The sequence below is a fragment of the Rhizobium sp. NZLR11 genome (genome assembly GCF_019685115.1).
Lineage (GTDB): Bacteria > Pseudomonadota > Alphaproteobacteria > Rhizobiales > Rhizobiaceae > Rhizobium.
The window spans coordinates 280902-393533 of the sequence record NZ_JABDWD010000003.1 but is presented as its reverse complement, the minus strand read 5'-3'; the positions used below and the strand labels follow the sequence as shown (position 1 = coordinate 393533).

At 60.4% G+C, this 112632-nt stretch carries 107 protein-coding genes, 4 tRNA genes, 5 pseudogenes and 1 riboswitch (2 of these 117 running past the window's edge); of the genes and pseudogenes, 45 read left to right on the top strand and 71 right to left on the bottom strand.

The features are described from left to right. Nucleotides 1-55 carry the 5' end (the start) of a hypothetical protein gene (locus HJB83_RS08200; protein WP_207583816.1) on the bottom strand. Its footprint begins 209 nt before the window's first position, so 55 of the gene's 264 nt are visible here — the first part of the coding sequence; it begins with the start codon at nt 53-55; its stop codon lies off the left edge, out of view. Nucleotides 56-396: 341 nt separating this feature from the next. Between HJB83_RS08200 and HJB83_RS08195 the strand changes: the two are divergent. Next, nucleotides 397-1192: pseudogene (locus HJB83_RS08195) on the top strand (IS481 family transposase); the annotation flags it as partial. On the opposite strand, the gene HJB83_RS08190 reads toward HJB83_RS08195, so the two are convergent. Beyond that, nucleotides 1189-2082, bottom strand: coding sequence for a LysR family transcriptional regulator (locus HJB83_RS08190; protein ID WP_221131552.1), 894 nt, complete (start codon nt 2080-2082; stop codon nt 1189-1191). The pseudogene HJB83_RS08195 and the gene HJB83_RS08190 sit on opposite strands and share 4 nt — an antisense overlap. A gap of 105 nt (nt 2083-2187) precedes the next feature. Here HJB83_RS08190 and HJB83_RS08185 point away from each other — a divergent pair, with 105 nt between their 5' ends. Continuing rightward, the gene (locus tag HJB83_RS08185) at nt 2188-3063 is read left to right on the top strand and encodes an NmrA family NAD(P)-binding protein (protein ID WP_221131551.1); all 876 of its coding nucleotides are present in this window, start codon (nt 2188-2190) and stop codon (nt 3061-3063) included. Between the two features lie 31 nt (nt 3064-3094). Next, nucleotides 3095-3355 carry a DUF2798 domain-containing protein gene (locus HJB83_RS08180; RefSeq protein WP_221115358.1) on the top strand — a complete coding sequence of 87 codons (261 nt, stop codon included), beginning with the start codon at nt 3095-3097 and terminating at the stop codon, nt 3353-3355. A 318-nt stretch (nt 3356-3673) separates the two neighbouring features. On the opposite strand, the gene HJB83_RS08175 is transcribed toward HJB83_RS08180, so the two are convergent. Together HJB83_RS08175 and HJB83_RS08170 are read right to left on the bottom strand one after the other, a co-directional pair. Then, nucleotides 3674-4309 carry an NAD(P)-dependent oxidoreductase gene (locus tag HJB83_RS08175; RefSeq protein WP_259671300.1) on the bottom strand — a complete coding sequence of 212 codons (636 nt, stop codon included), beginning with the start codon at nt 4307-4309 and terminating at the stop codon, nt 3674-3676. Continuing rightward, on the bottom strand, nt 4306-5247 hold the full coding sequence (locus HJB83_RS08170; RefSeq protein WP_221131549.1) for an alpha/beta fold hydrolase: 942 nt from the start codon (nt 5245-5247) through the stop codon (nt 4306-4308). Before HJB83_RS08170 ends, HJB83_RS08175 begins: the two co-directional genes overlap by 4 nt. Between HJB83_RS08170 and HJB83_RS08165 the strand changes: the two genes are divergently transcribed. The 4 genes from HJB83_RS08165 to rpmG all read left to right on the top strand — a co-directional run bounded on the left by HJB83_RS08165 (nt 5247) and on the right by rpmG (nt 8083). Continuing rightward, nucleotides 5247-5684, top strand: a complete 438-nt coding sequence (locus HJB83_RS08165) for a helix-turn-helix domain-containing protein (protein WP_207583811.1) — start codon at nt 5247-5249, stop codon at nt 5682-5684. The two genes, HJB83_RS08170 and HJB83_RS08165, sit on opposite strands and share 1 nt — an antisense overlap. Before the next feature lie 245 nt (nt 5685-5929). After that, a complete protein-coding gene (locus tag HJB83_RS08160; RefSeq protein ID WP_207584291.1) occupies nt 5930-6382 on the top strand; it encodes a DUF983 domain-containing protein in 453 nt (150 codons plus the stop codon). A 255-nt stretch (nt 6383-6637) separates the two neighbouring features. Continuing rightward, nucleotides 6638-7822, top strand: a complete 1185-nt coding sequence (locus HJB83_RS08155) for an MFS transporter (protein WP_207583810.1) — start codon at nt 6638-6640, stop codon at nt 7820-7822. Nucleotides 7823-7915: 93 nt separating this feature from the next. After that, entirely contained in the window at nt 7916-8083 is a 168-nt protein-coding gene (gene rpmG, locus HJB83_RS08150; RefSeq protein ID WP_007626161.1) for a 50S ribosomal protein L33, read from the top strand. A 745-nt stretch (nt 8084-8828) separates the two neighbouring features. Here the strand turns inward: rpmG and HJB83_RS08145 are convergent. Then, a complete protein-coding gene (locus HJB83_RS08145) occupies nt 8829-10202 on the bottom strand; it encodes a PleD family two-component system response regulator (protein ID WP_221115178.1) in 1374 nt (457 codons plus the stop codon). 18 nt (nt 10203-10220) lie between these two features. Next, complete coding sequence (locus HJB83_RS08140; protein ID WP_003547430.1) at nt 10221-10592, bottom strand: response regulator; 372 nt, start codon at nt 10590-10592, stop codon at nt 10221-10223. A 132-nt stretch (nt 10593-10724) separates the two neighbouring features. On the opposite strand from HJB83_RS08140, the gene HJB83_RS08135 reads away from it, so the two are divergent. After that, nucleotides 10725-11033, top strand: a complete 309-nt coding sequence (locus tag HJB83_RS08135; protein ID WP_221131548.1) for a DUF3572 domain-containing protein — start codon at nt 10725-10727, stop codon at nt 11031-11033. Between the two features lie 2 nt (nt 11034-11035). Beyond that, nucleotides 11036-11713, top strand: a complete 678-nt coding sequence (locus HJB83_RS08130; protein WP_221131547.1) for a hypothetical protein — start codon at nt 11036-11038, stop codon at nt 11711-11713. Here HJB83_RS08130 and HJB83_RS08125 read toward each other — a convergent pair. Further along, the gene (locus HJB83_RS08125) at nt 11688-12275 is read right to left on the bottom strand and encodes a GNAT family N-acetyltransferase (protein WP_207583806.1); all 588 of its coding nucleotides are present in this window, start codon (nt 12273-12275) and stop codon (nt 11688-11690) included. The genes HJB83_RS08130 and HJB83_RS08125 overlap by 26 nt on opposite strands. 75 nt (nt 12276-12350) lie before the next feature. Here HJB83_RS08125 and HJB83_RS08120 point away from each other — a divergent pair, with 75 nt between their 5' ends. Both HJB83_RS08120 and HJB83_RS08115 read left to right on the top strand, forming a co-directional pair. Next, a complete protein-coding gene (locus HJB83_RS08120) occupies nt 12351-13643 on the top strand; it encodes a DNA polymerase IV (RefSeq protein WP_207584290.1) in 1293 nt (430 codons plus the stop codon). A gap of 92 nt (nt 13644-13735) precedes the next feature. Next, nucleotides 13736-14992 (top strand): L,D-transpeptidase family protein, encoded by a 1257-nt coding sequence (locus HJB83_RS08115; protein WP_221115181.1) that lies wholly within the window; start codon nt 13736-13738, stop codon nt 14990-14992. A gap of 39 nt (nt 14993-15031) precedes the next feature. On the opposite strand, the gene dnaE is transcribed toward HJB83_RS08115, so the two are convergent. Beyond that, nucleotides 15032-18529: a DNA polymerase III subunit alpha gene (gene dnaE / locus HJB83_RS08110; RefSeq protein WP_221131546.1), complete on the bottom strand. Its 3498-nt coding sequence runs from the start codon at nt 18527-18529 to the stop codon at nt 15032-15034. Between the two features lie 501 nt (nt 18530-19030). Here dnaE and HJB83_RS08105 point away from each other — a divergent pair. Further along, a complete protein-coding gene (locus tag HJB83_RS08105; protein WP_207583803.1) occupies nt 19031-19495 on the top strand; it encodes a DUF5680 domain-containing protein in 465 nt (154 codons plus the stop codon). 68 nt (nt 19496-19563) lie between these two features. On the opposite strand, the gene HJB83_RS08100 is transcribed toward HJB83_RS08105, so the two are convergent. The 27 genes and pseudogenes from HJB83_RS08100 to HJB83_RS07970 form a co-directional block, all read right to left on the bottom strand. After that, nucleotides 19564-20247, bottom strand: a complete 684-nt coding sequence (locus tag HJB83_RS08100; protein WP_221131545.1) for an ABC transporter ATP-binding protein — start codon at nt 20245-20247, stop codon at nt 19564-19566. Nucleotides 20248-20261: 14 nt separating this feature from the next. Further along, entirely contained in the window at nt 20262-21566 is a 1305-nt protein-coding gene (locus HJB83_RS08095) for a lipoprotein-releasing ABC transporter permease subunit (RefSeq protein ID WP_207583801.1), read from the bottom strand. Nucleotides 21567-21581: 15 nt separating this feature from the next. After that, nucleotides 21582-22904, bottom strand: coding sequence for a proline--tRNA ligase (proS, locus tag HJB83_RS08090; protein ID WP_207583800.1), 1323 nt, complete (start codon nt 22902-22904; stop codon nt 21582-21584). 592 nt (nt 22905-23496) lie between these two features. After that, a complete protein-coding gene (locus tag HJB83_RS08085; RefSeq protein ID WP_207583799.1) occupies nt 23497-23772 on the bottom strand; it encodes a DUF1467 family protein in 276 nt (91 codons plus the stop codon). Between the two features lie 244 nt (nt 23773-24016). Then, nucleotides 24017-24421, bottom strand: a complete 405-nt coding sequence (gene mce / locus HJB83_RS08080) for a methylmalonyl-CoA epimerase (protein ID WP_207583798.1) — start codon at nt 24419-24421, stop codon at nt 24017-24019. A 2-nt stretch (nt 24422-24423) separates the two neighbouring features. Next, a complete protein-coding gene (locus tag HJB83_RS08075) occupies nt 24424-26094 on the bottom strand; it encodes a ribonuclease J (RefSeq protein ID WP_221131544.1) in 1671 nt (556 codons plus the stop codon). Nucleotides 26095-26111: 17 nt separating this feature from the next. Further along, nucleotides 26112-26876, bottom strand: a complete 765-nt coding sequence (locus tag HJB83_RS08070) for a biotin--[acetyl-CoA-carboxylase] ligase (RefSeq protein WP_221131543.1) — start codon at nt 26874-26876, stop codon at nt 26112-26114. Next, nucleotides 26876-28321 carry an NADH-quinone oxidoreductase subunit NuoN gene (gene nuoN, locus HJB83_RS08065; RefSeq protein WP_221115186.1) on the bottom strand — a complete coding sequence of 482 codons (1446 nt, stop codon included), beginning with the start codon at nt 28319-28321 and terminating at the stop codon, nt 26876-26878. The genes HJB83_RS08070 and nuoN overlap by 1 nt, the downstream gene beginning before the upstream one ends. 18 nt (nt 28322-28339) lie before the next feature. Then, entirely contained in the window at nt 28340-29851 is a 1512-nt protein-coding gene (locus HJB83_RS08060; RefSeq protein WP_221131542.1) for an NADH-quinone oxidoreductase subunit M, read from the bottom strand. Beyond that, a complete protein-coding gene (gene nuoL, locus HJB83_RS08055) occupies nt 29851-31851 on the bottom strand; it encodes an NADH-quinone oxidoreductase subunit L (protein ID WP_221131541.1) in 2001 nt (666 codons plus the stop codon). The genes HJB83_RS08060 and nuoL overlap by 1 nt, the downstream gene beginning before the upstream one ends. Nucleotides 31852-31858: 7 nt before the next feature. Next, complete coding sequence (gene nuoK / locus HJB83_RS08050) at nt 31859-32167, bottom strand: NADH-quinone oxidoreductase subunit NuoK (protein WP_003547388.1); 309 nt, start codon at nt 32165-32167, stop codon at nt 31859-31861. Between the two features lie 22 nt (nt 32168-32189). After that, the gene (locus HJB83_RS08045; RefSeq protein ID WP_207583792.1) at nt 32190-32804 is read right to left on the bottom strand and encodes an NADH-quinone oxidoreductase subunit J; all 615 of its coding nucleotides are present in this window, start codon (nt 32802-32804) and stop codon (nt 32190-32192) included. 143 nt (nt 32805-32947) lie between these two features. Beyond that, on the bottom strand, nt 32948-33439 hold the full coding sequence (gene nuoI, locus HJB83_RS08040; protein WP_164008961.1) for an NADH-quinone oxidoreductase subunit NuoI: 492 nt from the start codon (nt 33437-33439) through the stop codon (nt 32948-32950). A gap of 40 nt (nt 33440-33479) precedes the next feature. Continuing rightward, nucleotides 33480-34523 carry an NADH-quinone oxidoreductase subunit NuoH gene (gene nuoH, locus HJB83_RS08035; RefSeq protein ID WP_207583791.1) on the bottom strand — a complete coding sequence of 348 codons (1044 nt, stop codon included), beginning with the start codon at nt 34521-34523 and terminating at the stop codon, nt 33480-33482. Between the two features lie 12 nt (nt 34524-34535). Then, on the bottom strand, nt 34536-36617 hold the full coding sequence (nuoG, locus tag HJB83_RS08030; RefSeq protein WP_207583790.1) for an NADH-quinone oxidoreductase subunit NuoG: 2082 nt from the start codon (nt 36615-36617) through the stop codon (nt 34536-34538). Between the two features lie 223 nt (nt 36618-36840). Continuing rightward, nucleotides 36841-37539, bottom strand: coding sequence for a 5' DNA nuclease (locus HJB83_RS08025; protein WP_221131540.1), 699 nt, complete (start codon nt 37537-37539; stop codon nt 36841-36843). Nucleotides 37540-37541: 2 nt separating this feature from the next. Further along, nucleotides 37542-38846 carry an NADH-quinone oxidoreductase subunit NuoF gene (nuoF, locus tag HJB83_RS08020; protein ID WP_003573907.1) on the bottom strand — a complete coding sequence of 435 codons (1305 nt, stop codon included), beginning with the start codon at nt 38844-38846 and terminating at the stop codon, nt 37542-37544. A gap of 11 nt (nt 38847-38857) precedes the next feature. Continuing rightward, a complete protein-coding gene (locus HJB83_RS08015) occupies nt 38858-40027 on the bottom strand; it encodes an NADH-quinone oxidoreductase subunit E (protein WP_221131539.1) in 1170 nt (389 codons plus the stop codon). Between the two features lie 16 nt (nt 40028-40043). After that, nucleotides 40044-40316, bottom strand: coding sequence for a hypothetical protein (locus HJB83_RS08010; protein ID WP_221131538.1), 273 nt, complete (start codon nt 40314-40316; stop codon nt 40044-40046). After that, a complete protein-coding gene (locus HJB83_RS08005; protein WP_207583787.1) occupies nt 40316-41506 on the bottom strand; it encodes an NADH-quinone oxidoreductase subunit D in 1191 nt (396 codons plus the stop codon). The genes HJB83_RS08010 and HJB83_RS08005 overlap by 1 nt, the downstream gene beginning before the upstream one ends. Nucleotides 41507-41654: 148 nt before the next feature. After that, nucleotides 41655-41774, bottom strand: a pseudogene (locus HJB83_RS34045) (four helix bundle protein); the annotation flags it as partial. A 55-nt stretch (nt 41775-41829) separates the two neighbouring features. Further along, nucleotides 41830-42432, bottom strand: coding sequence for an NADH-quinone oxidoreductase subunit C (locus HJB83_RS07995; RefSeq protein ID WP_207583786.1), 603 nt, complete (start codon nt 42430-42432; stop codon nt 41830-41832). A gap of 18 nt (nt 42433-42450) precedes the next feature. Then, nucleotides 42451-43035, bottom strand: coding sequence for an NADH-quinone oxidoreductase subunit B family protein (locus HJB83_RS07990; protein ID WP_003578567.1), 585 nt, complete (start codon nt 43033-43035; stop codon nt 42451-42453). Then, nucleotides 43026-43391, bottom strand: coding sequence for an NADH-quinone oxidoreductase subunit A (locus HJB83_RS07985; RefSeq protein WP_007626195.1), 366 nt, complete (start codon nt 43389-43391; stop codon nt 43026-43028). The genes HJB83_RS07990 and HJB83_RS07985 overlap by 10 nt, the downstream gene beginning before the upstream one ends. A 247-nt stretch (nt 43392-43638) precedes the next feature. Further along, nucleotides 43639-43715: transfer RNA gene (locus HJB83_RS07980), tRNA-Asp, on the bottom strand. Between the two features lie 83 nt (nt 43716-43798). Further along, a tRNA-Asp gene (locus tag HJB83_RS07975) sits at nt 43799-43875 on the bottom strand. 93 nt (nt 43876-43968) lie between these two features. Beyond that, nucleotides 43969-44187, bottom strand: coding sequence for a hypothetical protein (locus HJB83_RS07970; RefSeq protein WP_221115192.1), 219 nt, complete (start codon nt 44185-44187; stop codon nt 43969-43971). A gap of 90 nt (nt 44188-44277) precedes the next feature. Between HJB83_RS07970 and HJB83_RS07965 the strand changes: the two genes are divergently transcribed. Then, nucleotides 44278-44353: transfer RNA gene (locus HJB83_RS07965), tRNA-Val, on the top strand. Nucleotides 44354-44647: 294 nt separating this feature from the next. Then, a complete protein-coding gene (locus tag HJB83_RS34580; RefSeq protein WP_311043797.1) occupies nt 44648-44860 on the top strand; it encodes a hypothetical protein in 213 nt (70 codons plus the stop codon). A 305-nt stretch (nt 44861-45165) separates the two neighbouring features. On the opposite strand, the gene HJB83_RS07960 is transcribed toward HJB83_RS34580, so the two are convergent. Both HJB83_RS07960 and HJB83_RS07955 read right to left on the bottom strand, forming a co-directional pair. Beyond that, a complete protein-coding gene (locus tag HJB83_RS07960) occupies nt 45166-45714 on the bottom strand; it encodes a glutathione peroxidase (RefSeq protein ID WP_209885433.1) in 549 nt (182 codons plus the stop codon). Between the two features lie 192 nt (nt 45715-45906). Beyond that, a complete protein-coding gene (locus HJB83_RS07955; RefSeq protein ID WP_221115193.1) occupies nt 45907-46266 on the bottom strand; it encodes a hypothetical protein in 360 nt (119 codons plus the stop codon). A 162-nt stretch (nt 46267-46428) separates the two neighbouring features. Here HJB83_RS07955 and HJB83_RS07950 point away from each other — a divergent pair, with 162 nt between their 5' ends. Further along, entirely contained in the window at nt 46429-47034 is a 606-nt protein-coding gene (locus HJB83_RS07950) for a class I SAM-dependent methyltransferase (protein ID WP_221131537.1), read from the top strand. Between the two features lies 1 nt (nt 47035). Here HJB83_RS07950 and HJB83_RS07945 read toward each other — a convergent pair whose 3' ends face one another. Continuing rightward, entirely contained in the window at nt 47036-47458 is a 423-nt protein-coding gene (locus HJB83_RS07945; RefSeq protein ID WP_221131536.1) for a cupin domain-containing protein, read from the bottom strand. A 228-nt stretch (nt 47459-47686) separates the two neighbouring features. On the opposite strand from HJB83_RS07945, the gene HJB83_RS07940 reads away from it, so the two are divergent. Beyond that, nucleotides 47687-48673: an aldo/keto reductase gene (locus HJB83_RS07940; protein ID WP_221131535.1), complete on the top strand. Its 987-nt coding sequence runs from the start codon at nt 47687-47689 to the stop codon at nt 48671-48673. 210 nt (nt 48674-48883) lie between these two features. Here HJB83_RS07940 and HJB83_RS07935 read toward each other — a convergent pair whose 3' ends face one another. The 5 genes from HJB83_RS07935 to clpP form a co-directional block, all read right to left on the bottom strand. Then, nucleotides 48884-49783 carry a DMT family transporter gene (locus HJB83_RS07935; protein WP_221131534.1) on the bottom strand — a complete coding sequence of 300 codons (900 nt, stop codon included), beginning with the start codon at nt 49781-49783 and terminating at the stop codon, nt 48884-48886. A gap of 91 nt (nt 49784-49874) precedes the next feature. After that, a riboswitch (FMN riboswitch) is annotated at nt 49875-50029 on the bottom strand. A 137-nt stretch (nt 50030-50166) separates the two neighbouring features. Next, nucleotides 50167-50442, bottom strand: a complete 276-nt coding sequence (gene hupB / locus HJB83_RS07930) for a DNA-binding protein HupB (RefSeq protein ID WP_003573937.1) — start codon at nt 50440-50442, stop codon at nt 50167-50169. Between the two features lie 205 nt (nt 50443-50647). Then, a complete protein-coding gene (lon, locus tag HJB83_RS07925) occupies nt 50648-53065 on the bottom strand; it encodes an endopeptidase La (RefSeq protein WP_221115196.1) in 2418 nt (805 codons plus the stop codon). Between the two features lie 404 nt (nt 53066-53469). Then, the gene (gene clpX / locus HJB83_RS07920) at nt 53470-54747 is read right to left on the bottom strand and encodes an ATP-dependent Clp protease ATP-binding subunit ClpX (RefSeq protein WP_007626206.1); all 1278 of its coding nucleotides are present in this window, start codon (nt 54745-54747) and stop codon (nt 53470-53472) included. Nucleotides 54748-55049: 302 nt separating this feature from the next. Continuing rightward, nucleotides 55050-55679, bottom strand: coding sequence for an ATP-dependent Clp endopeptidase proteolytic subunit ClpP (gene clpP, locus HJB83_RS07915; protein ID WP_007626207.1), 630 nt, complete (start codon nt 55677-55679; stop codon nt 55050-55052). Between the two features lie 223 nt (nt 55680-55902). On the opposite strand from clpP, the gene HJB83_RS07910 reads away from it, so the two are divergent. From HJB83_RS07910 to HJB83_RS07900, 3 genes are all read left to right on the top strand, one after another. Then, entirely contained in the window at nt 55903-56058 is a 156-nt protein-coding gene (locus HJB83_RS07910) for a hypothetical protein (protein ID WP_207583778.1), read from the top strand. 25 nt (nt 56059-56083) lie between these two features. Next, nucleotides 56084-57337, top strand: coding sequence for a GGDEF domain-containing protein (locus tag HJB83_RS07905; protein WP_207583777.1), 1254 nt, complete (start codon nt 56084-56086; stop codon nt 57335-57337). Between the two features lie 149 nt (nt 57338-57486). Then, nucleotides 57487-58731: a cytochrome P450 gene (locus HJB83_RS07900; RefSeq protein WP_221131533.1), complete on the top strand. Its 1245-nt coding sequence runs from the start codon at nt 57487-57489 to the stop codon at nt 58729-58731. Between the two features lie 16 nt (nt 58732-58747). On the opposite strand, the pseudogene HJB83_RS07895 reads toward HJB83_RS07900, so the two are convergent. The 3 genes and pseudogenes from HJB83_RS07895 to HJB83_RS07885 form a co-directional block, all read right to left on the bottom strand. After that, nucleotides 58748-58924 (bottom strand): annotated as a pseudogene (locus HJB83_RS07895) (phosphate ABC transporter ATP-binding protein); the annotation flags it as partial. Nucleotides 58925-58949: 25 nt separating this feature from the next. After that, nucleotides 58950-61079, bottom strand: coding sequence for a bifunctional diguanylate cyclase/phosphodiesterase (locus HJB83_RS07890; protein ID WP_221115199.1), 2130 nt, complete (start codon nt 61077-61079; stop codon nt 58950-58952). Nucleotides 61080-61313: 234 nt separating this feature from the next. Then, on the bottom strand, nt 61314-61658 hold the full coding sequence (locus HJB83_RS07885; RefSeq protein ID WP_207584288.1) for a cupin domain-containing protein: 345 nt from the start codon (nt 61656-61658) through the stop codon (nt 61314-61316). Between the two features lie 289 nt (nt 61659-61947). On the opposite strand from HJB83_RS07885, the gene HJB83_RS34040 reads away from it, so the two are divergent. Next, nucleotides 61948-62616, top strand: coding sequence for an RDD family protein (locus tag HJB83_RS34040; RefSeq protein ID WP_311044277.1), 669 nt, complete (start codon nt 61948-61950; stop codon nt 62614-62616). 25 nt (nt 62617-62641) lie between these two features. Continuing rightward, complete coding sequence (locus HJB83_RS34035) at nt 62642-63208, top strand: hypothetical protein (RefSeq protein ID WP_259669569.1); 567 nt, start codon at nt 62642-62644, stop codon at nt 63206-63208. Nucleotides 63209-63418: 210 nt separating this feature from the next. Here the strand turns inward: HJB83_RS34035 and HJB83_RS07875 are convergent, their stop codons facing one another. The 5 genes from HJB83_RS07875 to HJB83_RS07855 all read right to left on the bottom strand — a co-directional run bounded on the left by HJB83_RS07875 (nt 63419) and on the right by HJB83_RS07855 (nt 69552). Continuing rightward, nucleotides 63419-64891 (bottom strand): DUF1254 domain-containing protein, encoded by a 1473-nt coding sequence (locus HJB83_RS07875; RefSeq protein ID WP_221131532.1) that lies wholly within the window; start codon nt 64889-64891, stop codon nt 63419-63421. A gap of 19 nt (nt 64892-64910) precedes the next feature. Beyond that, on the bottom strand, nt 64911-66251 hold the full coding sequence (locus HJB83_RS07870) for a DUF1214 domain-containing protein (RefSeq protein WP_221131531.1): 1341 nt from the start codon (nt 66249-66251) through the stop codon (nt 64911-64913). A 96-nt stretch (nt 66252-66347) separates the two neighbouring features. Continuing rightward, nucleotides 66348-67352, bottom strand: coding sequence for a transporter (locus tag HJB83_RS07865; protein ID WP_221131530.1), 1005 nt, complete (start codon nt 67350-67352; stop codon nt 66348-66350). Nucleotides 67353-67460: 108 nt separating this feature from the next. Further along, nucleotides 67461-69164 carry a hypothetical protein gene (locus tag HJB83_RS07860; RefSeq protein WP_221131529.1) on the bottom strand — a complete coding sequence of 568 codons (1704 nt, stop codon included), beginning with the start codon at nt 69162-69164 and terminating at the stop codon, nt 67461-67463. Between the two features lie 115 nt (nt 69165-69279). Beyond that, a complete protein-coding gene (locus HJB83_RS07855; protein WP_221131528.1) occupies nt 69280-69552 on the bottom strand; it encodes a hypothetical protein in 273 nt (90 codons plus the stop codon). Between the two features lie 110 nt (nt 69553-69662). Between HJB83_RS07855 and HJB83_RS07850 the strand changes: the two genes are divergently transcribed. Beyond that, entirely contained in the window at nt 69663-69836 is a 174-nt protein-coding gene (locus HJB83_RS07850) for a transposase (protein ID WP_259669572.1), read from the top strand. 21 nt (nt 69837-69857) lie between these two features. Next, nucleotides 69858-70022: pseudogene (locus HJB83_RS34030) on the top strand (haloacid dehalogenase-like hydrolase); the annotation flags it as partial. A gap of 361 nt (nt 70023-70383) precedes the next feature. On the opposite strand, the gene HJB83_RS07845 reads toward HJB83_RS34030, so the two are convergent. Together HJB83_RS07845 and HJB83_RS07840 are read right to left on the bottom strand one after the other, a co-directional pair. Then, nucleotides 70384-71667: an O-acetylhomoserine aminocarboxypropyltransferase gene (locus HJB83_RS07845; protein WP_221115227.1), complete on the bottom strand. Its 1284-nt coding sequence runs from the start codon at nt 71665-71667 to the stop codon at nt 70384-70386. Between the two features lie 142 nt (nt 71668-71809). Beyond that, on the bottom strand, nt 71810-72238 hold the full coding sequence (locus HJB83_RS07840) for a CoA-binding protein (protein WP_221115228.1): 429 nt from the start codon (nt 72236-72238) through the stop codon (nt 71810-71812). A gap of 177 nt (nt 72239-72415) precedes the next feature. On the opposite strand from HJB83_RS07840, the gene HJB83_RS07835 reads away from it, so the two are divergent. Both HJB83_RS07835 and HJB83_RS07830 read left to right on the top strand, forming a co-directional pair. After that, nucleotides 72416-72739: a hypothetical protein gene (locus HJB83_RS07835; RefSeq protein ID WP_221115229.1), complete on the top strand. Its 324-nt coding sequence runs from the start codon at nt 72416-72418 to the stop codon at nt 72737-72739. Nucleotides 72740-73214: 475 nt separating this feature from the next. After that, nucleotides 73215-74051 (top strand): EamA family transporter, encoded by an 837-nt coding sequence (locus HJB83_RS07830; protein ID WP_221115230.1) that lies wholly within the window; start codon nt 73215-73217, stop codon nt 74049-74051. Here HJB83_RS07830 and HJB83_RS07825 read toward each other — a convergent pair whose 3' ends face one another. Further along, nucleotides 74052-74876, bottom strand: a complete 825-nt coding sequence (locus HJB83_RS07825) for an enoyl-CoA hydratase (RefSeq protein WP_221131527.1) — start codon at nt 74874-74876, stop codon at nt 74052-74054. A 97-nt stretch (nt 74877-74973) separates the two neighbouring features. Beyond that, complete coding sequence (locus tag HJB83_RS07820) at nt 74974-75204, bottom strand: DUF1127 domain-containing protein (RefSeq protein ID WP_221115232.1); 231 nt, start codon at nt 75202-75204, stop codon at nt 74974-74976. A gap of 74 nt (nt 75205-75278) precedes the next feature. Here HJB83_RS07820 and HJB83_RS07815 point away from each other — a divergent pair, with 74 nt between their 5' ends. The 7 genes and pseudogenes from HJB83_RS07815 (at nt 75279) to HJB83_RS07790 (ending at nt 80725) form a co-directional block, all read left to right on the top strand. Then, entirely contained in the window at nt 75279-76178 is a 900-nt protein-coding gene (locus HJB83_RS07815) for a LysR family transcriptional regulator (RefSeq protein WP_221131526.1), read from the top strand. Between the two features lie 291 nt (nt 76179-76469). After that, nucleotides 76470-76934 carry a 50S ribosomal protein L13 gene (rplM, locus tag HJB83_RS07810; RefSeq protein ID WP_221115234.1) on the top strand — a complete coding sequence of 155 codons (465 nt, stop codon included), beginning with the start codon at nt 76470-76472 and terminating at the stop codon, nt 76932-76934. 2 nt (nt 76935-76936) lie between these two features. Further along, nucleotides 76937-77404 (top strand): 30S ribosomal protein S9, encoded by a 468-nt coding sequence (rpsI, locus tag HJB83_RS07805; RefSeq protein WP_221115235.1) that lies wholly within the window; start codon nt 76937-76939, stop codon nt 77402-77404. Between the two features lie 216 nt (nt 77405-77620). Then, nucleotides 77621-77779 (top strand): annotated as a pseudogene (locus HJB83_RS34025) (CmlA/FloR family chloramphenicol efflux MFS transporter); the annotation flags it as partial. Nucleotides 77780-77974: 195 nt separating this feature from the next. Beyond that, nucleotides 77975-78937, top strand: coding sequence for an agmatinase (speB, locus tag HJB83_RS07800; RefSeq protein WP_207583766.1), 963 nt, complete (start codon nt 77975-77977; stop codon nt 78935-78937). 59 nt (nt 78938-78996) lie between these two features. Next, on the top strand, nt 78997-79929 hold the full coding sequence (gene argC, locus HJB83_RS07795; protein ID WP_207583765.1) for an N-acetyl-gamma-glutamyl-phosphate reductase: 933 nt from the start codon (nt 78997-78999) through the stop codon (nt 79927-79929). Nucleotides 79930-79933: 4 nt separating this feature from the next. Then, nucleotides 79934-80725, top strand: coding sequence for a sulfite exporter TauE/SafE family protein (locus HJB83_RS07790; protein ID WP_221131525.1), 792 nt, complete (start codon nt 79934-79936; stop codon nt 80723-80725). An 11-nt stretch (nt 80726-80736) separates the two neighbouring features. On the opposite strand, the gene HJB83_RS07785 is transcribed toward HJB83_RS07790, so the two are convergent. Further along, nucleotides 80737-81840: a COX15/CtaA family protein gene (locus HJB83_RS07785; RefSeq protein ID WP_207583763.1), complete on the bottom strand. Its 1104-nt coding sequence runs from the start codon at nt 81838-81840 to the stop codon at nt 80737-80739. A 115-nt stretch (nt 81841-81955) separates the two neighbouring features. On the opposite strand from HJB83_RS07785, the gene HJB83_RS07780 reads away from it, so the two are divergent. Both HJB83_RS07780 and HJB83_RS07775 read left to right on the top strand, forming a co-directional pair. After that, nucleotides 81956-82165 carry a DUF2842 domain-containing protein gene (locus HJB83_RS07780; RefSeq protein ID WP_207583762.1) on the top strand — a complete coding sequence of 70 codons (210 nt, stop codon included), beginning with the start codon at nt 81956-81958 and terminating at the stop codon, nt 82163-82165. Nucleotides 82166-82287: 122 nt separating this feature from the next. Further along, nucleotides 82288-83529 (top strand): GNAT family N-acetyltransferase, encoded by a 1242-nt coding sequence (locus tag HJB83_RS07775; protein ID WP_207583761.1) that lies wholly within the window; start codon nt 82288-82290, stop codon nt 83527-83529. A 62-nt stretch (nt 83530-83591) separates the two neighbouring features. On the opposite strand, the gene HJB83_RS07770 is transcribed toward HJB83_RS07775, so the two are convergent. After that, the gene (locus tag HJB83_RS07770) at nt 83592-85757 is read right to left on the bottom strand and encodes a GumC family protein (protein WP_207583760.1); all 2166 of its coding nucleotides are present in this window, start codon (nt 85755-85757) and stop codon (nt 83592-83594) included. A 302-nt stretch (nt 85758-86059) separates the two neighbouring features. Between HJB83_RS07770 and HJB83_RS07765 the strand changes: the two genes are divergently transcribed. The 4 genes from HJB83_RS07765 to HJB83_RS07750 are packed head-to-tail and all read left to right on the top strand — an operon-like array spanning nt 86060 to nt 90659. After that, nucleotides 86060-86635, top strand: a complete 576-nt coding sequence (locus tag HJB83_RS07765) for a polysaccharide biosynthesis/export family protein (RefSeq protein WP_207583759.1) — start codon at nt 86060-86062, stop codon at nt 86633-86635. Between the two features lie 3 nt (nt 86636-86638). Beyond that, complete coding sequence (locus tag HJB83_RS07760) at nt 86639-87808, top strand: glycosyltransferase family 4 protein (protein ID WP_207584286.1); 1170 nt, start codon at nt 86639-86641, stop codon at nt 87806-87808. A 56-nt stretch (nt 87809-87864) separates the two neighbouring features. After that, nucleotides 87865-89430 (top strand): undecaprenyl-phosphate glucose phosphotransferase, encoded by a 1566-nt coding sequence (locus HJB83_RS07755; protein ID WP_207583758.1) that lies wholly within the window; start codon nt 87865-87867, stop codon nt 89428-89430. Next, nucleotides 89427-90659 carry an O-antigen ligase gene (locus HJB83_RS07750; protein WP_221115237.1) on the top strand — a complete coding sequence of 411 codons (1233 nt, stop codon included), beginning with the start codon at nt 89427-89429 and terminating at the stop codon, nt 90657-90659. The genes HJB83_RS07755 and HJB83_RS07750 overlap by 4 nt, the downstream gene beginning before the upstream one ends. A gap of 18 nt (nt 90660-90677) precedes the next feature. Here HJB83_RS07750 and HJB83_RS07745 read toward each other — a convergent pair whose 3' ends face one another. The 3 genes from HJB83_RS07745 to HJB83_RS07735 all read right to left on the bottom strand — a co-directional run bounded on the left by HJB83_RS07745 (nt 90678) and on the right by HJB83_RS07735 (nt 93888). Beyond that, nucleotides 90678-91508 carry a carbohydrate ABC transporter permease gene (locus HJB83_RS07745; RefSeq protein WP_207583756.1) on the bottom strand — a complete coding sequence of 277 codons (831 nt, stop codon included), beginning with the start codon at nt 91506-91508 and terminating at the stop codon, nt 90678-90680. Further along, on the bottom strand, nt 91508-92401 hold the full coding sequence (locus HJB83_RS07740) for a carbohydrate ABC transporter permease (protein ID WP_164008873.1): 894 nt from the start codon (nt 92399-92401) through the stop codon (nt 91508-91510). Before HJB83_RS07740 ends, HJB83_RS07745 begins: the two co-directional genes overlap by 1 nt. Before the next feature lie 152 nt (nt 92402-92553). Continuing rightward, nucleotides 92554-93888 (bottom strand): extracellular solute-binding protein, encoded by a 1335-nt coding sequence (locus HJB83_RS07735; RefSeq protein ID WP_221131524.1) that lies wholly within the window; start codon nt 93886-93888, stop codon nt 92554-92556. Nucleotides 93889-94062: 174 nt separating this feature from the next. Here HJB83_RS07735 and HJB83_RS07730 point away from each other — a divergent pair, with 174 nt between their 5' ends. Continuing rightward, on the top strand, nt 94063-94677 hold the full coding sequence (locus tag HJB83_RS07730; RefSeq protein WP_207583754.1) for a GNAT family N-acetyltransferase: 615 nt from the start codon (nt 94063-94065) through the stop codon (nt 94675-94677). 146 nt (nt 94678-94823) lie between these two features. Here HJB83_RS07730 and HJB83_RS07725 read toward each other — a convergent pair whose 3' ends face one another. Beyond that, nucleotides 94824-96581 (bottom strand): glycogen debranching protein, encoded by a 1758-nt coding sequence (locus HJB83_RS07725; protein ID WP_221131523.1) that lies wholly within the window; start codon nt 96579-96581, stop codon nt 94824-94826. 198 nt (nt 96582-96779) lie between these two features. Between HJB83_RS07725 and HJB83_RS07720 the strand changes: the two genes are divergently transcribed. The 3 genes from HJB83_RS07720 to HJB83_RS07710 all read left to right on the top strand — a co-directional run bounded on the left by HJB83_RS07720 (nt 96780) and on the right by HJB83_RS07710 (nt 98727). Next, on the top strand, nt 96780-97961 hold the full coding sequence (locus HJB83_RS07720) for an ROK family transcriptional regulator (RefSeq protein ID WP_207584285.1): 1182 nt from the start codon (nt 96780-96782) through the stop codon (nt 97959-97961). 49 nt (nt 97962-98010) lie between these two features. Continuing rightward, entirely contained in the window at nt 98011-98304 is a 294-nt protein-coding gene (locus HJB83_RS07715; RefSeq protein ID WP_207583752.1) for a RodZ family helix-turn-helix domain-containing protein, read from the top strand. A 273-nt stretch (nt 98305-98577) separates the two neighbouring features. Continuing rightward, nucleotides 98578-98727 carry a hypothetical protein gene (locus tag HJB83_RS07710; protein WP_207583751.1) on the top strand — a complete coding sequence of 50 codons (150 nt, stop codon included), beginning with the start codon at nt 98578-98580 and terminating at the stop codon, nt 98725-98727. A 3-nt stretch (nt 98728-98730) separates the two neighbouring features. Here the strand turns inward: HJB83_RS07710 and HJB83_RS07705 are convergent, their stop codons facing one another. Then, a complete protein-coding gene (locus HJB83_RS07705) occupies nt 98731-98943 on the bottom strand; it encodes a hypothetical protein (protein ID WP_007626252.1) in 213 nt (70 codons plus the stop codon). A gap of 188 nt (nt 98944-99131) precedes the next feature. Between HJB83_RS07705 and HJB83_RS07700 the strand changes: the two genes are divergently transcribed. After that, nucleotides 99132-99365, top strand: coding sequence for a DUF982 domain-containing protein (locus HJB83_RS07700; RefSeq protein WP_221131567.1), 234 nt, complete (start codon nt 99132-99134; stop codon nt 99363-99365). A 2-nt stretch (nt 99366-99367) separates the two neighbouring features. On the opposite strand, the gene HJB83_RS07695 is transcribed toward HJB83_RS07700, so the two are convergent. Continuing rightward, nucleotides 99368-99586, bottom strand: a complete 219-nt coding sequence (locus tag HJB83_RS07695) for a hypothetical protein (protein WP_207583749.1) — start codon at nt 99584-99586, stop codon at nt 99368-99370. 560 nt (nt 99587-100146) lie between these two features. Here HJB83_RS07695 and HJB83_RS07690 point away from each other — a divergent pair. Then, nucleotides 100147-100779, top strand: a complete 633-nt coding sequence (locus HJB83_RS07690; protein ID WP_221131566.1) for a bifunctional 2-polyprenyl-6-hydroxyphenol methylase/3-demethylubiquinol 3-O-methyltransferase UbiG — start codon at nt 100147-100149, stop codon at nt 100777-100779. A 196-nt stretch (nt 100780-100975) separates the two neighbouring features. Here HJB83_RS07690 and HJB83_RS07685 read toward each other — a convergent pair. The 7 genes from HJB83_RS07685 to bcsN form a co-directional block, all read right to left on the bottom strand. Then, nucleotides 100976-101052, bottom strand: a tRNA-Pro gene (locus tag HJB83_RS07685). Nucleotides 101053-101150: 98 nt separating this feature from the next. Next, nucleotides 101151-101819 carry an HAD family hydrolase gene (locus HJB83_RS07680; RefSeq protein ID WP_207583748.1) on the bottom strand — a complete coding sequence of 223 codons (669 nt, stop codon included), beginning with the start codon at nt 101817-101819 and terminating at the stop codon, nt 101151-101153. A 77-nt stretch (nt 101820-101896) separates the two neighbouring features. Further along, complete coding sequence (locus tag HJB83_RS07675) at nt 101897-104281, bottom strand: cellulose synthase (protein WP_221131522.1); 2385 nt, start codon at nt 104279-104281, stop codon at nt 101897-101899. Next, on the bottom strand, nt 104278-105321 hold the full coding sequence (locus HJB83_RS07670; RefSeq protein WP_207583746.1) for a glycosyl hydrolase family 8: 1044 nt from the start codon (nt 105319-105321) through the stop codon (nt 104278-104280). Before HJB83_RS07670 ends, HJB83_RS07675 begins: the two co-directional genes overlap by 4 nt. Next, entirely contained in the window at nt 105318-107813 is a 2496-nt protein-coding gene (locus tag HJB83_RS07665; protein ID WP_207583745.1) for a cellulose biosynthesis cyclic di-GMP-binding regulatory protein BcsB, read from the bottom strand. The genes HJB83_RS07670 and HJB83_RS07665 overlap by 4 nt, the downstream gene beginning before the upstream one ends. After that, a complete protein-coding gene (gene bcsA / locus HJB83_RS07660) occupies nt 107810-110002 on the bottom strand; it encodes a UDP-forming cellulose synthase catalytic subunit (protein WP_207583744.1) in 2193 nt (730 codons plus the stop codon). The genes HJB83_RS07665 and bcsA overlap by 4 nt, the downstream gene beginning before the upstream one ends. A 57-nt stretch (nt 110003-110059) precedes the next feature. Next, on the bottom strand, nt 110060-111043 hold the full coding sequence (gene bcsN / locus HJB83_RS07655) for a cellulose biosynthesis protein BcsN (protein WP_221131521.1): 984 nt from the start codon (nt 111041-111043) through the stop codon (nt 110060-110062). Between the two features lie 325 nt (nt 111044-111368). Here bcsN and HJB83_RS07650 point away from each other — a divergent pair, with 325 nt between their 5' ends. Next, nucleotides 111369-111683 carry a DUF1236 domain-containing protein gene (locus HJB83_RS07650; protein WP_207583742.1) on the top strand — a complete coding sequence of 105 codons (315 nt, stop codon included), beginning with the start codon at nt 111369-111371 and terminating at the stop codon, nt 111681-111683. Nucleotides 111684-111770: 87 nt separating this feature from the next. Here the strand turns inward: HJB83_RS07650 and HJB83_RS07645 are convergent, their stop codons facing one another. Then, nucleotides 111771-112632, bottom strand: the 3' portion of a protein-coding gene (locus HJB83_RS07645) for an ATP-binding protein (RefSeq protein ID WP_221131520.1). The gene runs 785 nt beyond the window's last position; 862 of the gene's 1647 nt are visible here — the last part of the coding sequence; the start codon falls outside the window, past its right edge; it ends in the stop codon at nt 111771-111773.

Genomic DNA, 112632 nt, shown 5'->3' with positions numbered 1-112632 from the left:
ACGAGCGCCGGCGGCAAACCATCGAAGTGCTGGTTGGGCGAATAACAAAGGGCAAGGCGTTTTCAATCAGCCAACGCGATGCTGTCGCATCTAATCTTTGCTTTTACGAGCTTCGCAATAGTTCGAATGCTGGGGGTGGGACGATCCCAAGAGGCGGTTGTCCTCCTGATCAAGGCTGCATGCAAGGATGCGATCGACCGAATCACATCGGAGGATTGAAATCCGCCAAACCTGTTGCAGTTGGGGGATGATCGATTGGCCCGTGCTGCTAGGGTGCGAATATTCCGCGACCGCGATCGCGCTACCGGCCGCGTCAGCTCTCAGTACCCACGACCACTAGGTGTTTAGTCCCGGCATTTGATGGTGCATTATTTTCCTTGGCATGGAGGGAAGCACGAAGAAGAGGCCGTCATCGTCGCCTTCCGCCGGCATACGTTGCTGCCGCTCGATGATTGCCTCTACGCTCTTCAGCCGACCATCTCACATCTGACGCGTTCGTCGTTGCACAGGTGTTTGCAGCGCCACGGCATTTCACGTCTGCCGGAGGTTGGAGGCGACAAGGAGCCGAAGAAGAAGTTCAAAAGTTATCCGATCGGCTATTTCCACATCGATATTGCCGAGGTGCAGACGGCCGAGGGCAAGCTCTATCTCTTTGTAGCAATTGACCGAACATCCAAGTTCGCGTTCGCAGAACTCTATACCAAAGCCGGCAAGATGAATGCTGCCCAGTTCTTGCGCAATCTGATCGCGGCAGTGCCTTACACCATTCACATCGTTTTGACCGACAATGGCATTCAGTTCACCAACCGAGCTTGTGATCGAAATGCCTTAGAGCACATCTTCGACTGGGTCTGCGACGATCACAGCATCGAGCATCGCCTGACCAAGGTGAAACACCCCTGGACCAACGGACAGGTCGAGCGGATGAACCGAACGATCAAGGAAGGTGAAGCGGAACAGGAATCGATCCAAGTGGATCGATTTCCCGCTGAACGTCAAGCGCTTCCACTACGACGATCATGCGCAATTGAAAAATCATCTGGCCGATTTTATCGACGCCTACAATTTCGGGCGCAGACTCAAGACGCTTAACGGCCTCACGCCTTACGAGTTCATCTGCAAACAATGGACTTTGGAGCCGGATCGATTCATCATCGATCCGATCCATCAAATGCCGGGACTAAACACCTAGAGACTATCAAGCTGTAGATTCTGGCTCAGTACGTCCAAAAAGCTCCGGATCTTGGCCGGAGGCAATCTGTTCTCCTGCCAAAGAGCATGAATCGGGACCGGTGCAGGCTCGTATTCCTTCAGAAGGACCTCGAGTTTGCCCTCATCAACAAGATGTTTGACCTGCCATAAGGGCGAGTAACCCACACCGAGACCCGCGACTGCGGCTGCATAAAGCGCGGTCATGGAGTTTGATTTGAATGATCCGCCTACCTTTATCGTCCTTCGCTTGCCGTCATCCTGAAAGACCCATTCACCGGGACTCCGATCAACAGTACGCACAAGGCAATCGTGGGCCGCGAGATCTTTCGGCGAAGCTGGCCGGCCCCGTGCCAAGAGATAGCCAGGTGATGCGAATACGACACGTCGCAAAGCACCCAGTCGTTTGGCCTGAAGACTTGAATCTGGCAGATCGCCAATTCGGACAGCGAGATCGAGGCGTTCATCACTAAGATCGACGAAACGGTCGGAGAGCTGAAGATCTACATCCACATCCCGAAACCGCCGCATATAGTCCGCAATCATTGGAACAATAAAGTCCGGCCCGAACAGGACGGGCGCACCTATCCGCAACAGTCCCTTCGGCTCAAGCCGGCGGTCGGTTGCTTCGAGCACGCCCTCCCTTATTGCCTCAACGGCTGGCTTGATCCTGCGATAGAACGCATCGCCCGCTTCGCTCGGTACCAAACGCCTCGTGGACCGATGAATTAGCACCACCCCCACCTCCTGCTCCAATGCAGCCAATGAACGGCTGATAGATTGAAGAGGTTTTCCAAGCTCGCGGGCTGCTGCAGTCAGGCTATGGTATTCGACGATCGCGACGTACGCCTCGAGATCATGGAGTTGTTTCATTTATTATCTCATTTATTATGATAGTCTATCTCTGATTCAGACTATTATCACAGTTTTGGTAATTCGCTACCTTCGCACAAACGCAAAAACCGGAGGAGTAGTCGAATGCCCGAAAGCAATCCCAAAGTGCTGGTGATAGGAGCCACCGGAAAATTCGCACGGCTGGTAATGCCCGCTCTAGCACGCCGAAACGTCACGGTTCGGGCGCTAGTACGATATCTCGCAAAAGATGTGCAGACCCAGGTGGGCGCCACGGTTGATGTTATTGAGGGTGACTTGCGCAATGCAGAAAGTCTTGACCGGGCATGTGATGGCGTCGATGGCGTTTTTTATATCGGACCAGCATTTGCGCCGGACGAAGCCGCGATGGGTGTCTCAATGATCGAGGCCGCTGAGCGCAGCGGAGTGCGCAAATTTGTTTTCTCATCGGTTATTCAGCCAACAAATACGCGGCTCAAGAACCACGCGAGCAAAATACCTGTGGAAGAAGCGCTCTATTCATCGCGTCTACAGTACACGATCCTTCACCCCGCGAACTTCATGCAGAACATCGCCCTCGCGTGGCCGAACGTGCTGGAGACGAGTACATTTTCCGAGCCATTCCCCAAGACCGCGCGCATTGCGCGTGTTGATTATCGAGACGTTGCCGACGTCGCTGCCGAGGCTCTGACTAGCGATCGACTGGCTTTCGCCACTCTCGAGCTTTGCTCTGAAGGACTTTACCACAGAGGCGATATTGCCGAAATGATGTCGGAAGCGCTTGGACGTCACGTCGAGGCTCTGGAACCTTCCTTTGCCGAGTGGGCATCGAGCGGGAATTTGCCGTACAACGACCATCAGCTGCATCTCCTTTCAAAGGTTCACGAGCATTATGCAAGGTTTGGGCTCGGCGGTAACAGTCTTACGCTAAGGGCGGCTTTGGGCCGCGAGCCGCGTTCCTTGCACCAGTTCATTGGCGACCTCAAGGCGGGACAATATTGATATGGCCAATTGGAACAAACGTGGTATCGCGATGACCGATCGGCGCAATAAAAATCCCAGATGGAAGAAGCTGCCAGCAGGCTACTCCAAACTTCTAATCCCGTTCGTTCTATCCCTAATGATGTCTGCAATAGTCTCGGCTGTGGCAACTGGCATGAGTGCTGGAAGTGCTTTTTTCGCGCACTGGCCCGGCGCATGGGCGGTGTCGTGGCTCGTAGCCTTCCCGAGCCTCCTCATGCTGATGCCGCTTGCACGTTGGATCGTTGGTGTCTTAGTCGAGCCCTTGCGCTGAATCGTCCTCTTTAATAGGTCAAGAGCGGCAGCGCGCTTCTGAGGATCTTCGCTCTTCCGGATACCGCGCCTGGAGCATTGTGGACCCCGCAACGATGGCCAAGGCCCAGTCCTCGAACGTGGCTACTGCCAACTTCTTCTCGAGTAGGGGATCACGAGCGGCTGGTGTCATGCCGAAAGATTGCACCGCCGGTCGCCGAAGGGTTAACTTTACGGTGCCCATTGCTGTCGCCCCGGCGAAGCTTGCGTGTCAGCAGCGAGCACGGCATAGCGAAGCGCTGTGACAAGCCGTTAAGCTTCTGCCGTTAAGCTTCTGTCGTTAAGCTTCTGAAGCGAACAGAGCTTTTCGAACCCACCTGGCATAAATGAGCTCTTCAACAATCGCCTCGGCACCGGCCTCGTAGCTGATCGTCTCGGCCGGCACCGGCGGATCGACCCGAAGAGTGGCTGGCCGGACGGGATCGGATGTCATCCGAGGTAATCGTATGACCGTCCAATTGAGGGTAGATTGCCGCAGCAGCCGCAGATGCCCCTCGCCGTCAAGAACCAGTCCGGGTATGTGCTGCATAAGAGCGGCACGCCGTTCAGCCATGTGGGGATGCTCCCTGCCAACCTCAATGTCGTCGCGCACAGCCGATCCCGTGACGGAAACGATGCGCGTGATCTCGAGCGAATTCATCTCCGGGATCAGGTTCCTGACGGCGGCAGAGGTGACGTCCGCGATCTGTGCACCGGCACTTCCGAGCGTGGAAATCACCGCGTCGGCACCTGTGAGTAAGGCTCGAATCGCAGAAGGGTCATGGGCATCGCCGTATACCGCCGTATAGTCGCTTTCAGCCGCGGCGAGTCCGTGGCTATGGACGAGGGCCCGAACCTGCATCTTCTGCCGGATAAGGTTTGCGACGATGCGGCTGCCCAAGCGGCCGCTGCCACCTAGTATCGCTACACAGGTCATGACGGTGATCGATCCGAAAGAAAGCTCGCAATCGGGCCGATAAGGTGCCGCCCAGCTTCCTCAGCAACGTTGTGACCGACATCGTCGAGCGTAATGAGACGGTGGTCCGTGAACACCTCCGTCCAGCGTGGAAGCAGCGGCGTGCAACCAGGGTCCTTCATTCCCCAGATCAGGAGTGTTGGCCGGTCCTTTAGGGTGTGACGCCGCGCCCAGATCTCAGCCAGCCAAGAGCTTTCCCCGACGATGGCGCGCGGGAAAACCCATGTGCCCTTGCGCTCGGCCGCCGTTGGAAACGGCGCCAGATATTGCGCGTGGACCTCTGGACCCAGCCTCGAGGAATCTCCGAACGAGGCTTTAAGAAGCACGCGAGGAAACAAATTGAGGTGCTTGCACAGCATCCGTCCGAACGCACTTCCGATAATATGGCTGAAGCGTCGAACGGCCGGATACTCCCGCACATCGAAGAACCAGCTATTCGATGCGATGATCCGACTCACTCTCGATGGATTGGCGACCGCGTAGCTGAGCGCGATCGGACCGCCCCAATCCTGAAAGACGAGGGTAATGTTCTTGAGATCGAGCCCTTCGATGAATCGACCAAGATTGGCCGAGTGGAATTGAGGGAGATAGGACAGGTGAGGCGGCTTGTCGGAAAGGCCGAACCCGAGATAATCGAGCGCAATGCAGCGATGAGTCGAAGAAAAATGACGGATGAGGTGGCGGTATTCAAACGACCAGCTGGGATTGCCGTGCGCGAATAGGAGAATATCACCCTCGCCCTCATCAATATAGTGCATCCTTCCATCGGGAAGATCGAACCACTTTGAGGTGAATGGATAGGCTTCACGGTCAACCCATGCCGGCATCGAAAGTGCTGGCATCGAAAGGGCGGGACCGCTAAACTCGGCGGGTACTGTTGGTTCTTCGGAGATCATCATTGGAGGATATTAGCGAGCTGCACCCAGGTGCCTCAACGCACCGCGAGGTTCCCTTATTGGTCTCAGAGCCAGAGTCCTCCGAGCACGACCCCGCATCCTGCCCGCTTGATGTCGCGATCAACACCATCGGCGGACGGTGGAAGCTCCATATTTTGCGCGTACTAGTGCTTTCCGGACCGCGTCGATACAATGCGCTGCTCGTGGCGATCGAAGGCATCAGTGCCAAGGAGTTGACCCGGAATCTGAGAGAGCTCGAAACGGCAGCACTCGTGGCGCAAATCGATGTTGAAAGCCGGAAGGCATATACCTTGACGCCGTTAGGCATTGAGATCGAAGCGCCGTTTCGGGCCCTTGGGATATTCGGAGCAGCACTGGCGAAACAGCGGGATAGCCGCCGTCGCAACAAGTTGAATGAGACCGGCTTTTTCCAGCGTTAGCACCATCTGGTGGACAGACGGTGCGGTCACCTCAAAGTGGCCATGCATATCGGCTTCTGCGAGAGGGCGTTTGAAGATCCTGGTGTAGGCATAAATGGAGGCCAGATATTGGCCCTGCAGCTGCGTGAACTGTGGCACGCTGGGGCGAGGCTCGTTGCAAACGTTTGATTCATTTGCGTTTAACCTGTATTTCATCGCATCAGAAGGCTCAAATGACATTCTTTAGCTCCGAAGAGGAACATGCGATGCGCACACCGACCGATCCGGCTGTCCGCTACGGGGATATGCCTGAGGTCGAGCGTCCGGTTGGGCGCTCCATCATGCGGGGGCTGATGAACCGCTGCCCGGCTTGCGGCAGCGGCAAGCTCTTTCGCGCCTTTCTGAAGCCGGTCGATCATTGCGCAGCCTGCGGCGAGGCGATGTATCACCAACGCGCGGACGACCTGCCGCCCTATATCGTCATCCTCGTTCTCGGCCACGTCGTGGTCGGTGGCTATATGCTGACCGACATGACCTTCGTGCTGCCGGTATGGGCGCATCTTGCCATCTGGGCGCCGATCACCGTCATCACCGCGCTTGCCTCGATCCAGCCGATCAAGGGCGGCGTCATCGGCCTGCAATGGGCGTTGCGCATGCACGGTTTCGGTGGAGAGAGTGACGGTTCCGACGATTATGACATCCCCGGCCGGCCGGATTAGCGCCTTCACCTTCCAGACATATTTGACGTGTAGTGCCAGCGCTCCACCGATCACCACCCGAACGCGGCGGCCGACGATCCTCAACGATTTGACATGGTAAGCTTTTCTTGTCTGAACAGGCTTTACATTCCGCAGGTGGTCACTCACATCGGACATATTGCGAAACGCTGCCCGTCACCCGGATTTGGCACGTCTGTGTCTATCTGTGTGAGGTGACCGGCCGATTCGCGCGCGTAGCTTTCTAAGGATGGATAAATGTCTCAGCCGAGAAACGGCACACCGGGCGATGTCGAAGAAATCCATTGGCCTTCTCTGGTGGCAGCCATCTCGTCCATTTCTGCCGTTGGCATAGCAATCGGCCTCGGACTTCCGCTTCTCAGCATCATCCTCGAAAAACGCGGCATCTCGTCCACCCTGATCGGGCTCAACACGGCAATGGCCGGGGTCGCGGCGATGGCCGCCGCGCCGATCACCACTAGGCTCGCCCATAAATACGGCGTTGCGCCGACAATGCTCTGGGCCGTGCTGATTTCGGCGCTGAGCGCGCTCGGTTTTTATTATGCCCAGGATTTCTGGATGTGGTTTCCACTGCGTTTCGCTTTCCATGGCGCGACGACGACGCTGTTCATCCTCTCCGAATTCTGGATCAATGCCGCTTCGCCGCCTTCCAAACGCGGCTTCGTGCTCGGCATCTACGCGACCGTGCTTTCCCTCGGCTTCGCGGCCGGGCCGCTGCTGTTCTCGATTCTCGGCAGCGACGGCATCTTCCCCTTCCTGATCGGCGCCTGCGCCATCCTGCTGGCCGCCATTCCGATCTTCATAGCCCGCGACGAAAGCCCGGTGCTCGAGGAAAAACCGGAGTTGCATTTCATGCGCTACGTTTTCCTGGTGCCGACGGCGACGGCGGCGGTCTTCATCTTCGGCGCGGTCGAAGCGGGCGGCCTGTCGCTTTTCCCGATCTTTGCTGTGCGGGCCCATTTTACCGAATCGCAGGCAGCACTTCTGCTCACCATGATGGGCGTCGGCAACGTCATCTTTCAGATCCCGCTCGGCCTGCTCTCCGACCGCATCGCCGATAAGCGGCCGCTTCTGGCCGGCATGGCGCTGATGGGGTTCATCGGCGCGATGGTGTTGCCGGTGCTGCTCGACAACTGGCTGCTGATGGCCGGGCTGCTGCTTTTCTGGGGCGGCTGCGTCTCCGGTCTCTATACCGTCGGGCTTAGCCACCTCGGCTCGCGGCTGACGGGCTCCGACCTTGCGGCGGCCAATGCCGCCTTCATCTTCTGTTACGCTATGGGAACCGTCGCCGGGCCGCAGGCGATCGGCGCAGCGATCGATGTCGCCGGAAATAACGGTTTTGCCTGGGCGATTGCCGCGTTCTTCGGTCTCTACGCCCTACTTTCCGGCATCAGACTGATGTTCATTCGAAAACGGACTTGACTTTTCGGGCGAGATTCGTAGTTTCGCGCCAGAATTTGCCGTGGAGCCCATCCGGTTTCCACGGCTTTCATTTTCCTTAAAGGCAGGACGACCATGGCCAAGGCTACAACAATCAAGATCAAGCTGCTGTCGACAGCCGACACCGGTTTCTTCTATGTCACGACGAAGAACAGCCGTACGATGACGGACAAGATGACGAAGACGAAGTACGACCCGGTTGCACGGAAGCACGTCGAGTTCAAGGAAACCAAGATCAAGTAGTCACTTGATCTCAGGATTTCAAAAAAGCGCGCGCCCTCGGGTTGCGCGTTTTTTGTTGTCCAGGTGATCGCCTTTAAAGATGATAGCGCAAACAGAAAAACGCCGCCCTTCCATCTTCGGGAAGTGGCGGCGTTTTCTTGAAAGGGGGTCGGCCAGCATGCAAAACGGCACGAGGAACCGCTATAACTTGCCTACTAGCCGACCGACCCCACGACCCAGGAGATGCGGCGGACCTGAGCATCATGGGGTATCGACAACTCCTCAACGGGAGCGCTTCTCTTATGAGCCGATAATTTGCGCAAAAATGAAAGAAAATCAACAAATTCTTAATGATGATTTTTGCGGACTTGATTCCATGGTTAAAAGTCCAGTTTTGGTGCATACAAAGATTGGTCGGCTCTGCTTGGGCTCGAAGCGTAGGCATCCACGCTTCGAAGAAATTCTACACTATAACGTAATAACTTACCCATCCCCTCCCCTTAGGTGAGGTGGCTCCATCGCACTGTATTTCGCCCTATCGGCATGGGGAATTTTTTATAGTCGCTATTTCATTTTTAGCTATGGCCGCACACTTTCAAGACTATCGGGCAGCGGCGCATCGGCAGCAAAGCCGGAAATCCATTTTTGGGCTATTTGGCGGCAAAATTTTCACCCCGCGCCATGCGGGCGGGCATTAAAAATCGGCAATAATTCGCTTACCACTGTGGAAAACCCGTAGACGGCACAGAAGGCGACAGATGATTCGTCAGGCGGCTGCGGCGACAACGCGGTTGCGGCCGGTATTCTTGGCCTCGTAAAGAGCCAGATCGGCCTGCTTCATCAGCTGGTCCGGAGTCAGCACCGCTGCAATACGCGAGGCGATGCCGAAGGACGCGGTGACGTTCAGCGCCTCACCGGCGTGTTTCAGCATGAAGGGAGCGCTTTCGATCGCCGTGCGCAGGCGCTCGGCGACAGCGGCGGCTATCTCAGGCGAGGTGTCGGGCATTACAACGACGAATTCCTCCCCGCCGTAGCGGCAGGCAAGGTCGGCACCGCGAATGGTCGAACGGACGCGATTTGCAAATTCCCGCAGCACTTCGTCGCCGCCGTCATGGCCATAGGTATCGTTGACCTGCTTGAAGCGGTCGATATCGGTGATCAGCACCGAAAGCGGCCGGCCGCGCGCCATTGAACGGTTGAAGAGCACGTTCAGATGATTGTCGAGATAGCGCCGGTTATAGAGGCCGGTCAGCGGATCGGTTACCGCAAGCTCGATCGTCTGCTTGACGCTGGCGCGCAGACGGTCGTTGTAGCGCTTGCGGCGGATCTGCGTCAGGCTGCGGGCAACCAGCTCGTTGGGATCGACCGGGCGGATGATGTAGTCGTTGACGCCGAGATCGAGCGCGCGCACGACCATCTCGTCAGCGCCCTGCTCGGTGATGATCAGGATCGGCAGGAAGCGCGTGCGCTCCAGCGAGCGCAGCTGCGAGCAGAGGCGAAGCGGATCGTAATCGTCGAAATTGGCGTTGACGATGACGAGATCGAACGCGCTTTCGGCCGCCTCGAAGAGGGCGGCCTGCGGATCGGAGAGGGCAAGCACGTCGGCAACGGGCTTCAGCGCTCTGATAAGGCGCTCCTGCGAATTGGCGCGGCCGTCGACGAGCAGGACCTGAGCGGTCTCGTCGGCGCGGCCCTCGACTGCCCGCGTGAGGTCGTCGATGCCCATCGTATGGGCGGTGTCGGCGCGAATGCGCAGCTCGTCGCTCAACGTCTTCAACCGCAGCAGGCTCTTCACCCGTGAGATCAGCTGCAGATCGTTGACCGGCTTGGTGAGGAAATCGTCGGCGCCAGCCTTCAGACCGCGGACGCGATCGGCCGGCTGGTCGAGCGCGGTGACCATGACGACGGGAATATGCGCGGTCTTCTGGCTGGCTTTCAGCCGCTCGCAGACCTCGAAACCATCTATGCCGGGCATCATGATATCGAGCAGGATGAGATCGACCTGGTTGCGCTCGCAGATCGCCAACGCCGTGTAGCCGTCGGCCGCGGTCATGACGTCGAAATACTCCGCGAGCAGCCGCGCTTCGAGCAGCTTCACATTGGCCGGAATATCGTCCACCACCAGTATTCGCGCAGTCATAGGTGTCTTTCCGATGCGTCAGGCATCGCCCAGATAGGTCTTGATCGTCTCGATGAATTTCGGAACCGAGATCGGCTTGGAAACATAGGCCTCACAGCCGCCCTGGCGGATCCGCTCCTCGTCGCCCTTCATCGCGAAAGCCGTGACGGCAATGACGGGAATGACGTGCAGCTCGTCGTCTTCCTTCAGCCATTTCGTGACTTCGAGGCCGGAAACCTCGGGAAGCTGAATATCCATCAGGATGAGGTCGGGGCGATGCTTGCGCGCCAGATCGAGCGCCTCCATGCCATTTCTCGTCTGGATCGTGGTGTACCCGGACGCCTCGATGAGGTCGCGAAAGAGCTTCATGTTGAGCTCGTTATCTTCTACAATCATCACCTGTTTGGGCATGACAAGCTGTCCCTACGTCCGTTCAAGCAGCCGTTGGTCCCATGAGATAAGCACATGCGGACAATAGCTCCGTGAAACCGATAGCGCACGCTAGCGGTATTTGGTTGAAGAAAAGGTAACTTACCCCTCGAAATGCAAAGCAACTTCAAGACTTCGAAACAACAGGCCGCCGACCCGCACGCAACCGCGATCGCCGTGCTCGGTTGGCTCGCCGGCGATTCCGACATGTTCGGCCGATTCCTCGCCCTGACGGGTGTCGCGCCCGGCCAGGTGCGCAACGCCGTCGACGACCCGGGATTCCTTGCCGGCATGATGGATTTCCTGATGAACCACGAACCGACGGCGATGGCTTTCTGCGCTGCGAGCGGCATCAGCCCGGAGACGGTGACCGCCGCCTGGCGGCATTTCTCTTCGCCGGGTCTCGATTCCGGAGAATACTGACCGTGGCCCGCACTCCGGACCTCGATGTCTCGCATATCCGCCTCGGCGAACGCCCGTTGATCGTCTGCGACGTCGACGACGTCGTGCTGCAGTTCATCGGTCCTTTCCAGCTTTTCCTTCAAAGCCAGGGACACGCGTTTCTGCCGCGATCGTTTAAGCTTCACGGCAACATCGTCTCGCAGGCGGATGGCGCGGAGATCGAGGATCCGCAGGTCAGCCGGCTGATCGAGGAATTCTTCGAGGCGCAGGAGCTGTGGCAGACGCCGCTCGACCGCGTCGTCGAAACGCTCGACCGGCTTTCGCAGGAGGCCGACGTGCTGTTCCTGACGGCGATGCAGCCGCGGTTCCAGGACCAGCGCCGCCGCCTGCTCGACAGGCTGGGCCTGCTTTTTCCGCTGCTTGCCACCGAGCAGCCGAAGGGGCCGATCGTTCACGCCTTGCATGCCAGCCGCTCCCTTCCCGTCGTCTTCATCGATGATATGGCGCGCAATCTGCATTCCGTCAGGGATCACGTCGCCGATTGCCTGCTGATTCATCTGATGCCGAACTCGCCCGTCCATCGTTTCGCACCGGCTGCCGCTGACGACATCAGCCGCGCCAGCGACTGGACGCATGCGGCCGAATTGATCGAGGCGCATTTTCTTTCCGGCGCTCTCATGCGCGCAGTTCCAGCCGCATGAGCGGACGGCCATCCTTGCGCCGTGCCACCATCTCGAAACCGGCCGCATCGAAGATCGCCGTCGAGCCGACGCAGAGGGTCACGGATTTCGACTGCTTCACATGATCGATCGGACAGGCTTCGAGCAGCCGCGCTCCCTGGCGCCGCGCATGGTCGATCGCAAGGGAAAGCAGGCGATGGCTCATTCCCTTGCCACGCAGTCCGGGCAGCAGGAAGAAGCAGCTGACGGCCCAGATGGATGGATCATGCGCATCACCCTCCTCCAGCGGCCGCGAGACGGTGCGCGGCGAATTGAACTGCGGCACGTCATGGCGCGGCCCGACCTGCACCCAGGCAACCGGTGCGCCATCCGCATAACAGAGAATGCCCGGCGGCGGCCCCGCCTTGATCCGGTCCTGCATATGCGCCTTGCGCTCCTCGGTCGCCATCTTCGTTCTTATCGCATGCGGCAGGCGCAGCGCGACGCACCAGCAATTATAGAAGGCACCTTGCGGCCCGAACAGGATTTCGAAGTCGCCCCAGCGTTCTGGCGTTACCGGCTCGAAACGAAGATCGTTATCCAAAGGCAAAGCTCCCGCCTCTCTTGAGACTCGGAAGCTTAGGGCGTAATGTTGCGGCGTTCAATCTTTGTTCTCATGATGACGCCCACGCCCGACAAGACACCCGGCTTCTGTCGCGACTGCCTTGCCGAGCAGAAGGGCGAGGCGCGCCGTTGTGTGTCCTGCGGCAGCCCCCGCCTGGTGCGCCATCGCGAGCTCTACGCATTGACGCTTGCGCATATTGATTGCGACGCCTTTTACGCGGCCGTCGAGAAACGCGACAATCCGGAACTTGCCGACAAGCCGGTGATCATCGGCGGCGGCAAACGCGGCGTCGTCTCCACCGCCTGTTATATCGCCCGCATCCACGGCGTGCGTTCGGCGATGCCGATGTTCAAAGCGCTGGAAGCATGCCCCGAGGCGATCGTCATCAGGCCCGACATGGAGAAATATGTCCGGGTCGGGCGCCAGGTGCGCGCCATGATGCAGGATCTGACGCCGCTGGTGCAACCGCTGTCGATCGACGAAGCCTTCCTCGAGCTTGGTGGCACCGAGAGGCTGCATCACGATCCGCCGGCGCGCACCCTCGCCAAATTCGCCCGCCGGGTCGAAAAGGAAATCGGCATCAGCGTTTCGGTCGGGCTTTCCTATTGCAAATTCCTCGCCAAGGTTGCCTCCGACCTGCACAAGCCGCGCGGCTTTTCCGTCATCGGCCGTGAAGAAGCGGTCGAGTTCCTGGCGCCGCGCCCCGTCACCACCATCTGGGGCGTCGGCAAGGCCTTTGCGGCGACGCTGGAGGCAGATGGCATCCGTACCATCGGCCAGTTGCAGCAGATGGAGGAAAACGACCTGATGCGCCGCTACGGCAGCATCGGCCAGCGGCTCGCCCGGCTGTCGCGTGGCATCGACGACCGTGAAGTGCATCTCAACGATGCGGCCAAGAGCGTTTCGTCCGAGACGACCTTCTTCGACGACATCTGGCGTTATGACGATCTGGTGCCGATCCTGCGCAACCTCTCCGAAAAGGTCTCCTGGCGGCTGAAGAAAAGCGGCATTGCCGGCCAGACCGTCGTCCTGAAGATGAAGAGCGCCGATTTCAAATCGCGCACCCGCAACCGCAAGCTCGAAGACCCGACCCAGCTTGCCGACAGGATCTTCCGCACCGGGCTCGAGCTTCTCGAAAAAGAAACTGATGGCACGAAGTTCCGACTGATCGGCATCGGCGTCAGCGATCTCGGCGATGCCGCGCGCGCCGATCCGCCCGATCTCATCGACCGGCACTCCGGCCGGCGAGCGGCCGCCGAAGCGGCGATGGACAAGCTGCGCGACAAGTTCGGCAAGAACACGGTCGAGACCGGCTACACCTTCGGCAGCGGCAAGCGCGATCACTAAGGCGTGAGCCCGGGCTGCCGCGCAGCCTATAAAATCTTCCTTAAACTTCGTCCCATAGTGTGCCCTGCAAGTATTGCGTATGGTTGGGTATCATGTTCTCGCGTCTCGTCTTCGGCCTCGGCTTGCTGTCGGCCACCGCACTCGTGCACCCTGCCCTTGCCGCAGATGCGCGCACGCTGCAGATCATCGTCTCGAAGGACAGGCAGTCGCTTGCGGTCTATGACGGTACCGAGGTCGTCGCGACCTCGAAGGTCTCGACCGGCAAGGACGGGCACACGACGCCGAGCGGCATCTTCTCGGTGCTCGAAAAGCAGAAATACCATGAATCCAATCTCTATTCGGCGGCGCCGATGCCGTTCATGCAAAGGCTGACCTGGTCCGGCATTGCGCTGCACGAATCGAATTCCGTGCCGCGTTATCCGGCCTCACATGGCTGCGTGCGCATGCCGGGCGCCTTTGCAAAGATGCTCTACGGGATGACCGAGCCCGGCATTCCCGTCATCATCAGCGACGGCCAAGTGGCGCCGCAGCCGATCGACCATCCGACCCTTTTCCATCGGCAAGCGCCGGCGCCGATGCTGCTGCTTTCAGATGTCGAACTGCGGCCCTCGATGCCCGACAGTCCGGGCACACCGGTGCAGGTGGCGATGAACGATACGGCGGCCATGCCGATGCCGGCAGCTTCGCCGATCACCGCGCACGAACCCGAGCCGCCGTCCGAGCCGATCAGCATGCTGATCACCCGCCGCACGCTGCGCGAGACGATCATCGACATCCAGGCCTTGCTCAACCAGCTCGGCTTTTCCGCCGGCGATCCGGACGGCTTGCTCGGGCCGTCGACCGTGCAGGCGATCAAGACTTTCAAGACGCTGCGGCCGGCCGAATTTGTCGGTGACAGAAGTCTGGTCTCCGACGCGCTCCTGAGGGAAGTCTATGCCGCGGCGGGCAAGGGTGAACCGCCGAACGGCGTCATCATGGTGCGCCGGGCGTTCAAGCCGATCTTCGAAGCGCCGGTGACCATCGCCGATCCGGGCTTGGCGCTTGGCACACATTTCTTCACGCTGCATGCGGTCGATGAAACGGCCGGCACGGCGGACTGGCTCGGCATCACGCTGGAAAACAATCTCTCCCGCGAGACGATGAAGCGGCTCGGCATCACCAACCAGGAAAGCTCGATCATCACCGGCAGGCCGATTGTCCGGTCGCTCAGCCGCATCACGATCCCGGAGGAGACCCGCCGCAGGATCGACGCGCTGATCGCGCCCGGCTCGACGCTGACGATCTCCGATACCGGCCTTGGCCGTGACACCGGCGACGGCACGGATTTCATCACCATTACGCGTGGCTGATCACGATCACCCAGATTTGATCACCATCAGCCGGGGTGATCAGACAAGCTCGACATCGACGACACCGGGGGCGGCGCGAAGAGCGGCGGCGATCTCCGGGGTGATGCGGTATTTCTCCGCCAGCGCCACTTCCACCTCGCGTTTGCCCTCCTCCTTGATGACGATGAAGGACACGAGGCCGTCGCCCTTGGCGTTGAGATGACCGGCGACCATCTTCAGCGGTCCGGAATCGCGGACATAGACGCGCAGCGCCTTCTGCATCTGCAGCGACTTTTCCTCCAGCGACTGGATCGTCTGGATGCGCAAGCCGATGCCTTCCGGCCGCTCCTCGCCGGTTGCGGTCAGCACGAAGGATTTTCCCGACTCCAGCACGTCGCGATACTGGTTGAGCATTTCCGAAAACAGCACCGCCTCGAACTGGCCGGAGGAGTCGGAAAAGACGATGATGCCCATCTTGTTGCCGGTGCGGGTCTTGCGCTCCTGCTTCGAAATGACGGTGCCGGCGAGGCGCGCATTGAAGGCGCCCTGTTTGATTGCTTGGGAAAATTCGGCAAAGGTCTGCACCCGCATCTTCTGCAGGAGGTTGCTGTAGGAATCGAGCGGGTGGGCTGTGAGATAGAAGCCCAGCACCTGGAATTCCTTGAGCAGCCGCTCGGAGGCAAGCCAGGGCGAGAACGGCGGCAGGGAGATTTTTTCCGGCCCCGAGGTCAGGGTGCTGCCGAAAATGTCCGACTGGCCGCTCAGCTTGTTCTCTTGGGCGCGCTGGGCATAACCGAGGATGCGGTCGAGGCCGGCCGAAAGCTGGGCGCGGTCGGTGCCGAAACAATCGAAGGCGCCGGCAAAAATCAGGCTTTCAAGCACGCGGCGATTGACCTGGCGCGGATCGATGCGCAGGCAGAAATCCTCGATGCCGGCAAAAGGCTTGTCGCCACGCACCTCGACGATATGGTCGACGGCGGATTCGCCGACGCCCTTGAGGGCGGCGAGCGCATAATAGATGCGGTTGGCGCCGGTCTGGAAATGGCGGAAGGAGGTCTGCACCGAGGGTGCGATCACTTCGATACCGAGGCGCTTGGCATCCTGGCGGAAATCGTTGACCTTTTCGGTGTTGGACATGTCGAGCGTCATCGAGGCGGCGAGGAATTCGACCGGATAATGCGCCTTCATATAGGCCGTCTGGTAGGAGACGATGGCGTAGGCAGCGGCATGCGACTTGTTGAAGCCGTAATTGGCGAACTTCGCCAGCAGTTCGAAGATATTGTCGGCCTGCGGCTTCGATACGCCGTTCTTGACGGCGCCGACGACGAAGCGTTCGCGCTGCTGGTCCATCTCGGCCTTGATCTTCTTGCCCATGGCGCGGCGCAGAAGATCGGCTTCTCCGAGCGAGTAACCGGACAGGACCTGGGCGATCTGCATCACCTGTTCCTGGTAGACGATGACGCCTTGGGTTTCCTTGAGCAGGTGGTCGATCATCGGATGGATCGATTCCAGCTCTTCTTCACCGTGCTTGCGGGCATTGTAGGTCGGGATGTTCTCCATCGGACCCGGACGGTAGAGCGCCACCAGGGCGATGATGTCCTCGATGCAGTCCGGCTTCATGCCGATCAGCGCCTTGCGCATGCCGGCACTTTCCACCTGGAACACGCCGACCGTCTCGCCGCGCGACAGCATCTCGTAGGTCTTCTTGTCGTCGAGAGGGATCGCCGCGAGATCGACCTTGACGCCGAGCTTGGCGACAAAATCGACCGCGACCTTCAGCACCGTCAGCGTCTTCAGGCCAAGAAAGTCGAATTTGACCAGGCCGGCCTGCTCTACCCATTTCATGTTGAACTGGGTGACCGGCATGTCGGAGCGCGGATCGCGATACATCGGCACCAGCTTGGAAAGCGGGCGGTCGCCGATGACGATGCCGGCGGCATGCGTCGAGGCATGGCGGTAAAGCCCCTCGATCTTCTGGGCAATGTCGAGCAGGCGCGCGACGACCGGCTCCTTCGCCGCCTCCTCCTGCAGCTTCGGCTCCTCCTCGATCGCTTTGGACAGCGGCGTCGGATTGGCCGGATTGTTCGGCACGAGTTTGCAGATCTTGTCTACCTGGCCGTAAGGCATTTCCAGCACGCGGCCGACATCGCGAAGGGCGGCGCGCGCCTGCAGCGAACCGAAGGTGATGATCTGCGCCACCTGCTCGCGGCCATACTTGGCCTGGACGTAGCGGATCACCTCTTCGCGGCGGTCCTGGCAGAAGTCGATGTCGAAGTCCGGCATCGAGACGCGTTCCGGATTGAGGAAGCGCTCGAAGAGCAGCGAAAACCGCAGCGGATCGACGTCGGTGATCGTCAACGCGTAGGCGACCAGGGAACCTGCGCCCGAACCGCGGCCCGGGCCGACCGGTATATCCTGCTGCTTGGCCCATTTGATGAAGTCGGCAACGATCAGGAAGTACCCGGGAAAACGCATGCGCTCGATGACGCTGAGTTCAAAATCCAGTCGCTCGCGATATTCCTTTTCCTCGTAACCCGGCGACATGCCGAGCGTCGAAAGCCGCATGTCCAGCCCTTCGACTGCCTGGCGGCGCAGTTCGCTCGCCTCGGCGCGTTCGGCCTCCTCGGGATCGTCGGTCGCACCGGTGAAGCGCGGCAGGATCGGCTTTCGCGTCTTCAGCACGAAGGAGCAACGCTTGGCGATCTCGATGGTGTTTTCCAGCGCTTCCGGCAGATCGGCGAAGAGCTTGGCCATCTCGGCCCGGCTCTTCAGATAATGGTCCGGGGTCAGGCGAAAGCGGCTATCGTCGGAGACGATGGCATTGTGGGCGACCGCCATCAGCGCATCATGGGCGTCGTAATCGTCGCGTGTCGGAAAGAAGGCCTCGTTGGTCGCAACCAGCGGCAGGTCGTTGAGATAGGCAAGCCCGACGATCCTCTGCTCATGGCGCTTGTCGTAGGTACCGTGCCGCTGCAGCTCGACATAGAGCCGGTCGCCAAAGAGACGCTTCAGCGCAAGCAGCCGGACTTCCGCCTGGGCTGCATGGCCCTCCTTGATCGCCACGTCGACAGGCCCGGTCAGGGCGCCGGTCAGGGCGATCAACCCTTCTGTGCCGGCCTCTTCCAGCCAGGAGGCCTTGATATGAATGGCCTGGTTGCTTTCGCCGCCGAGATAGGCGCGGCTGACGAGGTCGACGAGCCGTTCGTAACCGGCATCGGTGGCAGCGAGAAGAACGATCGACGGCAGCTTGATCAGGGCCTGCTGGCCGCCGCGCTTTTCCGTTTCCAGCCCGTCTTCCATGTCGATCGAGACCTGGCAGCCGATGATCGGCTGCAGGCCCTCCTCCATCGCTTTCTGGGAGAATTCCAGCGCGACGAACAGATTGTTGGTGTCGGTAATGGCGATCGCCGGCTGGCTGTCGCCGGTCGCCTTGTAAAGGATCTTCTTCAGCGGCAAGGCGCCTTCGAGAAGCGAATAGGCGGAGTGGACCCTCAGGTGGATGAAGCCCGGCGTGCCGCCGGTCACCTCAGCCGTTGAACCCTTTGCCGTATCCGCCATGCCATGCCTTCCCAATCACCCGAATGAATCGGACGCATTGTCGGCATAGAGGGCGAAGATGTCCAGAAGAAGTCCCGCGTCCGGACCGCATGACTGCCATGCGGTCCCCTGAAAACTTTAGATTGCCATGACGATGAGCGAGAAGCTGGCAACGAACATTGCGATGGAGGTGAATGCTGCGATATCACGGATCATGTCAGTCATTTGGCTCTCCCTTACTTGTTATGTTTTTAATTTGTTCGATGTTTGTTCCGTTGTCAACAGGAATCTTTTCCTTCTTTCTTGCGTTAGAAAATCCCGGGATGCGCATTGCGATTCGGTAAGGTCCGGGACGCGATCTGATGAGGAGCGATGTTGTTTCGCGATCTGCCGTAGATCGTGACATGGTCGCCAGACGGCCGACCTCCTCTCAAGACGACCCGCTTGTCTCGGCTGATGTTCTTTTTTTGTTCTTTACAGATCACTGCATATTTGCCAGCATCCGGCCGAGAGGAGAACGACGTGCTCGACATTGCGATGCTGAACGAATTCGTCGTAGAGGCCAAGGCTGCGACCTATGTCGGCGGCGGCGTGCCGCGCGCGCCCTGCCGGCCGGGTGCCCACGATATGGGCTATGAGCGCGGCGACTGGCGCTATCTCGACAGCTATTTCGGCGGCACCGATTTCGCTGGACAGGAGGTGGTGTGGTTTGCCGGCGAGCCCGTGTGGGTGATGAACTATTTCGGTTGGATCGTCGCACCAGATCTCATCGACGGCGCTGCCGCCGGGGCAGTGATCAAAGCGGCACTTTCAGCCATGTATCGGCAGGAGCGCTTTCTCGGCGGGATGGAATTCGATCATCCAACCGGCCGCTATCTCGACCGCAGCGAAGGCGGTTGCGAGCGGTTCAGCGGCCACGAATGCATCATGGTAAACGGCCAGAAGGCCTATATGCTCGATTATCGCGGCGGGCTGGTCATCCCGTAATCGCTGCCTTAGATTTTTGTTTCTGCAGCGTTATCCCGGAACCGCTGCACACGTCCGGGCGACATGCTCTAGAAATCGACGACCTTGCCATCCGCGATCGTCACGCGCCGATCCATGCGACGGGCGAGTTCATGATTGTGGGTGGCGATGAGGGCCGCGAGGCCGGACTGGCGCACCAGCGCCTCCAGCGCATCGAAGACGTAGCTTGCCGTTTCCGGGTCGAGGTTGCCGGTCGGCTCGTCGGCAAGAAGCAAGCTCGGCGCATTGGCGACGGCGCGGGCGATCGCGACGCGCTGTTGCTCGCCGCCGGAAAGCTCGCCAGGGCGATGGGCGCCACGATGGCCGATGCGCATATAATCGAGAAGCTGGCCCGCCCGCTCACCGGCCTCCTTCCAGGACAGCCCGGCGATCAGCTGCGGCATCATGATGTTCTCGAGTGCGGAAAATTCCGGCAACAGGTGGTGGAATTGATAGACGAAGCCGATCTCGCTGCGGCGGATCGCGGTACGTTTCTCATCGCTCAGGCCGTCGCAGGCATGGCCGTTGATGCTGACTTCACCGCCATCGGGATGTTCCAAGAGGCCGGCGACATGCAGCAGGGTCGACTTGCCCGTGCCGGAGGGGGCAACGAGAGCGACGATCTCGCCTTTCGACAGCGAGAAATCCGCGCTCTTCAGGATCGGGAGCAGCATATCGCCCTGCCCGTAATGGCGCTCGACGCCGGTAAGCTTGAGAACGACGTTGCGTTTCATGAAGGCGGCATTCCTTATTCGTAGCGTAGGGCCTGCACCGGATCGAGCCTGGAGGCGCGCCAGGCCGGGAAGATGGTCGCGATGAAGGAGAGCGTCAGCGCCATGACGACGATCGAGATGGTTTCGCTGAGATCCATCTCGGCCGGCAGCTGACTGAGGAAATAGACCTGCGGATTGAAGATCACCGTGCCTGAAATCCAGGAGAAGAACTGGCGGATGGATTCGATGTTGACGCAGACGAGGACGCCGAGCAGCACGCCGGCAACGGTGCCGACGATACCGATCGCCGCCCCGGTCATGAAGAAGATGCGCATGATCGCGCCGGCGCTGGCGCCCATGGTGCGCAGAATGGCGATATCGCTGCCCTTGTCCTTCACCAGCATGATGAGACCGGAGATGATGTTCAACGCCGCGACAAGCACGATCAGCGTCAGGATCATGAACATGACGTTGCGCTCGACCTGCAGCGCCGAAAAGAAGGTCTGATTGCGCTGGCGCCAGTCGGTGAGGTTGATCTGGCGGCCTGCCGCTTCCTCCACCTTGGGCTTCAGAGCGTCGATGTCGTCGGGGTGATCGACGAAAAGCTCGATCGACTGCACCAGTCCCTCGGCATTGAAATACAGCTGCGCTTCCTCGAGCGGCATGAAGATGATCGAGGAATCATATTCCGACATGCCGATCTCGAAGAGGCCGGAGATCTTGTAGGACTTGACGCGCGGGCTGACGCCCATCGGCGTAATGTCACCATCCGGCGAGGTCAGGGTGATGAGGTCGCCGACGCTCAGGCCGAGTTGGTTGGCCATGCCGGTGCCGATCAGCACGCCTTGGCCGGAGGCATAACCCACCATGTCGCCTGATTTGATGTTGTCGGAGATGGTCTTCAGCTTGGTCAAGTCCTCGGCGCGGGCGCCGCGCACCAAAGCACCGGTGCTGCCGCCAGCTTGGGCGGAGGCAAGCACCTGGCCTTCTACCAAGGGCAGCGCCATTTTGACGCCGGGCACGGCGGCCAGCCTGCTGGAGAGGTCGGGATAATCGGTGAAGGGACCATCGGACGGCTGGACAATCATGTGGCCGTTAATGCCGAGGATGCGCGAGACGAGCTCGGTGCGGAAGCCGTTCATCACCGCCATGACGATGATCAGCGTCGCAACGCCGAGCGTGATGCCGACGAAGGAAAAGCCGGCGATGACCGAGATGAAGGCTTCCTTGCGGCGGGCGCGCAGATAGCGCCACGCCACGAGGCGTTCGAAGGTGGAAAATGGCTTGCCAGCCGGACCCAAGCCGGATTTTGAACTCCGGTCCACTGCTGCCTCTGCCATTTCGCCTCCGTTTCCTTAAGCCACGAACCTGTTGATCGCCGCTTCGATGGTCATCGTTTCGCGGGCGCCGGTCTTGCGGTCCTTCACCTCGACTTCGCCGTTTGCGACCGCGCGCGGGCCGGCGATGATCTGGACGGGCACACCGATCAGGTCGGCGGTCGCGAATTTCGTGCCGGCCCGGTCGTCGGTATCGTCGTAGAGCACATCCTTGCCGGCCTTGGTCAGCGCGGCATAGATCAGCTCGCAGGTATCGTCGCAGGCCTGATCGCCTGCCTTCATGTTGATCACCACGACATCGAAGGGCGCCACCGATGCCGGCCAGATGATTCCATTGTCGTCATGCGAGGCTTCGATGATGGCGGGAACAAGGCGTGTCGGGCCGATACCGTAGGAACCCATGTGAACGAAATGTTCCTTGCCGTCGGGTCCCTGCACTTTCGCGCCCATCGGCTCCGAATATTTCGTGCCGAAATAGAAGATGTGGCCGACCTCGATGCCGCGTGCCGATAGGCGGTCGCCTTCGGGAACGGCGTTGAAGGCCGCCTCGTCATGCATTTCCGAGGTCGCCGCATAGAGCGAGGTCCACTTGTCGAAGATCGCCTGCAGGCCTTCGACACTGTCGAAATCAGTGCGTTCGTCGGGTATATTGAAGTCGACGAAATCCTTGTGGCAGAAAACCTCGGATTCGCCGGTGTCGGCGAGAATGATGAATTCATGGCTGAGCTTGCCGCCGATCGGGCCGGTATCGGCGCGCATCGGAATGGCGCGCAGGCCGAGCCGGTCGAAGGTTCTGAGGTAGGCGGCGAACATCTTGTTGTAGGAATGCTCCGCCGCTTCACGCGTCAGATCGAAGGAATAGGCATCCTTCATCATGAATTCGCGCGAGCGCATGGTGCCGAAGCGCGGGCGAATCTCGTCGCGGAACTTCAGCTGGATGTGATAGAGATTGAGCGGCAGGTCCTTGTACGACTTGACGGAGGAGCGGAAAATATCCGTCACCATCTCCTCGTTGGTGGGGCCATAGAGCATCGGCCGATCCTGGCGGTCCTTGATGCGCAGCATCTCCTTGCCGTAGGCGTCGTAGCGGCCGCTCTCCTGCCAGAGTTCGGCCGACTGCAGGGTCGGCATCGAAAGCTCGATGGCGCCGGCGCGGTTCTGCTCGTCGCGGATAATGGCGTTGACCTTGTCGAGCACGCGTTTGCCGAGCGGCAGCCAGGAATAGATGCCCTGCGACTGCTGGCGGATCATGCCGGCGCGCAACATCAGCCGGTGGGAGACGATTTCCGCCTCCTTGGGGTTTTCCTTGAGGATGGGCATGAAATAGCGGGACAGACGCATGGCGGATTCCGAAGCAGTTGAGATCCCGCCGTAAGCGGAATCGAAAGACAGTGGTGGATGTCGGGAGCGTTCATAGCCGCTTCGCGGCAGGAAGGAAACCCGCAACGAACGTTGGCAACCTCCCCGGAGCGCATGTTCGCAGCCCCAAAATGGAAGGGCGTCGAAAAGCGCGTGTTTATAAGGACTTGAACGAAAATCTTGTCAACAGAAAAATTTTACTAGAGTGTAGCAAAAATGCAAAAAAAGCTAATGACAAAGCCCAATGTTTGAGCTAGCTTTAGCTCACAAAACAGGCAAGAGAGATAAATTCTTGCCAAATTCGCGGTCAAGTCTTGGGAGGATCAGATCTTAGGCGCGCTCGTCGCTGCCCCGGCAACGGTTACAGATCACGCGATACTTAAAACAAGGCTTTTAGCCTTGTTTTTTTTTGGCTTTTCGACTTCACCCTACCCTAAAAATCCAAACAACTTCCGTAAGGGAATGATCCTCATTCCCTTACGCCAGCTCTTTGCCGCAATCGCATGACGCTGGTGTGACGAAGTTCGCTTTTTAGTGATATACATCTGCCCAAAGTTTGGGCAAAAGCTAGCTCTTAATAGAAGCTCGGCCCGAGTTGTGGAAGAGCATCGAAGCCCCAGCCGAAATAGGTGTCGCAGACATACCAGAGGCCGTAGATCAGAGCGGAAATCACCGTCGTCAGTGAAAAGACGAAGGCGGCACGAAACCGGCTGGGCGCGCTCGGAACGGTGCCGAAAACGACGTCATTGTCCTCAGCCTGGGTGCGCAGGCCGATCGGCAGGACGGCAAACAGCGTCATCCACCAGACGATGAAGTAGACGGCAAATCCCTGAAGAAATGTCTGGAGCATTGTGGTTCCCGGTGGTGTCGCGCTAAAGCGCGTCGCGATCTTTCAGATTCGCTCCTTGCGCTTTAGCTCTTTGTTTTACGCATGTCGTTGCCGCAAAACCGCTGCACACTTTTGCGCGACATGCTTTAGAGGACGGCAACAGACGTTCTGTCACTTTGAGTTAGGCGCCCTTATACGGCGGAATGGCAGCCAACTCAAAGCGGATGACGCGCATAGCCGCCTCGGAGGCATTCTGCCGCAGGGGTCACGCCTGTTCAAGTTCGATCAGCGTGCCGAAGAAATCCTTGGGATGCAGAAACAGCACCGGTTTGCCATGCGCGCCGGTTTTCGGCTGGCCGTCGCCGAGTACCCTTGCCCCGGCCTCGACCAACCGGTCACGGGCGAGAATGATATCATCCACCTCGTAGCAGATATGGTGCATCCCGCCAGACGGGTTCTTTTCGAGGAAGGCTCCGATCGGCGAGGTATCGCCGAGCGGTTGCAGCAATTCGACCTTGGTGTTCGGCAATTCGACGAAGACGACGGTGACGCCGTGTTCCGGCAGAGCCTGCGGCTGCGATACGGCAGCGCCTAGCGTGTCACGATAGGCGGCCGTTGCCGCGGCCAGATCGGCGACGGCAATGGCGACATGGTTCACGCGGCCAAGCATGGTCAGACCTTGGTGACGAAGGCGGTGACGACCGGCTTCTTGCCCCAGACCTGGTTCGCGGCCGAGCGGATGGCCCGGCGCACGGCCTCCTGCAGCATGTCGATATCCTTGCGACGGGCGCGCGGAATGCTTTCGATGGCGCTGATCGCCGCTTCGAAGAGCGTATCTTCCATCTCCTCGCCCTCGACGTCGTAGACCGGCAGGCCGATCGAAACGAGATCGGGATCACCGACGATGTCATAGCGGGCGTCGAGCACGACGCTGACCGCGACATGACCGACATAGGAAAGCTTCTTGCGCTCGCCGATCCCCATCTCGTCGAAATCGCCGATCAGCGTACCGTCCTTGTAGATGCGGCCATGTGGCGCCTGGCCGATCACCTCGGCGGGACCGGGCGCCAGCCGCAGAATATCGCCGTTGCGCACGCGCGGCACCAGGGCGATGCCGGATTGCTCGGCAAGCTCCTTGTGCGCCGTCAGATGCGTCGCCTCGCCATGCACCGGCACGACGATCTTCGGCCGCGTCCACTCGTACATCCGTTGCAACTCGTTGCGGCGGGGATGGCCGGAGACGTGAACCAGCGCCTCGGTATCGGTGATGATGTGCACACCCTGCTCGACGAGGCCGTTCTTGATGTCCTGGATCGCCTTCTCGTTGCCGGGAATGGAGCGCGAGGAAAACACGACGATATCGCCGGCCGCAAATGCCACATTGCGCATCTCGTCGCGGGAAAGCTTGGCAAGCGCTGCCCGCGCCTCGCCCTGGCTGCCGGTCAGAATGACGACGACCTTGTCGCGCGGGATGTAGCCGTATTCGTCCTCGGAGATGAAAGGCTTCACGCCCTCCATCAGGCCGATATCCTGGGCAACGTCGACGACCCGCTTCAGCGAGCTGCCGAGCAGCAGCACTTCGCGACCTGCCGCCTCGGCAGCCTCGGCAACAGTGCGGATGCGCCCGACATTCGACGAGAAGGTGGTGATCGCCACCCGCCCTTCGGCATTCTCGATGATCTTGCGCAGGCTTTCCGACACATCCTTTTCGGAGGGCGAAACGCCGTCGCGTAGCGCGTTGGTGGAATCGCACATCAGCGCCAGAACGCCCTCGTCGCCGAGCTGACGGAACCGCGTCTCATCGGTCAGAGGGCCGAGCGAAGGCTCGTGGTCGATCTTCCAGTCGCCGGTATGGATGACATTGCCGACTGGCGTGCGGATCATCAGCGACATCGGCTCGGGGATCGAATGGTTGACGGCCACACCTTCGATGCTGAAGGGGCCGACATTGATGGTGTCGCCTGCCTTGAACGGCGTCACCGGCACTTCGCCGATCCTGACCTTTTCGAAATTGCGCTTGGCTTCGAGCAGACCAGCGGTAAAGCCCGAGGCATAGACAGGCACGTTGAGCCCGGGCCAGAGATCGGCGAGCGCGCCATAATGATCTTCATGGGCATGGGTGATGATGATCGCCTTGAGGTTTTTGCGTTCACTGGCGAGGAAACGGATATCGGGCAGGACGAGGTCGACGCCCGGCAGGTCGGGGCCGGGAAAGGTAACGCCGCAATCGACCATGATCCATTGGCGATGCTCGGGCGGGCCGTAGCCATAAAGAGCGAGATTCATGCCGATCTCGCCAACGCCGCCCAGAGGCAGGAATACCAACTCGTCCTGTTTCGCCATAATTTTCGTTTTTTCCGCTATCTAAAAAACACATCACCGGCAGCAATGGGCATCATCCTGCCAGTGCCGGTATCGAGCATCAACAAGCCATTATCATCAATTCCGGCGAATTGTCCGGAAATCGATCGGTCCGGCAAATTCACCGTGATCTTTTCGCCGATGCCGCAGGCGATGGTGCGCCAACGCGCCGTGATCTCGCCGACGCCGCGGCCCTGGTCCCATTGATCAAGCACCTCCGCCATCGCCGCGAAGAGATGGGCGAAAAGCTCCTCCGGCGAGGCCGCACTTGCGTGCTGACGCAGGCAGGTGACGGGGTAGAGCGGATTGTCCGGCATTACCGAGACGTTGACGCCGATGCCGACGATCAGCGCGTAGCGACCATCCGGGAGCCCCTCGCCTTCGACGAGAATGCCGCAAGTCTTCTTTCGGCCGATGAGGATGTCGTTCGGCCATTTGATCTCGAGCGGCTCGGCGCCCGGCGGCAGCACCTGACGGATCGCCTGGTGCACGGCAACGGCAACGGCAAGCGGCAAAGAGCTCAGGCGCTCCATTGGCGCCGGGTCGATCAGCAGAAGAGAGGCGTAGAGATTGCCGCTTTCGGAAACCCAAAGCCTGCCGCGGCGGCCGCGGCCGCCGGTCTGCCGTTCGGCCGTCACCCAGAGATTGCCGCCATCACCCGCCCGAGCCCGGGCGAGGCATTCGCTGTTGGTGGACGATGTTTCCGACAGAGCCTCGTGCCTGAAATCGCCGAGCGATATCCGGCGCCGTCCGTCGGAAGTCATCAAAAGAGCGTCGCGGCGGCAAGCTCGGCCGCACCGCCGATCGGGCCGCCGATCAAGACATAGGCGGTGACGAATAGACCGGAGAGACCGAAGACCAGACGCAACGAACCGGAGACACGGGCGAATTCGCCGGTCGCCTCATCGAACCACATCAGCTTGATGACGCGCAGATAATAATAGGCGCCGACCACCGAGGCGAGAACGCCGATGATCGCGAGCGCATAAAGTTTGGCTTCGATGGCGGCGACGAAGACGAAGTACTTGGCGAAGAAGCCGGCGAGCGGCGGGATGCCGGCGAGCGAGAACATCAGCGCCGTCAGCACCACGGCCATAAACGGGTTGGTGGTGGAAAGGCCGGCGAGATCGTCGACGTTTTCGACGACGGTGCCATCCTTGCGGCGCATCGACATGATGATCGCAAAGGTGCCGAGCGTCATCACCATATAGATGACCATATACAGCATGACGCCGGTCACGCCGGTCTGGTTTCCGGCGGCAAGACCGACCAGCGCATAGCCCATGTGGCCGATCGACGAATAGGCCATCAGCCGCTTGATGTTCTTTTGGCCGATCGCGGCAAACGCGCCTAGCACCATCGAGGCGATCGAGATGAAGACGACGACCTGCTGCCAGTCTGCCAGAACCGGCTGGAAGGCCGTGATCACGATACGGGTCATCATCGCCATGGCGGCAACCTTGGGGGCTGCTGCGAGGAAGGCGGTGACCGGCGTCGGCGCGCCTTCATAAACATCGGGCGTCCACATATGGAAGGGAACGGCGGAGATCTTGAAGGCGATGCCGGCAAGGATGAAGACCAGGCCGAAGATCAGACCGAGCGAACGCGCACCCTCGACGGAAAGCGCTTGGGCGATCTCGGAGAAGTGGGTGTGGCCGGTGAAGCCGTAGACCAGCGACATGCCGTAGAGCAGCATGCCGGAGGAAAGCGCGCCGAGAACGAAATATTTCAGGCCGGCTTCGGTCGACTTCAGGCTGTCACGGTTGATCGCGGCGACGACATAGAGCGCCAGCGACTGCAGTTCCAGCGCGAGATAGAGCGAGATCAGGTCGTTGGCCGAGATCATCAGCAGGATGCCAAGGGTCGCAAGCACCAGCAGAACCGGGAACTCGAACTTGTCGAGCTGGTTTTCGCGTGCGTGGCCGATCGACATGAACATCGCGACCAGCGAACCGATGAGCGCCACCAGCTTCATGAAGCGGGAGAAGCCGTCGGCCATGTAGACGCCGCCATAGGCGAGGCCTTCAGCGGGCACGAAGAGCAGCCACAGGCCGGCGGCCAGCAACAGCACGATGGCGAGGCCGGTGACGACGAGGCCCGACCGCTCGCCTGAAAAGACGCCGACCATCAACAGGACAAGGGCGCCGACCGCGAGGATGAGCTCCGGCGCGGAAAGATGCAGACTGAGGAGAATTGTTTCAGCGGTCATGTCCGATAAGTCCCGTCATCAATTCATAGACAGCGCAATATTCTGCGCTGCGTGCACGGCGGCCGTGTAGTTGTTGACCAGCAGGTCCACCGAGGCGGCGGTCGCATCGAAGACCGGGGCCGGGTAAATGCCGAAGAAGATGGTCAGCGCGACCAGCGGGTAGAGGATCAGCTGCTCGCGTCTGGAAAGATCGAGCAGCGCCTTCAGCTTTTCCTTCTCCAGCGCGCCGAAGATCACCCGGCGATAAAGCCAGAGTGCATAGGCGGCCGAGAGGATGACGCCGGTGGCGGCAAACAGCGCGACCCAAGTGTTGACCCGGAAGACGCCGATCAGCGTCAGAAATTCGCCGACGAAGCCCGAAGTGCCGGGAAGTCCGACATTGGCCATGGTGAAGACCATCATCGCCACGGCATATTTCGGCATGTTGTTGACGAGACCGCCATAGGCGTTGATCTCGCGGGTGTGAGTGCGGTCGTAGACGACGCCGACGCAGAGGAAGAGCGCGCCGGAGACGATGCCGTGCGACAGCATCTGGAAGATCGAACCCTGAACGCCCTGCATGTTGGCGGCAAAGATGCCCATCGTCACGTAGCCCATGTGGGCCACCGAGGAATAGGCGATCAGCTTCTTGATATCGTCCTGCATCATCGCCACCAGCGAGGTATAGATGATCGCAATGACCGACAGGGCGAAGACGAACGGCGCGAAATAGTCGGACGCGACCGGGAACATGCCGAGCGAGAAGCGGATCAAACCGTAGCCGCCGAGCTTCAACAGCACGCCGGCCAGGATCACCGAGCCTGCCGTCGGCGCCTGAACGTGGGCATCCGGAAGCCAGGTATGAACCGGCCACATCGGCATTTTCACCGCGAAGGAGGCAAAGAAGGCAAGCCATAACCAGGTCTGCAGCGCCGGCGGAAATTTATAAGCGAGCAGCGCGGTGATGTCGGTCGTGCCGGCCTGCCAGTACATCGCCATGATGGCGAGCAGCATCAGCACCGAGCCGAGCAGCGTATAGAGGAAGAACTTGTAGCTCGCGTAGACACGGTCCTTGCCACCCCAGACGCCGATGATCAGGAACATCGGAATGAGGCCCGCCTCGAAGAAGACGTAGAAGAGCACGATATCGAGCGAGACGAAAACACCGACCATCATCGTTTCGAGGATGAGGAAGGCGATCATATATTCCTTCAGGCGCTTCTCGATCGAGAGCCAGCTCGCCAGCACGCAGAAGGGCATGAGGAAGGTCGACAGGATGACGAACAGCATCGAGATGCCGTCGACGCCCAGATGGTAGCCGATGCCGGTGCCGAGCCAGTCATGCTTTTCGAGCATCTGGAAACCCGGATTGGCATTGTCGAAACCGGTCCAGATGAGAAGCGAGACGACGAAGGTGAAGACGGTGGTGATCAGCGAGATCCACAGCACGTTCTTCCGGCCGGTTTCGCTTTCGCCGTTCATCAATAGCAGGAGCACCACGCCGACGAGCGGCAGAAAGGTGACCGTTGAAAGAATAGGCCAATCGGTCATCAGAAGGAACTCCCGAGCATCATCCAGGTGACAAGCGCCGCAATGCCGATCAGCATGGCGAAGGCATAGTGGTAGAGGTAACCGGTCTGCAGGCGGACGACGCGGTCGGTGACGGCGACGACGCGGGCGGCAACGCCGTTCGGGCCATAGGTGTCGATGACGCCGACGTCACCCTTCTTCCACAGGAAGCGGCCGAGCGCCTTGGCCGTGCGGACGAAGAGGAAGTCGTAGAGTTCGTCGAAGTACCACTTGTTCAGCAGGAACTGGTAGAGAATGCGGTGCTGCCTGGCGAGGGTGCGCGGCGTCTGCGGCGAGCGGATATACATGTACCAGGCGAGGACGAAGCCGAGCAGCATGGCGATGAACGGGCTCAGGCCCACGAGCGCCGGCACGTGATGGAACTGTTCGACCAGTTCGTTCTCGGCCCCGGTAAACAGCGCGCCCTTCCAGAACGCGGCATATTCCTCGCCGTAGAACCGTCCTTCGAAGATCACGCCGGCAAACACCGCGCCGATCGCCAGAAGATAGAGCGGCACCAGCATGACCTGCGGCGATTCGTGGACATGGTGCATGACCTCGTGCGAAGCGCGCGGCTTGCCGAAGAAGGTCATGAAGATCAGGCGCCAGGAATAGAAGCTGGTGAAGAGAGCCGCGATGACCAGCAGCGAAAAGGCAAAGCCTGCGACCGGCGAATGCGAAGCATAGGTCGCCTCGATGATCACGTCCTTGGAGAAGAAGCCGGCAAAGCCGATCGGCGTGAACGGAATGCCGACGCCGGTGATCGCCAGCGTGCCGATGATCATCAGGATGCCGGTAACTTTGATATGCGGATACAGGCCGCCCATGTAACGCATGTCCTGCTCACCATCGACGGAATGGATGACCGAGCCGGCGCAGAGGAAGAGCAGCGCTTTGAAGAAGGCATGCGTGAACAGATGGAAGATCGCCGCGCCGTAGGCCCCTACCCCGAGCGCCACGAACATGTAGCCGAGCTGCGAACAGGTGGAATAGGCGATGACGCGCTTGATGTCGTTCTGCACCAGGCCGACGGTTGCCGCGAAGAAGGCGGTGATCGCACCGATGACGGTGACGACGACCAGCGCATCCGGCGACAGTTCGAAGAGCGGCGACATGCGGGCGACGAGAAAGACGCCGGCAGTGACCATGGTGGCGGCATGGATGAGGGCCGAGACCGGGGTCGGGCCTTCCATGGCGTCGGGCAGCCAGGTGTGCAGCAGGAACTGCGCCGACTTGCCCATCGCGCCCATGAACAGCAGCAGGCAGATGCCGGTCAGCGCATGCGCCTTGTCGAGTTGCATGCCGAAGAGGTTGAGGATCACTTCGCTCGCCTCGCCGCCGCCTTCATGCGGGGCGAAGTTCGAGGCATTGGCGAAGATCGTGTCGAGATTGATCGAACCGAACAGCACGAAGACGCCGGCAATGCCGAGCACGAAGCCGAAGTCGCCGACGCGGTTGACGATGAAGGCCTTCATCGCCGCAGCCGTTGCCGACGGCTTCTTGAACCAGAAGCCGATCAGCAGGTAGGAGGCGAGACCGACGCCTTCCCAGCCGAAGAACATCTGGGCAAGGTTATCGGCGGTCACCAGCATCAGCATGGCGAAGGTGAAAAGCGAGAGATAGGCGAAGAAGCGCGGGCGATGCGGATCGGTATGCATGTAGCCGATCGAATAGACGTGAACCAGCGTCGAGACCGTGTTGACGACGATCAGCATGACGGAGGTCAGCGTATCCACGCGCAGCGACCAGGAGACGTCGATGCCGCCGGACTGGATCCAGCGCAGCACCTCGACCTTGATCGGGCCGCCTTCAGGATGCCCCATGGCGACGGTGAAGAACACCACCCAGGACAGGACGGCGGCGATGATCATCAGGCCGCTGGTGACATATTCCGAAGCCTTGGCGCCGATGGCGCGGCCGAAAAGGCCGGCGACGATCGCGCCGATCAAGGGAAGAAAGACGATAGCCTTATAGAGGAACATGAGCCACTCAGCCCTTCATCATATTGACGTCTTCGACCGCGATCGAGCCGCGGTTGCGGTAGAAGACAACGAGAATTGCAAGACCGATCGCCGCTTCGGCAGCCGCGACCGTCAGGATGAACAGCGCGAAGACCTGGCCGACGATGTCGTTCAGGAAGGAGGAAAAGGCGACCATGTTGATGTTGACAGCAAGCAGGATCAGCTCGATCGACATCAGGATGACGATGACGTTCTTCCGGTTCAGGAAGATGCCGAAGACGCCGAGCGTGAAGAGGATGGCGCTGACCGTCAGGTAGTGGGAAAGTCCGATGACCATGTTCTTTGTTCCTTGACCTGCCTTAAACGCCCTGCCCGGGCTTGACCGAAACCACCTCGACGGCGGTGGCGGGCGTGCGGGCAACCTGCCTGGGAATATTCTGCCGCTTGATGTTGGTGCGGTGCCTCAGCGTCAGCACGATCGCGCCGATCATGGCGACCAGCAGCACCAGACCGGCGATCTGGAAGAAATAGACGTAGTTGGTGTAGAGCACGTCGCCGAGGGCAGCCGTATTGGTGCGTTCCGTCAGCGCCGGGATCGGCATGGCGACCGTCTTGGCGATCTCGGGCGAGATGACGCTGCCGCCAATGACGACGATCAGCTCGGCCGCGAGGATCACCCCGATCAGCCCGCCGATCGGCGCATATTCGAGAACGCCGGCCCTCAGTTCGGTGAAGTCGATATCGAGCATCATCACCACGAAGAGGAAGAGCACGGCAACGGCGCCGACATAGACGACGAGCAGGATCATCGCCAGGAATTCGGCACCGAGCAGCAGGAAGAGGCCGGCCGCATTGAAGAACACCAGGATCAGGAACAGAACCGAGTGAACCGGGTTCTTCGCCCAGATGACCATGAACGCCGACGCCACCGCGACAAAGGCGAAAAGGTAGAAAAATAGAGCCTGCAGACCCATGTTGGTGCCTTTTTCATCTTCCCCCCGGGCAGCCGGGAGTTTTTCTGCCCGATAGAGTTTTGCGCGGCTGACCGGCAAAGCTCCTGTGCATATTGACCGCGACCGAAGCAGCTAAGCTCCCTTACGGCATTTCAAAAACTCGATCAGCGGTACGGCGAGTCGATCGCGATGTTGCGGGCGATTTCGCGCTCCCACCGGTCTCCGTTATCCAGAAGCCGCGACTTGTCAAAATAAAGCTCTTCGCGGGTTTCCGTCGCGAATTCGAAATTCGGGCCTTCGACGATGGCGTCGACCGGGCAGGCTTCCTGGCAGAAGCCGCAATAGATGCACTTCACCATGTCGATGTCGTAACGCACCGTGCGGCGGGTGCCGTCATTGCGGCGGGGACCGGCTTCGATGGTGATCGCCTGGGCAGGACAGATCGCCTCGCAGAGCTTGCAGGCGATGCAGCGCTCTTCGCCGTTCGGATAACGGCGCAGCGCATGCTCGCCGCGAAAGCGCGGGGAGACCGGGCCCTTTTCGAAGGGATAATTGATCGTCGCCTTCTGGCGGAAGAAGTAACGCATCGACAGAAAGAACGCGCCGACGAATTCCTTGAGAAACAGCGAGCTGATGGAGCCGGACAAGCTTGCCATCTTCAACCTCCAATATTGCCGGAAACGAGAGCTGACATTATCATGCCCAACCCATCAGTTTCAGCACGAATGCAACGATGACGACCATGGCGAGCGACAGCGGCAGGAAGACCTTCCAACCGAGGCGCATGAGCTGGTCATAGCGGTAGCGCGGGACGAAAGCCTTGACCATCGCGAACATGAAGAACACGAAGCAGGCCTTCAGCATGAACCAGATGATGCCCGGAACCCAGTTGAGGATCCAGATGTCGACCGGGGGCAACCAGCCGCCGAGGAAGAGGATCGTCGTCAGCGAGCACATCAGGCAGACGGCCGCGTATTCGCCGAGCATGAACATCATGTATGGCGACGAGCCGTATTCGACCATGAAGCCGGCAACGAGTTCCGATTCGGCTTCCGGAAGGTCGAAGGGCGGACGGTTCGTCTCGGCAAGTGCTGAAATGAAGAAGATGATGAACATCGGGAAAAGCGACAGCCAGTGCCAGTCGAGGAACGACGACGGCAGGCCGAGCATGGTGCCGAGGCCGGTATGCTGCGCATTGACGATGTCGGTCAGGTTCAGCGAGCCGACGCAGAGCAGCACGGTGACGATGACGAAGCCGATCGAGACTTCATAGGACACCATTTGTGCCGCCGAGCGCAGGGCGCCGAGGAACGGATACTTCGAGTTCGAAGCCCAGCCGCCCATGATGATGCCGTAGACCTCGAGCGAGGAGATCGCGAAGATATAGAGGATGCCGACATTGATGTTGGCGATCACCCAGCCATCAGCCAACGGCACCACCGCCCAGGTGGCAAGCGCCAGAAGCACGGTCACCAGCGGGGCGAGCAGGAATACCACCTTGTTGGCGCCAGCCGGAATGACCGGCTCCTTGAAGACGAACTTCAGAAGGTCGGCGAAGGACTGGAAGAGGCCGAAGGGGCCGACGACGTTCGGGCCGCGGCGCAGCTGCACGGCCGCCCAGATCTTGCGGTCGGCGAGCAGCACATAGGCGACGAAGATAAGCAGGCAGACGAGAAGCAGCAGCGACTGACCGATCATGATGATCGCCGGCCAGACATAGGTCGAAAAGAAAGAATCCATAGTCCCCTGCCCTTACTCTGCCGCGACTTTGAAGTTGTTGCGGGCCAATGCCGAGCACTCCGCCATGACAGCCGAGGCACGCGCTATCGGGTTCGTCAAATAGAAGTCTTTCACCGGCGACGCAAACCCGGATTTGTTCATCTTGCCGGCTTTTTTCGCAACTGCGGCAATTTGGGCGCTATCGGTTTCGGCGATCTCGTCAATGGCGGCGAAATGCGGGAAAGCGGCATAGAGCCGGACGCGCAATTCGCTGAGCGAATCGAAGGGAAGCTTCTTGCCGAGCACGTCGGAAAGGGCACGGATGATCGCCCAGTCTTCGCGGGCATCGCCCGGTGCAAAGCCTGCACGATTGCCCATCTGGACGCGGCCTTCGGTGTTGACCCAGGTGCCGGACTTTTCGGTATAGGCTGCGGCCGGCAGGATGACGTCGGCATGATGCGCGCCGTTATCGCCATGCGAGCCGATATAGACGGTGAGCTTGGCCTTCTTGGCGGTGAAGTCGAGTTCGTCGGCGCCGAGCAGGAAGAGCACATCCATCGCCGTCAGCATTTCGGCGGCATTGACGCCCTTGGAACCCGGCACGAAACCGAGGTCGAGGCCGCCGACACGGGAGGCGGCCGTATGGAGGACGGCAAAGCCATTCCAGCCTTCAACGACCGCGCCGACCGAACCGGCAAGCTTGGCGGCACTGGCGAGTACGCCGGCGCCATCGGTGCGTGACAGCGCGCCCTGGCCGATGATGATCATCGGCTTGGCGGCGTTCTTCAGGACCTCGGCAAAGGCGTGACCGCCGTCGACCAGATCCTTCAGCGTGTCCGGACCACCGCCGAGATAGTCATAGGTGTAGCGCAATTCGCTCGGCTCGCCGATCACGCCGATCGGGAACTTGCCGCGGCGCCAGCGCTTGCGGATGCGGGTATTGAGGATTGCCGCCTCGAAGCGCGGATTGGCGCCGATGATCAGCAGCGCGTCGGCCTGGTCGATGCCCGAGATGGTCGGGTTGAAGAGATAGCTTGCGCGGCCGAGCGACGAATCGAGCGCCGCCCCATCCTGGCGACAGTCGAGATTGGTCGACCCAAGCGACTTCACCAGTTCGGAAAGCGCATACATTTCCTCAACGGAAGCAAGATCGCCGGCGATTGCGCCGATCTTGTCGCCGGAGGTAGCGGCAACGCCAGCCTTGATGGCGACGAAGGCTTCGGCCCAACTGGCAGGCTGCAGGCGGCCGTCGCGGCGGACATAGGGCCGGTCGAGGCGCTGGGTCTTCAGGCCGTCCCAGATGAAGCGGCTCTTGTCGGAGATCCACTCTTCGTTGATCGCCTCGTTGACTCGCGGCAGGACGCGCATGACTTCGCGGCCACGGGTATCGACGCGGATCGCCGAACCGACCGCATCCATGACGTCGATCGATTCGGTCTTGTTCAATTCCCAGGGGCGCGCGGTGAAGGCGAAGGGCTTGGAGGTGAGTGCACCGACCGGGCAAAGGTCGACGACGTTGCCCTGCAGCTCGGAGGTCATCGCCTGTTCGAGATAGGTGGTGATCTCGGCATCCTCGCCCCGGCCGATCAGGCCGAGTTCGGAAATGCCGGCGACCTCGGTGGTGAAGCGGACGCAGCGCGTGCAATGGATGCAGCGGTTCATCACCGTCTTGACCAGCGGGCCGATATACTTGTCTTCGACGGCGCGCTTGTCTTCCTGGTAACGCGAAGTGTCGATGCCGAAGGCCATCGCCTGGTCCTGCAGATCGCATTCGCCGCCCTGGTCGCAGATCGGGCAATCAAGCGGATGGTTGATCAGCAGGAATTCCATCACACCTTCGCGGGCCTTCTTGACCATCGGGGTGTTGGTGAAGACCTCGGCCAGTTCGCCGTTCGGGCCGCCGCGGATGTCGCGCACGCTCATGGCGCAGGAAGCCTGGGGCTTCGGCGGGCCGCCCTTCACCTCGACAAGGCACATGCGGCAATTGCCGGCAACCGACAGCCGCTCATGGAAGCAGAAGCGCGGAACTTCGGCCCCGGCATCCTCGCACGCCTGCAACAGCGTGTAGTGATCCGGAACCTCGATTTCGTTGCCGTCAATCTTCAGTTTTGCCATCGTCGCTCAGTCCTGTTTCCCGTTTGCCTGATGACGGCAAACAAACCTATTTTTGCAACACTCTCATTGCCAAGCCGGATCTTTCGTCCTGCCGACATTTGATGTCGCCCAAATTCTCTGTCGCGCGTTCCAGGTCCGGAACCCGCACCGGCATCTGCGGCGTGGGGCCCCCGCCCGTCCGCCGATCTGCCCATATTTCCGGCCGATTGCACGGCCGGACAGTTCATTTCCTTCGGCGCGCCCGCCCTGCCAGAACTTTTGCCTGGCCGATCCAGTCGTCACGGTCGATGCGGCCGTTGACGCCAAGCTCGGCGTCGAGCCGGGCGATGTCCTCGGTGCTCCAGGCAGCAATCTCGGCGAAGCTGCGAATGCCCCTGTCGTTCAGCACCTGCTCCAGCTTCGGGCCGATGCCGGCGATCAGCTTCAGATCGTCGACCTTTTTCGCCCGCTGGGCCGGTTTTGCCTTCACAGCCGGCTGGCTGGCAGGGACCGGTTCGCTGACCGGTGTTACAACAGTCAGTTTCGGCCTTGTCTTCTTCTCGACATCAGGCTTGGTCTCCGCCGCCGGCTTGTTCGCGGCCACCGGCTTGACCACAGCCTTGACCTCAGGGCGGATATTCTCCGGCCGGATATCGACGGCGGGCATCGGCTCGTCCGGCGGCGTATCATCGAGCGCTGCCGCGACCTTGCCGGTCGTTTCCAGCGCGCTCTGGAAGGCGCCGAAAAAGGCGCCCGCCATCTGGGTCGAGAGACCGAAGCCGATCGCTGTTGCGGCGGCAAAGGCTGCGGCGGGATGCGCCATCAGCGGATGCATCGGCATTGCCCGCGCATTTTCCAGCATCTCGGCGGCAAGACGGCCGAAGCCGGCCGCGAAATCGGCGGCGCCTTCCTTCTTTCCACTCTTCGATGCGTTGTCCGCCATGATTATTCAGCCGCCTCCAGAACCGCGCCGTGATCAAGGGCGCTTGCCGTATACTGGTCGATGCGCTTTTCGATCTCGGGACGGAAGTTACGGATCAGACCCTGCACCGGCCATGCGGCGGCGTCGCCGAGCGCGCAGATGGTGTGGCCTTCGATCTGCTTGGTCACCTGGAACAGCATGTCGATCTCGCGCTTCTGGGCATTGCCCTTGGCCATGCGCTCCATCACCCGCCACATCCAGCCGGTGCCTTCGCGGCAAGGCGTGCACTGGCCGCAGCTCTCGTGTTTGAAGAAGGCGGAGATACGGGCGATCGCCTTGATCACGTCGGTGGATTTGTCCATGACGATCGCGGCGGCTGTGCCGAAGGAGGAGCCGACGCCGCGCAGGCCGTCGAAATCCATCGGGCAGTCGATGATGTCCTTGGCCGGAACGATCGGGCAGGATGCTCCGCCCGGAATGACGGCGAGCAGATTGTCCCAGCCGCCGCGGATGCCGCCGGCATGGCGGTCGACCAGTTCGCGGAAGGTGATGCCCATTTCCTCTTCGACCGTGCACGGCTTGTTGACGTGGCCGGAGAGCATGAACAGCTTGGTGCCGACATTGTTCGGACGGCCGATGGCCGAGAACCAGCCGGCACCGCGGCGCAGGATCGTCGGCGCAACGGCGATCGATTCGACGTTGTTGACCGTCGTCGGGCAACCGTAAAGGCCCATATTGGCCGGGAAAGGCGGCTTCAGGCGCGGCTGGCCCTTCTTGCCCTCGAGGCTTTCGAGGAGGGCTGTTTCCTCGCCGCAGATATAGGCGCCGGCGCCGTGATGGACGTAGATGTCCATGTCCCAGCCGAGCTTGTTGTTCTTGCCGAGCAGGCCATAATCATAACATTCGTCGATCGCCGCCTGCAGCGCTTCGCGCTCGCGGATATATTCGCCGCGCACATAGATGTAGGCCGCATTTGCGCCCATGGCGAAGCTGGCGATGACGCAGCCTTCGATCAGCGTATGCGGATCGTGACGCATGATGTCGCGGTCTTTGCAGGTACCGGGCTCCGATTCGTCGGCATTGACGACGAGGTAGTGCGGGCGACCGTCGCTTTCCTTCGGCATGAAGGACCATTTGAGACCCGTGGGGAATCCGGCGCCGCCGCGGCCGCGAAGGCCGGACGCCTTCATCTCGTTGATGATCCAATCGCGGCCCTTTTCGAGTATCTGCTTGGTGCCGTCCCAGTGGCCGCGGCTCATCGCGCCCTTCAGGGACTTGTCCTTGAGGCCGTAGATGTTGGTAAAGATGCGGTCTTTATCTTGTAACATGCTTCACCTCTTTACCGCGGCTTCTTGCCGAAGACCTTGATATATTCCGCTTCGCCGCCCTTGGCGAGCGCCTTGGCCTGCTTGACCCAGTCGTCACGCTCGATGCGGCCGCGGAAGTTCAGGTAGCCGTCGACCCATTCGCGCTCGGCCTTCTTCCAGCCCGCGACCTGCGAGAAGGTGAAGATGCCGATCTCGTTCAACGTCGCCTCGATCTTCGGGCCGACGCCCGAGATCATCTTCAGATCATCCGATGCGGCGGGCTTTTCGCTGCCGGCCGGACGGTTCTTGTCGGTGAGCGCTGGCTTTGCCGCCGGGGCGGCTTCGGCCTTGACGGCGGGTGCCGGCGCCGGTTCGGCAGCCGCGGTGCCGGAAACCGGCTGCTGCTCGGCTGCCTTGGCATTCCTGGCAGCCGCCTTCGGCGCCGTTGCCGGCGTCTTCAGCGCGGCATTGGTCTCGGCATCGGTGCTCTTCGGGCGGGCGGCCTCGGAGGGCGGGATCGGAGCGGCGTCGACGACCGGAGCCGACACGCTTTCGGCATCGGCCTTCTTGGCGCGCGTCCTTGTCTTCGGCTCTGCCGTCGTCAGCGAGGTCAAGCCGCCTTCCGGCGCCGAAAATACCCGGTCGATCTGGGTGCCCGGCTTAATGCTCGCGCCATTGCCGGCGGCAAAGGTATCGATGATCTCTTCGAGGCGCGCCGGCGTCAGGTCTTCATAGGTGTCCTTGCCGATCATCACCATGGGGGCGTTGACGCAGGCGCCAAGACATTCGACCTCTTCCCAGGACAGTGTTCCCTCGGCATTGCGCTCGAAGGCATGGGCGTGGATCTTGCTCTTGCAGACCGACATCAGCGCTTCCGAGCCGCGTAGCATGCAGGGCGTCGTGCCGCAGACCTGGACGTGGGCGCGGGTGCCGACGGGATGCAGCTGGAACTGCGTATAGAAGGTCGCGACCTCGAGCACGCGGATATAGGCCATGTCGAGCATGTCGGCGATCTTTTCGATCGCCGCGCGCGTGACCCAGCCATCCTGCTCCTGCGCCCGCATCAACAGCGGGATGACCGCCGATTGCTGGCGGCCGGCGGGGTATTTCTGGATCGTCTTGTCCGCCCAGACCGCATTTTCATCGCTGAAAGCGAATGCGGCAGGCTGAAATTGATCTTCGGCTAATCGACGAACGGACATTCTTCCTCACGCCTTGTCAGTTTAGGGTTCCACACCGCGAAGCGGTCAAAGACTGCATTTCGCAGGCATAGGCCGACTGGTCTTTCTGCATAAACACTACGAATTTGCCGCCATTCGAAATGGCAGCCTTGATCTGATAGCCCTTGGACAAAAGATCGCCCATGGACGTTTGCGCCGCCGGCGGCGTCACTTCCTTACGACCCAGCGGCGTGCCGAGCGTATCGGTCTCCTGGGCCGAAACCCCGGATGCCGCAAGAAGAAGGGCGACGGCAAGCGGCAGACGCTGCATCAGCGGTCCACCTCGCCGAAGACGATGTCGAGCGAGCCGAGCACGGCCGCGACGTCGGCAAGCTGGTGGCCGCGGCACATGAAGTCCATCGCCTGCAGATGCGCATAACCCGGAGCGCGGATCTTGCAGCGATACGGCTTGTTGGAGCCGTCGGAGACGAGATAGACGCCGAACTCGCCCTTCGGCGCCTCGACGGCGGCGTAAACCTCGCCGGCCGGCACATGGTAGCCTTCGGTATAGAGCTTGAAGTGGTGGATCAGCGCTTCCATCGAGCGCTTCATCTCACCGCGCTTCGGCGGCACGACCTTGCCGTCGATCGACGAGAAAGGACCGGTCTTGGCATCCGACAGCAGGCGATTGACGCACTGCTTCATGATGCGGACCGATTCGCGCATCTCGATCATGCGGATCAGGTAGCGGTCATAATTATCGCCGTTCTTGCCAATCGGAATGTCGAATTCGAGATCGGAATAACATTCGTAAGGCTGGGCGCGACGCAGGTCCCAGGCAGCGCCCGAACCGCGCACCATGACGCCGGAGAAGCCCCAGGCCCAGCAATCCTCCAGCGAGACGACGCCGATATCGACGTTGCGCTGCTTGAAGATGCGGTTGCCGGTCAACAGATTGTCGATGTCGTCGAGCGCCTTCAGGAACGGGTCGCACCAGTCGCCGATATCCTGGACGAGCTGTTCCGGCAGGTCCTGATGAACGCCGCCCGGACGGATATATGCGGCATGCATGCGCGAGCCACTGGCGCGCTCATAAAACACCATCAGCTTTTCACGCTCTTCGAAGCCCCAGAGCGGCGGCGTCAGCGCGCCGACGTCCATGGCCTGCGTCGTGACGTTCAGCAGATGCGAGAGGATACGGCCGATTTCCGAATAGAGGACGCGAATCAGCTGGCCGCGGATCGGGATGTCGATGCCGAGCAGTTTTTCCACAGCCATCGCATAGGCATGTTCCTGGTTCATCGGCGCGACGTAATCGAGCCGATCGAAATAGGGCAAGGCCTGAAGATAGGTCTTGGTCTCGATCAGCTTCTCGGTGCCGCGGTGCAGCAGGCCGATATGCGGATCAACCCGCTCCACAATTTCGCCGTCAAGCTCCAGGACAAGACGAAGAACGCCATGCGCCGCCGGATGCTGCGGTCCGAAATTGATGTTGAAGTTGCGGACGTTATGTTCGGTCATGGCGATTAACTCGCTTAGAGTGAGTAGTGATTAGTGAGTAGTAGTTAGTTTTCATCCGCTCACTATTCGTCAGCTTTCCTGTGCTGAACGCTTCGGATAAGCGATCCCAGCATCTTTCCAATTTCGTCGCATCGGTCGAGCAATTCGTTCTAATCTGGCTGGTCATTCCATAGATCTCTTCCCGCGGGAAGGTTCTCGTCACCTCATAACAAACAACAGATCGCTCGATAGCAAATTGCCAGACTTTCAAATCACGATAGGAGCTGATTTTCCCGTTCGTCACCCAAATATCTGCCCACTACTCACTACCGACTAATCACCACTCACTGCTTGGCCTTCTCATCCCCAGGCAGCACGTATTCAGTACCTTCCCAGGGCGACATGAAGTCGAAGTTGCGGAATTCCTGCTTCAGTTCGACCGGCTCGTAAACGACGCGCTTTGCCGCATCGTCATAACGAACCTCGACGAAGCCGGTGGTCGGGAAGTCCTTGCGCAGCGGGTGGCCTTCGAAGCCGTAGTCGGTCAGGATGCGGCGCAGGTCCGGATGGCCGGTGAAGAGCACGCCGTACATGTCCCAAGTTTCGCGCTCGAACCAGTCGGCGCCGGGATGGACGCCGCAGGCCGAGGGAACCGGCGTATCTTCGTCGGTTGCCACCTTGACGCGGATGCGCAGGTTCTGCTTCGGCGACAGCAGGTGATAGACGACGTCGAAACGCAGCTCGCGCTGCGGCCAGTCGACACCGCAAATATCGATCAGGTTGACGAAACCGCATTTGGCGTCGTCACGCAGGAAGGTCAAAAGCGGGATCAGGTTTTCACCCGTTGCGGTCAGCGTCAGCTCGCCATACTTCATCTGCGATGCGGCGATCAGGTTACCGCGCGCTTCGCCAAGGTAGGACGCAAGCTCAGTCAGGGCTTCACTCATATGCCTTGTCCTTAACCCTTAGCGTTCGATCGTGCCGGTGCGCCGGATCTTCTTCTGCAGCAGAAGCACGCCGTAAAGCAGCGCCTCTGCCGTGGGGGGACAGCCCGGCACGTAGATGTCGATCGGCACGATGCGGTCGCAGCCGCGCACCACCGAGTAGGAATAGTGATAATAACCGCCGCCATTGGCGCAGGAGCCCATCGAGATGACGTAGCGCGGCTCGGGCATCTGGTCGTAAACTTTGCGCAGCGCCGGCGCCATCTTGTTGGTCAGCGTGCCGGCAACGATCATCACGTCGGACTGGCGTGGCGAAGCGCGCGGCGCAAAACCGAAGCGCTCGACGTCATAACGCGGCATCGACAGCTGCATCATTTCGACGGCGCAGCAGGCAAGGCCGAAGGTCATCCACATCAGCGAGCCGGTACGGGCCCAGTTGATCAGCTCGTCGGTCGAGGTGACGAGGAAACCCTTATCGGCAAGCTCATTGTTGATCTCGCCGAAAAATGCGTCGTTGCTGCCGATCGGCTTGCCGGTCGAGGGATCGATGATCCCTTTCGGCTGCTGGGCAACGAGCGGCTGATTGCTCACAGGGGCTACTCCCATTCCAGGGCTCCCTTCTTCCATTCATAGATAAAGCCGATGGTCAGCACGAAGAGAAAGACCATCATGGACCAGAAGCCGAACCAGCCGATGGCGCCGAAGGAAACGGCCCAGGGGAAGAGGAAAGCGACTTCAAGATCGAAGATGATGAAGAGGATCGACACGAGGTAGAAGCGAATGTCGAATTTCATACGGGCATCGTCGAACGCGTTGAAGCCGCATTCGTAAGCCGAGAGCTTTTCCGAATCAGGCGCTTTGAAAGCCACGGCGAACGGCGCAATAAGCAGCGCCAGGCCGATAACAAGCGCGATAGCGATGAAGATAGCGATCGGAATATAGGAACTGAGCAGTTCAGTCATCATGTTCATCCCTGCTTGCCGGAGGCGCCAGACGGCACATTTGGGCAAATGCCCGGCAAGCGAACGTGCGTTGCAACAAGCCGTGGTTAGCGCAGCCGAAGCCCCGGCGCAAGAGATTTACAGAGGCAATTCGACGCGTGGCGCGCGGACATTATCAAGCAGATGCAACGATGTCGCGACAAATCCGCCCAAGCCGTGTGAAGCTGCATGTCTGACCACTGGAAACTGCATGGCTTGGTGAAGAAAATGGCGCGAGTGACGGGGCTCGAACCCGCGACCTCCGGCGTGACAGGCCGGCACTCTAACCGACTGAGCTACACCCGCGCATTAATCGGCCATTTGCGGCCGCGAGGATGAAGAAAACCGGACAAACGACAAATCGCTTTGCGTTTTTACAAGACTTGAAATGGCGCGAGTGACGGGGCTCGAACCCGCGACCTCCGGCGTGACAGGCCGGCACTCTAACCAACTGAGCTACACCCGCAATTCATTTCAAGCAGTCCGGATGCCTTCGCACCCTTACCAAAACGGCTGCCCGTTTCGATGAGCGGCTAACTACGGGGTTCGCCATTTAGTGTCAAGCAGGTTTGGAGACAAAACCATGACAGCCGTTGAATTGTTTTGGCAAGGCCGCGCGGAATGAAGGAAAAGCCGTCAATTCCGTTTCCCGCTGCAGCACCGAGGCCGGATCGAAGCCGCCGGCACAGTCGAAGCCGACATGCCCCCTCCCCTTTATCCACAGCCTTGCCGCGCCCACCTGCCCCGCAAGGGACAGGAGCGCTGTCAAAAAAATCAAAAAATCTTCACAAACACTCTTGCGGTTTTGCCGCGATCCGCATAGATCACGGCCACCAACGCGGCAGGCCCATCCGGCTTCGTTTGCGATGGGCGATTAGCTCAGTTGGTAGAGCGCCTCGTTTACACCGAGGATGTCGGGAGTTCGAGTCTCTCATCGCCCACCATTTATTCTTCCCCTAAAGTGTCAAATAGCTGGTGTGATGTTGAGGCTTCGATGGCAGACGCCCGCATGGCTTTGTCACCTATTTGGAATTCTAATCGGCCACTGATCCAGTGGAAGCGCCCAGCAGGGCCAGATGCGGCGCGCCGTCTAAAGCCAACGCTCCACCAAAACGGACTACTCCCGGCCGCTGCAGCCACCTCCTATTGGGCGAATGGATGGGGGCCGGCAAAAGTGGGAGAATTCGTCGCCCGGAAAATCTCCGCGCTTGAAGGCTTACGACGCCTAGAGGTGTGCCATGAGGACTCTCTGCTCCGCATTGACGTTGTGCATCGCAATCGCCCTTAGCACGCCAAGCGCCAGATACGTCAGCCTGCCCGGATACGCATTCAAGACGAATCCGGCATGCGAGCGCCACGAACCGAAGACGCGATTCGACAGAAGGTGCGACTGGCCGAGAGTGGGCTTCAAGGACTTTACGCCCCCGCTTGTGACCGTGCTTGGGATCTGAAGATCCTGCTCAGCCTCTTTGCGAATCATCGCGGTCCAGACGCGCTTGGTAGCCCGAGGGGATCCATGCTCTTTGACTGCGACAGAGTCTCTGATCGTGGTCGAACGCCTTTGCTCTGAACTCCCCACCAGACTCTATATAGCACTTCGGAATCCCGAAATTGGTTGCGGGATTGAAATCATTGCATGTTTTTTTCTGTCGGCACCTCGCGAAGCGCCGCGGATTTCGGAATCCCGAAGCGGGGAATTTCGGGATTCCGAAGTGGCGTTCTAGAATCGTGACAGTCGAGGCTCATCGCCCACCATTCACCCCTTCGCCAGTTCTTTATCCACCGCCGAAACCAGCCGCGAATCATCCGCCGTCACATCCGGCGCGAAGCGGGCGGCGACTTTGCCGTCGCGGCCGATCAGGAATTTTTCGAAGTTCCAAAGAATGTCATCCTCGTCGCCACCTGACATGCCGTGGGATTTCAGCCGTTCACGCATCGGGCCCTCGCCTGTCGTCTTCACGCCAGACTTCGTCAGTTGCCGGTAGAGCGGATGCTGGGCTTCGCCCTTGACCGAGATCTTCGAGAAGATCGGGAAGGTGACGTCGTAGGTACTGGTGCAGAAATCGAGGATCTCGGCATCGGTGCCGGGCTCCTGACCCTTGAAGTCGTTGGCGGGGAAAGCGGCGATGACGAAGCCGCGTTCGCGCTTTTCGCCATAGAGCTTTTCGAGCCCCTCATATTGAACCGTCAGCCCGCATTTCGAGGCGACATTGACGACCAGGAGCACGCGACCCTTGTATTCGTTGAGCGCGGTTTCACGACCATCCACTGTTTTCACAGGAATATCCAACACGTTCGCCGTCACGGGAACCTCCAATTTTGTGGGAACATATTCGCCAAACTTAGCGATATCGCCGCCGTTGTCATCAGCGTCGGAATCAATTCCGCGTCAGCAGCGGTTCCGGGATAACGACATGCATCAAAACGAAGAGCTAAAGCGCCGCGTGAATCAGTTCGACGCGATGCGCTTTAGCGGCCTGTGCCGGGATGAGACCTCTCAGGCGGGGGATGTTTCCTTCACGTCGTCGAGCAGGAAGTGCACAATGATATAATCCGTCTTGAAATGGCGGCCGCTGTCCGACACGGATTCGACGCTGCCGCCGTCCTTCGGGTGCCAGGTGTGGTAATGCGGGTTGGTGGTGATCAGCGTGATGGCCTTGCCTTCTAGGGCTTCCTCACCAAGCCGGAAGCGCATCTCGGCAAACGGCCAGATCCGTTCGTAATCCTCCATGCTGATGCGTGCCTTCAGCGCCTTGCGGTGCAGCGGTGCTTCGCCGGCCTCGGCCGGTGATTCTAACATCACCTCCTCGGCCCCGTTAACGATGGCGTTGAACTCTTCAGGCCACATGCGTCTCATGAAATCGCTCCTCCCGAGCTCTCGTCAGTCCACATGTGAAACTTAGCGATTTGTTCGAAAGAAGCAAATTCCCGTCATGTGGTTGTCATCGGCGTCGGCTGCTCCTACGTTCGCCGCAAACCACATCAGGGCCGTCAGACGCCCGTAATCCCGAGATCAGAGATGAAGACACGTGAAGACAGGCAAGCGCTCCGGGCGAGCATGCCGCGCACTCCGCTCAGCGCCCATCATATGGAAAACGCCAGTCTGCTGCCGGATCGTGGCGAGTTGCTCTACCGAATCCCGAACGGCGGCATCGGCGTCGAAGTGGGAGCGGCCTTCGGCGAATATACGGCGGAGATCCTGGAAAAGAATCGCCCGGCGCAGCTCTACCTCATCGATCCCTGGTCGATGGATCGCTACAGCTCCGGCCTCGACGCAATCCACACGACGTTTTCGGCCGAGATCGAGGCCGGCAGGCTGCATCTGATGCAGGGCACATCGCTCGACAAGCTCGCCGAGTTCGAAGACGATTTCCTCGACTGGGCCTATATCGATACCGACCATTCCTTCGAGCTCACCTGGCAGGAACTGCTGCTTTGCGACAAGAAGGTGAAGCGGACGGGGCGGATTGCCGGGCATGATTTCTGCACCGGCAATACCGTCAAGCCGATCGTCTATGGCGTCGTCGAGGCGGTCACCAAATTCTGCAAGGATTACCGCTGGCAATTCGAGTTCCTGACGGTCGAATCACACGCGCATTTTTCCTATTGCCTGAAGCGGCTGTGATTTAGCTCATGCCGGAATATTGCGCGTCGGTGACCTGCTCCAACCAGTCGACGTGCTTGCCGTCCAGCGCCTCGTGAATGGCGATGTGCGTCATCGCCGTGTCCGCGGCAGCACCGTGCCAATGTTTTTCGCCCGGCGAAAACCAGACCGTGTCGCCGGCGCGGATCTCGCTGATCTCACCGCCCCAGCTCTGGACCAGGCCCCTGCCAGAGGTCACGATCAGCGTCTGGCCGAGCGGATGCGTATGCCAAGCGGTGCGGGCGCCGGGTTCGAAGGTGACCGAGGTTGCCCGCATCCGGGCCGGTTCGGGCGTCTCCATCAGCGGATCCTGGCGGACGGCGCCGGTGAAATAATCGGCCGGCGGCTTCATCGACGGGCGAGAGCCGGCAGGTTTGATCTCCATGATCTTTCCTTTTCCATTCATTGCGGTTGAAGCCTTGTCGCGGAACGATATTTCATCGAGGCAACCAATCAAGGCCGGATCGACAATTGCCGCATAGTTGTCCGCCTGATAGGCCGATATCTTTCATCCCTTGAAGCGCGTTGCATTGAACTTGTTTCATGCGACGCGCCTCAGGTCTTTGTTTTTATGCGTGTCGTTATTCCGGAACCGCTACGCACTTCCGGGCGACAGGTATCAGGAGGATTTTTCATGAAACACCATGCTTTCGGCCGCACGCCCTTCACCGTCACCAATGTCGGCTTCGGCGCCTGGCAGATCGGCGGCTCCTGGGGCGATATCAGCGAGGTGGATGGACGCGCGGCGCTTAACGCCGCACTCGATGCCGGCATGACCTTCATCGATACGGCTGACGTCTATGGCGACGGCCGCTCGGAAAAAATCATCGCCGACGTGCTGAAGGCGCGCGGCGGCCAGCGCCCGATAGTCGCCACCAAGGCCGGCCGCCGGCTCAACCCGCATTTCGCCGAAGGTTATACCAAAGCGAACCTCGAAGGCTTCATCGACCGCAGCCGTGAGAATCTTGCCGTCGACAGCCTCGACCTCCTGCAGCTGCACTGCCCGCCGCGCGAGGTGTTTTACCAGCCGGAGGTCTTCGAGAACTTGAACGCGCTGCAGACGGCCGGCAAGATCAAGGGTTACGGCGTCAGCGTCGAAAAGGTCGAAGACGGGCTGAAGGCGATCGAATATCCTGGCGTCGTCAGCATCCAGATCATCTACAATATCTTCCGCCAGCGTCCCGACCACCTGTTCTTCCAGGAAGCGCGCCGCAGGAACGTGGCGATCATTGCCCGCGTGCCGCTGGCCAGCGGCCTTCTCTCCGGCAAGATCACCCGGGACACCCAATTTGCCAGCGACGACCATCGCAATTTCAACCGCAACGGCGAAGCCTTCGATGTCGGCGAGACTTTTGCCGGCGTGCCCTTCGAGGTCGGCCTGCAAGCGGTGGAAGAGGTGCGCAAGCTGGTGCCTCAGGGCGCCACCATGGCGGCCTTTGCGCTGCGCTGGATCCTGATGGCTGAAGCCGTCACCGTCGTCATCCCCGGCGCCCGCAATGCCGAACAGGCCAAAACCAATGCGGCCGCAGCCGATCTGGCGCCCCTTACGGCCGGTGTCATGGCGGCAACACGCGAGATCTACACGCGGCTGATCGCGCCGCATGTGCATCAGCGCTGGTAGGGTTGGAGCGTCGCTATTTTGTCAGGGCTGCGGCAGGTCGAGTCAGGCCCTCATCCGGCTGCCGCCACCGGCCGGGGTCGAGCCACGGGTTTCGGCCCGTCCCTCGTAAACGAGACGAAGGGGATGTGCCGCAACCACTCGGTTCCCTGCCCACATCTAGCATGGCACCTCCCCTTTTCCCCGTTTTCCGGGGGAGAAGGTTAGGGTACCTCAGGCGGGTTTCCGCTCTTTGCGCATCTCGTTTCGCATGATGAAGAGTGAGGCGGAAAGGATGAGCACTGCGCCTAGCCAGAGGTAGCCGGCCGGCGCATAACCGAAGAACAGCCAGCCGGCCAGCACATTCAGCGGCAGCTTCAGATCGTCGAAAGGTTGAATGTAGGCGGCATCCGCTGCGGCATAGGCAAGCGTCAGGAAATACTGCGCTGCGGCGGTCAGCAGCCCCGCCAGCAGGAACAAGGCAAGTGTTGCACCCGTCGGCACTGCAAAGCCTGCCGCAAGCGCCAGCCCTCCGTTTATCGGCGTCAGCAGAACGAGCAGCCAGACGGTGATCGTCTCCGGTCGTTCGATGCCCGTCAGGCTCTTGGTGATCAGCGACGAGGCGCCCCAGAGCAGTGCCGAAAGCACCGGCAAGAGTGCTGCCCAGCCAAAGCCGTCCGACCATGGCTGCAGGATGATCATCGCGCCGGTGAAACCGGCTGCGGTCGCCGCCCAGCGGGCCGGACCGACGCGCTCACCCAGGAAGAGCCGGGCGCCGAGAATGATGAAGAACGGCGAGGTCATCACCAGCGCGATCGCCTGCCAGATCGGCACCGCGGCAAGGCCGGCGACCCAGGCCTCGACCCCGAGCGCGGCAAGCACGACGCGCGCCAGGTGACGCCAGGGATAGTGCGTGCGCATCGCCGCCAGGCCGAGCCTGCGCAGGAACGGCAGCGAAAACAGGAAGGCGAAGCCATATTGCCAGAAGGCTGCCGAGGCCGAGGGAAAGGCAAGCTTCATCGTCAGCCATTGGGTGACGACGTTGAGAAGCGAAAAGGCGATGCCGGCAAGGACCATCCAGAGTGCACCGACAATGGCGCGGGACGGCTCGACCGCAAGAGAATTCTGACTCATGTCTTTCATCCAAAACCAGGGACCAACATAAATCAGGACGCATGAGCCACGAACAGGCGACGCAGGACACCCCGCCCTTCGCACGGCCGACACTCATTCTCTTCCATCCGGACTTTAACCGTCGGCTCCGGATTCGCACCGGATCTGCTGACCCTCCCCCAGCATTGGCGCGGAAGGCGGCGCTCGCGGGCTCAGGCCGAAACCCATACCGCCGGTGGGGAGTTTCACCCCGCCCTGAGAACAGAAATGTCGTAGATCAAAGCCCGCATGGCGGCAAGCCACGAAAGCAAGGGCCCAGCAAAGCAAAAGGGGTCCGGCAAAGCCGAACCCCTTTCCAAATCCTGCACAGCCGGTCTCGTTTACGGCTGGCGGATAATCTCAGATCAGCCGTTGACGGCGTCCTTCAGGCCCTTGCCGGGCGTGAACTTCGGCACGTTGCGAGCCGGAATGTCTACCTCAGCGCCCGTCGACGGGTTGCGGCCCTTCGATGCGGCACGATGAGAAACGGTGAAGCTGCCGAACCCTGCAAGGCGGATGTCGCCCTTGTTCTTGAGTTCACCCTGGACAACGTCGAAAACCGCGTCAACAGCGGAAGCCGCGTCAGACTTCGTCAGTCCTGCCTTTTCGGCGACTGCGGACACGAGTTCATTCTTGTTCATGTTTCCACCCCTTTCTAAATGGTACGAAACGACTCAATATAAGCTAGGCGCCGAATAGGTATCATCAGGCCCGCCGGGAACCCAAAAGCCCTGCAAATCAAGGAAAAGCAAGCGTCTACATGACGTTTTCACAAAAAAGGCTGGCGTTTTCGCCAGCCTTTTTCCGAGTTTTCAGCCAATGGGGCATAAATGTGGCCGAGGCCACTCAATGCGCTATGGTTGCGCCCGTCTCGTCGAGGCCTTCGACCGATGCGATGACCGGCGTTTCCACCGTGCCGTCCCATTCGATCGGCTCCGGCCGCCGGATCAGCGCATGCTTGATCACCTCGCCCATGCGGGATACCGGGATGATCTCCATGCTGTTCTTCACGTTATCCGGAATCTCCGCCAGATCCTTGGCGTTCTCCTCCGGAATCAGCACCTTCTTGATGCCGCCGCGAAGGGCTGCGAGCAGCTTTTCCTTGAGACCGCCGATCGGCAGAATACGACCGCGAAGGGTGATCTCACCGGTCATGGCCACGTGCCTGTTCACCGGGATACCGGTCATGATCGAGACGATCGCGGTCGCCATGGCGACGCCGGCCGAGGGGCCATCCTTCGGCGTCGCGCCTTCCGGCACGTGTACGTGGATGTCGCTCTTGTCGAAGCGCGGTGGCTCGATGCCGAAATCGACAGCGCGCGAGCGGACATAGGAGGCCGCCGCCGAGATCGATTCCTTCATGACTTCCTTCAGATTGCCGGTGACCGTCATGCGGCCCTTGCCCGGCATCATCACGCCTTCGATGGTCAGCAACTCGCCGCCGACCTCCGTCCAGGCAAGACCTGTGACAACGCCGACCTGATCCTCGCCCTCGGCTTCGCCGTGGCGGAAGCGCGGGACGCCCAGATAGTCGGAGATGTTGGCAGCCGTCACATGCACGGACTTCGTCTTGCCCTTGATGATCTCGGTGACCGCCTTGCGGGCAAGCTTCATCAGTTCGCGCTCGAAGTTGCGGACGCCGGCTTCACGGGTGTAGTGCTGGCTGATGGACATCAGGGCGTCGTCGTTGACCGAGAATTCTTCCGGCTGCAACGCATGTTCCTTGATGGCCTTCGGCAGCAGATGCCGCTTGGCGATCTCGCGCTTTTCATCTTCGGTGTAGCCGGCGATACGGATGATCTCCATGCGGTCCATCAGCGGCGCCGGGATGTTCAGCGTATTCGCCGTCGTAATGAACATCACATCCGACAGGTCGTATTCGACCTCAAGATAATGGTCCATGAAGGTCGAGTTCTGTGCCGGATCGAGTACCTCGAGCAGGGCCGAAGACGGATCGCCGCGATAGTCCTGGCCGAGCTTGTCGATCTCGTCGAGCAGGAAGAGCGGGTTGGACTTCTTCGCCTTCTTCATCGACTGGATGACCTTGCCGGGCATCGAGCCGATATAGGTGCGGCGGTGACCGCGGATTTCGGCTTCGTCGCGAACGCCGCCAAGCGCCATGCGGACATACTCACGGCCGGTCGCCTTGGCGATCGACTGGGCGAGCGAGGTCTTGCCGACACCCGGAGGGCCAACGAGGCAGAGAATCGGGCCCTTGATCTTGGTGGCGCGAGCCTGCACGGCCAGATATTCGACAATGCGCTCCTTGACCTTGTCGAGACCGAAGTGATCGGCTTCGAGGATCTTCTCGGCATTGTTGAGATCGGCCTTGATCTTCGACTTCTTGCCCCACGGAATGCCGAGCAGCCAGTCCAGATAATTGCGCACGACGGTGGCTTCGGCCGACATCGGGCTCATCTGGCGCAGCTTCTTCAGCTCCGCATCGGCCTTTTCACGGGCCTCCTTGGACAGCTTGGTCTTGGAGATACGCTCTTCCAGCTCGCTCATCTCGTCGCGGCCTTCCTCGCCGTCGCCGAGTTCCTTCTGGATCGCCTTCATCTGTTCGTTCAGGTAGTATTCGCGCTGGGTCTTCTCCATCTGGCGCTTGACACGCGAACGGATGCGCTTTTCGACCTGCAGGACCGAAATCTCGCCTTCCATGAAGCCGAGGGCCTTTTCGAGGCGAGCCTTGACGCTGGTGGTTTCCAGCATCTCCTGCTTCTCGGTGATCTTGATCGACAGATGCGAGGCGACCGTATCGGCGAGCTTGGAATAGTCGTCGATCTGGCTGGCGGCGCCGACCACTTCGGGCGAAATCTTCTTGTTGAGCTTCACATAGCTCTCGAATTCGGAGACGACCGAACGCGACAAGGCTTCCAGTTCGACCGGATCGTCGTGCGGCTCCTCGAGCACATGGCCGAGCGCCTCATAGAAATCCTCGCGGCTGGTATATGTGTCGATCTCCGCGCGGGCGCGGCCTTCGACCAGAACCTTGACGGTGCCGTCGGGCAGCTTCAACAGCTGCAACACGTTCGCCACGGTGCCGACCTTGTGGATCGCGGAGGGATCCGGATCGTCGTCGCTGGCGTTGATCTGCGTCACAAGCATGATCTGCTTATCGGAACCCATGACCTCTTCGAGCGCACGGATCGACTTTTCCCGTCCGACGAACAGCGGCACGATCATATGCGGGAAAACCACGATGTCGCGCAGGGGCAGAACAGGGTAGGCAGTACTGCTCGCTACAGACGTTTTCTTCGTCATTTTAAGTCCTTTCCATCGTCCCGTTACCGGGCTCTCTGCGCGGCCGCTTGGGACCGGCCGGCACTCTCACTTGGCTCTACAAGTGGAGGTTCTGACTACGCTTTTCAAGCCACGCTAACGCCCGCGTTCCCCGGATGTGACAGCTTCATTACAACGGAACGCCAACACTATGAAGCGCGTGGCTGGACCGGCGCTTACCACTTCCGACCCGGCTAAAATACAAACGCCAGCAATAGGCTTACGGAATCACGGCATCATTGCCAAGCACTCTCCCTTGCGCAACATCGGCAAAGGCAATTCCGGTTCCCACCGGCAAAATACTAACAGTGCCTCGGATGGTTTTTCAAATAGAAAGGGGCCCGCCGATGGCAAGCCCCCAAAATAATCGTGCGAAAGCGCAAAGGTTACGCCGAAGCGTTGGCCTTTTCTTCCTGACGATCGGCATAGATGTATAGCGGACGGGCCGAACCGCGAACCACTTCCTCGGAGATGACGACCTCGCGCACGCCTTCGAGCGTCGGCAGTTCGAACATCGTGTCGAGCAGGATCTTCTCCATGATCGAGCGAAGGCCGCGGGCGCCGGTCTTGCGGACGATCGCCTTGCGGGCTGTTTCGCGCAGAGCATCCTCGTGGAAGGTCAGTTCCACGTCTTCCATCTCGAACAGGCGCTGATATTGCTTGATCAGCGCGTTCTTCGGCTCGGACAGGATCTGGATCAGCGCATCTTCATCGAGGTCTTCGAGGGTCGCCAGAACCGGCAAACGCCCGATGAACTCGGGGATGAGGCCGAACTTGACCAAGTCTTCCGGCTCCAGTTCGCGCAGGACTTCGCCGACACGGCGATCGTCCTGGGCCTTGACGGTAGCGCCGAAGCCAATCGAGGTCTTCTCGCCGCGGGCGGAGATGATCTTATCGAGGCCGGCGAAGGCGCCGCCGCAGATGAACAGGATGTTGGTCGTGTCGACCTGCAGGAATTCCTGCTGCGGGTGCTTGCGGCCGCCCTGCGGCGGAACGGAAGCGACCGTGCCTTCCATGATCTTCAGCAGCGCCTGCTGCACGCCCTCACCCGAGACGTCGCGTGTGATCGACGGGTTGTCGGACTTGCGCGAAATTTTGTCGACTTCGTCGATGTAGACGATGCCCCGCTGCGCACGCTCGACATTGTAGTCGGCCGATTGCAGCAGCTTCAGGATGATGTTTTCGACATCCTCACCGACATAGCCGGCCTCGGTCAGCGTCGTCGCATCGGCCATGGTGAAGGGAACGTCGATGATGCGGGCGAGCGTCTGGGCAAGATAGGTCTTGCCGCAGCCGGTCGGGCCGACGAGCATGATGTTCGATTTCGCCAGCTCGACTTCGCCGTTCTTCGAGGCGTGCGCCAGGCGCTTGTAATGGTTGTGAACGGCGACCGACAGGATTTTCTTCGCCTGCCGCTGGCCGATGACATATTCGTCGAGGACCTTGATGATGTCCTGGGGCGTCGGAACGCCGTCGCGGGACTTGACCATCGAGGACTTGTTCTCCTCGCGGATGATGTCCATGCACAATTCGACGCATTCATCGCAGATGAAGACGGTCGGTCCGGCAATCAGTTTCCGGACTTCGTGCTGGCTCTTTCCGCAGAACGAACAATAGAGTGTGTTCTTGGAGTCGCCGCCGTTGCTGCCGCTGACCTTGCTCATTTCACTTTCCTTCCAGCACGCCGCATTTCAAGGCGAAATCGCGGTCCACTCTATCAGCTCCTGGCGGCACTCCGTTTCCGGAGCCTTTGCCGAGAAGGGCTTCAGGGGCTACGAACCAGGCCCAACAAATCATGTCCGGCTCCCGGCGGCAACGAATCCCCTTCGAATGCCGAATGCTATGTCATAAAAATTCAACATAGCATTAATAGTTACTATTAGCGTCTTCGTCGCCTGTTGAAAGCCCTTGTTCAATCACAAATGGGATAGAACTGTGGCGACGAAAACACCATCCCTATTAATTACTAGGCCTGTTCGCCTTCCATTTCGATGCGCGAGGTCAGAACCTTGTCGATCACGCCCCAAGTCTGGGCCTCGTCGGCATCCATGAAATGGTCACGATCGAGCGTCTTTTCAACTTCCTCGTAGGTGCGGCCGGTGTGCTTGACATAGACCTCGTTCAGGCGGCGCTTCATCTTGAGGATGTCGCGGGCGTGGCGCTCGATGTCCGAAGCCTGTCCCTGGAAGCCGCCCGAGGGCTGATGCACCATGATGCGGGAATTCGGCGTGGCGAAGCGCATATCTTTGTGGCCGGCAGCCAGCAGCAGCGAGCCCATGGATGCGGCCTGGCCGATGCAGAGCGTCGAAACCGCGGGCTTGATGAACTGCATCGTGTCGTAGATCGCCATGCCGGCGGTGACGACGCCGCCGGGCGAATTGATGTAGAGGGCGATTTCCTTCTTCGGGTTTTCGGCCTCGAGGAAGAGAAGCTGGGCGCAGACGAGCGTCGCCATATGGTCTTCGACGGCACCCGTCAGGAAGATGATGCGTTCCTTCAACAGGCGGGAATAGATGTCGTAGGAGCGTTCACCGCGGTTGGTCTGTTCCACGACCATCGGCACGAGGGCCATTGCGGTATCGACTGGGTTTCTCATGTGCGTCCTTTGTCAACGTCTCGCCGGCCGGCGCCGGGAATCAAAGAAAATGTCTATCCCTACATAGAGTGTCACTGCCCTCCTCTTCAAGACACGCATGAGGATAACGTTAAGATGGCGGGGCAAGGCGGCTCTAGCTGGCAGCCTCTTTCCCCCAAACGCCTGTTAACGGCGAGGCCCTGGCAGCATCGCCCCCGGCTTTTCTCTACGACAGGATGAAGGAATGCTTACTTCATTCGAGAGCGCTTATAAGCGTTTACCCGACAGAAAGCCTACCGGCAGATATCAGCGCAAAAGCGTGCTGCGGCGCAACAGCATTAAGGAAGTGGCGAGCTTCATCGGCAAGGATAAAGGCCAACAAATAGCGGCCGACAGATAAGGCCGAAGGGCAAGGGGTTGCTGCCGTGTTCAATATTGCTACAGGTCTCGCCATCTGGTGTTCGGAGGCGATGACGCTCGCTTTGGTGCTGTTCGTCGCCTGGCGCCACAATGTCAGAAACGAGGCCTACCTCTATTGGGGCATCGGCTTTCTGCTGACCGGCATCGGCTTTGCGATGATCGCGCTGCGCGGCCAAGTGCCCAGCCTGTTGTCCATAGAGATCGGCAATGCCATTGCGCTGCTCGGCCAGAGCGCCTGGGTGGCGGGTTTTCTGGCGCTGGACCGCAAACGGATCGAATGGTGGGCGCTGCTGCCGCCGGCGATCTGGCTCGCCGGGGTCTTTCTGCCCTGGGTCAACAGCGACTATTCAAACCGGGTGGTGCTCTATAATCTCGCGTCGGCGACGGGTGCGACGGCGCTTGCCCTTGCGGTCGCCGCCGGCGACATGCGCCGCGAGCGTACCCGCGTCAAGCTGATGGGTGTGTTCGTCATCCAGGGCTGCCTGTGCTTCGGCTCGGCGGTGACGATGGCGCTAACGCTGCCGAGCGATGTCGAGGCGACCAATCTCGGCGGCGCCTCCGCCATGGCAAGCGCCTTCCTGCTGACCATCGCCTTCGCGTTCACCTGCCGGCTGATCATGGAGCGCTCCGAACGGCACCTGCGCGCCCTCACCCTGACCGATTCGCTGACGGGCGTGCTCAACCGCCGCGGCCTGCTCGGTTATTTCAACGCCATCCAGGAAAAAGCTCATGACGACCAGCGCCAGGTCGCAGTGATACTCTTCGATCTCGACCATTTCAAGCGCGTCAACGACCGTTTCGGCCACCAGTCCGGCGATGCCGTGCTGACCGAATTCGCGCGAATGGCCCGCCAGTATATTCCGAACCACATCTTCGGCCGTATGGGCGGCGAAGAATTCGCAGCCTTCGCCGCGGTCACCGACCAGACCGAGGCCGAAGCGATCGCCGAAGCGATCCGCACCGAATTCTGCCGTCTTCCCGTCAGCACCGGCGAAGCAATCGTTCCCGTCACCGTCAGCATCGGCATCGCGCTTGCTTCCTCGGTCGAAGCCAATATCGACAAGCTGATCTCGGCCGCCGACCGGGCGCTCTACGCGGCAAAGGGCGCAGGCCGCAACTGCACCGTCACCTTCGGAGAAGCCGAGGCAGCAGCGCCGGCGCCGGCCGCGCCGAGCAACACCGCCGGCGAACTCGTGCCGACGGTCGACGACCAGATCGAGGCCCTGCGGCGCATGGGCACGCTGTCGCGGGCCGGCTAGCGGTAACGGTGAAAACCGGAATCAATCCTCGGGGTTAGACTTAGATTTTAAAGTGATTGACGCGCCCGGCCGGGCGCGCATCGCTTCCGGGCGGCTCGCCCTCACCCCGCACCTTTCCGAGGCCGAGCAAATCCGCTAAGCCTTCGGGCATGATGATACCGCCCTTTCTCTCGATCGATCCGGCCCGCCGCCATGTGTCGCTGGACGCCCGCAACCCGGCCTTCTACAGCAATCCGAATGCCGTCTATGCCGCACTTCATGCGCATTGTCCGACGTTCTACTGGAGCGAGCAGAAGCAGTGGTTCTTCACCGGCTACGACCATGTGAACGGTTTGCTGCGCGATCGCCGCTTCGGCCGGCAGATCCTGCATATCGCCAGCCGCGAGGAGCTCGGGCTTGCCGAGCCGATGCCGCATCTTGCCAGTTTCGATCTCTCGGAACGCTATTCCCTGCTCGAACTCGAACCGCCGGAGCACACACGGCTGCGCACGCTGGTCAACCGCGCCTTCGTCTCCCGCCATGTCGAGAAGATGAAACCAGAGCTTACCGATTTGGCCAACCGGCTGATCGACGGCTTCGCGGAAAAGGGTGAGGTCGAGCTGCTCTCTGCCTTTGCCGACATCATACCGGTGACGATGATCGCCCGGATGATCGGCATTCCCGAGGAAATGGGGCCGCAGCTGCTTGCCTGGTCGCACGCCTACGTCCGCATGTACATGTTCGGCCGCACGCGCGAGCAAGAAGACGAGGCCGAACGGGCGGCGAAGGAATTTTCCGACTATGTCCGGACGGTGATCGCAGAGCGCCGCGCCGAGCCACGCGACGACCTGCTCACCCACATGATCCATACCGAGCACAAGGGTCAGTATCTGACCGAGGAGGAGCTGGTCTCGACGACGATCGTGCTGCTCAATGCCGGGCACGAGGCGACTGTGCACCAGATCGGCAATTCGGTGCGCATCATCCTCGAGAGCGGCTCAGATCCGGCGGAAATCTTCCGCGACGAGGCGACGACCGAGCGCACCGTCGAGGAAACCCTGCGCACCTGCGCGCCGGTCCACATCTTCCAGCGCTGGGCCCTGGAGCCTGCGGAAATCGACGGCGTCTCCTTCCAGCGCGGCGACAAGGTCAGCCTCATCCTCGCCGCCGCCAATCTCGACCCGGCGAAGTTCACCGATCCGCTGGCCTTCCGGCCCGACCGCAGCGAGGCGGCGAACCTCTCCTTCGGCGCCGGCATCCATTTCTGCATCGGCGCGCCGCTGGCGCGGCTGGAGCTCAACGTCGTGCTCCCGATCCTGTTCGCAAGGCTTGCCGGTCTCAAGCTGGCGAAGACGCCTGAAGTCAAGGACGTCTACCATTTCCACGGGCTGGACCGGCTGGATTTGTGGTGGTGATCCATAGCCTCGCAGATCAGCCGTAACGGCCGGTGATGTAGTCTTCGGTGCGCTTGACCTTCGGCGACTGGAAAATCTCAGCGGTCGGGCCGTATTCGATCAGCTCGCCAAGATACATGAAGGCGGTATTGTCGGAGATGCGGCTTGCCTGCTGCATGTTGTGGGTGACGATGACGATGGTGAACTCGCCCTCAGGCGGGCGACCCATCGATCGCGCGTCATGCGGCCGAGTCTTCCTGCAGCCTGCCGGATATGTCGTGCGCCGACATAGGTCTTCCCATCAGATAGCCTTGAAGCTGATCGCAGCCAGCCTCTCGCAAGATCGCCGCCTGGCGGCTGTTCTCGATACCTTCGGCGGTCACGGGAATCTTCAGAGCGGTCGCCAGCGAAATGGTCGCCCGAAGGACATCGGCGCCGTTGGCGCCTTCATCGAGAGCGGACACAAGCGAGCGATCGATCTTCATGCGATCGAACCCGAACTGCCGCAATGCGCCGATGCTGGCGTAGCCGCAGCCAAAGTCATCCAGCGCGAACTTTATCCCGACGCGCTTCAGCTGGTCTATCGACCGCCGGGCCTGATCCGGATTTGTCATCAGAACGCCTTCGGTGATCTCCAAGGTCAGGCGCTTCGGATCGAAATCGAGCTCGCGCAGGACCGAGATTACCTCCGCGGCAAATTCGGGATTGCAGAGTTGGATTGGCGAGACGTTCACCGACAGTGCCAGATCGGGCCAGCTCTTGGCATGCTCGATTGATGTCCTCAGCATGTGAACGCCGAGCGCATCGATGAGGCCGCACCTCTCGGCGAGAGGGATGAAAATCTCCGGGCTGATGTTTCCGGTTGACGTTCGCCAGCGCGCCAGCGCTTCAAGACCAGTGACAGCGCCTGTTGTGGCGGAAACGAGAGGCTGGAAAACGGCCTCGATCGCACCAGTGCTGATGGCGTGCTTCAACAGACCTTCCAGTTCGGCGACCCGTTGGCGTTCCTCGTCCAGTTCGGGGTCGTATTCGATCGCCTGGCCTCTGCCACTTGCCTTGGCGCGATAGAGGGCCATGTCCGCTCTGCGGAGAAGCTCCAGAGGCTCGATGCCTCCGTCGCGCGCGGCAGCTCCGATGCTTGCTCCAACTTCGATCGTTCGTCCGCCGATTTTGAAGGGCTCGGCAAACAGCGCGAGAATGGTCTTTTCCATATCTTCGCACGTGGCAGATCCAACATGCACCAGCGCAAATTCGTCGCCCCCCAGCCTAGCCGCGGCGACGACCTCGGGGTGGCAGGCCATCAGCGCGTTCGAAACCAGTCGGATCAAATCATCGCCGACCGCATGCCCCCAGGCATCGTTGACCGCCTTGAAGCCATCGAGATCGACCAGATAGAGCCGGGGTGGCGAAGAGCCCGAATTGTCCAACTCTTCCAGCAGACTGAGAAGTCCATGTCTGTTCAACAGGCCGCTCAGGCTGTCATGGCCGGCTTCGAAAAGCGCTGCCTCCGCCAGCTGGCGCAGGCGCCGTGCCTCGGACGTCCCGACCATCAGAACGCCGATCAGGAACAGCGCAAGAATGGCGACGGCGGCAGCGACATAGGGCGTTACCCGATGAAACACAGTGCTTCCAGGCGCTTTGCTCGGCCATACGAGGTAGCCGATGACGGCCCCTTTCATGTCGGTGATCGGCGTATTCAGAAATTCCGGCCTGGGCTTCGTTTCAAGGTGCAAGCCTTCGAGTTCATGTTCGTTCGAGAGCGCGTCGAGAACCTCGGGGGTAAATTCCTTGTAGAAGCTCAGCGTGCTGAGCTTCGGAAGCTCTCCGGAGGCTTCGAAGGGCTGGATCGCCTGCGATGCGAGCAGGGCGATACCGCTTTCGGTCTTGATGAAGTTGACCATCGGCGCCCGCTCGGGATCGGCGGCTGCGTTGATCTGCCGATAAAAGCCTTCGCCGAAAAAGGCGCTCGGCTCGAAGGGCTTGCCCTTGGCATATGCGGAGACGATCGACGACCGGTCAGGGCCGATTACGATCGCGCCGTCATAGAGCGCGTAATCCTCGCTGGTCTTTCCCCAATTTTCATAGGCCCAGTCGGCGGCGGTAGGAGATGAGGCCGCACTATAGGCATCGTCCCATATGGCATTGTCCGTCGTCGTCCCGCTCAGACGAGCCACAAAGGCTCCGATCGCCGCGCGGGCGGCGCGCGTGGCCCGCGCATCGTCGATCTCATTCGCCGACCGGGTCATCTTGACGACGACATGTGCCATCAGGCCGGTCAGGATGAGGGCGACGACAAGGAAACAGACCGTTGTCGCAATGATGGAAGAGGTCTGGGTGCGAACGTGCCTACCTGCAAGATTCGACGACATGCATATTCCGGAAAGATTAATTGCAAGGCCATGTCTGTGGGGACGGCAGGAGACATCATGTCCGCTATGCGCTGCAGATAAGATATAGCATTTTGACGATGTAGACCCGATTAACGGGATTGGTTAAAAGCGTTCTATCCGGCAAAGAAGCGCAGCCATCCGCAGAAAGACGGGCCGTCATCGCCGCAAATCGGGACAGGCCCGCCATCGTCAGCGCCGGTTTGCTGGCGCTGCTTAAACCTTGATCACATAATCCTTGCGAGTCGTTTCAACGACTTCCCACGTACCCTTGAAGCCGGGTCGCAAGATCATCCGGTCGCCCGTCTTCAGATGAACCGGCTCACCGCCCTCCTCCGTGACGATCGAATAGCCGGACAGCAGGCTGAAATATTCCCATTCCTCATAAACGATCCGCCACTTGCCCGGCGTCGCCTCCCAGATGCCGGAATAGAGCCCGCCTTCGGCCTCCTCCAGGTTCCAGGTGCGGAAATGCGGATCGCCTGAGATGATCCGACCGGGCTCAGGGGCGCCGAACTCGGGTTCGACGCCGTCAATGCCGAGGGTGATGAAATTTGCCATGGTCGTCAGGACCTCTGATTTCAGATGTTGTTCGCGGCCAAGAAAATGTGGGTTGGACGTACGACGGCTCTTACCCTCTCCATATGACAGCTCTTTTCAAAATCAGAGGCGGTGCTCGTGCTGTTCCATAAGGCAAGCCGCGAAAACCGGCAATCCTGATTGGCGCGAAGGAGGCTGCTCCGTGCCTTCCAATGATGGAACGGTGTTCCAGTGGGAGACCGATGGATTGCAACTTTACGCCCATCATCCTCACTGCTAATGCTTGCACAAGGCGAGCGGGGGCTTCAGCGTGAAAATTTGGTATTATGCCGTTGGGCAGGAACATATGGGTCCTATCAGCGAGGGCGAATTGCGCGACCTGATCAAGCAGGGCCAGGCGACCTGGGAGACTCTTCTTTGGCGGGACGGAATGTCTGCGTGGCAGCCCGTCTCTGAACTGCCGGAGTTTTCTGCTGCTTTTGTGACGCCGCCTACCCTCCCTTTGAAGCCGCCACCTGTGCAGGCGTTGCCAGTCGTGGCCGTGGCGAACGTCGCTATCGATGCCAAGCGTTCTTTACCTTTGCAGTCGCGGCCGTGGCCTCGGTTCTGGGCACGTTCGATCGACACCCTGCTGCTTGGGCCAGTCATCATCTTTGGTGCTGCGGTCGCATTCATTTTCCATGCCCCCGACCTCTATCTCCAAATGATGGCAATGAACGCGGGCCTGCTCGGTATCATCGTTTTACCGGCCTTGGGTCTGCTGCTGGCCATCCTGATGGTTTTGACCGGAACCACCCCCGGCAAAGCGATAGTAGGTGTCCGGGTGTTAGTTCCGGAGGGCAGAAATCGTGTCGCATTTTTCTTTTCGAGGGAACTGAAGGTGTGGGCTGCCGAGTGGGGGTTGGGCATTCCGATCCTCAACCTCTACACCCAGTCACGGCAGTATAGCCTCCTCGCCGCCAGCCAGCCCGCTAGCTAGCTAGCTAGCTAGCTACGACAAAGATATGGGCACAGTCGTCAAAGCCAATCCGTCGAAGGCGAGGTTTTTTGTCGGATTGATCGTCGTTGCGTGTCTCGGCGCGGCAAACGTGTACTTGAGGGTGTTGGACCAACAGGCGACGACCGACCTCAACGCCAGGCAATCCTGGGTGAACCCGATCAACAACAAAACGGCTTCCATCGCGAAGGCTTGGGAGAGTCAGGAGATGAAGACCAACAGCGGTCGTGTCTTTTACTTTAACTCTCCAAGCGACCTTGTCGAAGTGTTGGTGGGTTATGAGCGCTTTGGTGCCGATGGTGTCACCAATGTCGCCTATGCCAACGCCATCATGGGAGCGGTGGCGTCGGATGTCAGCATCACATCGGACTGGATCCAGACGACGGTCCATGGAATCCCGGCTCTACGTGCGGATGGGAGAAGCGTGAAACTTGACGACACAAACGTGGAGGTCACGGTTGCTGTCGTCGGACGCAATGCATGGCGCACATTGGTGTTTGCTCGTGGGCGGACGCCCTCCCGAGTCCCGGGAAAGGTGCCTTTTGTCGACGCAATCTTCGCTACGGTCGATTGACGAGAGACACGCTCTCGCAGATCGGAAACCGTGGCAGCGCTATAGCCTTCCCTCTGTCCGCGCGAAACGCACGAAAAACCCTCAGACATTGTCTAGCAAGTTCATCGGCCGGTGACCCATCTTCGTCAGAACGGTATATGCGCTCGACAATTGATAACGACACCAACTAATTTTCTTTCGAGCCTGCGCCCGTTCGGTCTCCTCTTTCGGTTACCGCTTCTGCACGGCTGGGGGAGTCCAGGTTCCTTCCATCACTGCCGCTTTTGGCCAGTAAGACCTGATGTACAACGAAAAATCCTCCCGCGGCGCAGGTAGCCAGTTCGATAGTTTTTCGTCGCCCGGCGATGTCGCCTGCACGTAAAGCGTCAGCGAGCCGTCATCATTGTATTTCAGGTCTTTGTTCTTGGTGCCGAGCGAATAGCGCTTCAATTCGTTCGGAGAGAAGAAGTGATGTTCGTTGTAGAGTGTCATCGACCAGAATCCATTGACCGGCGGGGTCTCGCCTTTCGGGAAGGTCACCGTGTAGCTCTTTGCTCCGTTCAAGCGTCCACCTGATGCGTCAAGGTCCTGATAGAAGTACTTGGTCTCGTTCGGAGAGTTGACGAAGATGTTCGATTTGGCGACGGCGGTACGGGTGAAATAGTCGGTACCGAACGAGGCCTCGTTGGAGATCGTGCTCCAGTTATGCGGCAACTGCTGACCGTAATTCCGGAACTGGAACAACGGCGTGACGATCTTCTCGTCTGCTTCCTTCGCCCCTTCGGTCAACGCCGCCTTGATCTTGGCGTCGGCTTTCGCCGCGACCAGCACCGCCTCGACCTGTGCATAGCGGGCTTCTTCGCCGGGAAGCGGCGGGGCGTCACCGAGCACCATCGGCAACTCGTCAAAGAACTTGTCCGGCACCACCCATTTGACTTCCTGGTCACCGGTCGGAGCCGCCGTTTCATCGCCGCCCGGCAGCTTCGACCAATCGGTCGATTTCATCGTCCCGTCGAACTGGGCGACCGGATACATCATGACCTCGTGCAACACGCTCTGGACAGCCTTTCGGTCCTCAGCCGTGTCATCCATGAAGACGCGAGGGGCTACGAAACCCGTTTGTGTCGGCGAGCGGAAAACCTTGGTGATGCCCTTTGGGACCTCACCCTTCCATTCCGGTCCGACGAGCAGGTAGAACCCCGGCGTCGTGCCATACATCTTGCCAAGCTGCACAAAGCTGTCGGTGCGCAGATCGACCATCTGGTAGACCCAGAAGCGGTCGCCGAAATCGGGCACCTGAACGACGACAGCCGACTTGTCGAGGGCAAGCGCGCCTGCACCGTAGACGACATCCTGGTTCGGGCAGGCGACGATGCGCTCTTCCGGCACCACGTAGTCGGTCAACATCGCGAAGGTGTTCAGCGGAGCCATGACCAGCGGGCCGGATTTGGCTGGCTCTTTAAGCGGTGCATAGGTCAGCCGTCGATTGTAGACATTCACCATCGGCCAAGCCCAGAAATAGGCTTCCCGCCCGATCTGCCTGGAATATTCCTCAGTGATCTTGACGCGGGTGTCAGGGCCTGGTGGAAGCGCCCGCCCCCAACCCGGCGACGGAGCGAGCTGCTCTTGGGCATGCGTTCCCGAGACCGCGGAGATGGAAGCAAGAAAGAGCGCGGCTCCAATCTGCAGACGGAAGGTGCGCATTGTCTTTCCTCCACTCATGTCACTTGATCTCCGTCACAGGTGCCGGCGTCCAGTCGCACGTTTTGACGATGTCCTTCGGCACGTAGGTGCGGAAGGTGAGCGAGAATGGCTTGCCATCCGCCGATGGGAGCCAGTTCGTGTCAGGAATGCCGGCAACCGGCTTGGGGCCGATGGCGATCTTCAGCGACCCGTCTACTTCCTTCTTCAAGTCGGAATAGCTGTTGAAATTGTAACGCCTGAGATCGTTGGGAATGACGCGGTAGTCAGGCACGCTCACGAGAATGACCGACCAGTAGGCGTCGACGACTTTGTCAGGGAGGGCGTCTGCCGGGAAATGAATCACGTAGTTCTTGCTGCCGTCGAGCAGGTTTTCGTTGGAATCTCGGCTTGCAGGAAAGTAGATCGCCTCCGCCGGATTGTTTGCCCAGATGCCCGCATAGTTCGCTGCGGTTCGCTGTTCGAACTTGGTGCTATAGTTGCCGCCGAATGCGCCGCACAGCCAATGGTTCTTGTAAGGAGCCGTCGTGGCTAGAACGTTTTTCTGGAAAGTCGGTACGATCGTTTTCAACTGATCGGCGACGGCAGTACGGGCTTCCTTCCCCGATGACACATAGTTTGCCACCGCATGCACCTTCGCCTGCAACTCCGCGGCATTGGGCGCGACGTCGAGGGCGCTGGCAAGCAGTCCGTCCGCATTGTCGAAGAGGTCCACGCCGATCAGGCTCTTATTCTCGAAAGGGGCCAGCGCAGGCGGCTTGGCAATCTTCGGCTTGCCGATGACACTGACCTTGAAAGCATGCTGAAGTTTGGCCGCCCCTTCGGGATCACCCTTCAGTTCAATGCGCCCAAGCATCTTGGCCTTGTCAGAGTGCAGAATGATCGGCATCACATTCTTCGGCAGCTTGACCTTCGAGCCCGGAGAAACAAGCGCGAACTTCCCAAAGGGTTTGGTCGGCATGGTTCGCTCGTTGATGTTGGCGATCACTTCGCCCCATTCGTCGAGAATCTGTGCGGTGTAATAGCGATCCTTGATCTCTGGCACCTCGAGGATGACGGCCGAGTTGTCATCGACCGCGAGCCAGGCCTCCAAATAAGCGACGTCGAAGTTCGGATTGACGAAGTCCGCCGAGCCGAGCGGATTGTACTTGATGGTATTGAACTGGACGCCTTTCTCCTTGAGGTCCCCCACCTCCTGTCGAACCACCAAAGCGCGGCCGAGAAGGTAGACATAGGCATCTGTCAATGTCTTGGCGTCTGGGGCCATCTCCGCCGCCAGAGCCGCTGAGGTGCCGAATTGGGACGCGAGGATGGTGGCAGCGAGCAAGGTGGCGTTGACTGTTCGCCGGGAAAGCAAGGACATGATGCGGTCTCCGTTCTGGATCAAGGTATCATGTCTGGCGGATTGGTCTGGGCAAGTACGTTACGGTAACATGGGAGGTAACATCCCATTGACCAGCTACTGCGCCGCGATGTTCATCGGCTTGGTGATCGATAGCGGGATGGCGATCGTCAGGAATAGGGCATCGCCCTCCGCCCTGTTCTCTGACGCGAACTCGTGAAAGTATTTGAGCCGGGACGAGATCGGCAGTTCACCCGCCTTGAACGTCCATCCGATCGTCGCGCCAATCGCGGCCACACGACCCTTGAAATCGCTGGTGGCACCATCGCCGCTGTCGCCCGTGACCTGGTCGTAGTAGTAGCCGACGAGGCCCGCGTCCAACTGCTCGTTGAAGTGCTGTACCGCTGCCCACTCGAAGTGGAACTCATTGCCTGTCCGGTAGTCAGTGGCCGGGTTCTCGGCGTTGAACGTCATGCCGACGACACCAGAAAGATCGAGGCCTGTCGAGGGGTCGAGCCAGGTGCCGGCCGCAAATACGTCCGCGCCCCAGTGATGGAAGGCGATGTTGGAAATCTCGCCCTCCTGGTAGTCGCCGATCGGGATGTTGATCATAGTGCCGAGCTGCCAGTGGAAATTGCCTGCTTCCCAGCCAAGGAAAGCACTGACTAGCGGATCGCCGACAGTGAAGACGCTATCGGAGACCGATCCGGTCGCGGTGCCGCCCCGAGGCCCGGACAGCGTTACGTCCGCTTCGGTGTTCTTCCAACCCAGAGGGAGCGTCGCGCTGAGACCCAGATGGCCGCCAGCCACGTCTTCGGGCAGTATCCAGATCATCGTCGGGATTTCGATTGCCGCCTTGCCCTCAACGCCGACTGCCAACCGTCCCCCCGTGGGAAGCGCCTTGCCCCCGCCCAGATCGCCCGAATAGTAGTAGATGTCGTTCTGGAAATAGACCCCCGGTGGTGGCGTGATAGCGGCAGCCGCTCCCTTGGAGCCGAGCAGGTAGAAGCCAGCGCCGCCTTCTGCCCCATGAGCGATCCCTAAACCGGTCACGATCGAGGCTGCCAAAGCCACCGTTGAGATGATGCCCGAACGCAGAACGATGTTGCGAACTTTTTTCATGCGAATGCGGTCCCCTGCCTGCGACTACTGTCTGGTCATGTCGATATCACGATGACTTGCTGCCCTTTCGCGAGCCTGGCTGACAAGTACGTAACCGTAACATCGCGCTCAATGCTGGGTCTCGCTGTCGCTGACGGCCACTTGGCGCATGCCCGCTTTCACCAGCCCTTGCTCGATCGATCCCAAGACGGTCATGTCGAAGCGGCGCATCTTCATGTTCGTTGCAAAGGCGGCCGGCAGGTCGGGGTTGGAGGCCTCGAGGGCTTCAAGCGTTTTCGCAGCATCGGGCGATCCGATCTGCCCAAGTGCCGCGGCCCTGAGCGACACTGCCATGAAGTCGTTGCCGGGCATCTGCTCGGCTCTCAGCGAGGCGGTCGCGTAATCTCCGCGGCGGTATGCGTCGAGCGCCAGTACGAGCTTGGCGTCGCGCGGGACGCCGAGGACCGAATTCGAGGCCTTGGTCGCCATCTCGACGGCCTCGGTGAACTCGCCTGACATGAAGTGGACCATGCCCAGCTTGGACAAGATTTCGGGATCGAACGGGTTGAGCGCTACGGCATGTCGGCCTGCATCGAGCGCGGCGCTTGTCCGCCCGCTGAAGTATTGAGCAAACATCAGGGAAAGGTGTGCCCGGCTCGAGTCCGGCGCGACCGCGACGGCCGCGTTCGCCATCGCCACGGCTTGGTCGACCGCTTCAGGCATCGGCTTGGCAAGCTGCGACGCCACCAGCGCCCGTGACATCGTCGCGAGGACGTCGGGATCGTTGGGTCGGACTTTCAACGTTCTGGCGAGGCATTCCAGCGCCGTAGGAAGCTTCTCGGTACCCATCGCGTTGAGCGCGAACTCCGCACGGAGCACGCAGACGTTTCCGAGCTTGTTCTGACCAATGTCGTCGTAGGCTTCAAGGACGGCGATGACGCCCCGCGACGCGGCCATTTTCTGGGCCAGCGCTTCTACGAGCTTCATTCTGATCGACGCCTCGCCACCCTCGTCGTCCTTTACCGTTTCCACCCCGGTATGGAGCACCTCGCCCGATGAGGCGTCAGACACTTGCCACCAGACGTTGCGGTCATCCTTGTCGCCGTAGTACCGAAGCTGGATCGAGTAGGAGCTTTCGGACACCGTGTCCCGCCGGCCATCGGGATCGGCGATGCGCAGGGTCTGGAACCGCGACAGTGCAGCAAGGAGATAGTCGACGGTGGCCCGCGACTGCAGGTCGAAAGCCGGGTCTGCAGGCTGCATCGCGATAGATACGACTGGCTTGGCCGTCATCACTGGCCGGTCGGCAAACCACCACGCTCCTCCCAGAGCCGCACTTGCTGCGATCACGCTGCAGCCGATCCTTGCGATCCCGAAGCGGCGACCTGGTGCGGCTGCGAGCGCTGGCAAGACTATCTCGCTTTCCTCTGCCAGATCGTCGTCGTCCCCGCCTACAGTTTCCGAAACGGTACAGGTCTTTGTGAACAATGGCACATACCGCCCCTTGGGAAGGTGAAGCCTGATCGCACCGACCTCTCCGTACGCCTGATAATAATGATCGAGGCTGTTTCGCAGTCGGTTCGCCTCGATACGAACGATGGGATCGATACTGCCGTTGAAGCTGGCAGACCGCCCGAAGACGTCCACTGCGATGGTATATGCCTTGATCCCGGCCTCGCGACCTTCGAAATGCTCCCGGCAAATGTAACTGAGAAAGGCCTTGTTCCGGTCGGTGGACTGGAACCTATCGTCCGCCAGAAGTCTGGCAAGCTCCGCCTTTGCCTCGGCGATATCCGCCTGACGCGTCAGCTGCGGTACGCTGTCTGAGTCCATGGTCGCCTCCCCATGTATCAATCGCTACATGAGCAGATCGAGTTATTATTCATAAGCCGACAACCCGCAAGGGAAGTTTCGATAATTGGTACCGCGGTGGGGGCATGGCTTCGCACTATTTGCGAGGCATCGACCTGTCTTGGAGACAGATGAGGATGATGTCGGATTCGATATTCGAACAGAGGGTTTCGTATTCCTCGATCACGGCACGCTCCTCCGGACGTTTGCTGGCCTTGAAGCGCTCGAGCGCCACACACGCCTCTTCATAATTAGCACAGAGACCGTTGAGCGTTTCTCCATGACCGACGCGCACCTGCAGCTCCCCGCGGATTGCGGGCAGCTTGAGCATCGGTCGAAGAAGGCCACGCTGGTGAAGTCGCTGCCGCATGTGCCGCTATCGTCCCCGATCTTTCGCCCGTTCCATTCGCTGCGGTGCGTTCAACGGGATCGACGGATTATGCATGAACGCGATGTGACAGGGAGTACGTTACGGTAACATTGGCCACGAAAACGCCCGAGCGCGACGCCCACCTTTATAAGGAGCGCAACAAAATCGAACGCTTCTTCAACAAGCTCAAGCAGTTCCGCCGCGCCGCAACCAGATACGACAAACTCCTCGCCAACTTCATGGGTTTTGTAAAACTTGCCGCTATCGCAATCTGGCTCAAATAGTTAAATCATCACCACGCCCTAGCGATGATCGTGCATCATACCGACGGGGAACGGGAATGCGCCTACGACCGCAAATCGTCCTTTGGCAAACTCGACAAAGCGCTTGACGAGGCAGTCCGCCGGCAATGGGTTTTAGTGGACATGAAAGCCGACTGGAACTCAGTGTTCGATCGCTCTGGTAAATGAGCGGTCTGCGAATTGGTGTCTCGCCTGCCAAACGGGCGGGCGAGAGTGAATGCGACGATTCATCAGGCCTCTATAAGGCACTGAAACATGATTCGTTTCATGGCCGCACAAGATAAAAAGCCGCGCCCGCGATCCCTCGCGGGGCCTTTTTGTTAACGCACGCTTAATCTATCGGTTGAATTTGCGTAAAACGTGATCAACTCCACTCGAAAACCAACTCAAAAGGCCGAATTTTGGCGTCCTGCGCCCTCACCTTTTGTCGAAATGATCCCGCATCAGCCAAACTTCGTTTATCTCGCCCATCGGATGAGCGTGAAAAAAGGTAGTTTGCGAATCTCAGACGTTTGTTGCGGACGTCATTTCAGATCTTCGAGAGCGCCTGTTCGAGATCGGCGATGATATCCTTGACGTCCTCGATGCCGACGGAAAGGCGCACCACATCGGGTCCGGCGCCGGCGGCAATCTTCTGGTCGTCGCTCAGTTGTCGGTGCGTTGTCGAGGCTGGATGGATGACGAGCGAACGGGTGTCGCCGATATTGGCAAGATGGGAGAAGAGTTCCAGCCCCTCGACCAGCGTCTTGCCAGCCTCATAGCCACCCTTGACGCCGAAGGTGAAGACGGAGCCCCCGCCCTTCGGCGAATAGCGCTGCTGCAGGGCATAGTTCGGGTCGTCGTCGAGGCCGGCATAATTCACCCAGGCAATCTTGCTGTGCGCCTTCAGCCACTTCGCGACGGCGATCGCATTGTCGCTGTGGCGCTGCACCCTGAGTGGCAGCGTCTCGATGCCGGTCAGGATCAGGAAGGCGTTGAAGGGCGAGATCGCCGGGCCTAGATCGCGCAGGCCGAGCACGCGGGCAGCGATCGCAAAGGCGAAATTGCCGAACGTCGCGTGCAGGACCATGCCGTTATATTCCGGCCGAGGGCTCGACAGCATCGGGTAGTTGCCGGATTTCGACCAGTCGAAGGTGCCGCCATCGACGATGAGGCCGCCCATGGAATTGCCGTGACCGCCGAGAAACTTCGTCAGCGAATGCACGACGATATCGGCGCCGTGCTCGATTGGGCGGATGAGATAGGGTGTCGCCATCGTATTATCGACGATCAGCGGCAAGCCGTTGCGGTGCGCGACCTCGGCAATGGCGGCGATATCGACGAAGGTGCCGCCGGGATTGGCCAGGCTTTCGATAAAGATGCCACGCGTCTTGTCGTCGATCTGGCTTTCGAAGCTTGCCGGATCGGCGGGATCGGCCCAGCGCACCTGCCAGCCGAAATTCTCGAAGGCATGGCCGAACTGGTTGATCGAGCCGCCGTAGAGCCTGTTGGCGGCGATGAAATTCTCGCCGGGTCGCATGATGGTGTGGAAGACGATCACTTGTGCTGCGTGGCCCGAGGCGACGGCAAGGGCCGCCGTGCCACCCTCGAGCGCTGCGACGCGCTCCTCGAGCACGGCCTGCGTCGGGTTCATGATGCGGCTATAGATGTTGCCGAAGGCCTGCAGGCCGAAGAGGGCCGCGGCATGATCGGAATCATTGAAGACGAAGGCGGTGGTCTGATAGATCGGCGTTACCCGCGCGCCGGTCGCCGGGTCGGGCTGGGCGCCGGCATGGATCGCCAACGTGTTGAATCCCGGATCGTTCTTGGCCATGTCGTCCTCCACTTGTTGCTGACGGGCAGGATCATAGCCTGTCGCTTATGAAAGTTAATCGCGATCCATTTCAACCCATGGGCGTTCGGTGGAAAATCCGTCTCAGCCGACCGCAACTCAAGCAATGAGCTGGACGATGAGGTCAGGCAATGAGACGGGGATACTCGATCGCCGGGCAGCGGTTCATCACCACTTTGATGCCGGCCGCCTCCGCCTTTGCGGCAGCCGCATCGTCACGGACGCCAAGCTGGGCCCAGATGATCTGCGGCAACGGCCTCAGCGCCAGCGCCTCCTCGACCACCCCATCCAGATATTCGGCGGCGCGAAACACGTCGACCATGTCGATCGGCACCGGAATGTCGGCGAGTCGGGCATAAACGGTACGGCCCTGGATCTGTTTGCCCGCCTGCCCCGGGTTGACGGGAATGACCTCGTAGCCGCGCGAGAGCAGATAACCCATGACGCCGTTGCTCGGCCGGGCCGGATTGGGCGAAGCGCCGGTCAGCGCGATGGTCTTTACCGAATGGAGGATTCCGGCGAGATAATCATCCGTATAGCTGTCGTGGTTCATGTTGCTTCTCCACTCCCGAAAGCCCAAGAGCATGATGCCGAAAAGTGTAGGCGGTTTTCGGACGGCATCATGCCCCAATTTTTGATTTGGATCGGCCCGCAGTTTTTTTCGTTGCCGTGAAACCGGCTGCGTTTCTTTTCCGTATATATCAATCGAGTGCTCCCGGAGGATGATTCGATGAAAAAAATCGCTCTTGCCCTCATGCTCGTGCTCGCCGCATCCCCTGCGCTGGCGATCTCGCGCTACAATCCGCTCACCATGAGCTGCGCCAACGTGCGTGCCGCCATCCACAATCGGGGCGCCGTCATCTTCCGCTACCAGTCTCCTCGCGGCTTGCCGCTTTACGATCGCTATGTCCGCAACAGCAATTATTGTGATGCGACCGATTATGCGGAGTGGACGCATATCCCCTCGAAAGACAATCCCCGCTGCCAAGTGCTGAACTGCCAGAACATCGACAACCTTGACGGGATGCTGTTCGTTCCCGATTATCAACTCTGATGGTTTCGCCGTCCTAGCAGTGGTAGGAACGCTATGTCTTTCGCGCTTGCGAAAGGCCGGGGCTCAATCCCGCGCTGCGACTTTTCAAAGAACGCACAATCAAAAGCTTTAAATTTCCCGTGTGTCAAAGTTATAGAATAATATCTACATTTCAGCAACATAGAATAATCGGCCGCCTATATCCCTCAGATGGTTTCCCGTTTTGTTCGCGATAGTACCGCGCTACGTTCCCGCATCCATTAGAAACATCTCATAGTTGAAAGGATCGCGTGGATTGAACGCATGTCGCGCGCACGTAAAAATTGCCCCAACCGGCCGCGATTGTTTCCATACTGAAAGAATGTTATTCGACATATGCACGCGTCTGCGACCGCTGCCCGTGCATTTCGTGCAAATCCCAGTTGTCTTTTCAGGAATTTGAAACGCCGAAGGCGAGGCGTTTTCGGCTTCCCTCATCTTTTCCGGATTTACTCCCTTGCCGCTCGACGTCATTCTGCTTGTTCTCTTCGGCGCACTGCTGCACGCGATATGGAATGCCATCGTCAAGGCGGGAAGCGACAAATCCCTCGATGCGGCATTGATCTCGGCCGGTGGCGCGGTTTCGGCGCTGCCGTTCCTGGCATTCCTGCCATTGCCGCAAGCCTCGGCCTGGCCGTTCATCGGCGCCTCGGCCATCCTGCAATTCGTCTATTTCCAGTTGGTGGCCGCCGCCTACCGGGCCGGTGATATCGGCCTCGTCTATCCTCTGATGCGTGGCTGTGCGCCGCTGCTGATCGCCGCTACAAGCGGTTTCATCCTGAAGGAAGATCTTTCCGGCGGCGCTCTTGCCGGCACGATGACGATCTGCGCCGGCGTCCTGACGCTCGCTCTGGAGGCGCGACGCGGCAGCAGCCACGCCGTCATGCTTTCGCTTCTCAATGCCTGCGTCATCGCCAGCTACACCTATGTTGATGGCATCGGCGCACGCCTTTCCGGCAATGCGATTTCCTACACGTTGTGGATGTCGCTACTGCCACCCGTCCTATTATTTTCCTGGGCGGTTTCGCAGCGCGGCACCTTGGCCGTGGCGCGTCATGTTCGTCGCAACTGGTGGCGCGGCCTCCTCGGCGGCGCCGGCTCGATCGCTTCCTACGGGCTGGCCCTCTGGGCGATGACGAAAGCCCCGGTCGCAACTGTCGCAGCCCTTCGCGAAACCGCGATCCTCTTTGCGCTGGTGATCTCGATTACCGTCTTCAAGGAAAAAGCCAGTGCCTGGCGCTACGTCGCCGGCGTCGTCATCGCGATCGGCGGGCTGGTTCTGAAACTGGCGTGATCACTCGCCCTTCCATTCCGGCGTGCGCTTGCCGAGAAAGGCGCCGATCCCCTCCTGCGCATCCTGCGTCAACATGCTGTCGACCATCACTTTGGTGGCATAGTCATAGGCTGCCTGCACCGGCAGTTCGAGCTGGCGGTTGAAGGCTTCCTTGCCGATCTTCAGCGTCAGCGGCGATTTGCTGGCGATGACAGCTGCATATTTGGACACCACCTGCGCCAGATACTGCTTCGGCACGATACGATTGACGAGGCCGAAATCCTTGGCGGTCGAGGCATCGATCGTCTCACCGGTCAGCAGCATCTCCATCGCCTGCTTGCGATGCGCGGCACGGGAAACGGCCACCATCGGCGTCGAACAGAACAGGCCGATATTGACGCCCGGTGTGCAAAATGTCGAACTGTCGGTGCAGATCGCCAGATCGCAGGAGGCGACGAGTTGGCAGCCGGCCGCCGTTGCAAGCCCGTCGACCTCGGCGATGACGGGTTTCGGCAGATGCGCGATCTTGAGCATTAGATCGGCGCAGGCCCGGAAAGACTTGTCGAAGAAGCCGACCCCCTGATCGTCATCGGCGCGATGGGCGGTCATTTCTTTGAGATCATGCCCGGCGGAAAAGACATTGCCGGTCGAGGCGATGACGATGACGCGCACATCCGAATCCGACCCTCCCGTATCGAGCGCGATCATCAGCCTCTCGAGCAGCGCGATCGACAGCACATTGGCCGGCGGGTTGTTGAGCACGAGGCGCAACACGCCGTCGCGCAGTGAGCGGACCAGCAATCCATCCGCCTTGTTTGCGTCCGGGAAGGCTACGATTTCGGCCATGATGCTGCTCCCTGCGTTCGATTGCCAGACGGCACGTATTGCCACAAGGCGCCGGCAATTTCGAGCAGGATCCGCGTTTTCCGCACAAGCCGCACAGTCAGCACCAGAACCAGGACTTTGCTGTCTCATCCTTCGCCTGCGCACGGGTCAGACCGACATCGCAAAGCTCGTTGTCGGTGAGTTCCGACAGCCTGCGGCGGCTCCGTCGCTTTTCAAGGCGATGCGCGACGGCTGCCAGCAGCCGCCGGCCCCAGCGCGCCGTTCCGCGAAGTCTCGACTGAACGATATCGCGCGGTGTCGCAAGGATCTCGCTAATCTCCAAGGCCATCTCTTTTTCCCTTTTTTCGATGGATAAAAGATGCGCTGGATAATGCAGCGAATGAAGCTTATGGATATTATGATATGCATAAGGATTTCCTTGGTATGGCGCTCAACCTCGATCAGCTCGCGACCTTCGTCAACGTCGCCGATCTCGGAAGCTTTACGGCGGCAGCCGACAAAGAAGGACTGACGCAACCGGCTGTCAGCCTGCAGGTCAAGGGGCTCGAGCAGCGGCTCGGCGTCCGGCTGATCGAGCGCATCGGGCGGCGGGCGCAGCCGACCGCGGCAGGCCTCGACCTGCTCGTGCATGCAAGACGACTATTGCAGGACGCGGGGGCAGCTGAGGAAGCGATGATGCCCTACAGGGATGGCGCCAGCGGCCGCGTGCGCATCGGCAGCGGCGGCACGGCGTCGATCCATCTGCTTCCTCGCGCCATTGCCGCCGTCAGAAAATCCATGCCCGGTCTCGAAATTATCGTGCGCATCGGCGATGCCGACGACATCTTGCGCGATCTGGAGGCCAACAGCCTCGACATCGCCGTTGTTGCCCTGCCGGCTTCGGGACGCAACTTCGAGATCGAACCATTCTACGAGGAGGAATTGCTGGCCGTCGCGCCCGCCGGCAGTCTCATGCCCGACGGCGGACCGGACGCCGCCTTCATGCGCGACAAGACACTGCTGCTTTATGAAGGCGGCAATACGCGACGGGCAATCGATGCGTGGCTTTCCGAACCGGATAGCAGTATCCGACCGGCGATGGAGTTCGGCAGCATCGAGGCGATCAAGGAACTGGTGGCCGTCGGGCTCGGCTGGTCGATCCTGCCGGGACTGGCGCTGAGGCGCGACCGGGCCAGCCTCGTGACGACGTCATCGCTGAAACCGAAGCTCACGCGCCGCCTCGGCATGGTTCTGCGCCGCGACAAACACCTGACACGCGGCCTCCGCGACATCATGAAGTGCCTGCGCGAATTCAAAGGTTAGGGCCTTTTTCAAACCCGGAGGACATGAAAAACGCCCCGGCATAGCAGTCCGCCACCCAAACAATATGTGGTGCCATAATACCTCATACATAACCAATTGTTTTTGCTTGTATTTTTTTCACCTCGCCGGAACGGCCGATATTGACCCAATGTCACATTCCCTTTATACACCGCGCAGAACGCAGCCTGTCCGGGCTGCTTTCTTTTTGGCATGGCGCAAGCCTGCCAATCCAAGCAACAAGAAACGCCCTTCAAGCCTTCGGGCCAAGGGTCTCAAAAGAGAGTATTCACTATGGCAACCTTCTCCCAGAAGCCTGCAGAGGTGGAGAAGAAGTGGGTGATCATCGACGCCGAAGGGCTGGTCGTTGGCCGTCTCGCTTCCATCATCGCTATGCGCCTGCGCGGCAAGCACAAGGCAACCTTCACGCCTCACGTTGACGACGGCGACAACGTCATCGTCATCAATGCCGACAAGGTCGTTTTCACCGGCAAGAAGTATTCCGACAAGGTCTACTACTGGCACACCGGTTTTGCCGGCGGCATCAAGGAACGCACCGCGCGCCAGATCATCGAAGGCCGCTTCCCGGAGCGCGTCCTCGAAAAGGCCGTCGAACGCATGGTTCCGCGTGGCCCGCTCGGCCGTCGCCAGATGAAGAACCTGCGCGTTTACTCCGGCGCCAACCATCCCCATGAAGCCCAGCAGCCGGTCGCCCTCGACGTTGCCGTGCTCAACAAAAAGAACGTAAGGAGCGCCTGATCATGGCTGACCTCTCCTCCCTGAAGGATCTCGGCACGGTTTCCGAAGCTGCTGCTCCGGCCCATGTCCGCAAGGTTGATTCGCTCGGCCGCTCCTACGCGACCGGCAAGCGCAAGAACGCCGTTGCCCGCGTCTGGCTCAAGCCGGGCTCCGGCAAGATCATCGTCAACGGCAAGGAATTCGCGGAATATTTCGCCCGTCCGGTGTTGCAGATGATCCTGCGCCAGCCGATCGTTGCGGCTGCCCGTGACGGCCAGTTCGACATCATCGCAACCGTTGCCGGCGGTGGCCTGTCCGGCCAGGCCGGTGCAGTTCGCCACGGCCTGTCCAAGGCGCTCACCTACTTCGAACCGGGCCTTCGCCCGGTATTGAAGAAGGGCGGCTTCCTGACCCGCGACAGCCGCGTCGTCGAACGCAAGAAGTACGGCAAGGCAAAGGCCCGCCGCTCGTTCCAGTTCTCCAAGCGTTAATCGCTTCGGACAGACGGAATTACGAAGGCCGGGGCAACCCGGCCTTTTTCTTTTGCGCTGTTTAAACCACGCGAAAGCGTGCTGGCATGACGTTGTCGCAATCGGGTTCTGCAGATAGAAACGCGGCAAAGCGCTTCGGGAAGAGTAAAACCAAGTCAGGGGCGCGTGATGGGAACAACCAAGTCCGCGGACAAATAGGCCGCAACAAACGGCGGCGCACTCTATTTCTGCATCGAGAGCATCATCGTCGGCTTTGCCGGAACCTTCTTCGTGCTTCTGCTCGGCGGCGACAGCGCCTGGCCGCTCGTGGGTTATGTCTGTGTGACCGCGCTGACAACGCTTTCTGGATTGTGGTCCCTGCGAGAACCGGCTTGACGGGCAGACGGCCAAAGGACGGCCGCTCGATGACACCGAGCGGCCGTCATCCGAACGATTGCTTGAAATCTTTCCGCACCTCGCCTACCCCTTTCTGCGCGCGAGCGGATCGGCCAATTCCTCCGCGCGGATCCCGCCGCCGACACTCCGGCGTCGGACGCGACAATGGTTCTGCGACCGAAAAAGGAGCATGACTTGGCGAACAGATCGATCGACCACGCCTTCACGGCGACCAGCCTCACCTCCGCCGCCAGCGACCCGACCTTTGCCGGAGCGCTGTCCTTCATGCGCCGCCGCTTCACCAAGGAGCTCGCCGGCGTCGACGTTGCCGTCTGGGGTATTCCCTTCGACGCCGCGACCTCGAACAGGCCGGGCACGCGCTTCGGGCCGCAAGCGATCCGGCGCGCCTCGGCGATCTTCGACAATGATCCGCAATATCCCTTCAACCGCGATCTCTTCACCGAGATGGCCGTCATCGATTACGGCGATTGCCTGCTCGACTACGGCAATCATCAGGATACGCCTGATGCCATCGAACGCCAGGCCAACGTCATCCTCGACAGCGGCGCTTTTCTGCTGACGCTCGGCGGCGATCACTACGTTACCTGGCCGCTGCTGAAAGCCCACGCGGCAAAACACGGGCCGCTCGCGCTTGTGCAGTTCGACGCGCACCAGGACACCTGGTTCGACGAAGAACGGCGCATCGACCATGGTTCCTTCGTGGCACGGGCCGCCCGCGAGGGCATCATTGATCCCGACCGCTCGATCCAGGTCGGTATCCGCACCCATGCGCCGGAGGATTTCGGCGTCAATATTCTCTATGGTCATCAGGTCGAGGAGATGAGCGCCGGCGATATCGCCTCGGCGATCATCTCGCATACGCGCGGCGCGCCGGCCTATCTCACCTTCGATATCGATTGCCTCGATCCGGCCTTTGCACCGGGCACCGGCACGCCGGTTGCCGGCGGCCCATCGAGCGCCAAGATCCTCTCGGTGCTGCAGCGCCTGCACCAGCTCGATATTCGCGGTGCCGATGTCGTCGAGGTGTCGCCACCCTACGACCATGCCGATATCACCGCCATTGCGGGGGCAACGGTGGCGATGTATATGCTGGGGCTTCATGCCGAGAGACGCGCCATCGCCGTGTCACAAGGCTGACGTATCATCCCAAAGTGAATCCGGAAACCTTCTGAACCCATTGAAAGCGCAGGTCTAACATGGCACCGAAAATCTTCATCGACGGCGAACACGGCACGACGGGTCTGCAGATCCGCACGCGCATGGCTGGCCGCCGCGATGTCGAGCTTCTGTCCATTCCAGAGGCCGAGCGGCGCAACGCCGCCATGCGCGAGGACATGCTGAACAGCACCGATATCGCCATTCTCTGCCTGCCTGACGACGCTTCCAAGGAAGCGGTGCAGATGGTTTCGGCCAACAATAACGTCCGCGTCATCGACACCTCGACCGCCTTCCGCGTCAATTCCGGCTGGGCCTATGGCTTTGCCGAAATGGACAGCGCGCAGGCCGACAGGATCAAGGCGGCCCGTTTTGTCGCCAATCCCGGCTGCTACCCCACGGGCGCGATCGGCCTCATCCGGCCGCTGCGTGCTGCCGGCATGCTGCCGGACGGCTATCCGGTGACGGTCAACGCGGTGTCCGGCTATACCGGCGGCGGCAAGCAGATGATCGCGCAGATGGAAAACCCGGATCACCCGGATGCGATCACCGCACCACATTTCCTCTACGGCCTGCCGCTGACCCACAAACATGTGCCTGAAATGACCGTGCACGGACTGCTCGACCGCGCGCCGATCTTCTCGCCGTCGGTCGGCAAGTTCGCACAGGGCATGATCGTCCAGGTGCCGCTGCATCTCGGCGACCTCGCCGAAGGCACGACGATGGAGAGCATCCATGCAGCCCTCGTCGCCCATTATGCCGGCCAGGATATCGTCACCGTCGTGCCGCTCGCCGAAAGCAAGGTCCTGCCCCGCATCAACGCCGTCGAGCTCGAAGGCAAGGACACGATGAAGCTCTTCGTCTTCGGCACGCCAGGCACTTCGCAAGTCAATCTGGTGGCGCTGCTCGACAATCTCGGCAAGGGCGCCTCGGGTGCTGCCGTGCAGAATATGGACCTGATGCTCGCCTCCTGACGTCATGACGCTCGATGTGCTCATCGCCGGCGTGCACGCCTGGTTTGCCGCCGCCCTGCCCGACCATGGCATCTATGCGCTGATGGCGTTCGCCATCGTCGCCGGGCTCGCCCGCGGTTTTTCGGGCTTCGGCGCCGCATTGATCTTCATTCCGCTCGCCGGCGCGATCGTCGGGCCGAAGCTGGTCTCGCCGATCCTGCTCGTCATCGACGGCATTGCGACAGTCGGGATGATCCCGCCCGCATGGCGCTGCGCCAACCGACCCGAGGTCTTCGTCATGGCGGCGGGTGCGGCCCTCGGCGTCCCGGCCGGCACGGCGATGCTGGCGCTGCTCGACCCGCTGCTTTTGCGCTGGAGCATTACCATCATCGCGATCGCCCTACTCGCGCTTCTCGCATCGGGATGGCGATACCACGGCGCGCCTTCGGCAGCACTCAGCAGCGGCATCGGCCTAATCGCCGGGCTTTTCAGCGGCGCCGCGCAGCTCGGCGGGCCGCCTGTTGTCGCCTACTGGCTTGGCGGCAAAAGCGACTTCACGCGCGTCAGGGCGAACGTCGTTCTCTATTTCTCGATCTCGTCCGTCTTCAGTGCCATCAGCTATTATATCGGCGGACTGTTTGTGCCCGCCGTCTTCGCACTGACCGCCATCATCCTGCCGAGTTATGCGGTCGGGCTTTACGCCGGCTCGAAACTGTTCGGACTCGCCGAGGAGCGGACCTTCCGCATCGCCTGCTATATCCTGATCGCCGCCGCCGCGATCATCGGCATGCCGTTGCTCGATGGGGTGCTGCGTTAGAACAGGATGATTCAATCGCGCTCTGTGATCATCGTCCCATGCGGATATTCGCCGTAAAAGCCGCGCCAGTTGGCGACGGCGAAACCGAAAACCACCAGGGCGCCGGCCTGATGCAGCAGGCCCCAGTGAAGCGGCACCTGCATCAGCAGCGTGGCGATGCCGACTGCGGCCTGCAGGGTCACCAGCGCGAAGAGCACGACGGCGCGGCGGGCATGGGTGGTCCATGGTGCGGCGCGCAGCGCGATCACCATGTTGATCAAGGTCAATGCGAAGAGCGTATAGGCGCCGATGCGGTGGATGAATTGCACCGTCTTCGGGTTCTCGAAGGCGTTGATCCAGAAGGGCTGCTGGATCAGCAGATCCGACGGGATGACGGCGCCATCCATCAGCGGCCAGGTATTGTAGGAAAAACCGGCGTCGAGCCCTGCCACCAGCGCGCCGAGATAGATCTGGAACAGTGCGAAAACGGCGATCGCGGCGGCAAAACCGCGCGAGCTTCGCGCCGGCGCCGGATCGCTGGAATGCCTGGAAAGCCCGCGCATGATCCACATGCAGCCGGCAAAGATCAAGCAGGCCATGACGAGATGCGTCGCTAGCCTGTACTGGCTGACGTCGGTGCGGACAGACAGGCCAGACGACACCATCCACCAGCCGATAAAACCCTGTAGGCCACCAAGCGCCAGAATGCCGACGAGCGGCCAGCGCAGGCGCTTTTCAATCCGCCCCGTCAGCCAGAAAAAGATGAGCGGCAGCGCGAAGATCACGCCGATGCCACGGGCGATCAGCCGGTGCGCCCATTCCCACCAGAAAATGCCCTTGAACTCGTCGACGGTCATCGAGCTGTTCAACTGCTGAAACTCAGGAATGCGCTGGTAGAGGCGAAATTCCTCCTCCCATTCGGCAGCCGACAGCGGCGGGATGACGCCGTGGATCGGCTTCCACTCGGTGATCGACAGGCCGGAATTGGTTAGCCGCGTGGCGCCACCGACGAGCACGAGACAGAAGAGCGCCAAAAGCACGAAACCAAGCCAGAAACGCAAGGCGCGGCGGTCGCGGTCCTGCTTGCGCACTTCGCTCAGGATCGCCTGTTCCGTGGTCGGGTTTGCGACAGCCATGATGTCTCCTTCTATCCGGCAGTTGATTTGCCCCACCGGCTCATGCAAAACAAGCCCCGAACCTTTGCGGCATGCCGTCGCGCCGGCTCGCCCTGTCCATGCCGAGAGATAAACGATGCCCATTCGCCTCCGCAAATTCATCGGCACGATCCTCATCGTCGTGCTCGTGCTGGTCTATGCGCTGGTGGCGAACACGATCGCGGTGGCAGCGCTCGGCAACGCGCCCTGGTGGGGACACCTGCTCTATTTCCTGCTCACCGGCCTGCTCTGGGTATTGCCGGCAATGGTGATCATCAAATGGATGGCCGGACCGCCGCAGCAATAGGCCATTAACGGCCGAATAACCGTGATCGGCGGAAAACCTCGCCCGACGCGTGCAGTTAAACCAAATATACGTCTGGCATACCTACCTTCCCGTTCAGCATTCTTGACCGGAGAAAACCACCCGTGCAGACGCAAAAGCTCGATGTTCATGAACAGCCGTCGGAGGACGTGGCGCTGGCCCAAACGGCCATTTCGCGCCTGCGTCAGCTGAGCATGAAACTCGCCATGGCCGAAGTCGATATCGAAGTCTTCGACGCAATGCAGCCGTTGGAGGACGACTGGCGAGCGCTGGAGCGCGACAATCTCCAGTCACTCCATCAGAGCTATGATTGGTGCGCCGCCTGGGTGAGCGCCTTTCAGCGGCCGCTGGCGATCCTCAAAGGCACCTATGCGGGTCAGACGGCATTCATTCTGCCGGTCGAAATCATCAAGTCTCGGGGGCTTGCGACCGCGAAGTTCATCGCCGCCGATCACAGCAATATCAATACCGGCCTGTTCTCCGAGAGCTTTGCAGAGGCCGGCGGGACCATCGATCCCGGCAAGTTCGCCGGTCAGCTGCAGCAGGCGCTCAAGGGTCGGGCCGATCTGCTGCTGCTGCAGAACATTCCGCTGGAATGGCGCGGACGACCGACCCCGCTTGCGGGGCTGCCGATGGTGCAGAACCAGAATCATGCCTATCAGCTGCCGTTCTTTCCCGCTTTCGAGGACACGCTGAAGCAGCTCAACGCCAAGAACCGACGCAAGAAATTCCGTGTTCAATCGAAACGTCTCGAGGCGGCCGGCGGCGTCGAATACGTTGTCCCCGAGACTTCGGAAGAACAGCACCGTCTGCTCGATATCTTTTTCCGCCTGAAGAGCGCCCGCTTCGCCAGCCTCGGCCTGCCCGACGTCTTCGCCGACAAGGAAACGCGGGCCTTTTTGCACGGCCTCATCGACAAGCGGGATGACGACCGGCGGTATTTCGGGCTGCAGATGCATGTGCTGCGGCTCAAGAGTGAGAATGAGGGCCGGGTCGCCGCAATTTCAGGGATTTCGCGCAAGGGCGACCACATCATCTGCCAGTTCGGCGCAATCGACGAAGAGCTCGTTCCGGATACGAGCCCCGGCGAATTCCTCTATTGGCAGACCATTTCGGGATTGCATGGCAAGGGCGTGGCGCTGTTCGATTTCGGCCTTGGCGACCAGACTTACAAGCGTTCCTGGGCGCCTGTGGAGACCGCGCATTACGACGTGGTGCTGCCGGTCTCGCAGTTCGGCGTTCTCGCCGGCGCCGCGCACCGGATCGTCACCCGCGGCAAGGCCCATATCAAGGCCCGCCCGAAGCTCTATAAGTTCACGCAGAGCATCCGAGCACGGCTCGGCTAAGCGGTCTTTGTCTTACGCATGTCGTTGCCGCAAAACCGCGGCACACTTTTGCGCGGCATGCGTTAGGCGGCCTGGCCGAGCCTCTGCTCCGCCGCTTCACCACCCGACATCAACACGACGCGCTCGTAGCCCGCAGCCTGGAATTCCGTCATCAGGGCAACGAAGATCGTCTCCTCGACTTCCGGCAGGGAGAGAATGATCTCGACGTCGCGGCTGCGCGTCAGCCGCGAGACGCCGGCGACATCGGCCGAACCGCATTCGACCACCACGAGGTCGTAGGCGGCGGCAAGCGCATCGAGCAGCAGCGACAGCCGGTCCACACCGCGCATGGCGCGGCGAACGTCACTCTGGCCCTGGGGAATGAGATGGGCATCGGAAAGGTGGTCGCCGTGGATCGTGTCGCCAAAAGCGGCCTCGCCGCATAGCAGATCGGTGACGCCAAGAGCGGCCTGGTCCTCGGCCATCAATTCTGTGGGATAACCGGAACCGGTCATATCGATCAGGATGACGCGGCGGCCGGCGTCGGCGAGCATGCGGGTCAGCAAAACCGTTGCCGCCGAGCCATTGTCACCAGTCGGAGATATTGCGATTGCCAGCGGCGCCCGGCTGCCTGCGAGATAATCCGCAACCGAGGCGATTGAGAATTCGTTCTCGTCCTCCGGCGCCGCCTCGGCAGCCTTGACGTCCTCGACCGGATCTTCGTCGGCGACCACGGCGAGCATGCTCGGCCGGACGGGCTTTCTGACGACAGCGATAACGGGAGCGGCCTGCGGGGTATCCCTGTCCTCGACGAGCGTTTCGGCCTCGATCGCCTCACGGGACGCATCGACGGCACGCAGCGCCCGGCCGCTGAAAAGTTCGGCCAGCATGGTGACGATGGCGCTCAAGATCAATGTCGCAACGGTCGCGACGACGACGATCGGCACCACCTTCGGGAAATAGGGATCGACCGGCTCGATGGCTTTGGAAACGATACGGGCATCGGCTGGGCTCGAATTGCTGTCGGCGCGCGAGGCAGCCTCGCGGTAGCGCACCAGATAGGTTTCGAGCAGCTGCCGCTGGGCGGTCGCCTCGCGCTCCAGCGCATTAAGACCGACCTCGTCTTCACCGGCGCGAGCGCTATTGGCCTGCACCGTATCCGACTGCCGCTCAAGCTCGCTCGCTCTCAGATCTGCGACCTTGGATTCGTTGTCGATGCTCGCCAGAATCTTCTGGGTCTCCTGGCGGATCTGAGCCCGGATATCGGAGAGCTGGGCACGCAGGCTTTTCAGCCGCGGATGATTGTTGAGAAGGCTGGTCTGCAGGTCTGAAATCTGCGACTGCAGGCCGGATTCCGTCGCTTTCAGCCGCTGGATCGCCTGGGACGACATGATGTCCGGCAGCGTGTCGGAGGCCTCGCCCGAAGACAGCGCATTGCGCACCGCCTGCGCCCTCGCCTCGGCATTGGCCTTGTCGCCGCGCACACGGGTCAGCTCAGCAGAGATATCGTTCAGCTGCTGGGCCGGAAAGGTGGTCGTGCCGTTGGTCTGCAGCAGCCCGTGGGAGGTGCGATATTCAGCGACCTTCTTCTCGGCTTCGCTGACCTTGCCACGCAGGCCTTCGATCTCCGGCTCCAGCCAGCGCGTCGCTTCGGAATTGGAATCGAGCTTGGCGCCGCTCTGCGTCGAAAGATAGACATTGGCCATGGCGTTCGGAATGGCGGCGGCGAGCTTCGGGTCCTTCGAAGTAAAACTGATGCCGATGACGCGTGAACCCGGCACCTGGTAGACCTGCAGGCGTTCGACGAAGGCATCGATCACTCGCTCTTCCGGCGGATTCTCCAGCGGGTTCTTCTTCAGATGCAGCTTCACCAGGATGCTGCTCATCGCCGAGCCGTCGGCTGCATCGTCGAATTCCGGCAGGTTATAGAGCTTCAGGTCGTTGATGACCTTCTTGAGAAGATCGGCCGATTGCAGCAGCTGCACCTGGCTGGCGATATTCAGCTCATCCATCAGCGGACCGGCGCTGGCGTCGTTGGCCTGCTGGGTGCTGGCGAAGGCCGGCGCGCGGGGTTCGATCAGAATGCGCGTTTCGCTGCGAAATTGTGGCGACATGATTTTGGCGCCTGTAAAGGCGACGCCCGCCCCCACGAGGGTAATCGCCAGAATCCGCAGACGGCGCGCCCAGACGGCGCGGACCAACTGGCCGAGGTCGATGTCCACATCCTGATCACGCGCTACGCCGGACATGCTCTTACTCCACAACAAGGGTGCCGCAAGCGTAAACGACCATGGTAACTCAACGGTTAATGGCAATCTTGCGGAGTAATGAGCGGAGCATGATGCCGAAAAGTGTGAGCGGTTTTGGGCGACATCATGCTCTGACTTTTAATTTAGAACAGGATTCAGATCTGAGGCCGATCCGGCCTAAGATCATCCTGTTCTAAGGAGCGATGAAAGAAACCAGGAAATAGCAAGCGGCCTTTACCGGGCATTAACCCTAACGGATCGATAACGGCTCTACCGAGTTCATTTTCTGTGAGCACAAACGGATGTCTGTCGTCCAGCCCAAAATCCTTTTGGCCCTGAGCCTTGCAGCCATGACGGCAGCATTGGGCGGCTGCACGACGTACAAGCCGGCTCCGAAGGCCTTCAACGAGGCGACTATCCAGCCCTATACGCTGGACAGCGGCGATCGGTTGCGCGTTACCGTCTTCGACCAGCAGAGCCTGACCAACACCTATACGGTGGATCAGGCCGGCTATATTGCCTTCCCCCTCATCGGCCAGGTCCCTGCCCGCGGCCGAACTCTGCAGCAGCTCTCGGGGCAAATCGCTCAGAAACTGCAACAGGGCTATCTTCGCGATCCCGACGTCACCATCGATGTCGATCGCTACCGTTCGATCTTTCTCATGGGCGAAGTCGGCCAACCCGGCCAGTATGCCTATGTCCCCGGCATGACGGTGCAGAATGCTATCGCGGTCGCTGGCGGCTTTACCGGCCGCGCCAACCAGAGCATGGTCGACGTCACCCGCAAGATCAACGGACGAGTGCTGACCGGCCGCATCAACATATCGGGGCCGATTATCGCCGGCGACACGATCTATGTTCGCGAACGGCTCTTCTGAATGATGGCAGAACAGCAGCCGCTCCGCATCCTCCATTGCTTCAGGTCGCCGGTCGGCGGGATTTTCCGACATGTCCGCGACCTCGTCGAGGAGCACAGCAAGGCCGGTCATGAAATCGGCATCCTCTGTGACAGCTCGACTGGCGGCGAATACGAGGACAGCCTGTTCGACGATATCCGTCCCTATCTCTCGCTCGGCCTGACACGCGTGCCGATCCGGCGCTCGATCAGTCCGTCAGATATTGCGACGATGTGGGATACATACAAGAAAATCAAAAGTTTGCGGCCGGATGTGCTGCACGGACACGGCGCCAAGGGCGGCGTGCTCGCGCGACTTGCCGGCTCAGCGTTGCGGGTGAACAGGTATCGCGTAGCCCGCCTCTACACCGCGCATGGTGGAAGCCTGCATTATTCGCGTTCCTCGTTCAGTGGACAGTTCGTCCTCAGGATGGAGCGCCTGCAGGAATATTTCACCGATGCGCTGGTCTTCATCTGCGAATACGAGCGCGACACCTATGCGCGCAAAGTGGGTAAGCCGCGGACGAAGACGAGACTGATCTATAACGGTATCGCCGAGCGCGATTTCGAGCCGATCCCGACCCGCTCGGATGCGGTGCATTTCATCTATGTGGGAATGCTCCGGGACCTCAAGGGTCCCGATCTGTTTGTCGATGCCTTCGCCAAGACCGAACGGCTGCTCGGCAGGCCGCTGTCGGCACTGATGATCGGCGACGGGCCGGATCGCGATCGCTACCGCGAGATGATGGTCGAGCGCGGCCTCGGCAAACGCATCGGCATGCTACCGGCGATGCGGGTCCACGAAGCCTTCTCCATGGCGCAGAACCTTGTCGTTCCCTCGCGCGCCGAAGCCATGCCCTATATCGTGCTCGAAGGGCTCGGCGCCGGCAAGACGATCATCGCAAGCCGTGTCGGCGGCATTCCCGAGGTGCTCGGCGCCGACAGCGCAGCCCTTGTGGAGGCCGGGAATTCCGACGATCTCGCGCGCGTCATGGCGGAAACGCTGAGCACACCCGACTGGCACGCCAGGACGATGCCGAAGCCCGAGGCGGTGAAGGCGGTGTTTTCCTCCGCCGTCATGGCACGCGATGTCCTGAAATTGTACCATGAACTCGTCGGTGCCGCCGACCGTCAAGCAATGCCCGCCGCCTCGTAAATATTTCTTAGGGGCTTTCTGGTATTTCGCTTGGTGACAACGAGCGAAAAAGCCCCATGAACAAGCTGGAAAAAGGCGATCAATTCGACGTGGAAGCACTGCGCAAGCAGGTCTCCGACATCGAGGTGCGCGGCGACGCGGGTCAGGAAAAACCTTCCGGCCCGACCGAAATCAACCCCTATGCCCGGCAGATCGCCGAACAGTTCCGCGATGGAACCAATTCGCCTGTCATCATCATCGGGCAATTGCGGCTGCTGGAATTCCTGGCGCTCTTCGCGATCGCCCTGATCGTTCACACTTTCTGGCCCGGCGACGGCCATGATTCCTCCTGGATGCGGGCGGGCATGGCGGCGATCGCTTCGGCCTTGACCGTCATCGGCCTCCAGCTTGCCGACACCTACACCATCCCAGCGCTTCGGGCCAAGCTGCGGCTGATCCCGCGCATTCTGGCTTCGTGGACGATCGCGCTTCTCCTGACCGTCGGCCTGTTCGCTCTGGTTCGCGGCAGCACATGGGCGATGGTCGTCGACGCCTTTATACCCTGGTTTGCAGCCGGCGCGCTCTTCCTTGCCGCCGAGCGTTTCCTCGTCACCTACGGCATCCGCAACTGGGCGCGCAACGGCATCATGGAGCGCCGCGCCGTCATCGTCGGTGGCGGTGAGCCGGCCAAGGACCTGATCCGCATCCTCGAACAGCAGGATGACAACGACATCCGCATCTGCGGCATCTTCGACGATCGCGGCGAAAAGCGCTCGCCGATCATGGTCGCAGGCTATCCGAAGCTCGGCACCGTGGCCGAACTCGTCGAATTCGTGCGGCTGACGCGCATCGACATGCTGATCATCGCTCTGCCGCTTTCGGCCGAGGCGCGTATCTACGACCTTTTGAAGAAGCTCTGGGTTCTGCCGGTCGATATCCGCCTTGCCGCGCATGCCAACCGGCTGCGTTTCCGGCCGCGCGCCTATTCGCATGTCGGCTCGGTGCCGATGCTCGACATTTTCAAGATGCCGATCCGCGACTGGGATTCCGTCGCCAAGCGCGGCTTCGACATCTTCTTCACCGTCGTCGCGCTGGCGCTGCTCTGGCCGCTGATGGTAGCGACGGCGATTGCCATCAAGGCAACCTCCGAAGGCCCGGTTTTCTTCATGCAGAAGCGCCACGGCTTCAACAACGAAATCATCAACGTCTTCAAATTTCGCTCGATGTACACCAACATGGCCGACCCTACGGGAAAGGCCGCGGTCACCAAGGGCGATCCGCGTGTCACCCGCGTCGGCCGCTTCATCCGCAAGACCTCGATCGACGAATTGCCACAGTTTTTCAATGTCTTGAGGGGCGAGCTTTCGCTGGTCGGGCCGCGCCCGCATGCGGTTCTCGCCCAAGCCCGCGACCGCGCCTTCGGCGATGTCGTCGAGGGTTATTTCGCCCGCCACCGCGTCAAGCCCGGCGTCACCGGCTGGGCCCAGATCAATGGCTGGCGCGGTGAGGTGGACAATGACGAGAAGATCAAGTTCCGCACCGCATACGACCTCTATTACATCGAGAACTGGTCGCTCTGGTTCGATCTCAAGATCCTGTTCCTGACGCCGATCCGGCTGCTCAATACGGAAAACGCCTATTGACCGCGATCGAGGCGACATATCCGCGTGTCGCCCAGCCGCAGCGGATGACGCTGCGCCTGATCGGCTCGGCCTTCGTCGCCTTCGGCGTCTTCCTTTCCGGTTTCGTGATCGACGAGCCGGCACCCTACGAACTCTGGATGGCGGGGTTGATCGGCCTCTGGTTCATCCTGGGCCTCAGGATTTCGCGCGGCGTGGCGCCGCTGCTTGCCCTGCTGCTCACCTTCAATATCGGCGGCATGCTGTCGCTGACGCAGATGAAGGATCTGGCGACAGGGCCGATGTATATTGCGGTGTCGACCTTCCTGGCGCTGACGGCGGTCTTCTACGCAGCGATTATCGAGGATAGCCACAAGCGGCTGCCGCTGATCTTCAACGCCTGGACCTTCGCCGCCGTCGCCACCTCAGCGCTCGGCATACTCGGCTATTTCCATGCCTTTCCAGGCGCGGAAATCTTCACACTCTATGACCGCGCCAAGGGCGCCTTCCAGGACCCGAACGTCTTCGGCCCCTTCCTGGTGCCGCCATCACTCTATCTCGTCCACGGCATTCTGGTGGGCGACCTGAAGAAATCACCGCTGAAGGCTGCCGCCTTGCTCGTACTTGCGCTCGGCATCTTCCTGTCCTTTTCCCGCGCCGCCTGGGGTCTGTTCGCGCTCGGCGTGGGGCTGCTGATCTTCATCATGCTGCTCAAGGAGCGCAGCGGCGCCTTTCGCCTCAGGGTGCTGGTGCTGTCGCTGGCGGCGATCATCATGTTGGTCGCTTCGCTGCTGGTGGCGCTGCAGATTCCGAAGGTCGCCGAACTGTTTTCGGCGCGCGCCCAGCTAGTGCAGCAATATGACGGCGAGCATCTCGGCCGTTTCGAGCGCCACCGGATCGGCTTCACCATGATGATGGAGCGCCCGCTCGGCATCGGCCCGCTGGTGTTCGGCACAATGTTTCCCGAGGACGAGCACAATATCTGGCTGAAATCGCTCACCACCTATGGCTGGCTCGGCTTCGTTAGCTATGTCGGCATGCTCATCTGGACGCTTGCGCTCGGCTTCCGATACCTGCTGCTCGACCGCCCGTGGCAACCCTTCCTGATGATCGCCTGGATCTCGGTTCTCGGCCATGCGACGATCGGCAACGTCATCGATATCGACCACTGGCGCCATGTCTATCTGCTGCTCGGCACTGTCTGGGGCTGTGCGGCACTAGAAGTGCGCCACAGGCGTGGCCGGAGGCCATAGCTCCGATAATGTCGCAGTCTATTTCGTCGCGCCCGCCGTCAAGCCGGCGATAAACCGCCGCTGGAAAACCAGATACGTCAGGATGAGCGGGAAAATCACGATCACCGCGCCGGCGGTCAGAACTGGCGTGTTGACAGTGTAACGCCCTTGGAAAAACAGCATGCCGAGGGGCAGCGTCCGATAGGCGTCGTCGTTGACCAGAATGAACGGAATGAGAAACTCGTTCCAGGTCCAGATGAACAGGAACAGCGCCAGTGTCGACATTGCCGGTATCATCAGCGGGATAACGATCTTGCGAAGGATATGAAAGCGTCCGGCGCCGTCGAGGACCGCCGCTTCGAGAACTTCCTCCGGCAATTGCTGCATCGCACTGGCGAGGAAGATCGTTGAGAACGGTATCGACATGGCGATCTGCGGGATAATAAGCGCCGCATAGGTATTGATCAGCCCAAGGTATCGCATTTCATAGTAAAGCGGGATGATGAAGGCCTCGGCCGGCACCATCATGCCGAGCGTCAGGATCGCGAACAGCGTGCGCCGGAGCGGGAATGACAGGTAGGCAAAGGCAAAACCGGTCAGCAGGCCTAGAAAGACGCTTACTGCAACGACGGGTATGACAACGATGATCGAATTCCAGAAGTAGATGTTGAAATGTCCGGCATTCCAGGCATCGACATAATTTTCGAAATGCGGGTAGGCCGGCAATGCGAAAGCACCCCTGAGAACGTCAGCCTTGCTCTTTATCGACGTCAGCAGCAGAAGCAGGAACGGCGTGATCGTTACGAAAGCAAGAAGCCAGAGGAGAAGGCGAAGGAAGAGCGCGGCGGGGATGTTGGACGAACGGCTCATCAAGCCACTCCTTTGCTTCTAGAGCCGACCAGCCGGTGAATTGCATAGTTGATTGCGAATGTCAGCAACGCGCCGACAATGGCGATGGCCGCCGCAGCGCCGAACCGATTGAGCTCGAAGCCGAGCTGATACATGTAGATATTCGGCACGAGCGTCGCGTTTGCCGGTCCGCCGCGGGTCATTGTAAAAATCAAGTCGAAGCTTTTGATCGATGCTATCACCGTCAGAAGCAAAACCACCCTTATCTCAGGCATGAGAAGCGGCAGCGTTATCCAGAAAAATGTCTTTCGCGCCGAAGCGCCATCGACCTTGGCAGCATCGAACAGCGACGGGTCGATGCGCTGAATTCCGGTGAGGAAGATGACCATGCAGAAACCAAAGAAATACCATGTGGCAACGATCCCGACCGCGGGAAGCACAAAATTGAAATCTCCGAGCCACGGTAATGCGAACCTGCCCAGTCCTATCGCTCTGAGAAACTGATTGAACGGGCCGAATGCAGGATTGTAGAGCCATGCCCAGATGATGCCCAACACGGCAGTCGGCATGATATAGGGCAGAAACAGGAACGTTCTGAGCGCGAGTTGTTCGCGCTGCTTCAGATTCCAGACGCAGGCAGCAAGCGTTATGCCGAGCACGAGCGGCAGAACACAGTAGAAGATCATGAGCTCGGCGTTGTTACGCAAGGCGATGTAAAAACGGCTGTCGGAAAAGAGATCGGCATAATTACCGAGGCCAACCCACCTCGGCATGCTCAAGCCGTCCCAACTGGTCAGGCTCAATCCCAAAGCCGCGACAATCGGTCCAAAGACAAACGCCGCGTAAAGCAGCAATCCAGGCAATAAATAGATGAAATTGGTATGTTGCGTTCCATCAAGTGCGGAGCGTTTCATCCAGTACTCCATGAAGCCAAAGCTCTGGTCATCGCGCAGCAAGGCGTGAACTCGCAGCGCTCATTTTAACGTGGCGAACGGGACGCCGGTTGGACCGCCGAGCTGGCGGTCGTGACCACCGAGCTGGCGATCACGACCAGCGTCCGTGCTCCTTATTTCTTATCCTTCAAGTACGCCTGATAATCCTTGTCCATGGCATCGACAAAGGCTTCGGGCGTGATCTTGCCGGACAAGAGAAGTGGCGTGTTGTCGTCTATCGTCTTCAGCATCGTCGGGCTTGACCAATCGGGGTAATGGCCGAGTGCATCGTTGGCATTGAGTGTTTTCCACATCTCGATGCCAGAGGTCAGGAGCGGCGTGAGCTTGGGCTTTGCATCCGCCGGGAGCGATGTTGCGGGAAGGTAGCCGGCATTGGCCCAGCTTTCAGCGGCCTTTTCCGAAACCATGTAGTCGATATACTCGCCGGCCAAGTCCTGCTTTGTCTTGTCTTTGGCAAGGCTCGTTATCGCCCAGGCAAGATCCACGCCTCCGACACTCATGGGCTTGGAAATGCCCTTCGGAGCGGGAATGGCCATGAAGCCGATATCCGGATTGTTTTGCATGTCGCCGAAATACCAGGTCCCGGAGATCAGGAACGCGCCCTGCCCGGAAATGAAGAGCTGGACGGCGTCGTCACCCGAGATGCCCTCGAAACCAGGATAGAAATAGCCTCCCTGTGCCCAACTCTGCACGAGTTTGGCGGATTCGATATTGCCCTTGGTGTTCCAGGAACCGCCCTTGCCGTAAATCAGGTCATCAAGTTCGCCGCGATTGGCCGCGTCGATATGCGCTTGATCGATGGCACCGATCATGTGCAGGGCGAGATGCTGCTTTGCCGAGCCCATCATGACGGGCGCGACGCCTTTTTCCTTCAGCTTATCAAGATCAGCCAAAAGCTCCTCGAAGGACTGCGGCAGTTTAACGCCTGCGTCGTCGAGGATCTTCTTGTTGTAGTAGAGGCCAACGATCTCGCCGAGACCCGATATGCCGTAGGTCTTGCCGACCCCGAATTTTGGCCCATCCCAGCGGTCTCGAGCAAGCACGGAATCCGACTGCCGCTTATCCCAGCCATATGTCTTGATGTACTCGTCAACCGGCAGGAGCAAACCTTCCTTGATCATCGCGCCCATGTCGCCGGCGCCCTGGTTGACCTTGGTGATGACAGGGCCATCCCCTGCCGAAACCGCAAGCTTCAGCGTCAGCTTCATGTCATCGAAGGTGCGGGCGGTGCGTTTGATCGTTACACCGGGATGGGCGGCTTCGAACTCCTTATTCAGTTGCTCGATAACCGCGCTCTGGCCTTCGAAGGTTTGGTCATCCCACACAGCCAGATCGTCGGCGCGGGCCGCGGAAAGGCCGAAACTCATAAGCGCCGCGCCTGCAAGCGCGACGGCTGCTTTCAATCGGTATGCCGGCAGTATGCTGATCGATTTCACGGTTCTATTCATCTGCTCCACCTCACTTGGTTTATTCTCCACTCCCCATCCGAGCCTTGCGCCTGGCACCGGCCGAACGTTTCCTTCCAGACCTTTGCCGGGCCTGCGAATCTGAGGTAATCGTCAATGCATGAGTCTCTCTCGCGACCTACAATGACAAAGCGCCACGCAGGAGGTGGCAAAGGTATGGACAGCAACTGCTTCATCCGCCCGGCGATTGAAGCGGATGTCGAAGCTCTTTTCGACATCTGCCTGAAAACCGCCAATGGCGGCGAGGATGCCAGCGCGCTTTATAGCGACCCGCATCTGCCCGGTTACATCTGGTCGGTACCCTATCTCAAGTTTGCCAGAGACCTTGCCTTTGTTCTCGTTCAGGGCGACCGGCCGGTCGGCTATGTCGTCGGAGCGGCCGATACCGGCGGGTTCGACAAAGACTTGGCGACACACTGGTGGCCGTTCGTCCGCCGAGAGATCGCCGGACTGACACCCAGCCATCCGCGCGACGCCGATGTGATCGAGCGAATTCAAAATCCGCGAAGCGGAACGACGTGGCTTCAAAACGATTATCCCGCGCATCTTCACATCAACATTCTTCCCGGACTTCAGGCAGGCGGCTGGGGGCGCAGGATGATCAGCACCGAGCTTCAGGCGCTTCGCAATCACGGGGTAAAGGCTGTGCATCTCGGGGTCGATCCAAACAACGAACGCGCCAGAGGTTTCTACCGTCATCTTGGTTTTTCCGAACTCGAACGGGACGGTTCCGTCGCCTTCGCCATGCGGATCGATGAGGGATCCGACTAGAGCATTTCCGTTTTTCTTCGAATCACGAAAATGCTCTAGCTCGTTATTTTCACGCAATTCCCTGGCCAAACCGGGTCGCGCTTTTCCCCGCAAAACCGCTGCACGCTTTTGCTGGAATTGCTTTAGAACCGAGCGAGCCGTCATGCTCATGAGATTGGCTCCGCATTTGCGGCGTCAAGCCCGTATTTTAAAACAACTGCCGCCGGCATGGCACTCCAGCCCTGAAGCAGGGAGCCGCGCCCGTAAGGCGGGGAGAAATATTCCACCGCACCGATCCAGCCATTCTCGAGGCAGGTTTCCCACCAGCGTGTCAGTGCATAGCGCGCACCGCCAAGTCCGTGGCGAAGGCGTTCTTCGGCATAGGCGCCATCCCAATACGGCCAGTCCGAGCCGTTATGGTAGCGGTAGGGAAAAGCCGTCTTGGATCGCAGATCGCTTGGCCGTCTGAATGGCGGATAGGCGCACATCACACCCCAGCTGCCATAGGGCTGCTCCTGATTGTTGCGCGTTTCGAGTCTCGTTTCAAATGCTCTCAGCAAGCCAACCGCCTTCTGCCCGGAAATCGCAGCAAATCGCGACAAGGTCAGGCTGTCGAGAGCCAGATGATCCTCGACAAAAGCGCCAGGCGTTCCATAGTCGACATATCCTCCCGTTGTCGGCACATAGAGCTTGGCTCCGATTTCTTCGCGGGCAAGATTTACGGTCATGCGTGCGCGTTCGGCAAGCGTCGGATCGAGACTGTCTCCAAGCCTTGCCACCGCGTCCATGGCGCCTACGAAAAGACCCAGATCGTAAGAGACCAGACCCTCACGATAGACGTTGTCCGCCCAGTCCCGGTCGTTGCGCGGCTTCAGCGGCAGAACGCTGCCAGGACCGGCCATGCTGAGATAACGCTCCACGATTGCCTTGACGATCGGCCAGTGCCGTTGCACCTCGGCTGTATCTTTCGTTGCGCTGAAATAGTCATCAATGAAAAGAATAAAGAAGAGCGGGCTGTCGAAGTGGTCGCTCCACCAATCTTGCGGACGGTTGTGGTACTCCGGAACCGCCCTCTTGTGGGTTTTGGGATTGGCCTTGCTGTCGGCGACAAAGCGCTGCCAAGCCTCTGACTGCGCAGGCCCGGTCAAGATTACGCCGCTTGGAGCTTCTCCATCCGGCTGGACCCCCTTGGCGAGCAGCCGGATCTCGTCGCGCACCGCCTCCGGCGCAAGCGTCAGAAGAGGCTGCATCGTCCAATAGCCATCGCGGTAATAGGTCCGCGCCGGAGCACTATAGGCCTGCCCTGCGGCAAGACCAGCGAAGGCGCCGTGTTCATCACGTCTGATGCTGGAAAGGGCGGCATGTATCCCCTGGCTGACCATGCTGCGCATCAGCGCGTCGGCGTCGGGCGTCAGATCACAACGTGCAACATATTCAGCGGCTTCCGTAATGATGGCCTGGCTGGTGAGGCTGAGAGCTTTCTCGGCTTCGCCTCTCGATGCGCCGACGGCAATCCGAAGATCCGAGCCGAGAGCGTCCACGATGAGCACACCCCAGCCCATTTCGAAAATCCGCCGATGATCGGTCCGAGTGAGCCTCGCGCTTGCGCCTTGTTCATCCGGCTCATGCCACCAGGCGCAACGGCGCGCCGGATATACACCCTGGAGACGCACGCCTCTGATCAACATCACCGGCAGCGACTGCGCGACGAATACACCGCCATGTTCGCAGACCATTCGGTTCGGGGCATAGGTATAAGGCCCCCCGACGGCAGAAAATCTCACACGCCCCAGACTGCCGGCGCCCCAGAGAGCAAGATCAGCGTATCCATCCGGATGAACATCCGCCTGAAGGCGTGGCGCCATTACAGGCAATAAAACGCCCTCTTCGGCGAAAAGCTGTCCGTCAGTCGAGGGCTTTATCATTGGCAATCCCCGCAATTGATCCCAGCCTACAGGTAGCCTTCCGCTTGTCAAGGACGTAGACAAATAGAGAGCTGTAGTGTACTGAAAACCGGCAGAGATGATCAGGTAGAGCTTCAGATTTCGCCTTTCGCGATATTGGAAAGCCAATATCGCGCTAATTAAGTATGTGCTCCGAACTAATTGCAACGAGCTGGCCGGATAGCAATGACCTCTTCTGTCGTACAGACTCCAATCGCACGAAAAATTTCAACCAATGCCGTGATCCGCACCGTGTTGGCCAGCGGGTCGATCTCCCGCGCCGATATTGCCAAGCTGACCGGCTTGTCAAAACAGACGATTTCCGATGTCGTGCGCGACCTTGAAGATGATGGTTGGCTGAAACCGATCGGACAGACCGATGGTCGACCCGGCCGGAATGCGATCATCTATGAAATCAATGCACGAGCAGGACTGGCTGTCTCCATCGATCTCGGTGGCACAAAGATTGCTGCGGCGATCTGCGATCTGTTGGGCAACGTCGTCGCCGAAACCAAAGTGGCCACCGACCCACGGGGCGGAATGCATCTCGTCAATCAGTTCAGCGATGTGATCGTTGAACTGGCGCTTGCTGTCGGAACGACCGCCGACAAGCTCCGTCTCGTCGTTCTGGGCAGTCCCGGCGTGCTCGATCCCGCCACCGGCCATATCAATGTGGCACCGAACATTCCCGGCATCGACGCCATGAATCTGTGGCAGGTCTTCAGCGACAGGATGGGCGTGCCGGTGATCGTCGAAAACGATGTCAACCTGGCGGCGCAAGGGGAGCGATGGCGGGGACACGGTGTCGAGACCGGCAATTTTGCTTTCATCGCTCTCGGAACCGGCGTCGGCATGGGCATTATCGCCAATGGTGCTCTGCTGCGCGGCGCGCGTGGCGCGGCCGGCGAAATCGCCTATCTCCCGATCGGCGGAGACGCTTTCGATCCTGGCGGGTTTACGCTTGGAACATTTGAGAGCGCGGTCGGCAGTGTCGCGATGCTTCGTCGCTACACGGGTTTCGGCGGGCGCAACGCATCCACCGTGGCCGACCTCTTCGCCGCCTTCAATGCGGGAGAGACAAGCGCCGTGGCGGCAATTGAAGAGACGGCAAGGCTGGTCGCAGTCGCCATTGCGGCCATCGGAGCAACGCTTGATCCTGAACTGGTGATCACCGGCGGCAGCATCGGTGCAAGACCCGAACTTGTAAATGCGATCCGCGGTTTCCTGCCGCGTTGCACGCCTTATCCGCCGCGCATCGAAATCAGCCGCTTTGGGAACCGCGCCGCGCTGATGGGAGGAATGGGGGTCGCGGTCGAGCGCATGCACGACGATCTATTTGGTGTAAAATTGAAGGACGCATGATCGGCTCGCGCCACTTGAGAACTACGGTGAATGCGCTAGATTTTGCGGTATGATAACAGCAACACAGATACGTGGCGCGCGGGCGATGATCGGAATGAGTATCGAAGAGCTCGCCGCCGCAAGTGGCTTGCCGATCGAGACCGTAGCGGCGCTGGAAAATGGCGAATTTGCGGGCGAGCCGCACGCGCTGTTTGATGTTCGCAGCACGCTCGAGGCGCAGGGCATCATCTTCCTGTCCAGCGGCAACCAGGATGAAGGCGGCCCCGGCATTCGGTTGCGCGCACGTACGTCCAGCGACGACGGTATCCGGCCGGAGAACCTCAACGCCGCCAATGACGATTAGCGCATGGTGCCGAAAACTGCGCGGTTTTCGGACAGCATCGTGTTCTAACTCTTCAATTTAGAACGGGCCTTCAGAATTAGGCCGACGCGGCTTAAAATCGCTATTCTAAAGCGCGTCGCAGTTAACTTGATTCATACGACGCGCTTTAGCTCATTGTTTTTATGCATGTCGTTATCCGGGAACCGCTGCACACTTCCCGGCGACAAGCATTAATGGAACCAAATAGGCGTTCGGCCGTTTCCGCTGTCCTAAAGGATATTGAGGGGCAGTCAGTTGAACCGCAGCAATGGTCTCTACGTCATCATCGGCGTTCTCGTCGTCGCCGTTATCGGCCTCGGCGCTTATATCTACCGTGAGGAGAGCAAGCCGCAGGGGATCGAGATGAGCATCGGCAAGAACGGTGTCTCGATCGAGCAGAACTGAGCGTCAGAGATAGGTCTTGGCCAGATCGGCGAGCTTGCCGCCGTCCTTGACGCCCTGCCTGTAGAGCTGAATGATGACCGCACCGATCCGCTCGGCTTCGGGCGTCGTCCTGACAAGACCGCGTTCCTCGCAGACCTTGTCGAGCACTTGCGACAGCAGATCGAGATCTTCCGAAAACAACGGTAAATCATGCGGATGGATTGATGATCGTAACATCACGCCGCATTTCCTCCGAGGGCAAACGCATTCACGCTTGCATTGCCGGCCGCCCTCCGCAACCAGCAAAATGATTATGCGCGACGGCTTGAACTTTAGCAACTACGCAAATTTCCACGGAACAAAATCAGGGAACAAATTTTTGCCCCGCGCGTTCGGACCGCGCCAGGAATCAGTGAGTGCAGACGTTGAGTGAAATTCGCTTTCCCTCCCCCATCCGGGTCTTTGCCCCAGATAGCAGCCTGATCGTCTCCACCGTCTGGGAAGCCGTCGAATATCTCAAACAATGGCCGAGCAAGCGTGGGCGCCATTATCGCATTGCGCGCCAGCATTGCCTGGATGCACTCGACGGGCTGCGCAGCCCGCGCACAGCACAGACTTCCTTCATCACTGCGGCGAAGACGGCGGGATTGTTGTTGTGAGATTAGCCGGTGTGGCGGCCAGCGGCGGCGAACTGGGGGTGAATGGAGCCTTCCATGATCACCTTGGCGGTTACCTCGATCACACGCTCCTCGGCAATTTCCGCAAGCGCAAGTGCGACATCGCCCTCCGACCAGCCGGCTTTCACGGCCTCGTCTGTCAGGGCCTGGAACGCACTGGCGAGGGCTTGCCTGCAAGTTAGATTCTGTTTCATATCCGCCATGCGCTCGCATCAGGCTCGTTGTGACAGGGACGCTGTTAATCTACACGTATTTGCACGAATGCGAAGAGCTTTCGTCTTTTTTAAATTCAAATTGGATAATTCGAATTTAACTTGTGTACAATCTTAGCACAATACAAAATGAAAGCCCCATCAAACTGAGTTATCTCTAAAGATACCGAATTATTTATTTCAAAATCACACCCGTTAAGGGTATTTCCTGCATTGTTTACTTTAAATAGCTGCAAGGCCGCCGTCGAATTAGCGATTGTTTTTGACCTGCTATGAGACAAGCTGAATTGCGGCACGTTCTCTGCATCTCTTTGCTACCCTGTCGATCAACCGTCCCTGAGACGAAGGCAACCTTGGTTTGAACGGCCGATCAACAGCTGGGGATCTGCTTCATGATCGGCACCGCAAATCGACCGGCGGCACCAGTTGCCAGGAGCGCCTTCGGCGCTAATCACGTTAATACCACAACGACACCACACTGCCGTCAAAGTCCGCCGTACGATTGCGTTGCGTATTATTGTGTTGGCGGGCTCACATCTTCAGGAGTTAAAATGTCTATCGAACTAGACGCGACGACCTATGTACACGCCAAGCCGGCGACCGCCCATTCTTACATTTTGCCGGCCGTTGTCGATGTTCTCGAGAACAGTTTCCAGCAGGCAAACGAAACGTCGGTCTTCGACCTCGGCTGTGGTGCCGGCGGTGCTGCAGCCGTGCTTGCGGGAAAGGGTTATGATGTCATCGGTGTCGATCCATCCGAGGACGGAATTGCCAAAGCGAGAACGGCCCACCCCAATCTTCCGCTGGAAATTGGCTCCGGTTACGAAGATCTTTCCAGCCGGTACGGGACCTTCGATGCGGTGATAAGCCTCGAGGTCGTGGAGCACGTTTATGATCCCAAGACTTTCTCGGCCACCATGTACGATCTGGTGAAGCCGGGCGGCATCGCGGTCATGTCGACGCCGTTTCACGGTTACTGGAAAAATCTGGCCTTGGCCGTGAGCGGCAAGATGGATGACCATTTCATGCCTCTCAAGAATCACGGCCATATCAAATTCTGGTCTCCGGAAACGCTGAGCACCCTCCTGCATGAAACAGGTTTCGAAGACGTCGATTTCGAATATGTCGGGAGGATTCCGCTCCTGGCGAAATCGATGATTGCGATCGCTCAGAAACCGCACTGAAGGCCAATCGCAAGCCCCCGCCCCTGCAGGGGCGGCGCACGGGCGGGCAAATAGCATGAACAGATAAAATTTTCGTTGGGGACTTTTTCGGGAATTCCGGTTCCCGTTTCAGCATACTTGCCAACGCCACGTCCCGTTTCCGCCTCTAGCAAGGCAACGAAAATTGACATTGTGACTGGGATTTCAAGGGGATAAATGGTCGGGGCGACAGGACTTGAACCTGCGACCCCTTGACCCCCAGTCAAGTGCGCTACCGGGCTGCGCTACGCCCCGACCTGCCGAAACGGCTTGTTTCGTTTAGTTTTTCAGCGCGTGCAATGCAAGCGGAAAAACCTTGCCCCCAACAAAAAGGAGGCGGTTTGTCGGAATGGTCAGATCGCGGTGAGCGTCAGCCGGCCTTCGGCGGTTTGGCGGGGCTGCCATGCCTGGTAGTTGGCGATCGAAAAATGTGGTGTTTCGAAGGGCGTGGCGTGGGTTTGCGTGATGACGGTGACATCGGCGCCGGCGGCCTCGCCGGCGAGAATGCCGGCGACGGCATCTTCGAAGACCAGGCATCTCGCGGGATCGACGCCGAGGCGGCTGGCGCCAAGCAGATAACCTTCGGGGCTGGGCTTGCCGGATTTGACCTCCTTGCCGCTGACGATGACCTTCGGCATCGGGATGCCGGCGGCCGCCATTCGCCGCCTGGCGAGCTCGATCGGCGCCGAGGTGACGATTGCCCATTTTCCATCGGCGATGGCGGAGAGGAAGCGGATGGCGCCGGGGATCTCGACGATGCCCGCGACGTCTTCCATCTCCTCGGCGAGCAGCAGGTCCGCCTCATGGGCCGGATCGACGCCTGGGAGGCCGAGCCCCCGGATAACGTCGGAGGCGCGGATGCCGTGAATCGTCTTCAGGAAAACCTCCGGTTCGAAGCCGTGGCGTCTTGCCCAGTCGCTCCAGACCCGTTCGACGACGGCGATCGAATTCAGCAGCGTTCCGTCCATATCGAAGAGGAAGGCGTCATATGACCTGTCGAGGATGTCACGGAGAGCGGGCACGGGCGTTTCCTTGGGGCGCGGGAGGCCGGGGCGGCCCCCAAGCAGGCGAGTAGCGGAGAGCGGTGGCGGCGTCAACGTCAGTCGTTGACTTCGGGATGGGTGACGCTGCGAACATCGGCCAGACCACGCGTGGCGTCGCGGTTGCCGGTCGCGGCGGCGGCTTCGAAGATACGCGTCGCGTCGCCGTACATTTTCAAATTGAAATAGCTGTAGCCGCGCAAGACCATCAGGTCTATGCGCTCCTGCTGCAGCTGGGCGCGCTGATCGAGATAGATGAGGGTTTCGCGATAACGCCCGGCGTCGAAGGCCGAAAGCGCACGGTCGGCGAGGATCGCCACCTGAAGCTCGGCGGCGCGCTGGCGGTTCTGCGGCGCCTTGGTGGCAGCAACGGCGGCATTGCTGGAGAGGCCGGCACGCAGATAGGCAAGGCTCTGGCCATAGGCTGCGTCTTCACGGTCCTTGCGGATCGGGCTCTGCAGTGCGATCTCGAAGGCGGAGATCGCCTCCATCGGTCGGTCGATATCCATCAGGCACCAGCCGCGCGACAGCGCGTTTGCCGGGCTGAGCTGCCCTGCATCTACAGTCGTCGAGCAGCCGCGTGGCTGGCGCGCACCGCGCTCAACGGTCACCGTCTGCATCGCCGGCCTCGCCGTGCGAACGGCGACCTCCGGCCCGGGCTGCTGTGCCGCCGGCCGCTCGGCCGAAAGCGGCTCGGCTGCAGCCGGGCGCTGCGTCGGCTGAACCGGCTGCTGCGGGGCAAGCTTTGCCTGCCCGGGCTGCGTGCCGCCGTTCGGGGTCAGCGACGAGGTGTCTTCGAGATTGGTGATCCGGGTCGACCGGCCGGCCCAGGCATGCTGGATGTCGAGCACGCCCTTGCGGTCGTTCAGCTGGTCGCGGGTGACGACGAGGCCATAGGCGGATGGCTCGTCATCGGGTTTCCAGGCAAGCGCGGTTTCGAACCAGCGTGCGGCGGTCTGGAACTGGTTGAGCGAGCGGGCATACCAGCCGAACTGCTGCGCCGTCGGCACATATTTCCGGGCAATGACCTCGGCGGCGATGCGATGCAGCACATCTTCGGCGAGATCGGCCGGCGGCTGCAACGCGATCAGGTTGGCGGTGGCGGCCAGATAGGTTGCTGTCGCATCATCGGAATCGGCGCGCCAGCGGAACATCACATCCTCGGCCTCCTGAGGCGCCTTGCGGGCGATCAGCGCCAGCGCCAGCCCTTGCGAAGCGGCGGCCGTATCCTCCTTGGCACGGGCGGCGCGGAACCACTTCTCTGCATCGGCATCATTGTTGCGGCGAAGCTGGTGCCAGCCGAGCAGCAGCGCATCCGACGCAAGCCCCTCGGTTCCGGCGAGCTTTTCGACACGGGCGACGTAATCGGGCGCGATGGCGAGCTTCGGATCGTCATTGCCTTCGGCCATGAAGCGTCGGGCGAGATTGTCGCGGATCGCGTCGAACTCCCTGCTGCCGTCGTTCGCAGGGCTTTCGAGCGCGAGCAGCGCCTGCATTGGCTGGTAGGCAAGCAATGTCGAGGCCTTTTCGACGGTCGCCAGCCGTTCGGCCGGATTGGCGCAGCTCTTCAGGATGTAAGTATAGGCGTCCTGGCCGCGCTGCACCCTCTCCGTCTGGACGAAGGCTTCGGCGACACGCCAGAGGACGTCGACCTCGCTGCAGGTGAGCAGGCTCGGGGTTGCCGCAGCGATATCGACCACCGTCGCATATTGCTTGAGGTCGGAAGCGTTGACGAGGCGGGCGCGGCCCTCGGCCACGTCGAGCCGGTCGAGCAGATCGGCCGGCGGCTGCCATCCGGCATCGGTGGCCTGACGGTCGGCGACCGCCTTGCGCAGCTCGGCGTAACGGCCATCGGAATAAAGCTGCCACATGGCCTCGAGCTGTTTGTCGCCATTCTGCGGCACGGCGAGCGGATCGGCCGGCGGAACCCAGGTCGGGTAGAGTGCCTGAAGTCGGGAGATCTCGGCCTGCAGGCGCACCTTGTCGCCGCGGCTGGCGAAATAACGAAGCGCACTTTCATCGACGGCAGGCGGCGACGGCGCGGCGGCCTGCTGCGCCGCCGGCGGCGCGGACACGATGGCGGGCGCGACCGGCGCGAGCTGAGCGGCCGGCTGAGGCGTAGCAGGTTGAGGCGTGGCAGGTTGGGACGCCGCAGGCTGCGGTGCTGCAGGCTGCTGCGCGACGGCATTCGGATCGGGCATATCCGATGCCAATGGCGGCGAAGACGTGATCGCCTCGATCTTGTCGGCGACGAGCTGCGCGTTGAATTCGGAATTGCCGGCAACCTCGGTCGGCTTGATGCGGCCCATCATCATCAGCTCCGGCGCCGGCCTGCCGGCAGAACCAAGGCCGAACCTTTCCTGCAAAGCGGCACGGTCCTTCAGTCCGGTGACGACGGTCGCCACCATCACTGCCGCTGAGACCGCCACGAGAGAAGACTTCACAGACACTCCGGATGCTTCTCCCCGATATAGGCCAGCCCGAGAAGTTGAAGGGTGGACGGATAATAGAGTGCGGGCGCAAACTGCAGCGCCGAACCCGGCAGCTTGGTCCCATCGACAACACAGGCCACAACATCGTTAACAATTCGATAACCGGGGTCCGGCAACACAGTCTTCGGCCGGCCGGTGGTCAGATCGATGGTGGCGGGAACGCCGTCTTGCGACATCCCCTTTTGCAAGCGGATGAGCAGCGCCTTGTCGGGGATGCCGCCACGCGCGAGATAGAGCGGGATGCGGATGGCATTATAGCCGAATTCGGCGTCGAACCCCTCTGCCGGCCGCGGCTTATCGTGCAGGCTCACCCATTCGGCGGGAAGCTTGCGCGGGCCGAACTGCATCGTCTTCAACAGCTCCACGCCGTCGTCCGACAGTTTTTTCCAGGCATCCGACGGAGCGAGCGCGGCCATCACCGGGATGGCCTCATAAATCCAGTAGGACGGGTTGACGACGGGGCCGTCGTCACGGTCGCTGCCGGTAAAACCTTCGGTCCCGGGCATCAGCAAGGTGCGACCCTCCGAGCTGGCGACGGTTTCGGCAAGCAGCGCCTGCGCCATACGGGAGGCGGCGAGGATATAGTCTTCACGCTTCCATGCCGTGCCGGCCAGCGCCAGCGCATAGGCGATCAACATGTCGCCGTCCGTGGCATTGTTGGTGTCGGTCACGTGCGGCTTGACGCTCGGATCCCATTTCCAAACCGCCAGCCCGTCGTCGCGCAGCAGCAGCTCGGTGCGGGTAAAATACCAGATCTGCTCGAAATCGGCGGGGCTTGCCGAGAGGTAAGCGAGCAGCAGGCCGTAGCCCTGGCCTTCGCTGTGGCTGATATTGCCATTGCCGTTATCGACGATGCGGCCGGTCGGATCGAGAAACTTCGCCTTGTAGGCCGACCATGCGCCGGCATTGATCATCGCCTGCTGCGCGACGACGGACGGGCTCGGTGCGAGCGCGACCGTTGCTGCCAGCAGGAGCGCGCGCCACCCTCTCATTTCGACCGGCCCAGTCTTTTGAGCATTCTCGACGTCGTAAGGCCGATCAACAGCAGGAAGATGACCAGCAGGAAGGCGTAGGAGAGGATATTCGTCGATAGCCAGTTGGCGGCGATCAGGCGGTAGTTGGCGATCGACCAGGGCATCGACGGCACGAAATCGAAACGGGTGACAGGCAGCGTCTCGATCTTGCCCGTCTTGCTCGAATAGGTGGTGATGTGGCCTGATATCTGCGGCCAGTTCAGCTGCGCGGTCAGAACCTCGAGCCCTTCACGCAAATCCTTCGCCGACGGCGCCGCCACCACGGTCCATGAGCCCGTTCCCGCGGGGCTGGAGCCCTGGGCAACCAGCAGCGTCGCGACGTTTGGCGGCGTAAAGATTTCCTCGGCGCCGGGCACAAACTGCAGCGAATTGCGGGAGATGTCGAAATTACGCGACAGCCACTCACGAAAGGCCGTGATACGGTTGTGCAGGAGACCGCCGCTGACCTTGGAATTCCACTCCTCGAAGGCCGTGCCGGTATCGACGACGCCCGTCTGCGCGTCCGTCACGGGACGCCAGGAGGCTTGGCTGGCGGTGGAGATATTGGTCTGCGACAGCGCGGTTGCCGGCATTTGCGAGATGGAGCCGATGAAGATGGCATCGCGATCGCCGATCGTATTCGGCGAGGCGACGCTTTCGACAGCGATCGGATGGCCGGCAGTGATCGCCATCTGGCCAAGCAGGGTTGCGGCGGCCGAAAGGGTGTCGGCATCGATGCGGTCGATGAACAGCGGCGTCGGCTCGGTAGCCCGGCCATAGGGATAAGCGGTGCCGGCCATGGCGGCCAGATTCGGCCGCTGACCGACGCGGGCAAAATCCGGAATGTGCAGCTCGGAGGTATCGAACAGCGCAAAGCGCGGATTGGCAGCGGCGGTGGCGCCCGGTGCGCAAGCCGCATCGTCCTTGGTCATCAGGATCGCCTCGATCGCCACCGAATTGAGACCGGGCTTGAAGTGCCGCATCGTCACGCGGATCGGCAGATGACGCAGAATGCCGCCGGTGGTCGTGGTGATCGGCACGGTGGAGGCGATGTTGTCATTGACGTAGATATCGATGTGGCTGCCGGGCAGCACGTTATCGGTATAGGCGGCGTCGAGCAGCACCTTCGCCTCGCCATAGGCATTGGCATAAAAGTCAGCCGGCACGGCGATATTGAAGCTGGTGCGCAACCGCCGGCCGGAGAATTCGGTGGTCTTCACACCGAGCTGAGACAGAGCGATGTTCGTGTCGGAAAAAACCAGCGGCGCGTTCGGCGCGCTCCAGCGCTCGGTGGTCAGCACGTCGCGGCGAACATCTGCGGACCTGTCCGTCGGCGAAACGATGATATCGATCGCCGAGGAAACCGCCTGCCAGGAGGGGCCGCTGATCAGAAGCACCGGCGAGCCGCTACGCGGATCGGTGACGAAGGCGGCGAGTGCAGCGCTTTCGGCGCCGGGCGGCAGGCCGGGAAAGAGCGGCCGCAGTTCCGCCGCGGTGCCGACGAGCACGCTGAGCTTACCCGGTCCACCGGCCGGAAGCGAAGCGGTGCTGAAGGCAAAGATCTGGTTCGGCATGCTGCTCAGCACCGCGAGGCCCTGCGCCAGCCGTAGCAGCGGCTTGGTGGTTCCCGGCTGCTCCAGCGCCGGGACGACGATATCGAACTCGGTCTTGCCGGCGCCGTCGACACCGATGGCGCGGATCGCGTCGGCGCTCGCCAACTGGGCGGCATCGCTGCCGGCAAAGCTCAGATAGGTTCCGGCCGGATCGACATTCGACCACAATTCATAGGTGGACTGGATGCTGCAATCGGTCCGGTGGCGCTGAGCGGCTTCGAAGGTGACGAGATTGGCGCCCGGCTGCAGCAGACCGGGCGGAACCTCGAAAGTCACTTTCGACGAACCGTCCGCCGAGCCGATGCGCTGCTGGCCGATCGGGCGGTTATTGAGATAGACGGTCAGCGCCGAGGCCTCAGGGGCAACGACGATCGAATTCTGGTAGGCGAAGGTGAAGCTCGCCTTGGCGGCCGCCTGTTCCGGCGTCAGATAGACGGTCCATGACCGCCGGTCATATTCGCCGCCGAGGCCGAGTTTCGAAAAGGGCACAACATAGCGGCGGACATCGCCGGAGCGCGGAGGCAGAGCGGCATTTGCCGCCGCGGCCGGCTGGGGCGCCGGCACCGTCGGCTGCGGCGGAACGGCGATCGCCGGGGGGACGGGTGCAGGCACAGGAGCAGGAGCAGCCTGGGTTGCGGGTGCCGGTGGTACGGACACCGGTGGCGTGACGGGAACCGCGGCCGCTGCGGGCACGGCCGTTGCCGGCTGGGTCGCTGCCGGCGGGGTCGGCGATGTCAATCTCGGGGTAACGGCGGCACCGGGCGGCCGCTCGCCGGACATGTCGAAGGGTGCCGTCTGCGCCTGGGCGAAGGCGGAGGCATTCAGCAGCAAAAGCGAGGCGGCGACGATCATTCTCATCCGGCGTTGACCTTTGCCGCCTGCTGCTGGGCTTCCCGCTCCGGCCGCATGCTGCGGAAGAAGTAAACGAGGCCGCGGCTCGTCTGGTAGAACGACAGGCCGAGAAACCAGATAGTGCCGCGGATCAGGCCCGGATTGCGGCGGCGCGAGGCCTGAAACTCGGTCCACTGGCCGGAATTGGCAAACATCAGGTCGGCGATCAGGCGATGATCGAGGGCGCTTTTCGGCACGTACTGGCAGCCGACATTGCTGATGTCACCCGACGGCTCGATATTGCGAACGATGAGCGGCAGAGTCTCCAGATCCGCGCCGCTATAGGGCCGGAAGCGGATTTCGCCGACGGCACCGACGAGCATGTCGTCGAGATTCTTGTTGAAGATATGAAGCCTTGCGCCGTGAACGGAGACGTCCTCGATCGAGGCCGTATACCACTTGCCGTTGGCGCCGAATTCACAGCGCCGGTTGACGCGGACGCGGCGGGATAGGGCGCGCTCGCCGCGCTCCGACACAACACCGAGCGCGCAGCCGGCCATGATCAGGTTGATGAGGTTCCAGCCGCCGACGACCAGCGTGACGTCGGCCTTATAGGGCTCGGCGTAAATCCTGTAGATGGTAATGATGAGCGCGACGATCTGCACCGCAAAGATGACGAAAAACGGACGGCTGATCTCCGACAGGCGGCTGACGGCGATCGATTCGTCCTTGGCGGTGACCTTGAAGGTCGGCTTCCTCGGATTGAGCATGACGGAGATGACTGCCGGCAGCAGATGCACGGTCTGGACATATTCGTAGAGCTCCGAAATCCACGGCCAGCGGAACGACCCGTAAAGGTAGTTCTGCATCATCAGATTCACGAGCATATAGGCCAGCGTATAGGCAAGGAACTCGCCGCCGGAGGCGGTGAAGATTTCCAGATCGAAGAACAAATAGAAGAGCGGCGCAAACAGGAAGATCGTCCGCGGGAACGGGAAGAGCCAAAAAAGCGTGGAGGACATGTAGCAGAGGCGCTGCGGGATCGACAGGCCGCGCTTTAGCAGCGGAAAGCGGAAGCGCAGGATCTGCATCATGCCCTGCGCCCAGCGGCTGCGCTGGCCGATGAAGCTCGCGAAAGTGGCCGGCTGCAGGCCGGCGATCAGCGGCTTGTCGACATAGATGCTGTTCCAGCCAGCGCCGTGGAGCGCCAGTGCCGTCTCGCAATCTTCAGTGATGCTGATGCCGGAAAAGCCGTTCTGGGAGTCGAGCGCCCTGCGGCTCAGAACCGCGGCCGAGCCGCAGAAGAAGGCGGCGTTCCATTTATCGAGGCCGCGCTGGATGATGCCGTAGAACATTTCGTTCTCGCTCGGCATCTTGTCGAAGGTGCGCAGGTTGCGTTCCAGCGGATCGGGATTGATGAAGAAGTGCGGGGTCTGGACAAGGAAGAGCTTCGGGTCGTCCTCGAAATAGCCGACGGTCTCGAGCAGGAAATCGCGGGCGGGCGCGTGGTCGGCATCGAAGACGGCGATGAGTTCGCCGGTCGAGTGTTTCATGCCGTTGTTGAGATTGCCGGCCTTGGCGTGCTCGTTTCGGTCGCGCGTGAGATAGCTGACGTCGAGGTCCTCGCAGAGCTTCTTCAGCTCGATATGGCGGGCGGCGGCGGCCTGGGCTTCGAGCAGCTTGCCGGAATTGCGCTTCTGCAGGGTGCCGCCATCGTCGAGCAGCCAGACATGCAGCTTCTCGGCCGGATAATCCATGGCCTTGGCGGCAGCCAGCGTGTTTCCGAGAAGCCCAGCATCCTCGTTGTAGGATGGCACAAAGACATCGACATGCGGCAAACGCCCGGGATTGGCGGCACGCGAGGGGCGTGACGGCAGCGGCGTCGCGACGATGAACAGGCTGAGCGCCAGCATGGCAACGCTGTACATTTCGGCAAGATAGAGCAGCAGGCCGGGAATGAAGTTCTCGGGCTGGTTCAGAGGCGGCAGCGTATTGGTGGTGCGCCAGTAGACATAGCGCAGCACGATCGACGTGCCGAAGGCGAGCGCCACCAGGCGCCAGGTCCCCTCACCCTTCAAAATCTTGATCAGCGCCATGACGGTCACGACGGTGATGCTGGTGATCAGCTGGGTCTGCAAGTTGACCGGCAGCGTGATCAGCACGATCATGCAGAGCGAAACCACGGCCCAGATGATGACACTGCGGGCTTTGCGCATCGACGTTCCTTCGAAATTGCTCAACCGGCGCACCGTCGGGCGCGCCGGGCATGCTGATTATCTCCGGCAGGCGGCCGTCATGGCCGCGTCGCCTATACAGTCTGGCGACGGCACGGTGACGCCGATCGCCCTTGCAGTTTGTCCAGCTTGTTCGTCCGGCGCGGCTGCCGCATCCGGCGTTATCCTCGCCTGAGGCGCCTCACCCGGCAGCGGCACGCGCGGGCCGATGGGCGCCGGCATCGGTGCGGCGCCTTGCGCCGGTGGCAAAGCGCTGCGGGCCGGAACTGCCCGCGGCCGGCTGACAATGGCAGGCGCCGGCTCATAGCCGATCGGTATCGGGCTGGCGCGATAGCCGCCCTCGTCAGGATAAATCGGCGCGCCGGTGCGTCCGAGCGCAACATCGGCCGGCGGCGGATTGCCGTAAGGGTTCCAGATCACCCCGTCGAAAGTGCCCGATATGGTATAGCCATAGACGATGCCGAGCAGCTGACGTTCGCTGGCGTTCGCATCGCAGAGACGCAGGCGCAGCTGGATCATGCCGAAATTGCGCGCCTGAGTATTGGCGGCCGCACTCGAGCGGATCTGCTGCCAGGCAAAGATGCAGCTGTCGCCGCCACGGCTGCGGCCGGAGGCATAACCGAAGGGTCCATAGGCGTTCTGCAGGAAGGTCGCCGACGTCGCCATCGGCACACCGGGGGCCGAACGCGCCACCTCGCGGCTAATGCCGCTCTCGTTGATCATGCTGTAGCCGGCATTGCCGGTGCCGGGATTGGCCACGGACGCGCCAAAAAACTGGACATTCAGGAAGTTCTGGCCTGGCACCGAGGATGAGGTAAACAGCGAGATCGTCTGCTCGACGCCATTGCCACGCTTACGCTCGACGACGCTGACGATCGACGGGCCGCCCGGCGGTGGCAGGACCAGCGCCTTTTCAGGCGCCACGGTCTCCGGTCCGGAGGGCTGGCGCACACCGCCCGTCGACGTGCAGCCGGCCATCATGCCCGCCACAGCCACCAGCGATATCGTCCTCCGCAAACGCATGTCTCGAGCCGCCGCAATCGTCTTTCCAGATATCCATTCGCAAGCCGAAACGCGACGGACCTTCGAATCAACGACCAACCGGCCGTTCACAGGGTATAAATCGCCAACATGGTTAACGAAGAGTAAAGAACCCGCCGCAGGTGCCGCTGAACGAACTCGCATTGAACGTGATTCGAACAGCTCAACCGTATGGTGCATAAATTTATTTAGCAACAACTGAATTGCCGAGATTGCGCCTGCTTCCGCACTCGCGAAGGCAGCACGGGAACTATGCCGCATGGGCGGCGTTGCGTTGATGTCTCAGGTTGAACAAGGAGAACATTCCATGCGCAAGATCATGCTGGCTGCGGCCGCCATGCTGACCATCGGCTCCGCCGCCTTCGCGCAGAGCACCGTCATCGTCACCGATCCCGCAGCGACCGGCTCCGTCGTGTTGCCGGGCGAGGTGCGCACCTATGTGATGGAGCAAAACACGCCATCCGTCGTCTATGAAGGCGATATCGCCGTCGGTGCGACGCTGCCCGATACCGTGGAAGTGCACACCGTGCCGGATATGGACGGCTACGGCTATACGGTCGTCAATGAGCGGCGTGTCATCGTCGAGCCGAAGACGCACCGTGTGATCCAGGTGCTGGAATAAAGCGATCGGCAATAGTGGTGCGGTTGCCTAGAACAGGATGATTTTAGGCCCGGTGGGCCTAACTTTCGGCATCATACTCTGGCGGCTTCACGTCCGCTCGCCTTCCGTCCTTGCCGGCGCATTCAGGAGTTCGCGGATCTTGTGGGCGAGTTGCTCCAGGCTGAAGGGCTTGGCGAGCAAGGAGACGCCGTGATCGAGCACCCCATTATGAACGATGGCATTGCGGGTATAGCCCGTTGTGTAGAGTATCCGGATCGCCGGCCATTTTTGCTGGACGATATCGGCCAGCTGGCGTCCGGTCATTTGCGGCATGACGATATCGGTAAAGACCAGGTCGACTTCCCGATTTTCTTCGAGAACGAGAAGCGCTTCCATCCCGCTTGCCGCCTGCAACACGGTGTAACCGAGTTCATGCAGGCTTTCGGCGGTCATGGTGCGGACGTTCTCATCATCCTCCACCACCAGGATCGTATCGTTGACGCTGCCCTGGGGGATAGGCTGGGCGCCGGCCGCAGTCAACCGAGCTTCGGTCGCCCCGACACGACGCGGAAGATAGATCTTCACCGTCGTGCCCCTGTCGATCTCCGAATAGATCTTGATGTGGCCGCCGCTCTGCTTGATGTAGCCGTAGACTTGGCTGAGGCCGAGACCGGTGCCCTTGCCGGGTCCCTTGGTGGTGTAGAACGGATCGAACGCCCGCTCGATTACATCAGGCGACATGCCAGTGCCGGTGTCGGTCATGCTGATCATCACATATTGGCCGGCCTCGACCTCCGAATGCATCCGGGAATATCGCTCATCGAGTTCGGTATTGGCGGTCTCGATTGTCAGATGTCCGCCGCCAGGCATGGCGTCGCGGGCGTTGACGGCAAGGTTCAGAATAGCGTTCTCAAGCTGACTCAGATCGGCAAAACTCGGCCAGAGGCCGCCGGCAAGCACGGTCTCGATC

What these genes read in the sequence shown, in the direction of transcription:
- HJB83_RS07910 (WP_207583778.1), top strand. Translation starts at nt 55,903, where the DNA reads ATGCTTACTTCATTCGAGAGCGCTTATAAGCGTTTACCCGACAGAAAG.
- HJB83_RS08155 (WP_207583810.1), top strand. Translation starts at nt 6,638, where the DNA reads ATGTCTCAGCCGAGAAACGGCACACCGGGCGATGTCGAAGAAATCCAT.
- HJB83_RS08190 (WP_221131552.1), bottom strand. Translation starts at nt 2,082, where the DNA reads ATGAAACAACTCCATGATCTCGAGGCGTACGTCGCGATCGTCGAATAC.
- mce (WP_207583798.1), bottom strand. Translation starts at nt 24,421, where the DNA reads ATGCTTGGCCGCGTGAACCATGTCGCCATTGCCGTCGCCGATCTGGCC.
- dnaE (WP_221131546.1), bottom strand. Translation starts at nt 18,529, where the DNA reads ATGGCGGATACGGCAAAGGGTTCAACGGCTGAGGTGACCGGCGGCACG.
- HJB83_RS07740 (WP_164008873.1), bottom strand. Translation starts at nt 92,401, where the DNA reads ATGAAACGCTCCGCACTTGATGGAACGCAACATACCAATTTCATCTAT.
- HJB83_RS34035 (WP_259669569.1), top strand. Translation starts at nt 62,642, where the DNA reads ATGGGCACAGTCGTCAAAGCCAATCCGTCGAAGGCGAGGTTTTTTGTC.
- HJB83_RS34580 (WP_311043797.1), top strand. Translation starts at nt 44,648, where the DNA reads ATGAGGACTCTCTGCTCCGCATTGACGTTGTGCATCGCAATCGCCCTT.
- HJB83_RS07745 (WP_207583756.1), bottom strand. Translation starts at nt 91,508, where the DNA reads ATGAGCCGTTCGTCCAACATCCCCGCCGCGCTCTTCCTTCGCCTTCTC.
- HJB83_RS07945 (WP_221131536.1), bottom strand. Translation starts at nt 47,458, where the DNA reads ATGAATGGAAAAGGAAAGATCATGGAGATCAAACCTGCCGGCTCTCGC.
- HJB83_RS07950 (WP_221131537.1), top strand. Translation starts at nt 46,429, where the DNA reads ATGAAGACACGTGAAGACAGGCAAGCGCTCCGGGCGAGCATGCCGCGC.
- HJB83_RS07650 (WP_207583742.1), top strand. Translation starts at nt 111,369, where the DNA reads ATGCGCAAGATCATGCTGGCTGCGGCCGCCATGCTGACCATCGGCTCC.
- nuoN (WP_221115186.1), bottom strand. Translation starts at nt 28,321, where the DNA reads ATGACCGCTGAAACAATTCTCCTCAGTCTGCATCTTTCCGCGCCGGAG.
- HJB83_RS07940 (WP_221131535.1), top strand. Translation starts at nt 47,687, where the DNA reads ATGAAACACCATGCTTTCGGCCGCACGCCCTTCACCGTCACCAATGTC.
- HJB83_RS07735 (WP_221131524.1), bottom strand. Translation starts at nt 93,888, where the DNA reads ATGAATAGAACCGTGAAATCGATCAGCATACTGCCGGCATACCGATTG.
- lon (WP_221115196.1), bottom strand. Translation starts at nt 53,065, where the DNA reads ATGACGAAGAAAACGTCTGTAGCGAGCAGTACTGCCTACCCTGTTCTG.
- HJB83_RS07840 (WP_221115228.1), bottom strand. Translation starts at nt 72,238, where the DNA reads ATGAACCACGACAGCTATACGGATGATTATCTCGCCGGAATCCTCCAT.
- HJB83_RS07900 (WP_221131533.1), top strand. Translation starts at nt 57,487, where the DNA reads ATGATGATACCGCCCTTTCTCTCGATCGATCCGGCCCGCCGCCATGTG.
- HJB83_RS07835 (WP_221115229.1), top strand. Translation starts at nt 72,416, where the DNA reads ATGAAAAAAATCGCTCTTGCCCTCATGCTCGTGCTCGCCGCATCCCCT.
- bcsA (WP_207583744.1), bottom strand. Translation starts at nt 110,002, where the DNA reads ATGCGCAAAGCCCGCAGTGTCATCATCTGGGCCGTGGTTTCGCTCTGC.
- HJB83_RS08170 (WP_221131549.1), bottom strand. Translation starts at nt 5,247, where the DNA reads ATGATGATCTCCGAAGAACCAACAGTACCCGCCGAGTTTAGCGGTCCC.
- HJB83_RS08115 (WP_221115181.1), top strand. Translation starts at nt 13,736, where the DNA reads ATGTTCTCGCGTCTCGTCTTCGGCCTCGGCTTGCTGTCGGCCACCGCA.
- HJB83_RS07875 (WP_221131532.1), bottom strand. Translation starts at nt 64,891, where the DNA reads ATGCGCACCTTCCGTCTGCAGATTGGAGCCGCGCTCTTTCTTGCTTCC.
- HJB83_RS07935 (WP_221131534.1), bottom strand. Translation starts at nt 49,783, where the DNA reads ATGAGTCAGAATTCTCTTGCGGTCGAGCCGTCCCGCGCCATTGTCGGT.
- HJB83_RS07955 (WP_221115193.1), bottom strand. Translation starts at nt 46,266, where the DNA reads ATGAGACGCATGTGGCCTGAAGAGTTCAACGCCATCGTTAACGGGGCC.
- HJB83_RS08135 (WP_221131548.1), top strand. Translation starts at nt 10,725, where the DNA reads ATGCAAAGCAACTTCAAGACTTCGAAACAACAGGCCGCCGACCCGCAC.
- HJB83_RS07855 (WP_221131528.1), bottom strand. Translation starts at nt 69,552, where the DNA reads ATGCGGCAGCGACTTCACCAGCGTGGCCTTCTTCGACCGATGCTCAAG.
- clpP (WP_007626207.1), bottom strand. Translation starts at nt 55,679, where the DNA reads ATGAGAAACCCAGTCGATACCGCAATGGCCCTCGTGCCGATGGTCGTG.
- HJB83_RS07785 (WP_207583763.1), bottom strand. Translation starts at nt 81,840, where the DNA reads ATGGCTGTCGCAAACCCGACCACGGAACAGGCGATCCTGAGCGAAGTG.
- nuoG (WP_207583790.1), bottom strand. Translation starts at nt 36,617, where the DNA reads ATGGCAAAACTGAAGATTGACGGCAACGAAATCGAGGTTCCGGATCAC.
- HJB83_RS07690 (WP_221131566.1), top strand. Translation starts at nt 100,147, where the DNA reads ATGTCTATCGAACTAGACGCGACGACCTATGTACACGCCAAGCCGGCG.
- HJB83_RS07815 (WP_221131526.1), top strand. Translation starts at nt 75,279, where the DNA reads ATGCATAAGGATTTCCTTGGTATGGCGCTCAACCTCGATCAGCTCGCG.
- HJB83_RS07670 (WP_207583746.1), bottom strand. Translation starts at nt 105,321, where the DNA reads ATGAGAGGGTGGCGCGCGCTCCTGCTGGCAGCAACGGTCGCGCTCGCA.
- nuoL (WP_221131541.1), bottom strand. Translation starts at nt 31,851, where the DNA reads ATGTTCCTCTATAAGGCTATCGTCTTTCTTCCCTTGATCGGCGCGATC.
- nuoI (WP_164008961.1), bottom strand. Translation starts at nt 33,439, where the DNA reads ATGGCAAGCTTGTCCGGCTCCATCAGCTCGCTGTTTCTCAAGGAATTC.
- HJB83_RS07985 (WP_007626195.1), bottom strand. Translation starts at nt 43,391, where the DNA reads ATGACTGAACTGCTCAGTTCCTATATTCCGATCGCTATCTTCATCGCT.
- HJB83_RS07755 (WP_207583758.1), top strand. Translation starts at nt 87,865, where the DNA reads ATGAACAAGCTGGAAAAAGGCGATCAATTCGACGTGGAAGCACTGCGC.
- rpmG (WP_007626161.1), top strand. Translation starts at nt 7,916, where the DNA reads ATGGCCAAGGCTACAACAATCAAGATCAAGCTGCTGTCGACAGCCGAC.
- HJB83_RS07695 (WP_207583749.1), bottom strand. Translation starts at nt 99,586, where the DNA reads ATGGCGGATATGAAACAGAATCTAACTTGCAGGCAAGCCCTCGCCAGT.
- HJB83_RS08010 (WP_221131538.1), bottom strand. Translation starts at nt 40,316, where the DNA reads ATGCAGCGTCTGCCGCTTGCCGTCGCCCTTCTTCTTGCGGCATCCGGG.
- HJB83_RS07715 (WP_207583752.1), top strand. Translation starts at nt 98,011, where the DNA reads ATGATAACAGCAACACAGATACGTGGCGCGCGGGCGATGATCGGAATG.
- HJB83_RS07790 (WP_221131525.1), top strand. Translation starts at nt 79,934, where the DNA reads ATGACGCTCGATGTGCTCATCGCCGGCGTGCACGCCTGGTTTGCCGCC.
- HJB83_RS07770 (WP_207583760.1), bottom strand. Translation starts at nt 85,757, where the DNA reads ATGTCCGGCGTAGCGCGTGATCAGGATGTGGACATCGACCTCGGCCAG.
- HJB83_RS08070 (WP_221131543.1), bottom strand. Translation starts at nt 26,876, where the DNA reads ATGACTTCCGACGGACGGCGCCGGATATCGCTCGGCGATTTCAGGCAC.
- nuoH (WP_207583791.1), bottom strand. Translation starts at nt 34,523, where the DNA reads ATGGATTCTTTCTTTTCGACCTATGTCTGGCCGGCGATCATCATGATC.
- hupB (WP_003573937.1), bottom strand. Translation starts at nt 50,442, where the DNA reads ATGAACAAGAATGAACTCGTGTCCGCAGTCGCCGAAAAGGCAGGACTG.
- HJB83_RS08175 (WP_259671300.1), bottom strand. Translation starts at nt 4,309, where the DNA reads ATGACCTGTGTAGCGATACTAGGTGGCAGCGGCCGCTTGGGCAGCCGC.
- HJB83_RS08075 (WP_221131544.1), bottom strand. Translation starts at nt 26,094, where the DNA reads ATGGCGAAACAGGACGAGTTGGTATTCCTGCCTCTGGGCGGCGTTGGC.
- HJB83_RS08095 (WP_207583801.1), bottom strand. Translation starts at nt 21,566, where the DNA reads ATGGCAGAGGCAGCAGTGGACCGGAGTTCAAAATCCGGCTTGGGTCCG.
- HJB83_RS07705 (WP_007626252.1), bottom strand. Translation starts at nt 98,943, where the DNA reads ATGTTACGATCATCAATCCATCCGCATGATTTACCGTTGTTTTCGGAA.
- HJB83_RS08045 (WP_207583792.1), bottom strand. Translation starts at nt 32,804, where the DNA reads ATGGGTCTGCAGGCTCTATTTTTCTACCTTTTCGCCTTTGTCGCGGTG.
- HJB83_RS08100 (WP_221131545.1), bottom strand. Translation starts at nt 20,247, where the DNA reads ATGAAACGCAACGTCGTTCTCAAGCTTACCGGCGTCGAGCGCCATTAC.
- HJB83_RS08025 (WP_221131540.1), bottom strand. Translation starts at nt 37,539, where the DNA reads ATGGCGGACAACGCATCGAAGAGTGGAAAGAAGGAAGGCGCCGCCGAT.
- HJB83_RS07765 (WP_207583759.1), top strand. Translation starts at nt 86,060, where the DNA reads ATGTCTGTCGTCCAGCCCAAAATCCTTTTGGCCCTGAGCCTTGCAGCC.
- HJB83_RS07825 (WP_221131527.1), bottom strand. Translation starts at nt 74,876, where the DNA reads ATGGCCGAAATCGTAGCCTTCCCGGACGCAAACAAGGCGGATGGATTG.
- HJB83_RS07870 (WP_221131531.1), bottom strand. Translation starts at nt 66,251, where the DNA reads ATGTCCTTGCTTTCCCGGCGAACAGTCAACGCCACCTTGCTCGCTGCC.
- rpsI (WP_221115235.1), top strand. Translation starts at nt 76,937, where the DNA reads ATGGCTGACCTCTCCTCCCTGAAGGATCTCGGCACGGTTTCCGAAGCT.
- HJB83_RS07780 (WP_207583762.1), top strand. Translation starts at nt 81,956, where the DNA reads ATGCCCATTCGCCTCCGCAAATTCATCGGCACGATCCTCATCGTCGTG.
- HJB83_RS08120 (WP_207584290.1), top strand. Translation starts at nt 12,351, where the DNA reads ATGACGCCCACGCCCGACAAGACACCCGGCTTCTGTCGCGACTGCCTT.
- proS (WP_207583800.1), bottom strand. Translation starts at nt 22,904, where the DNA reads ATGCGTCTGTCCCGCTATTTCATGCCCATCCTCAAGGAAAACCCCAAG.
- clpX (WP_007626206.1), bottom strand. Translation starts at nt 54,747, where the DNA reads ATGAGCAAGGTCAGCGGCAGCAACGGCGGCGACTCCAAGAACACACTC.
- rplM (WP_221115234.1), top strand. Translation starts at nt 76,470, where the DNA reads ATGGCAACCTTCTCCCAGAAGCCTGCAGAGGTGGAGAAGAAGTGGGTG.
- HJB83_RS08005 (WP_207583787.1), bottom strand. Translation starts at nt 41,506, where the DNA reads ATGACCGAACATAACGTCCGCAACTTCAACATCAATTTCGGACCGCAG.
- HJB83_RS08180 (WP_221115358.1), top strand. Translation starts at nt 3,095, where the DNA reads ATGACCGATCGGCGCAATAAAAATCCCAGATGGAAGAAGCTGCCAGCA.
- HJB83_RS07860 (WP_221131529.1), bottom strand. Translation starts at nt 69,164, where the DNA reads ATGGACTCAGACAGCGTACCGCAGCTGACGCGTCAGGCGGATATCGCC.
- bcsN (WP_221131521.1), bottom strand. Translation starts at nt 111,043, where the DNA reads ATGCGTTTGCGGAGGACGATATCGCTGGTGGCTGTGGCGGGCATGATG.
- HJB83_RS07725 (WP_221131523.1), bottom strand. Translation starts at nt 96,581, where the DNA reads ATGATAAAGCCCTCGACTGACGGACAGCTTTTCGCCGAAGAGGGCGTT.
- HJB83_RS07665 (WP_207583745.1), bottom strand. Translation starts at nt 107,813, where the DNA reads ATGAGAATGATCGTCGCCGCCTCGCTTTTGCTGCTGAATGCCTCCGCC.
- HJB83_RS08140 (WP_003547430.1), bottom strand. Translation starts at nt 10,592, where the DNA reads ATGCCCAAACAGGTGATGATTGTAGAAGATAACGAGCTCAACATGAAG.
- HJB83_RS07890 (WP_221115199.1), bottom strand. Translation starts at nt 61,079, where the DNA reads ATGTCGTCGAATCTTGCAGGTAGGCACGTTCGCACCCAGACCTCTTCC.
- nuoF (WP_003573907.1), bottom strand. Translation starts at nt 38,846, where the DNA reads ATGTTACAAGATAAAGACCGCATCTTTACCAACATCTACGGCCTCAAG.
- HJB83_RS08160 (WP_207584291.1), top strand. Translation starts at nt 5,930, where the DNA reads ATGCGCACACCGACCGATCCGGCTGTCCGCTACGGGGATATGCCTGAG.
- HJB83_RS07865 (WP_221131530.1), bottom strand. Translation starts at nt 67,352, where the DNA reads ATGAAAAAAGTTCGCAACATCGTTCTGCGTTCGGGCATCATCTCAACG.
- HJB83_RS08185 (WP_221131551.1), top strand. Translation starts at nt 2,188, where the DNA reads ATGCCCGAAAGCAATCCCAAAGTGCTGGTGATAGGAGCCACCGGAAAA.
- HJB83_RS08015 (WP_221131539.1), bottom strand. Translation starts at nt 40,027, where the DNA reads ATGTCCGTTCGTCGATTAGCCGAAGATCAATTTCAGCCTGCCGCATTC.
- HJB83_RS07730 (WP_207583754.1), top strand. Translation starts at nt 94,063, where the DNA reads ATGGACAGCAACTGCTTCATCCGCCCGGCGATTGAAGCGGATGTCGAA.
- HJB83_RS08085 (WP_207583799.1), bottom strand. Translation starts at nt 23,772, where the DNA reads ATGCTCCAGACATTTCTTCAGGGATTTGCCGTCTACTTCATCGTCTGG.
- HJB83_RS08060 (WP_221131542.1), bottom strand. Translation starts at nt 29,851, where the DNA reads ATGACCGATTGGCCTATTCTTTCAACGGTCACCTTTCTGCCGCTCGTC.
- HJB83_RS07820 (WP_221115232.1), bottom strand. Translation starts at nt 75,204, where the DNA reads ATGGCCTTGGAGATTAGCGAGATCCTTGCGACACCGCGCGATATCGTT.
- argC (WP_207583765.1), top strand. Translation starts at nt 78,997, where the DNA reads ATGGCACCGAAAATCTTCATCGACGGCGAACACGGCACGACGGGTCTG.
- HJB83_RS07995 (WP_207583786.1), bottom strand. Translation starts at nt 42,432, where the DNA reads ATGAGTGAAGCCCTGACTGAGCTTGCGTCCTACCTTGGCGAAGCGCGC.
- nuoK (WP_003547388.1), bottom strand. Translation starts at nt 32,167, where the DNA reads ATGGTCATCGGACTTTCCCACTACCTGACGGTCAGCGCCATCCTCTTC.
- HJB83_RS08145 (WP_221115178.1), bottom strand. Translation starts at nt 10,202, where the DNA reads ATGACTGCGCGAATACTGGTGGTGGACGATATTCCGGCCAATGTGAAG.
- HJB83_RS07845 (WP_221115227.1), bottom strand. Translation starts at nt 71,667, where the DNA reads ATGGCCAAGAACGATCCGGGATTCAACACGTTGGCGATCCATGCCGGC.
- HJB83_RS07760 (WP_207584286.1), top strand. Translation starts at nt 86,639, where the DNA reads ATGGCAGAACAGCAGCCGCTCCGCATCCTCCATTGCTTCAGGTCGCCG.
- HJB83_RS07990 (WP_003578567.1), bottom strand. Translation starts at nt 43,035, where the DNA reads ATGGGAGTAGCCCCTGTGAGCAATCAGCCGCTCGTTGCCCAGCAGCCG.
- HJB83_RS07885 (WP_207584288.1), bottom strand. Translation starts at nt 61,658, where the DNA reads ATGGCAAATTTCATCACCCTCGGCATTGACGGCGTCGAACCCGAGTTC.